The sequence below is a fragment of the Pseudoxanthomonas sp. 97-1-1 genome (genome assembly GCF_057773125.1).
The window spans coordinates 1407474-1522816 of record NZ_JBYMTJ010000001.1 but is presented as its reverse complement, the minus strand read 5'-3'; the positions used below and the strand labels follow the sequence as shown (position 1 = coordinate 1522816).

87 protein-coding genes, 1 tRNA gene and 2 rRNA genes (2 of these 90 cut by a window edge) are annotated in these 115343 nt (G+C 66.8%); 53 read left to right on the top strand and 37 right to left on the bottom strand.

Annotation, left to right across the window (positions count from 1 at the left end; all coding sequences use genetic code 11):
- From AC3DET_RS07085 to AC3DET_RS07055, 7 genes are all read left to right on the top strand, one after another.
- Positions 1-530 (top strand): 23S ribosomal RNA (locus AC3DET_RS07085) (it extends 2349 nt beyond the left edge of the window).
- Positions 531-656: 126 nt separating this feature from the next.
- A 5S ribosomal RNA gene (rrf, locus tag AC3DET_RS07080) occupies positions 657-771 on the top strand.
- 93 nt (positions 772-864) lie between these two features.
- Complete coding sequence (locus AC3DET_RS07075) at positions 865-2094, top strand: dipeptidase (protein ID WP_488391144.1); 1230 nt, start codon at positions 865-867, stop codon at positions 2092-2094.
- A 111-nt stretch (positions 2095-2205) separates the two neighbouring features.
- Entirely contained in the window at positions 2206-3048 is an 843-nt protein-coding gene (locus AC3DET_RS07070; protein ID WP_488391143.1) for a metal-dependent hydrolase, read from the top strand.
- A gap of 194 nt (positions 3049-3242) precedes the next feature.
- Positions 3243-4121, top strand: coding sequence for an RNA polymerase sigma factor RpoH (gene rpoH / locus AC3DET_RS07065; protein WP_192199889.1), 879 nt, complete (start codon positions 3243-3245; stop codon positions 4119-4121).
- A 130-nt stretch (positions 4122-4251) separates the two neighbouring features.
- Entirely contained in the window at positions 4252-5676 is a 1425-nt protein-coding gene (locus AC3DET_RS07060; RefSeq protein ID WP_446538438.1) for a hypothetical protein, read from the top strand.
- 44 nt (positions 5677-5720) lie between these two features.
- A complete protein-coding gene (locus AC3DET_RS07055; RefSeq protein ID WP_225590746.1) occupies positions 5721-6224 on the top strand; it encodes a DUF1203 domain-containing protein in 504 nt (167 codons plus the stop codon).
- Here the strand turns inward: AC3DET_RS07055 and AC3DET_RS07050 are convergent.
- The 3 genes from AC3DET_RS07050 to AC3DET_RS07040 all read right to left on the bottom strand — a co-directional run bounded on the left by AC3DET_RS07050 (position 6197) and on the right by AC3DET_RS07040 (position 11053).
- Positions 6197-7474 carry an NAD(P)/FAD-dependent oxidoreductase gene (locus AC3DET_RS07050; RefSeq protein WP_488391142.1) on the bottom strand — a complete coding sequence of 426 codons (1278 nt, stop codon included), beginning with the start codon at positions 7472-7474 and terminating at the stop codon, positions 6197-6199. The two genes, AC3DET_RS07055 and AC3DET_RS07050, sit on opposite strands and share 28 nt — an antisense overlap.
- Before the next feature lie 73 nt (positions 7475-7547).
- Positions 7548-8867: an MFS transporter gene (locus AC3DET_RS07045; RefSeq protein ID WP_446538435.1), complete on the bottom strand. Its 1320-nt coding sequence runs from the start codon at positions 8865-8867 to the stop codon at positions 7548-7550.
- The gene (locus AC3DET_RS07040) at positions 8867-11053 is read right to left on the bottom strand and encodes a primosomal protein N' (RefSeq protein WP_488391141.1); all 2187 of its coding nucleotides are present in this window, start codon (positions 11051-11053) and stop codon (positions 8867-8869) included. The genes AC3DET_RS07045 and AC3DET_RS07040 overlap by 1 nt, the downstream gene beginning before the upstream one ends.
- 444 nt (positions 11054-11497) lie before the next feature.
- Between AC3DET_RS07040 and AC3DET_RS07035 the strand changes: the two genes are divergently transcribed.
- Positions 11498-12466 (top strand): hypothetical protein, encoded by a 969-nt coding sequence (locus tag AC3DET_RS07035; RefSeq protein ID WP_488391140.1) that lies wholly within the window; start codon positions 11498-11500, stop codon positions 12464-12466.
- Positions 12453-13046 carry a DUF3106 domain-containing protein gene (locus tag AC3DET_RS07030; protein WP_488391139.1) on the top strand — a complete coding sequence of 198 codons (594 nt, stop codon included), beginning with the start codon at positions 12453-12455 and terminating at the stop codon, positions 13044-13046. The genes AC3DET_RS07035 and AC3DET_RS07030 overlap by 14 nt, the downstream gene beginning before the upstream one ends.
- 104 nt (positions 13047-13150) lie before the next feature.
- Here the strand turns inward: AC3DET_RS07030 and AC3DET_RS07025 are convergent, their stop codons facing one another.
- Complete coding sequence (locus tag AC3DET_RS07025; protein ID WP_488391138.1) at positions 13151-14362, bottom strand: DUF3667 domain-containing protein; 1212 nt, start codon at positions 14360-14362, stop codon at positions 13151-13153.
- A 101-nt stretch (positions 14363-14463) separates the two neighbouring features.
- Between AC3DET_RS07025 and AC3DET_RS07020 the strand changes: the two genes are divergently transcribed.
- The 4 genes from AC3DET_RS07020 to map all read left to right on the top strand — a co-directional run bounded on the left by AC3DET_RS07020 (position 14464) and on the right by map (position 18964).
- On the top strand, positions 14464-15843 hold the full coding sequence (locus AC3DET_RS07020) for an MATE family efflux transporter (RefSeq protein WP_337732305.1): 1380 nt from the start codon (positions 14464-14466) through the stop codon (positions 15841-15843).
- A gap of 63 nt (positions 15844-15906) precedes the next feature.
- Positions 15907-17811: a signal peptide peptidase SppA gene (sppA, locus tag AC3DET_RS07015; RefSeq protein WP_488391137.1), complete on the top strand. Its 1905-nt coding sequence runs from the start codon at positions 15907-15909 to the stop codon at positions 17809-17811.
- Positions 17812-17978: 167 nt separating this feature from the next.
- Positions 17979-18191 (top strand): ParD-like family protein, encoded by a 213-nt coding sequence (locus AC3DET_RS07010; protein WP_337732303.1) that lies wholly within the window; start codon positions 17979-17981, stop codon positions 18189-18191.
- Positions 18188-18964, top strand: coding sequence for a type I methionyl aminopeptidase (gene map / locus AC3DET_RS07005; protein WP_488391136.1), 777 nt, complete (start codon positions 18188-18190; stop codon positions 18962-18964). The genes AC3DET_RS07010 and map overlap by 4 nt, the downstream gene beginning before the upstream one ends.
- A 637-nt stretch (positions 18965-19601) precedes the next feature.
- Here the strand turns inward: map and AC3DET_RS07000 are convergent.
- Positions 19602-19730 (bottom strand): hypothetical protein, encoded by a 129-nt coding sequence (locus tag AC3DET_RS07000; protein ID WP_337732301.1) that lies wholly within the window; start codon positions 19728-19730, stop codon positions 19602-19604.
- A 58-nt stretch (positions 19731-19788) separates the two neighbouring features.
- On the opposite strand from AC3DET_RS07000, the gene AC3DET_RS06995 reads away from it, so the two are divergent.
- Both AC3DET_RS06995 and AC3DET_RS06990 read left to right on the top strand, forming a co-directional pair.
- Positions 19789-20565 carry an SDR family oxidoreductase gene (locus tag AC3DET_RS06995; RefSeq protein WP_488391185.1) on the top strand — a complete coding sequence of 259 codons (777 nt, stop codon included), beginning with the start codon at positions 19789-19791 and terminating at the stop codon, positions 20563-20565.
- Positions 20566-20579: 14 nt separating this feature from the next.
- Entirely contained in the window at positions 20580-21026 is a 447-nt protein-coding gene (locus AC3DET_RS06990; RefSeq protein WP_488391135.1) for a hypothetical protein, read from the top strand.
- On the opposite strand, the gene AC3DET_RS06985 is transcribed toward AC3DET_RS06990, so the two are convergent.
- Positions 21023-21682 (bottom strand): hypothetical protein, encoded by a 660-nt coding sequence (locus AC3DET_RS06985; RefSeq protein ID WP_446538427.1) that lies wholly within the window; start codon positions 21680-21682, stop codon positions 21023-21025. The genes AC3DET_RS06990 and AC3DET_RS06985 overlap by 4 nt on opposite strands.
- 181 nt (positions 21683-21863) lie before the next feature.
- Between AC3DET_RS06985 and AC3DET_RS06980 the strand changes: the two genes are divergently transcribed.
- A complete protein-coding gene (locus AC3DET_RS06980) occupies positions 21864-22919 on the top strand; it encodes a type 1 glutamine amidotransferase domain-containing protein (protein WP_488391134.1) in 1056 nt (351 codons plus the stop codon).
- A gap of 47 nt (positions 22920-22966) precedes the next feature.
- Here the strand turns inward: AC3DET_RS06980 and AC3DET_RS06975 are convergent, their stop codons facing one another.
- The 10 genes from AC3DET_RS06975 to AC3DET_RS06930 form a co-directional block, all read right to left on the bottom strand.
- The gene (locus AC3DET_RS06975; RefSeq protein WP_488391133.1) at positions 22967-23620 is read right to left on the bottom strand and encodes a DUF4124 domain-containing protein; all 654 of its coding nucleotides are present in this window, start codon (positions 23618-23620) and stop codon (positions 22967-22969) included.
- Positions 23617-24336: a DUF4124 domain-containing protein gene (locus AC3DET_RS06970; RefSeq protein ID WP_337732296.1), complete on the bottom strand. Its 720-nt coding sequence runs from the start codon at positions 24334-24336 to the stop codon at positions 23617-23619. Before AC3DET_RS06970 ends, AC3DET_RS06975 begins: the two co-directional genes overlap by 4 nt.
- Before the next feature lie 65 nt (positions 24337-24401).
- Positions 24402-24965, bottom strand: a complete 564-nt coding sequence (gene tsaC / locus AC3DET_RS06965; protein WP_192199904.1) for an L-threonylcarbamoyladenylate synthase type 1 TsaC — start codon at positions 24963-24965, stop codon at positions 24402-24404.
- Positions 24966-24989: 24 nt separating this feature from the next.
- A complete protein-coding gene (locus AC3DET_RS06960; protein WP_488391132.1) occupies positions 24990-27500 on the bottom strand; it encodes a DNA topoisomerase I in 2511 nt (836 codons plus the stop codon).
- A gap of 207 nt (positions 27501-27707) precedes the next feature.
- Complete coding sequence (locus tag AC3DET_RS06955; RefSeq protein ID WP_446538422.1) at positions 27708-28754, bottom strand: RDD family protein; 1047 nt, start codon at positions 28752-28754, stop codon at positions 27708-27710.
- A gap of 19 nt (positions 28755-28773) precedes the next feature.
- Positions 28774-29676, bottom strand: a complete 903-nt coding sequence (locus tag AC3DET_RS06950) for an RDD family protein (RefSeq protein WP_488391131.1) — start codon at positions 29674-29676, stop codon at positions 28774-28776.
- 51 nt (positions 29677-29727) lie between these two features.
- On the bottom strand, positions 29728-30465 hold the full coding sequence (locus tag AC3DET_RS06945; protein ID WP_488391130.1) for a GYF domain-containing protein: 738 nt from the start codon (positions 30463-30465) through the stop codon (positions 29728-29730).
- Positions 30466-30491: 26 nt separating this feature from the next.
- Positions 30492-30965: a DUF494 family protein gene (locus tag AC3DET_RS06940; RefSeq protein ID WP_142123186.1), complete on the bottom strand. Its 474-nt coding sequence runs from the start codon at positions 30963-30965 to the stop codon at positions 30492-30494.
- A complete protein-coding gene (gene dprA, locus AC3DET_RS06935) occupies positions 30962-32137 on the bottom strand; it encodes a DNA-processing protein DprA (protein ID WP_488391129.1) in 1176 nt (391 codons plus the stop codon). Before dprA ends, AC3DET_RS06940 begins: the two co-directional genes overlap by 4 nt.
- 78 nt (positions 32138-32215) lie before the next feature.
- On the bottom strand, positions 32216-33340 hold the full coding sequence (locus tag AC3DET_RS06930) for a LysM peptidoglycan-binding domain-containing protein (RefSeq protein WP_337732289.1): 1125 nt from the start codon (positions 33338-33340) through the stop codon (positions 32216-32218).
- Between the two features lie 132 nt (positions 33341-33472).
- On the opposite strand from AC3DET_RS06930, the gene def reads away from it, so the two are divergent.
- From def to AC3DET_RS06910, 4 genes are all read left to right on the top strand, one after another.
- Positions 33473-33985 carry a peptide deformylase gene (gene def / locus AC3DET_RS06925; protein ID WP_337732288.1) on the top strand — a complete coding sequence of 171 codons (513 nt, stop codon included), beginning with the start codon at positions 33473-33475 and terminating at the stop codon, positions 33983-33985.
- A 75-nt stretch (positions 33986-34060) separates the two neighbouring features.
- Entirely contained in the window at positions 34061-34981 is a 921-nt protein-coding gene (fmt, locus tag AC3DET_RS06920) for a methionyl-tRNA formyltransferase (RefSeq protein WP_337732286.1), read from the top strand.
- The gene (gene rsmB / locus AC3DET_RS06915) at positions 34978-36273 is read left to right on the top strand and encodes a 16S rRNA (cytosine(967)-C(5))-methyltransferase RsmB (RefSeq protein WP_488391128.1); all 1296 of its coding nucleotides are present in this window, start codon (positions 34978-34980) and stop codon (positions 36271-36273) included. Before fmt ends, rsmB begins: the two co-directional genes overlap by 4 nt.
- Before the next feature lie 213 nt (positions 36274-36486).
- On the top strand, positions 36487-37701 hold the full coding sequence (locus AC3DET_RS06910; protein ID WP_488391127.1) for an O-antigen ligase family protein: 1215 nt from the start codon (positions 36487-36489) through the stop codon (positions 37699-37701).
- A gap of 33 nt (positions 37702-37734) precedes the next feature.
- Here the strand turns inward: AC3DET_RS06910 and AC3DET_RS06905 are convergent, their stop codons facing one another.
- The 3 genes from AC3DET_RS06905 to AC3DET_RS06895 are packed head-to-tail and all read right to left on the bottom strand — an operon-like array spanning position 37735 to position 40473.
- Positions 37735-38625, bottom strand: a complete 891-nt coding sequence (locus AC3DET_RS06905; protein WP_488391126.1) for a glycosyltransferase family 2 protein — start codon at positions 38623-38625, stop codon at positions 37735-37737.
- Positions 38622-39533: a glycosyltransferase family 2 protein gene (locus AC3DET_RS06900; protein ID WP_488391125.1), complete on the bottom strand. Its 912-nt coding sequence runs from the start codon at positions 39531-39533 to the stop codon at positions 38622-38624. The genes AC3DET_RS06905 and AC3DET_RS06900 overlap by 4 nt, the downstream gene beginning before the upstream one ends.
- A gap of 1 nt (position 39534) precedes the next feature.
- Positions 39535-40473, bottom strand: coding sequence for a UDP-glucuronic acid decarboxylase family protein (locus AC3DET_RS06895; RefSeq protein ID WP_488391124.1), 939 nt, complete (start codon positions 40471-40473; stop codon positions 39535-39537).
- A 161-nt stretch (positions 40474-40634) separates the two neighbouring features.
- Here AC3DET_RS06895 and AC3DET_RS06890 point away from each other — a divergent pair, with 161 nt between their 5' ends.
- Genes AC3DET_RS06890 through AC3DET_RS06880 form a run of 3 tightly spaced genes read left to right on the top strand, consistent with a single transcriptional unit; the run spans position 40635 to position 43353 of the window.
- Positions 40635-41453, top strand: coding sequence for a glycosyltransferase family 2 protein (locus tag AC3DET_RS06890; RefSeq protein ID WP_337732280.1), 819 nt, complete (start codon positions 40635-40637; stop codon positions 41451-41453).
- Positions 41453-42481, top strand: a complete 1029-nt coding sequence (locus AC3DET_RS06885) for a CDP-glycerol glycerophosphotransferase family protein (RefSeq protein ID WP_337732279.1) — start codon at positions 41453-41455, stop codon at positions 42479-42481. Before AC3DET_RS06890 ends, AC3DET_RS06885 begins: the two co-directional genes overlap by 1 nt.
- Before the next feature lie 56 nt (positions 42482-42537).
- A complete protein-coding gene (locus AC3DET_RS06880) occupies positions 42538-43353 on the top strand; it encodes a glycosyltransferase family 2 protein (protein ID WP_446538413.1) in 816 nt (271 codons plus the stop codon).
- Here the strand turns inward: AC3DET_RS06880 and AC3DET_RS06875 are convergent.
- From AC3DET_RS06875 to AC3DET_RS06855, 5 genes are all read right to left on the bottom strand, one after another.
- On the bottom strand, positions 43329-44339 hold the full coding sequence (locus AC3DET_RS06875) for a glycosyltransferase family 9 protein (RefSeq protein ID WP_488391123.1): 1011 nt from the start codon (positions 44337-44339) through the stop codon (positions 43329-43331). The two genes, AC3DET_RS06880 and AC3DET_RS06875, sit on opposite strands and share 25 nt — an antisense overlap.
- Positions 44340-44413: 74 nt before the next feature.
- Entirely contained in the window at positions 44414-45946 is a 1533-nt protein-coding gene (locus AC3DET_RS06870) for a PH domain-containing protein (protein ID WP_488391122.1), read from the bottom strand.
- Positions 45946-46446, bottom strand: coding sequence for a PH domain-containing protein (locus tag AC3DET_RS06865; protein ID WP_446538410.1), 501 nt, complete (start codon positions 46444-46446; stop codon positions 45946-45948). Before AC3DET_RS06865 ends, AC3DET_RS06870 begins: the two co-directional genes overlap by 1 nt.
- Positions 46443-47873: an SEL1-like repeat protein gene (locus AC3DET_RS06860; RefSeq protein WP_488391184.1), complete on the bottom strand. Its 1431-nt coding sequence runs from the start codon at positions 47871-47873 to the stop codon at positions 46443-46445. The genes AC3DET_RS06865 and AC3DET_RS06860 overlap by 4 nt, the downstream gene beginning before the upstream one ends.
- 49 nt (positions 47874-47922) lie before the next feature.
- The gene (locus AC3DET_RS06855) at positions 47923-48822 is read right to left on the bottom strand and encodes a lauroyl acyltransferase (protein ID WP_488391121.1); all 900 of its coding nucleotides are present in this window, start codon (positions 48820-48822) and stop codon (positions 47923-47925) included.
- 95 nt (positions 48823-48917) lie between these two features.
- Between AC3DET_RS06855 and dtd the strand changes: the two genes are divergently transcribed.
- From dtd to AC3DET_RS06830, 5 genes are all read left to right on the top strand, one after another.
- Positions 48918-49358 (top strand): D-aminoacyl-tRNA deacylase, encoded by a 441-nt coding sequence (gene dtd, locus AC3DET_RS06850; protein ID WP_488391120.1) that lies wholly within the window; start codon positions 48918-48920, stop codon positions 49356-49358.
- A gap of 100 nt (positions 49359-49458) precedes the next feature.
- The gene (gene rpoD, locus AC3DET_RS06845) at positions 49459-51315 is read left to right on the top strand and encodes an RNA polymerase sigma factor RpoD (RefSeq protein ID WP_337732271.1); all 1857 of its coding nucleotides are present in this window, start codon (positions 49459-49461) and stop codon (positions 51313-51315) included.
- A 165-nt stretch (positions 51316-51480) separates the two neighbouring features.
- Entirely contained in the window at positions 51481-53019 is a 1539-nt protein-coding gene (locus AC3DET_RS06840) for an OpgD/OpgG family glucan biosynthesis protein (protein WP_488391119.1), read from the top strand.
- A 2-nt stretch (positions 53020-53021) separates the two neighbouring features.
- Positions 53022-54992 carry a glucans biosynthesis glucosyltransferase MdoH gene (gene mdoH, locus AC3DET_RS06835; protein ID WP_488391183.1) on the top strand — a complete coding sequence of 657 codons (1971 nt, stop codon included), beginning with the start codon at positions 53022-53024 and terminating at the stop codon, positions 54990-54992.
- A tRNA-Ile gene (locus AC3DET_RS06830) sits at positions 54955-55030 on the top strand. The genes mdoH and AC3DET_RS06830 overlap by 38 nt, the downstream gene beginning before the upstream one ends.
- Positions 55031-55459: 429 nt before the next feature.
- Here the strand turns inward: AC3DET_RS06830 and AC3DET_RS06825 are convergent.
- From AC3DET_RS06825 to AC3DET_RS06800, 6 genes are all read right to left on the bottom strand, one after another.
- Positions 55460-56965, bottom strand: a complete 1506-nt coding sequence (locus AC3DET_RS06825) for a YadA C-terminal domain-containing protein (RefSeq protein ID WP_488391118.1) — start codon at positions 56963-56965, stop codon at positions 55460-55462.
- A gap of 148 nt (positions 56966-57113) precedes the next feature.
- Positions 57114-58952, bottom strand: coding sequence for a sensor histidine kinase (locus AC3DET_RS06820; protein WP_488391117.1), 1839 nt, complete (start codon positions 58950-58952; stop codon positions 57114-57116).
- Positions 58949-59641, bottom strand: coding sequence for a LuxR C-terminal-related transcriptional regulator (locus tag AC3DET_RS06815; protein ID WP_488391116.1), 693 nt, complete (start codon positions 59639-59641; stop codon positions 58949-58951). Before AC3DET_RS06815 ends, AC3DET_RS06820 begins: the two co-directional genes overlap by 4 nt.
- Positions 59642-59895: 254 nt before the next feature.
- On the bottom strand, positions 59896-60714 hold the full coding sequence (locus AC3DET_RS06810) for a transglutaminase domain-containing protein (RefSeq protein WP_488391115.1): 819 nt from the start codon (positions 60712-60714) through the stop codon (positions 59896-59898).
- Positions 60715-60974: 260 nt separating this feature from the next.
- Positions 60975-61448, bottom strand: coding sequence for an AtaL-like protein (locus tag AC3DET_RS06805; protein ID WP_488391114.1), 474 nt, complete (start codon positions 61446-61448; stop codon positions 60975-60977).
- Positions 61449-61481: 33 nt separating this feature from the next.
- On the bottom strand, positions 61482-62351 hold the full coding sequence (locus AC3DET_RS06800) for an SDR family oxidoreductase (protein ID WP_488391113.1): 870 nt from the start codon (positions 62349-62351) through the stop codon (positions 61482-61484).
- A 98-nt stretch (positions 62352-62449) separates the two neighbouring features.
- On the opposite strand from AC3DET_RS06800, the gene AC3DET_RS06795 reads away from it, so the two are divergent.
- The 3 genes from AC3DET_RS06795 to AC3DET_RS06785 all read left to right on the top strand — a co-directional run bounded on the left by AC3DET_RS06795 (position 62450) and on the right by AC3DET_RS06785 (position 64894).
- Complete coding sequence (locus AC3DET_RS06795) at positions 62450-63379, top strand: LysR family transcriptional regulator (RefSeq protein WP_488391112.1); 930 nt, start codon at positions 62450-62452, stop codon at positions 63377-63379.
- 407 nt (positions 63380-63786) lie between these two features.
- Positions 63787-64056: a hypothetical protein gene (locus AC3DET_RS06790; RefSeq protein WP_337730827.1), complete on the top strand. Its 270-nt coding sequence runs from the start codon at positions 63787-63789 to the stop codon at positions 64054-64056.
- 163 nt (positions 64057-64219) lie between these two features.
- Entirely contained in the window at positions 64220-64894 is a 675-nt protein-coding gene (locus tag AC3DET_RS06785) for a hypothetical protein (RefSeq protein WP_488391182.1), read from the top strand.
- A 333-nt stretch (positions 64895-65227) separates the two neighbouring features.
- On the opposite strand, the gene AC3DET_RS06780 is transcribed toward AC3DET_RS06785, so the two are convergent.
- Positions 65228-65725: a GrpB family protein gene (locus tag AC3DET_RS06780; RefSeq protein WP_488391111.1), complete on the bottom strand. Its 498-nt coding sequence runs from the start codon at positions 65723-65725 to the stop codon at positions 65228-65230.
- A gap of 38 nt (positions 65726-65763) precedes the next feature.
- Entirely contained in the window at positions 65764-66471 is a 708-nt protein-coding gene (locus tag AC3DET_RS06775; protein WP_488391110.1) for a hypothetical protein, read from the bottom strand.
- Between the two features lie 106 nt (positions 66472-66577).
- Here AC3DET_RS06775 and AC3DET_RS06770 point away from each other — a divergent pair, with 106 nt between their 5' ends.
- Together AC3DET_RS06770 and AC3DET_RS06765 are read left to right on the top strand one after the other, a co-directional pair.
- Entirely contained in the window at positions 66578-67147 is a 570-nt protein-coding gene (locus tag AC3DET_RS06770; protein ID WP_488391109.1) for a TetR/AcrR family transcriptional regulator, read from the top strand.
- A 14-nt stretch (positions 67148-67161) separates the two neighbouring features.
- A complete protein-coding gene (locus AC3DET_RS06765; RefSeq protein ID WP_488391108.1) occupies positions 67162-67518 on the top strand; it encodes a VOC family protein in 357 nt (118 codons plus the stop codon).
- A gap of 391 nt (positions 67519-67909) precedes the next feature.
- Here AC3DET_RS06765 and AC3DET_RS06760 read toward each other — a convergent pair whose 3' ends face one another.
- From AC3DET_RS06760 to AC3DET_RS06745, 4 genes are all read right to left on the bottom strand, one after another.
- A complete protein-coding gene (locus AC3DET_RS06760; protein ID WP_488391181.1) occupies positions 67910-69427 on the bottom strand; it encodes a GMC family oxidoreductase in 1518 nt (505 codons plus the stop codon).
- Between the two features lie 198 nt (positions 69428-69625).
- A complete protein-coding gene (locus AC3DET_RS06755) occupies positions 69626-70417 on the bottom strand; it encodes an alpha/beta fold hydrolase (RefSeq protein WP_192199975.1) in 792 nt (263 codons plus the stop codon).
- A 146-nt stretch (positions 70418-70563) separates the two neighbouring features.
- A complete protein-coding gene (locus tag AC3DET_RS06750; protein WP_488391107.1) occupies positions 70564-71346 on the bottom strand; it encodes an SDR family oxidoreductase in 783 nt (260 codons plus the stop codon).
- Positions 71343-71672: a nuclear transport factor 2 family protein gene (locus tag AC3DET_RS06745; protein ID WP_488391106.1), complete on the bottom strand. Its 330-nt coding sequence runs from the start codon at positions 71670-71672 to the stop codon at positions 71343-71345. The genes AC3DET_RS06750 and AC3DET_RS06745 overlap by 4 nt, the downstream gene beginning before the upstream one ends.
- Before the next feature lie 99 nt (positions 71673-71771).
- Between AC3DET_RS06745 and AC3DET_RS06740 the strand changes: the two genes are divergently transcribed.
- The 4 genes from AC3DET_RS06740 (at position 71772) to AC3DET_RS06725 (ending at position 75885) form a co-directional block, all read left to right on the top strand.
- Positions 71772-72707 (top strand): LysR family transcriptional regulator, encoded by a 936-nt coding sequence (locus AC3DET_RS06740; RefSeq protein WP_488391105.1) that lies wholly within the window; start codon positions 71772-71774, stop codon positions 72705-72707.
- Positions 72708-73154: 447 nt separating this feature from the next.
- The gene (locus tag AC3DET_RS06735; RefSeq protein ID WP_488391104.1) at positions 73155-74132 is read left to right on the top strand and encodes a glucokinase; all 978 of its coding nucleotides are present in this window, start codon (positions 73155-73157) and stop codon (positions 74130-74132) included.
- Positions 74129-75139: a glycosylasparaginase gene (locus AC3DET_RS06730; RefSeq protein WP_488391103.1), complete on the top strand. Its 1011-nt coding sequence runs from the start codon at positions 74129-74131 to the stop codon at positions 75137-75139. The genes AC3DET_RS06735 and AC3DET_RS06730 overlap by 4 nt, the downstream gene beginning before the upstream one ends.
- A gap of 14 nt (positions 75140-75153) precedes the next feature.
- Positions 75154-75885: a copper homeostasis protein CutC gene (locus AC3DET_RS06725; RefSeq protein ID WP_488391180.1), complete on the top strand. Its 732-nt coding sequence runs from the start codon at positions 75154-75156 to the stop codon at positions 75883-75885.
- Here AC3DET_RS06725 and AC3DET_RS06720 read toward each other — a convergent pair.
- Entirely contained in the window at positions 75882-78236 is a 2355-nt protein-coding gene (locus tag AC3DET_RS06720; RefSeq protein WP_488391102.1) for a GH92 family glycosyl hydrolase, read from the bottom strand. The two genes, AC3DET_RS06725 and AC3DET_RS06720, sit on opposite strands and share 4 nt — an antisense overlap.
- Positions 78237-78587: 351 nt before the next feature.
- On the opposite strand from AC3DET_RS06720, the gene AC3DET_RS06715 reads away from it, so the two are divergent.
- From AC3DET_RS06715 to AC3DET_RS06640, 16 genes are all read left to right on the top strand, one after another.
- Positions 78588-81305 (top strand): beta-mannosidase, encoded by a 2718-nt coding sequence (locus AC3DET_RS06715; RefSeq protein WP_488391101.1) that lies wholly within the window; start codon positions 78588-78590, stop codon positions 81303-81305.
- The gene (locus AC3DET_RS06710) at positions 81302-82585 is read left to right on the top strand and encodes an AGE family epimerase/isomerase (protein ID WP_488391100.1); all 1284 of its coding nucleotides are present in this window, start codon (positions 81302-81304) and stop codon (positions 82583-82585) included. The genes AC3DET_RS06715 and AC3DET_RS06710 overlap by 4 nt, the downstream gene beginning before the upstream one ends.
- Positions 82578-85937, top strand: coding sequence for a GH92 family glycosyl hydrolase (locus tag AC3DET_RS06705; RefSeq protein ID WP_488391099.1), 3360 nt, complete (start codon positions 82578-82580; stop codon positions 85935-85937). The genes AC3DET_RS06710 and AC3DET_RS06705 overlap by 8 nt, the downstream gene beginning before the upstream one ends.
- Positions 85938-86282: 345 nt before the next feature.
- Positions 86283-89369, top strand: a complete 3087-nt coding sequence (locus tag AC3DET_RS06700; RefSeq protein WP_488391098.1) for a TonB-dependent receptor — start codon at positions 86283-86285, stop codon at positions 89367-89369.
- Between the two features lie 245 nt (positions 89370-89614).
- Positions 89615-92038 (top strand): GH92 family glycosyl hydrolase, encoded by a 2424-nt coding sequence (locus AC3DET_RS06695; RefSeq protein WP_488391179.1) that lies wholly within the window; start codon positions 89615-89617, stop codon positions 92036-92038.
- A gap of 76 nt (positions 92039-92114) precedes the next feature.
- Positions 92115-93272: a LacI family DNA-binding transcriptional regulator gene (locus tag AC3DET_RS06690; protein WP_337730811.1), complete on the top strand. Its 1158-nt coding sequence runs from the start codon at positions 92115-92117 to the stop codon at positions 93270-93272.
- A gap of 138 nt (positions 93273-93410) precedes the next feature.
- Positions 93411-94634 carry an L-fucose:H+ symporter permease gene (gene fucP, locus AC3DET_RS06685; RefSeq protein WP_488391178.1) on the top strand — a complete coding sequence of 408 codons (1224 nt, stop codon included), beginning with the start codon at positions 93411-93413 and terminating at the stop codon, positions 94632-94634.
- Between the two features lie 3 nt (positions 94635-94637).
- Positions 94638-95666: a carbohydrate kinase family protein gene (locus tag AC3DET_RS06680; protein WP_488391097.1), complete on the top strand. Its 1029-nt coding sequence runs from the start codon at positions 94638-94640 to the stop codon at positions 95664-95666.
- Between the two features lie 250 nt (positions 95667-95916).
- Entirely contained in the window at positions 95917-98202 is a 2286-nt protein-coding gene (locus AC3DET_RS06675; protein ID WP_488391096.1) for a TonB-dependent receptor, read from the top strand.
- A gap of 36 nt (positions 98203-98238) precedes the next feature.
- Positions 98239-98517, top strand: a complete 279-nt coding sequence (locus AC3DET_RS06670) for a hypothetical protein (RefSeq protein WP_446537947.1) — start codon at positions 98239-98241, stop codon at positions 98515-98517.
- Positions 98507-98782 (top strand): hypothetical protein, encoded by a 276-nt coding sequence (locus AC3DET_RS06665; RefSeq protein ID WP_488391095.1) that lies wholly within the window; start codon positions 98507-98509, stop codon positions 98780-98782. The genes AC3DET_RS06670 and AC3DET_RS06665 overlap by 11 nt, the downstream gene beginning before the upstream one ends.
- Positions 98779-100314: a PepSY-associated TM helix domain-containing protein gene (locus AC3DET_RS06660; protein ID WP_488391094.1), complete on the top strand. Its 1536-nt coding sequence runs from the start codon at positions 98779-98781 to the stop codon at positions 100312-100314. Before AC3DET_RS06665 ends, AC3DET_RS06660 begins: the two co-directional genes overlap by 4 nt.
- 155 nt (positions 100315-100469) lie before the next feature.
- The gene (locus tag AC3DET_RS06655; protein WP_337730805.1) at positions 100470-101177 is read left to right on the top strand and encodes a response regulator transcription factor; all 708 of its coding nucleotides are present in this window, start codon (positions 100470-100472) and stop codon (positions 101175-101177) included.
- Positions 101178-101419: 242 nt separating this feature from the next.
- Positions 101420-110938: an SdrD B-like domain-containing protein gene (locus AC3DET_RS06650; RefSeq protein ID WP_488391093.1), complete on the top strand. Its 9519-nt coding sequence runs from the start codon at positions 101420-101422 to the stop codon at positions 110936-110938.
- Positions 110935-114345, top strand: coding sequence for a TonB-dependent receptor (locus tag AC3DET_RS06645; RefSeq protein ID WP_488391092.1), 3411 nt, complete (start codon positions 110935-110937; stop codon positions 114343-114345). Before AC3DET_RS06650 ends, AC3DET_RS06645 begins: the two co-directional genes overlap by 4 nt.
- Before the next feature lie 11 nt (positions 114346-114356).
- Positions 114357-115343 carry the 5' portion of an OmpA family protein gene (locus AC3DET_RS06640; RefSeq protein ID WP_488391091.1) on the top strand. The gene runs 33 nt beyond the window's last position, so the window shows 987 of its 1020 coding nt (coding positions 1-987); the start codon lies at positions 114357-114359; its stop codon lies off the right edge, out of view.

The following is a 115343-nucleotide window of genomic DNA, read 5'->3' as shown; positions in this document are numbered from 1 at the left end:
ACGAAAGTAGGACTTAGTGATCCGGTGGTTCTGTATGGAAGGGCCATCGCTCAACGGATAAAAGGTACTCCGGGGATAACAGGCTGATACCGCCCAAGAGTTCATATCGACGGCGGTGTTTGGCACCTCGATGTCGGCTCATCACATCCTGGGGCTGTAGTCGGTCCCAAGGGTATGGCTGTTCGCCATTTAAAGTGGTACGCGAGCTGGGTTCAGAACGTCGTGAGACAGTTCGGTCCCTATCTGCCATGGGCGTTGGAGATTTGAGAGGGGCTGCTCCTAGTACGAGAGGACCGGAGTGGACGAACCTCTGGTGTTCCGGTTGTCACGCCAGTGGCATTGCCGGGTAGCTATGTTCGGAAGCGATAACCGCTGAAAGCATCTAAGCGGGAAGCGCGCCTCAAGATGAGATCTCCCGGGGCACAAGCCCCCTAAAGGAACCATCAAGACTAGGTGGTTGATAGGTCAGGTGTGTAAGTGGGGCAACCCATTGAGCTAACTGATACTAATGATCCGTGTGGCTTGACCATATAACCTCAAGTGGCCTTGGACTCGACGATATCGTCAGAGAAAATCCAATGCCCGCTACGTCACAAGACCCTATGAGAGATTGGCGCCTTAATCCGTTCCTTGGATGGCGACGCTCCAACCCTCTCCCTGGTGAAATTAGCGCTGTGGTCCCACCCGTTCCCATCCCGAACACGGAAGTGAAACGCAGCCGCGCCGATGGTAGTGTGGCTTAAGCCATGCAAGAGTAGGTCATCGCCAGGGGCTTTACCCCGAAACCCCCGTCCGATAGGACGGGGGTTTTTTCTTGCGTCGCTTTGGCCAACAATCGATCCTCATCTCACAGGGGGACGATGCATGAAGCGGTGTCGATTGATCTTGGCGATTGCGCTGATCGTGCCCGGTGCTGATGCTGCGGCAGGAGGCACGTCGATAACGGCGCAACGCGTGCATGAAGCAGCGCTGGTGCTTGATACGCATCTGGACACGCCCGCGAATCTGCGGCGCCCCGGCTGGAGCATCGCAGACAATCACCAGCATGAAGGCGATCTCTCGCAGGTCGACCTGCCGCGCATGAAGGCTGGTGGGCTGGATGGAGGCTTCTGGGTGATCTACACGGCCCAGGGTGCGCGCGATGACACCGGCAAACGCGCCGCGCGCGACCATGGTCTCGAGCGTCTCGCCAGTATCCTGGAGATGCTCGCGGCGCATCCTGCCGAGATGGAACTCGCGCTCACCGCGGATGACGCCGAGCGGATCGCCGGTGCCGGCAAGCGCGTGTCGTTCATCAGCATGGAAAACGCCGCGCCGCTGGCGAGTGATCCAACCCTGCTGACGGCTTACCATCGCCTGGGGTTGCGCATGCTCGGCATCACCCATGTACGCAACAATGATTTCGGCGATTCTTCCACCGATCCGGCAGGTGCCGAGTGGAAGGGACTCAGTCCGGCCGGACGGGCTCTGGTGGCCGAAGCGAACCGGCTTGGCATCGTGCTGGATGCGTCGCATGCCAGCGACGCGGTGTTCGACCAGTTGCTCGCGCTGTCTTCGGCGCCGATTGTCTTGTCGCATACGAGTGCCGATGCGATCTACGACCATCCGCGTAATATCGACGACGCGAGAATCCGCCACCTCGCGGCGAAAGGCGGGGTGATCCACGTCAATGCTTACGGCGGCTACCTGGTCGACATCCCGAAGATTCCAGAACGCGAAGCGACGATGGAAAGCCTGTCGAAGACGTTCGGCCCCGAAAACAGGCTGCCGGCGGATCGCGTGGCGGACTATCTGGCCGAGCGCCGCGCAATAGACGTGCGGTATCCCGCCAGACGGGCGACGTTCGACGAATACATGGCACACCTGCTGCACATCCTGAAGGTTGCTGGCGTGGATCATGTCGGCATCGGCGCAGACTGGGATGGCGGCGGTGGCGTCGTTGGCCTGGAAGATGTCAGTGCCCTGCCACGGATCACCGAGGCGCTGCTGGCGGCAGGCTACTCCGAAGTGGACATCCGGAAAATCTGGGGCGGCAACCTCCTGCGCGTATTGCGGCAGGCGCAGAAGGGCGCCGCGCCCCCGGCATCTCCATGATCGCAAGGGTGCACTGCCGATACTCTTCGACGACCGCTCCGCTGTGGGTGAATCGATGCAGTGGGTCAGGACGCCTTCGCCCTCGCCGGTGAGCACGGGCAGGGCAGAGACATGAGTGAATCCATCACGCCGCGACGCTTCGTTGCAGGCCTTCCTCTCGACATTCCCCGGCACTGGTTACCGGGCAACGAAGTGGTTTCGTCGCTGCTCAATGCATACACCATCCTGGTGCCCGCGAACGAAGCCTTCTATATCCGGACGCTCAATGCGTGCATGCCGCATGTTGCCAGCGACGCGCTGCGCGGGCGCTGCCAGGCGTTTATCCGGCAGGAGGCGCAACATGGAGTGGCGCACAAGCGCTACTGGGACAACCTGGATGCGCAGGGATACGCATACCGTGGCTTCGAGCGCACGGTAGATCGTGTCGTCTTCCGCACGATGGACCGCTACGCGCCGCTTTGGCTACGGGTCTCACTGGTGAGCTGCGTCGAACACATCAACGCCTTCCTGGGGTATGAGTTCCTGTCGCAGTCGATCCTGGTCGAGGCGGATCCAAGTGTGCGCGACCTGATGGAATGGCACTTCGCAGAAGAGATCGAGCACCGTGCAGTCGCGTTCGATCTGCTGCAGGCGATTGCGCCTCGCTACGCGGTGCGCTTGCTGGGCGCGCTGACGACAACCACGCTTTTCTACGCCTTGATGATCGGCATGGCCACGTCACTGTTGGCCCAGGATCGCTTGGTGTGGAGAAAGGCCTCCTGGCGCCAGGTGGCCCATCACTTCGGGAAGGGGCATGGGATGGCGCGCCGCACCCTTCGTCACCTGCGCGACTACCTGCATCGGGACTTCCATCCTTCGCGTTTGGAGGGTGCCGACGACCTTGCCGCCCAGGTGCTGGCGAGGCAGGCTCGGAAAGCGCCGCCCGCCGTCGTGGCGATGTCCTCCCGAACCTGAACGCCAGATCGCCGGGGCGGGTGAGGGATTTCCGAACTAGCTGGGCATTACGTGATCCGGGATTGCCAAGTAATTGATAGGACAGGAATATTCCTGGACTAGTCCGCCGGAGGGAGATTGTTGCAGACGTAGGACAATGGGGAACTTCCCTGGTGGTTAGCAGTCGAACCCCCCGACTGCTAACATCCCTGCCCATGAGCCAGAACACTCCTACTACCGCCCTGGTCACCAACAGCCTGCCGATTCCCAGTGCCCTGGGTTCGCTGGACGCCTACATCAGTGCCGTGCACCAGATCCAGGTGCTGTCGGTCGAGGACGAGCGAGCGCTCGCCCACCGTTATCGCGAGGATGAAGACCTCGACGCGGCGCGCGAGCTGGTGCATTCGCACCTGCGCTTCGTGGTGCATGTCGCCCGCGGTTACAACGGCTACGGCCTGCCGCTGGGGGATCTGATCCAGGAAGGCAACATCGGCCTGATGAAGGCGGTGAAGCGTTTCGATCCCGACATGGGCGTGCGCCTGGTGAGTTTCGCCGTGCACTGGATCCGTGCCGAGATGCACGAGTTCATCCTGAAGAACTGGCGCATCGTGAAGGTCGCCACGACCAAGGCGCAGCGCAAGCTGTTCTTCAACCTGCGCAAGTCCAAGACACGCCTGGGCTGGATGAATGCCGAGGAAGTCAGCGTCATCGCCAAGGACCTCAACGTGTCCGAGCGCGAAGTGCTGGAGATGGAAGCGCGCCTGTCTGGTCGTGACATCGGTTTCGACGCCTCCTCTGACGAGGACGAGGATCATGCCCCGCCCTCTCCGGCCAGCTACCTGGTCGCCCACGATGAGGATCCTTCGCAAGCCTACGAGCGTGCGGACAGCGAAGACAATCAGATGGAACTGCTGCGCGAAGGCCTGGCGAATCTGGATGAGCGTTCGCGCGACATCATCAAGCGCCGCTGGCTGGATGGCGAAAGCAAGATCACGCTACAGGAACTTGCCGACGAGTACGGCATTTCCGCCGAGCGTGTCCGCCAGGTGGAAGCCAACGCGCTGAAGAAGATGAAGGCGCTGTTCGCGGCCTGACCCGGCATCGCGTCAGCGTACTGAAGAGGCCCCGTAAGGGGCCTCTTTTCGTTTGCAAGGTTCATCGATCGACGGAAGTGTGATCCACTACGCCGCGATCCGCCTCGGGCGGCAACTAAAGGAGCAGGGCATGGCGTGGGGCAACAAGCGGCAGTGGGTACTCGCGTTGGCATTGGCATGCGGCATGGGGGCGGGCGCGGGCGGCACGCCGGCCATGGCGGCCGAAACCGGCAACACCAAATCCTCCGGCGAAACGCGCGGCGTGAGTTTCAGCATCGATCGCGAGGAATACGACGCGCAGGCGCGCGCCGCGATGCAGATCGATCCGGTGGTGTCCGCGCAGCTTGGCGCGATTCGCAAGGTCGTGCTGGACGATGCCGCGAGCATGGACCAGCCCGGCCCGGACGTACTGGTGTTCGACGTCGAGGGCAGCCGTGGCAAGGGGCGCGTCACCGCGCGTTTCATCACCGTCAGTGCAACGGAGGAGGCGCTCGGCCCTGGCGTGCTGGTGATGTCGGACGGCACCGAGCACGTGATCGAAGGCGACGCCGACGCGTTGGCTGCGGAAGACGACCACCATGGGCACGACCATGATGAGGACGTCGGGGCGGGCGCCGATCTCTTCACCCGCCAGGCGCAGGAAGCCGCGCAGCGGTATCCGCTGATCCGCCAGCACATCGGCCAGATCACGACATTCGAGATCGACACGGAGGCTACCGGTGCCGCGCCGGGCATGAACACCTTCGTGTTCGACGTGGTGGGCGACAAGGGCCGTGGGCGATTGGAAGCGGACTTCATCACCGTCAGTGCCGAGACCGAACGCCTCGGCAAGGGCGTGCTGACGCTGGCCAATGGCCGCCGCTTGCCGTTCGAAGGCGAGCCGCGCGGTGAAGACGAGCCCGCCGATGAGGCGGGCGTCGATGGCCTGTTCGGCGATATGCAGGACAACATCTTCACCCGCCAGGCGCGCGTCGCCGTGCAGCGCTACCCGCTGGTGCAGCAGCACATCGGCACGCTCGCCTCGTTCGAATTCGACCTGGCTGCCACGGGCGAGGCCGAGGGTGCCAACGAGTTCGTGTTCGCACTGGCGGGCGACAAGGGCCGTGGCCGCATCCTCGCGGAATTCATCACCGTGGACGCCGACACCGAGCGTCTCGGCAAGGGTGTGCTGACGCTCGCCGATGGCCGCGAGATTGCGTTCGAGGGCGAGGCGCCGATGGAGGGCGAACTGGCGTCGCCGCGCATCGATACGGATCGCGGCGAGGTGCCCGACACGTTCGCGCGGCAGGATGGCATCTTCGTGCTGCAGGCCAACGCGGCGATGCAGGCGCATCCGGTCGTGCAACGCCACATCGGCGACATCCGCGAGGCGGCCTTCGACCGTGACGCGTCCTGGGCAGCGGAAGGCGAGCTGTATGTCTTCGACCTGAAAGGCAGCAAGGGCGCAGGCCGCCTCGAGGCCGAATTCATCACGGTCGATGCGGACAGCGAGCGCATCGGCGACGGCGAGCTGGTCATGGCCGACGGCAAGCGCTATCCGCTGGACCCGAAGTAGGCCGGACAAGATCCGGATAGCGCCGCCTCAAGGGCGACACGAACATGGCATCCCGTTTCCCGCAGCGTGATGCCATGTCGTTCGTGATCCGCGGGCTGTCGCCCGAACCCTTCCGTCCTCTGTTCGCGCTCGACGCCGCCGCACTGGCGGCGCGCAACATCCGTCGCGTCGTCGCCGATGCCGACCGTGGCTTTCCCTGCCGCGTCACGCTGCAGGATGCGCAGCAGGGCGAGACCCTGCTGCTGCTTCCCTATCTGCACCACGATGTCGCCGGTCCGTATCGCGCCAGTGGGCCGATCTACGTGCGCGAAGCGGCGCTGCATATCCATGCCGCCGAATACCACGACACATTGCCGCCGTCATTCCCGCGCCGGTTGCTGTCGCTACGGGCCTATGACGAGGACGGTCTGATGCGGGACGCCGAGGTGGTGGAAGGCGCGAACGCGTCACCGCACCTGCAGCGTCTGCTCGATGCGCCCGGCGTCGCCTATCTGCACGTGCATAACGCACGTCCCGGCTGCTACGCCTGCCGCGTCGATCCCGGCTGATCCTCGTCCTTGCCGAGGATGATCCGCGCGCCGCGCTGGTAGCTCCAGTATGCCCAGCACCAGTTCAGCAGCACGACCAGGCGGTTGCGGAAGCCGATCAGGAAGAACACGTGCGCGGTCAGCCAGAACCACCACGCCAGCAGCCCGGAAAATTTCAACCGACCGAAATCCAACACCGCCGCCATCCGCCCGATCGTCGCGAGATTGCCGTAGTCCTGGTAGCGGAACGCGCCGGGCGCCGGACCACCCGACAGTCGCGCACGCAGCACCTGCGCCACGTGCCGGCCCATCTGTTTCGCCGCCGGCGCCACGCCGGGCACGGGACGCCCGTCCGAGGTCACGGCGGCGAGATCTCCCGCGACGAAGATGTCCGGATGCCCCGTGACGCTGAGATCGGGCTGCACCGGCACGCGGCCGGCGCGGTCCAGGGGCACGTCCAGCGAGCGCGCAAGCGGTGATGCCGCCACACCGGCCGCCCACACCACCGTCTTCGCGGGCACGAAGGCGTCGCCCAGCCGGTAACCCTCGTCGGTGATGTCGCTGACCGGCGTGCCGGTCACGACCTCGACGCCCAGTTTTTCCAGTTGCCTGCGCGCCTTTTCCGACAGTGCGTCGGGAAACGAAGCCAGCACGCGCGGTCCCGCTTCCACCAGTCGCACGCGCGCCTGCGAGGGATCGATGCGGCGGAATTCGTTCTTCAGCGTGTGCCGCGCGATCTCCGCCAGCGTGCCCGCCAGTTCGACCCCGGTCGGTCCACCGCCGACGATCGCGAAGCTCAGCCATGCGGCGCGCCTGCCTGGATCGGTCTCTGCCTCCGCACGCTCGAACGCGAGCAGCAGGTGACGTCGCAGTTGCAGCGCATCATCCAGCGTCTTCAGGCCCGGTGCGTGTCGCGCCCATTCGTCGTGACCGAAGTAAGCGTGCGTCGCGCCCGTGGCCAGCAGCAACGAGTCGAACATGATCGTCGTGCCGTCCGCCAGGACGACCTGCCTTGCATCCGGCTCGATCGATGCAACATCGGCCAGCCGTACTTCGACGTTCTCCTGTTTGCGCAGGATGTGGCGCAGCGGCGCGGCGATATCGGGTGCGGACAGCCCGGCGGTGGCCACCTGGTAAAGCAGGGGCTGGAACAGATGGTGGTTGTGGCGGTCGATCAGGGTGATGCGTACCGGCGCGGAAGCCAGCGCACGCGTGGCCCAGAGTCCGGCGAAGCCGCCGCCGACGATGACGAGATGGTGTCCTGCCTGCATGCCGTCTCCTGCTGCCATGGTCGCGTGGCGTCGTCGCGGATTGTCGCACGCGCCGTATCCGGGGCGCGCAGGATCATTCCGGATCGCGATCGATCAGCGAGGTCTCGCGCGTATCGGGCATCCACAGGTACACCAGCAGCGAGCATGCGATGCACGCCGTGACATACCAGTAGAAGCCGGTTTCGTGGCCGATGTCCTTGAACCAGAGCGCGACCATGTCGGCGGTGCCGCCGAAAATCGCCACGGTCAGCGCATAGGGCAAGCCGACGCCGAGGGCGCGGATCTCGACGGGAAACATCTCTGCTTTCACCACTGCGTTGATCGCGGTGTAGCCGCTGAGGATCACCAGCGCCGCCATCAGCAGCCAGAATGCCTGCGCCGGGCTGGAGACCGTCTGCAGCGTCGACAGGATCGGCCACGTGCACAACGTGCCCAGCACACCGAAGGCGATCAGGATGCGTCGACGGCCGATCCGGTCGGACAGCGCACCGACCACCGGCTGCAGCAGCATGAAGAAGAACAGCGTCGAGGCGTTGATCAGGCTGGCCGTCTGGCTGGCCATGCCCGCGCTGTTGACGAGGAATTTGTGCACGTAGGTCGTGTATGTGTAGAACGCCAGCGTGCCACCCATCGTCAGTCCGACCACGGCGAGCACCGCACGTGGGTGTTGCATCAGGGCACGCAGCGTGCCCTGCGCCTCCTGCTGGTCTGGCGTGCCCGCAGCCTCGCGGCGGGAGAACGATTCGGTCTCCACCATGTTCCGGCGCAGCCACAATGCCACCAGCGCCGCCGCGGCGCCGATCGCGAACGGGATGCGCCAGCCCCATTCGCGCAGCTGCCCGTCGGTCAGGAATACGCGCTGCAACGCGATCAGTACGGCCAACGCGATCAGGTGGCCCATCACCAGCGTGACGTACTGGAAGCTGGACCAGAAGCCGCGATGCCCGCGCGTGGCCATCTCGCTGAGATAGGTCGCCGATGTGCCGTATTCGCCGCCGACGGACAGGCCCTGCAGCAGCCGCGCCATCACCAGCAGGATCGGTGCCGCCACGCCGATGGTCGCGTAGCCCGGCGTGCAGGCGATGATGAGCGAACCCGCACACATCATCACCACCGACAGCATCAACGCGCGCTTGCGGCCATGGCGATCGGCGTAGCGGCCCAGCAGCCAGCCGCCGAGCGGGCGCATCAGGAAACCCACCGCGAAGATCGCGGCGGTCTTCAGCAACTGACTGGTGCGGTCCCCACCGGGGAAGAACACTTCGGCGAAGTACAGCGAGAATGCCGCGTAGACGTACCAGTCGTACCACTCCACCAGGTTGCCGACCGAGCCGCTGAAGATGCTGCGCAGGCGGCGCGCGGGCGTCATGGCAGCGTGTGTGTCGGCGCTCATCAGTAGAGGTCCATCGGGTCGATGTCGAGCGACCAGCGCGTACGGCGCGCTTCCGGCATTGCATGGATCTGCGGCAACGCGAGGTCGAGTGCGCGGTGCAGCGTGCGGCGTTCCGGCGAGGACAGCAGCAATTGCACGCGGTGCAGGCCGGCGCGGCGTGGCATCGGTGCGGGCAGGGGGCCGTGCATTTCCAGGGTGGCGTCCTGCGCGCGCAGGCTCTGCTTGGCGGCCTGCAGGAACTGGTGCGCGGCATCCACGTGCTGGGCTTCCGCACGCAGCAAGGCCAGATGTGCGAACGGGGGGAAGCCCGCCATCCGGCGTTGCTCCAGCTCCGCATCGGCGAAGGCGTGGTAGCCGCCGGTGATCAGCGTGTTCAACAGCGGATGATCGGGGTGATGCGTCTGCAGCCAGACATCGCCGCGCTTGCCGGCGCGCCCGGCGCGCCCCGCGACCTGGATCAGCTGCTGGGCGAGCTTCTCGCCCGCACGGAAGTCGGTGGAAAACAGGCCCTCGTCCACGCCGACCACCGCCACGCGGGTAAGGTGCGGCAGGTCGTGGCCCTTGGCCAGGATCTGCGTGCCTACCAGGATGCCGGGCGCATCGCCGAGCCTGGCCAGTTGTTGCGCCAGCCCATCACGCTTCTGCGTGGTGCCGCGGTCCACCCGCAGCACCGGCACGTCGGCGAACAGGTCGGACAGTGTTTCCTCCAGCCGCTCCGTGCCGATGCCCTGCGGTTGCAATGCCAGGCCGCCGCAGTCGGGGCATGCCGGAGGGGCGGCCTGCCGCGCGCCGCAGTGATGGCACTGCAGGCGCTTGCCGCCCGCATGCACCGTCATCGCACTGTCGCAGCGCTTGCAGTGCGCGCTCCAGCCGCAGTCGTGGCACAGCAGCACCGGGGCGTACCCGCGGCGGTTCTTGAACACCAGTACCTGGCCATCCGCCTCCAGCGCCTGGTGGATGGCCTGCAGCGTGTCGGGCAGCAGGCCGGCCTGCTGCGGTCGCTTGCGCATGTCCAGCACGCGCACGCCGGGCGGTTGCGCCCCGCCCGCGCGCCGCGACAGGCGCAGGTGTGCGTAGCGGCCGCTGCGCGCGTTGTGCAGCGTCTCCAGCGATGGCGTGGCGCTGCCCAGTACCACCGGCACGTCCTGCGCCTTGCCGCGCACCAGCGCGAAGTCGCGTGCGTGGTAGCGGATGCCGTCCTGCTGCTTGTAGCTGCCGTCGTGTTCTTCGTCGATCACGATCAGGCCGGCCTCCGGCAACGGGGTGAACACCGCCGAACGCGTGCCCACGATCACCCGTGCCTCACCACGCAGGCAGGCGGCCCAGGTACGGGCGCGCTCGCCATCGTTGAGGCCGGAGTGCAGCGCATGCACGGGCACTCCCAGGCGCTCGCGGAAGCGCGCCAGCATCTGCGGCGTCAGGCCGATCTCCGGCACCAGCACCAGCGCCTGGCGTCCACGATGCAGGCAGTCGGCGATCGCGTGCAGGTAAACCTCGGTCTTGCCGCTGCCGGTCACCCCGTCCAGCAGCAGGGCACCGAAGCCGGTCGTGCCGGTGATCGCCTCGGCCGCGACGCGCTGTTCGTCGTTGAGCGCCGGACCAGGCCGGGGCGAAGGGGGCGTCGTCGTGGCGGGCGCGACGACGCGTTCGGCCAGGCCGCGTCTGGCGAGGTCTCGTGCGGTGGCGCGCCCGGCATCCACGTGCAGGTCCAGCACGTCCTCGTCGAGCGAGGCGTGTGCGGCCAGCAGGTCGGCCAAACGCCGTGGCCGGCTGCCTGCGCGCAGGCGATCCTGCTGGGTGCGGCCGGCTTCCGTCAGCCGCCAGTGCCAGGCGTGGGTGTCCGGCAGCGGCTCGCCCTGGCGCAACTGGACCGGCAGGGCCGTTGCGACCACCTCGCCCATTGGCGCGTGCGTATAGCGCCCCAGCCAGTGCAGCGAGTCGAGCAGTTCCCCGTGCAGCAGGGGGCTGGCATCGAGCAGCGCCTCGGCGTGGCGCAGCTCCAGATCCGGATCGGCCGGCTGCCCGACGCCGGCCACGAAGCCGGTCAGCGCACGGTTGCCGAACAGCACCTTGACCCGCTTGCCCACGTCCTCCGGCGAGGCGGCGTGGCCGGGCGGGGGCAGGTAGTCGAACAGCCGTGGCAGGGGGACTGGCAGCGCGACCTGGAGGACGGAAACGGGCGACATTGCGTGCAGTGTATCGGCCCCTCCCGGCGGGGGCACATCTCGCGCAGTTGCGGTGATGTCCTGTCAAAATCTTGACGAAAATCACGCAAGTGCCCATCCCACAAGGGGATTCCGATTTATCCACACCAGCTGTGGATAAATCTGTGCATGGCGAGATTGCTTCACGGCGCGATGACGGTCCTGCAAGCCTCGGTGCCACCTTGGCGAAAAAAGCGCCATCCCTATATTTTTCAATGAAATCATGCAGTTGCCCGTGAAACCCGATTGACACAATGTCCTGACGGGGGAGTCCCGGGCCCGGCATGACGGTTTGGTGACCGCTGTGCACAACGTTTTTCGCGGAAAGCCTTGTGCGGCCGAAGAGAGCAGGTTCCGGCGCGATGTCAAGCGTCCATAGGGGCCCGCAGGCTGACTATGATCGGGTCGTCCGCAACCGGTTTCGCCATGGCTCCCACCCCCGCTTCCGACCCGCCGCCCGCCGCCCTTGCCGCCTTCCTGCGGGGGTGCGAACGCCGGGGCGCGGTGTTCGCCGCGCTCCAGTGCGGAGACCCCGACCGTGGCGACGTCGCCCTGGCGGCGGCATTGCGCGCGTTCCGTGCCAAGGCGGCGGCGCTGCCGATGGCGGACTGGCCGGTGCGCTTCTGGTCGCTGCTTGCCGCCACCCCGCAACTGCGGGCGGACGGCGCGCACGCGCACTGGTCGGGTTCGCTTGCGGCCCTGGCGGCACCGGCGCCTGCCGACCGCGCCGCCCTGCTGCTGCGGCTGGCAGGCGGCCTGCAGGAGGCCGAGGCCGCCGAAGCGCTCGGCATCGACGACCCGGCCTACCGCGATGCCTTGGCCCGTGCCTGTCCGCGTGATGCGGCCGGGCAGCCCGACGCTGCCGGGTGGCGTGCGCTGGCGGAAGCCATCCAGCAGCACCTGCGCGACCTGTCCCCTGACCGTCTCGCCACACTGGCCCGCCTGCGGGAGGACGCCCTTGCCGGCACGCGCCCCGTGCCGCCGGTGGCGAAGCCCGCTGCGCTGGCCGTGACGGCTCCTCCGCGCCGCCGACGCTGGCATTGGAGCCTGCTCGCGGTGCCCCTGTTGCTGGCGGCCGCTGCGGCAGGGTGGTGGTGGTGGGACAGGCAGGGCGCCCCGCCACCGTCCGGCACGGCAGGAGTCCCGGCGGGCGGCGACGGCGCGCTGGCGCTGCCTCCGGATCCGGTGATCGCCGTGGCCGAACTGCCGGCTGCCGACGCCCCTGCCGTGCGCTCCGACGCTGCGATGGCGCCGCACGAACATGTGGACTTCGCGCTGCTCGCCGATGCCGACGAGGAGGCCCTCGCCCGCGAGGCCGACTTCCTGGCCTGGTACGTGGCCGGCGCAGGCACGCCTCAAACGCCTGCCGTGGAGGATGACGATGCGGCGCGTTGAGATGCGGATGGCGCTGCTCGGCGCCGTGGGCCTGGTGGTCTCGATCGCCGGCATCGCCGTCTCCGCCGCGCAGGACGCCGCGCCCGGCGCGCGCTGGCAGGCGATGTCACCGTCCGCGCAGGCGGCGTGGCAGCAACGGCGCATTGCGTGGGATGCGCTGCCCCTGCACGAACGCGAAGACCGTCGCGCGCGCTACGCCGCCTGGGGTGCACTGGACGAAGTACAGCGCGTGCGGTTGCGCGCCGCGGCCGCCGAGGTCGCTGCGCTGCCGCCGGAACACCAGGCTGCCCTGCGCACGCAGTTCGCCGTGCTGGATGCGATGCAGCGCAACGGATGGCGCTTGGGGCCGGCGCTCGGTGCTGACTGGCCACGCCTGCACCCCTTGTTCGCCTACGTACCGCCCGGCGAGCGCGACGCGGCGCTCTCGGTGCTCCACCAGCTCGACGCGGAGCAACGGGACGATCTGGCCGCGCTGGCGCAGCGCTTGCCGCCGCAGGACCGGGATGCGTTCCGTCGTGAACTGCTGGCGGTGCCTGTCAGCCAGCGGCGCGCATGGCTGCGGCAACAGCGTGATCGCTAGCCGGGGGGAGCACTGAACACCGGATCCCGTTCGTGGTTCGACGGGCTCACTACGAACGGCGTGCACGGCGGCGTGCCTGCACGGCGTCGTCGTGCGGCGTTTCCCTACGCATTCACCAGGCTGGTCAGGGACAGCAGGACCATGGCCGTGACGACGAGCATGAAGTACAGCATGCCCAGCGCGAGGTACTTCACCAGCGTGACGACCGGGTGCTGGCGATAGACGCGCTGCTGCATCCAGAACAGGTACACCGGCATCCAGCACATGATCAGCAGCTCGGCCAGCCACACGGGCGCGCGTGCCACGGTCGCCTGCGCGGGCAGCAGGCTGTCGATGAAGGACAGGGCGAAGAACGCCAGCACGCACAGGCACAGGTAAGCGTGGCTGTAGAGCGCCACCACCAAGTGTTCCAGGTACACCCGGCGTGTACCGATGTACGCCAGCTTCAGCAGCAGCGCGAACACCGGCACCAGCACGAACAGCGCCGATGGAACCGACCCCATCATGGTGTTCTTGAACAGTTCGGGGTCTTTCTGCAGGCGCGGGATGTTGTCCTGCGCCCGCGCGATCTTCTTGTTCAACCAGCGGTTGCCGAACGCCGGCAGCCAGTCCACCCGGATCGGATTGTCGGTCGGATGCCATGGCTTTCCGTTCTGCGAGAACAGCGAGCCGGTGGAATCCGGCATCGGCCCGTCCTTCGGAATCCGGTCGGGTTCGGCCAGCGCCGGATGATCCGGCTGCAGCGCGGCGATGCGCGCGCGTGCCCGCGCCTGGGTCCCGCGGATGTTGTCTTCCACGCGACCGCGCGCGAAGGCGAGCGGCGGCGGGATGGTGGCGCGCGCGGCCAGCAGCCCGTCGATGGTCCGGTCGCGCAGGCGCACCACTTCGTCGGGGTCGGTCAACGATTCGAAGTCGACGCCTTCGTCCCCTGCGCCCGTCACCTGGACCGTCGTGCCGCCCTTGCCGTCCGCCACGGCAGGCGGGCTCAGCACATCGCCGCTGCCCATGGCGAACTTGCCCACGAAGAACGTCAGCACGCTGAGGACGACGAACAGCCGCAGCGGCGCCACGAAGGGCGCGCGATGGCCTGACAGGTAGGCGTTCGCCAGCTTGCCCGGCGACATCAGTGTGCGCAGGGTGCGGAAGATGCGGCCGTCCAGGTGCCAGAACGACTCGAACACTTCCTCCACCGCATGCCCGAAGCTGCGCAACGGATTGTGCGAGGTCTGTCCGCAGGCATGGCAGAACTCGCCCTGCAGCGGTGTATGGCAGTTCTCGCACGCGCTGGCGTGCACGGCATCGTGCGATGGGGTCATGGGGCGTTCGGGTGGCGCGGCGGGCTAGCGGGTAAGATACCGGCCTCCCGTGACCCGGTGCCAGCGCGAATCCGCGCGGCCGCAGTCCGGCGGTTGATCCCATGTCCCGTTCCCCCTCCCCGACCCCGCGCTTCGGACAGGAAGTGCGCGCCACAGGCACGCTCGCGTTGCCGCTGGTGCTGGGCCACGTCTCCACCGGCCTGATCGGCTTCGTCGACAACGTCATCGCCGGCCACCACGCCACCCAGACGCTGGCGGCCGTCACCGTGGGTACCGCGTTGCTGTGGCTGCCCATGATGGTGCCGATCGGTACGCTGATCTCGCTGACGGCGTCCGTGTCGCAGCTGGATGGCGCGAAGCGGCGCGACGAGATCGCGCCGCTGTTCCGCCAGGCGCTGTGGCTGTCGTTGGGGCTGGGCCTGCTGATGTTCGCCTTCCTGAGCGCGGCGCCGTATGCGCTGGCGGCGTTCGGCATCACGCCCGACATCATTCCCGGTGCGACGGCGTTCCTGCACGGCATCCGCTGGGGCGTGCCGGCGCTGACGTTCTACTTCTGCATGCGCTATCTGAGCGAAGGCACGCACTGGACGCTGCCCACGATGATCCTGGGCTTCGGCGGCCTGCTGGTGCTGGCGCCGGTGGGCTACGTGCTGACGTTCGGCAAGCTCGGGTTCCCGGAGATGGGCGCAGGCGGGCTGGGCATCGCCTCGGCGCTGACCATGTGGCTGCAGGCCATCGCGTTCGCGATCTACCTGGCGCGCGCGCGCCGCTTCGCCGACCTGCAGCTGTTCGCGCATTTCGAGCCGCCGCGTCGCGAACCCATCCTGCAACTGCTGCGCACCGGCCTGCCCATCGGCATCACGGTGCTGATGGAAGGCAGCCTCTTCATCGTCACCGCGCTGCTGATCGCGCGCCTGGGCGCCACGCCCGCGGCCGCGCACCAGATCGCCATCAACGTGTCGGCGCTGTGCTTCATGATCCCGATGGGCGTGGCCGAGGCCACCACGGTGCGCGTGGGCCATGCAGTCGGTTCGGGCGACGTGGCCGGCATCCGCCGCGCCGCGCACGCGGGCTACGTCATCGTGCTGGCCACGCAGGCCATGTCGGCGTTGTTCCTGCTGCTGGGCCATGACCTGGTGGTGGCGCTGTATACCGATGACCTGGCCGTGGCCGCCCTCGCCGGCACCCTGCTGCTGTTCGCCGCCGCCTTCCAGTTCCCCGATGGCATCCAGGTGCTGTCCGCCGGTGCGTTGCGCGGGCTGAAGGACACCCGCGTGCCGATGTGGCTGGCCGTGGCGGCCTATTGGGGCCTGGGCATGCCGCTGGGCGCCGGGCTTGGCCTGGGCCTGGGCTGGGGACCGCAGGGCATGTGGCTGGGCCTGATCGTGGGCCTGACCGCCGCCGCCGTGCTGCTGGGCTGGCGCTTCCAGCGCAGCAGCCTGCGCTGGACCGCCGCCACGCCCGCGGCTTCCGCACGGTGACCAACGGGGCATGTAAGCCCCGCAGGCACACGCTACAGTGACCCCAGTTTCCCGGAGTTCCCCATGAGCCAAGTCGCACCTGCACCCCGCCGCAGCCCGATCACCACGTTCTTCGTCGGCCTGTGGGACGTGATGAACTTCACCCGCAAGCTGGTCCTCAACCTGATCTTCTTCGGGCTGCTGTTCCTGATCTTCATCGTGTTCGTCATCGCCGCCGGCAGTGGCGGGGTGAAGCCGCTGATGGAGCGCACCACCTTCGTGCTGGCGCCGGAAGGCCGCCTGGTGGAACAGTTCACCGCCGACCCCGCCACCCGCGCGCTGGCCAAGGCGTTCGGCGACAAGAGCGCCGAGGAAGTGCAGCTGCGCGACCTGCTGCGCGCCATCGAGGCCGCGCAGAAGGACGAGAAGATCGAACGCATGCTGCTGCGCGTGGACCAGCTGCAGCCCACCGGCTACGCCTCGTTGCGTGAAGTCGCCGCCGCGCTGGCGAAGTTCCGCGCCTCGGGCAAGCAGATCGTCGCCTTCGGCGAGAACGTCAGCCAGACCCAGTACCTGCTGGCCGCGCAGGCCAACGAGGTCTACATCGACCCGATGGGCAGCCTGATGCTGGAGGGCCTGGGCCGCTATCGCCAGTACTACCGCCAGGGCCTGCAGGAGAAGCTGGGCGTGGACGTGCACCTGTTCAAGGTGGGCGAATACAAGTCCGCAGCCGAACCGTACGTGCTGGACGCTGCATCGAAGGAAGCCAAGGAAGCCGACCTGTACTGGATGACCGACGTCTGGCAGCGCCTGCTCGCCGACATCGCCAAGGTGCGCAAGACCACGCCCGAGGCGCTGGCCGCCGGCATCGACACCATGCCCGAAGGCATTGCCGCCGCCGGTGGCGACCTGGCCAAGTACGCCCTGCAGCAGAAGCTGGTGGACGGCCTGAAGACGCAGGAAGAAGTCGAGAACCTGCTGATCGAGCGCGGCGTGGCCGACGAGGATTCCGACACCGGCTTCCGCGCCATCGGCCTGACCGGTTACCTGTCCCAGCTCGATTCCCGCACCAATCCGCTCGACAAGCGCCCGCAGGTCGCCGTGGTGGTCGCCGAAGGCGAGATCACCGACGGCGACCAGCCGGCCGGCCGCGTCGGTGGCCTGTCCACCTCGGCGCTGCTGCGCGAGGCACGCGACGACGAGGACGTGAAGGCCGTGGTGCTGCGCGTGGATTCGCCCGGTGGCGGCGTGTATGCCTCCGAACAGATCCGCCGCGAAGTGGCTGCGCTGAAGAAGGCCGGCAAGCCGGTGGTCGTCTCGATGGGCGACCTGGCCGCATCGGGCGGCTACTGGATCAGCATGAATGCCGACCGCATCTATGCCGACCCGTCCACCATCACCGGTTCCATCGGCATCTTCGGCCTGATCCCCACCGTGCCGCGCACGCTGGAGAAGATCGGCGTGCGTACCGACGGCGTGGGCACCACCCGCTTCGCCGGCGCGTTCGACATCAGCCGCCCGCTGGACCCGGCGGTCGGCCAGGTGATCCAGTCCGTGATCGACAAGGGCTACGCCGACTTCACCGGCAAGGTCGCCGAGGCGCGCAAGAAGCCGGTCGAAGAGATCGACGCCGTGGCACGTGGCCGCGTGTGGAGCGGTGCGCAGGCCAAGGAGCGTGGCCTGGTCGATGAACTCGCCGGCCTGGACGCGGCGCTGGCCGATGCCGCCAAGCGCGCCAAGCTGGGCGAACCCGACAAGTACCGCGTGCGCTACATCGAGAAGATGTCCTCGCCGTTCTCGCAGTTCATGGGCGGCTTCGCCGGCAGCCGCCTGGGCTCGGCGTGGTTGAAGGACTCCGACTTCGCCCGCGCCCTGCTGGCGCGCAGCCTGCCGGAGATGGAAGCACAGCTGCGTTTCGTCGACGAAGCCGTCAACGACCGCCACGGTGCCCCGGTGAAGAGCCTGGCGTACTGCTTCTGCGAGTTCTGAACCTCATCGTCATCGCATGATCGACGGGCCGCGTGGGTAACCGCGCGGCCCGTTGCGTTTGCGGCATCGCCTGCCATGCAGGTCGCGGAGTGCAGGATCGCCCGGCTGGCAGTGAATATATGAAAAATATATGATTCATATACTCCATCCCTTCTCAAGGCACCTCCATGGGCATCGTCAACATCGACGACGCACTGCACGACCAGCTCCGCCGCGCCTGCACCGTCAGTCACCGCTCGATCAACGCGCAGGCCAACTTCTGGATCAAGGTCGGCATGCTGTGCGAGATGCACCCGGAACTGAGCTTCCAGGCCATCGTCGCCAATGAACTGCGCGCGGCGGGTGTGCAACCGCAGCCCGTGCGCCCGGGACACGCATGATCAAGCGCGAGGCCGAGCTCGCGTTGATGGCGGAGGCTGGCGTATTGCTGGCCTCCGTGTTCGACGCGCTCGGCAGGCTCACCCTGGAAGGCATGAGCACGATGGCGATCAACGACTTCGTCGAGCGTATGATCGTGGACGACCTGCACGCGCGGCCCGCCAGCAAGGGGCAGTACGACTTCCCATATGTGCTGAATGCCTCGATCGACGACGTGGTCTGCCATGGCATGCCGTCGGAGGCGGATGTGCTGCGCAGCGGCCAGATCGTCAACCTGGACATCACGCTGGAGAAGAACGGCTACATCGCCGATTCCAGCACCACGTATCTCGTTGGCGAGGTGGCGTATCCGGCGCGGCGCCTGGTGGCGGCCACGTACAGCGCCATGTGGAAGGGCATCGCTGCCGTACGACCCGGTGCGCGGCTGGGCGACATCGGCCATGCCATCGCGCAGTACGCGCGCGCGCACGGCTACAGCGTGGTCAGGGAATACTGCGGCCACGGGATCGGTCGCGAGATGCACGAAGATCCGCAGGTCCTGCACTACGGCACCCCGGGCACCGGTCTTGAGCTGGAAGAGGGCATGGTGTTCACCATCGAGCCCATGCTGAACCAGGGAAAGGCGGCGATCCGCTCGCATCCGGACCAGTGGCCGGTCTACACCCGCGACGGAAAACTCTCCGCCCAGTTTGAACACACGGTTGCGGTCACGCGGACCGGCGCTCGCGTGCTGACGCTGCGGCCGGGAGAAGTGCCGCTGTGTGAGCTTGGGTGATCAGCAACGACCGCATTGCCAGAGCGAGTTCATGCGAGGTCGTGTGATCAGGCAGGATTCTCAAACAACTGCTTGCAATGTCGGATTGACCACGTGGACGACCACGCAGTGGGCCACGACGTGCGAGCCTTCTTGGACGATGAACTTGAATCCGGGATGGAGGCGGCCAGCCTGATACTCAGGTGCGAGAAACCAGAGCTGCGCTCGTGCGGTGGTTCCGGGGGAATGGATTCGACGCCGATGTACTCGTGATATGCGTCATTGAGCATGCCATCGAGGCCAAAGTCGTGGTGTGGCCTGTATCCGGAGTGGATCGGGCCTGACTTGCCACTGTCTTCGGAGCTCAGGAAGCAGATGTCGGCTTCTATATCAGGTGGACGGCCTGGCCTCGCCATAGTGTCGAATGCTTGAAGTGGGCGAACGATGGAATGAGGTTTCAGTCCTCGCGCTCCAGCGCCGACCACATCGCTTCGATGATCACCATTGAGGCATCATCTGGGCGGCACGGCTTGCGCACGCTGAATCGATAAGCTGGTCATAGCCCCGCCACAGTCCGAGGAGCGGTATCGGTCGAGTGCACTTTATCCCGGAAACCATCGATGACGCCCGACGCTGGCGCAGGGGCGTGATCGATGAATCAGGAGGTGCCGTTGTCGCTGCCCGCCTGTGGTTCCGGCGGCTCGTCGGTCGGTGGCGGCTCGGGAGCGCGGCAGGCCACGCACGCCAGGGTGAGCAGGGCGAGCAGGATGAGGCGGATCCGGATCATGGCGACGGTCCTCCTGTGACGTGGCGCTATGCTACGCCCATCGATGAAGGAGACGCATGTGGCGGCGAACCGGTGGCGATTGGACGGGCAATTGGCCTTGGTGACCGGGGCCAGTGCGGGCATCGGGCTGGCGATCACGCGCGAGCTGCTTGGCTTCGGCGCCGACGTGCTGCTGGTGGCGCGCGACGAGGATGCCCTGCAGGCGGCGCGTGCCGAACTGACGGAGGAATTCCCCGAGCGCGGTATCAGCACGCTGGCTGCCGACGTGGCGGACGACGAGGATCGCCGGGCCATCCTGGACTGGGTGGAAGACCACGATGACGGCCTCAACATCCTGGTGAACAACGCTGGCGGCAACGTCACGCGCGCGGCGGTGGACTACACCGAGGACGAGTGGCGCAACATCTTCGAGACCAACCTGTTCTCGGCATTCGAGCTGTCGCGCTACGCGCATCCGCTGCTGACGCGGCATGCCGCCTCGTGCATCGTCAACGTGGGCAGCGTGTCCGGCATGACCGCCGTGCGCAGTGGCGCGCCCTATGGCATGACCAAGGCCGCGCTGCACCAGCTCACCCGCAACCTGGCCGCCGAGTGGGCCGAGGACGGTGTGCGCGTGAACGCGGTGGCGCCGTGGTACATCCGCACGCGCCGCACGTCCGGGCCCCTGTCGGACCCGGACTACTACGACGAAGTGATCGAACGCACCCCGATGCGCCGCATCGGCGAACCCGAAGAAGTCGCCGGGGCCGTCGCCTTCCTGTGCCTGCCGGCGGCGAGCTACGTCACCGGCGAGTGCATAGCGGTGGATGGCGGGTTCCTGCGATACGGGTTCTGACGATGGAGATGCGCATGGGCAAGCGGATCGGGATGGCGGTGGTGCTGGTCATCGCGATGGCGTCCTGCGCCTCGGTGCGCGCACCGCTGGCGCCTGACGCCTATCAGCTGGATATCCGCGACAATCCTGCGGAACGTCGCTTCGACGTGGTACTGCAGTCGCGCCACGACCGCGCGCTGTGCGTGTCCAGCGACAGCTGGCCGCTCTCCCCGGGCACGCTGCGTGCCGAGAACACCGGGGTATACCTGGAGACGGCGGCGGGAATCCTGCCGCTCCAGGGTCAGTTCGTCAGTGTCTATTGCCCCGGTGGTTGCGGCGAGGTGCGCGTCGAACCCGGTGCAACGCTGTCCGGCTTCTTCGCCTACAGTGCGTTCGGCGACGCCGATCGCATCGCCGCGGATGCGAGCAGGCAGCTTCACTACGCCCTGGCGCCCCAGGCCTGCCGTCGACCCGCGCGCTAGGGTGTCCGGGCGGCCGCCTCCGGCGCGCTGAAAACCACCCGGCCGTCCGCATCCAGCACTTCGATGCGGGCGTCGCCGGCACGATCCACGCGCAGGCGGATGCGGTCCTTGCCGCTCGCGTCGGCCAGCAGGATCTCGGCATCGTTGCGTTCGTTCTGGATCACGATGCGGCGCGTGGCCTGCCTGGCCGCGTCGAGCACCTTCACGTGCGAGGGCACGGCCTGGTTGATCTGCAGGCCGCTGCTGATGGGCTCGCCGTCGGCGCCGATGCGCGTCAGCAGGCCGATGGCGTCCATGTTGGGATTGTCGAAGGCAAGCGCCGAAACCTTGCCGGCCTCCACGTCGGTGAGTGCAAGGCCGCCGACTTCGTTGCCCTTGCGGTCGTAGAACACCAGTCCCGCGGGCGTGACGGCGCGCTTGAAGGTTTCTCCATTCAACATCGGCGGCGGAAAGCGCTGCTGGTTGGCCAGCACCACGCGCGGCGTGCCGTCCGCGTCCACGATGTCCAACCGCTCCACCGACAACCGTTCGAAATGCGGGTCGGGCGCTTTGAAGGCCACCAGCAGCAAGGCGATGAAGGCCATGGTCAGCGCACCGGCGTAGGCACGCATCAGCCGCATCTCGCGGAGCAGGCGGGGCAGGGGGTCGTGCGGCATCGGTCAGTCTCCCGGGGCGGAACACCCGATTCTACCCAGCGCCCCGCGCACGCGTGCCGCATCGCGGTCCGCGATGTTCCGCAGTGCGGCGACGGTCGCCACGGTGCGAAGGAGGGTGCGATTGAAGTTCGTTTTACACGCACGACGTAGCGTGTGCCGACCTGGAGATGAGGACATCGGGATGCGGCGATGGATCAAGCGCGGGCTGTTGGCCTGCCTGGCGGCGATGCTGGTGGTGGGAATCGGAGGGTTCGCCTACGTATACACGCTGGACCTGGATGCGCAGCCGCCTGCGGATCCGGACAGCACGGTGGCGGACCTGGCCTTCATGCGCGATGCGCAGCCGCCGACACGCGGGAAGATCCTGGCGGTGGTCACCAGCACCTCGCACTTCCCGGGTGGCGGGAAGAAAGCGGGCTTCGAACTGACTGAGCTGGCGCGGGCGTACTACGTATTCCGGGCCAACGGCTATGACGTCGACATCGCCAGTCCGCACGGGGGATCACCCCCGATGCGGCGGGATGACGAGGACATGGTCGAAGCCGACCATGCCTTCCTCAATGATGCGGTCGCGCGCGGGAAGCTCGATGCCAGCCTGTCGGTGCGAGAGGTGGATCCCGCAAATTACGCGGCGGTGTACTTCGTCGGCGGCAAGGGCACGATGTTCGACTTCCCCGATGATCCGGCCATCCAGCGGCTGGTGCGCGCGGTGTACCAGGCAGGTGGTGTGATTGGCGCGGTGTGCCACGGGCCGGCCGCGTTGCTGGAGGTGACGCTGGACGATGGCACGCCGCTGCTGCGCGGCCGTCGCGTGGCTGGCTTCAGCAACGCGGAAGAGCTGTTCCTGATCGAGGATGCACGCGCGCGCTTCCCGTACCTGTTGCAGGACCGCCTGGTGGAAAAGGGGGCGCGTTACGTGGAAGGCCCGATGTACCTGGACAACACGGTGGTCGATGGTCGGGTGATCACCGGACAGAATCCGTGGTCGACATGGTCCACCGCGGAGGCGATGGTTCGCGCGCTGGGCCATGCACCGGTCGCGCGCGCACCGGGACGCGACGAGTTGGCGGTGCAGGTGCTGGCGGCCTATCACGCGCGCGGTGTCGATGACGCGCGCAAGGCACGTGCGGAGCGGCCGGGGGCGGACAAGCGCCTGCTGTTGATGCATGCGCTGGTGGCCGCCATGCAGGGGCGACTCGGCGATGCGTGGCGGTTGCAGGCGCTGGCGCGAGACTGAGGGGCATGCAACGACGAGGCGCCGATGCAGGGATCAGGGGCGCAGCGTCATTGCCCGCAGTTGCTTTCGCTGACGATGCGCGCGACGCGCTCGTGTTCGGCCTTGTTCCGATCGACGTTCTCGCGGCGGGCGAAGCGCCAGGCCACTTCGGTTTCGTCGAGGCGCTTCTGCCATGCCTCGCAGAGCGCGCCATCGGGCACGCGGGCGCAGGTGTCGCGCACGACTTCGCAGGCTTGGCCGGCGCCGGATTGCGGGTTGCCATCCAGTCCCACTGTCCGCAACGTCACGCAGCGCGAGGCGGGTTCGCTGTCTTCGGTGACGTAGGTGCCCTTGTCGTGCGTGGTGCACTGGAACAGCACCGGCGGGGGCAGCCGGCGCGCGCTGTCGGCGGTCGCTGGCGCGGCAGGCGTTGCGGATGCGGGTGCGGCAGGCGTGGCCATGGCCGGCGATGCCTGCGTGGGCGAAGCGAGCGACGTGGCCGTGGGCGCGGACGTCATCGGCACCGTGTTGACGCCCTGCATGGTGCGCGCTTCCTGCTTCATGCCTTTGGGGCATGGCGAATTCTGCAGCGTCAGTGCGCCGCTCGCATCCGTGCAGCGGTAGATGGTCACCTCGTCCGCGTGGGCGGCCGGGGTCGCGGTGATCCAGCACAGGACCAGCAACGGAAGACAGGCGGGGGTGGCGCGCACGGGGGGACTCATGGATTCCTGCAATCGTTGGCGATGCGCGCGTCGATGCCGCGCTGTTCCAAGTCTAGCGCGCGCCGCTCGCTCGACATGGCGCTGCCGTAGCGGCGCAGGATCTCGTAGCGACGGTCGGAGAGGCGCGCGCACACTTCCTGCTGTGGCAGCGGGTGGCAGGTGTCGCGCACCCAGGTGCCACCGGGCAGGATCACCGGGCCGGGCCCCGGCGGGTGGCCACCCGGGGGACGCGGTGGCCGGCGGTCACCGCTTTCGAAGGACAGGTGGCCGTTGCCGACCGACACACTGCCGGACACGCTGGCGCTGCTGCCGACGCGCGGCCAGGCGGGATAGGCCACACCATACGGGACCCAGCGCGGATTGCCGTCGTCGTTGTCGCTGGTGTAGACCTTGCCCTCCGGCGTGGTGCATTCGTACATCGGCCGCGGCGGGGTGAGGTACACCACGCGCGTGGGGGGCGGCTCGGCAGGCGGTGGCGGCACGGGCGTGGGCGCAGCGACAGCAGGTGGTGGCACGGGATCCAGCGGCCGTTGCATCGCGCGGACTTCCTGCTTCTCGCCTTTCAGGCACGGCGAATCGCGCAGCGCCACGCTGCCGTTGGCGGTCACGCAGCGGTAGATGGTGACCTGCCCGGCGCCGGGTGCCGCCTGCGCGCCCATGGCGGCAGGCGACAGCGTCAACAGCATCGTCAACAGCGGTGGGGCGAGGCGGAGCATGCGGCCATGGTGCGCGCGTGCCGGAGGGATGGGAAGGTGGAAGGGCGGCCGTGTACGGCCGCCAGTCATTCGCGCAGCGATTGGCCGGTCAGCGCATCACGGATGACCGTGGGACGGGCGAGGCCGCCCGTGTGGCCGGCGACAACGGCGTCGACGCGTGGCAGCAGCAGCGGGTCCAGGGCGTCGCGGTCGCTGACGGCGGGCTTGCCACTGAGGTTCGCACTGGTGGACACCAGCGCGCCGCCATAGGCCTGGCACAGGCCGATCACGACCGGGTGTTCGCTCACGCGCACGGCGATGCCGCGGTGCACGCCGGTGATCCAGCGGGGGGCTTGCGCGGTGGCGGGCATCACCCAGGTGTGAGGGCCTGGCCAGCTGGAGAGCACCTCGGTGAGGCGGTCCGTCGGAACGGCGGCGACATCGATCAGCGGCTTGAGCTGTTCCAGCGTGGCGGCGATGAGGATCAGGCCCTTCTCCACCGGTCGCTGCTTGATCGCCAGCAGCCGGTGCACCGCGCCTTCGTCGAACGGATCGCAGCCCAGGCCCCACACCGCCTCGGTGGGGTAGGCGACGATGCCGCCACTGCGGATGACTTCCGCGGCTTCCTCGATGGTCCGTTCGATGGGCATGGTGTCGTCGGCGTCGTGGTGGGATCAGAAGGGAGCGTCGTCTCCGGCGACCGCCTTGGATGCCGCCTTCTTCACCGTCTTCTTTGCTGCTGTCTTCTTGCTGGCGGATGTGGTCGCCGTCTTCCCGGTGGCTTTCTTCGCTGCCTTCTTCGCCGGTGCCTTCTTGGCAGCAGCCTTCTTCGGTGCGGCTTCTTTCTTCGCCACGGCTTTCTTCGCGGCGGTCTTCTTGCCGAAGCCCTTGCGCACCGGCTTGCCGGTTTCTTCCAGCAGCTTGGTCACCTCGTCGAACGTCAGCGACGCCGGCTCGCGATCCTTGGGGATCTTTCCGTTGAGCTTGCCATCGCTGATGTACGGGCCGAAGCGACCGTTCAACACCTGGATGTCGCTGCCATCGAATTCCTTGATGATGCGGTTGCGCGCGATCTCTTCCTTCTCTTCGATCAGGAACACCGCGCGCGCCAGGTCGATCGTGTAGGGATCGTCTTCCTTCTTCAGCGACGCGTACACGCTGCCGCGCTTGGCGAACGGGCCGAAGCGGCCGATGCCGACGCTGACCTCCTCGTCCTTGTCCTGGCCCAGCTTGCGGGGCAGCTTGAACAGTTCCAGCGCGTCTTCCAGCGTGATGGTGTGCATCGATTGGCCGGGACGCAGCGAGGCGAACTCCAGCTTCTCGTCGGTGTCCTTGTCGCCGATCTGCGCATACGGCCCGTAACGGCCCAGGCGCACGCTGACCGGCTTGCCGGACTTGGCGTCGGTACCGAGTTCGCGCGCGCCGGTGGCTTCGCTGCGGTCCACGGTCTCCGCCTTTTCGGCGACCAGGTCCTTGAAGGGACCCCAGAACCGCTCCATCAGCGGCACCCAGTCTTCCTCGCCGCGGGAAACGGCGTCCAGCTCGTCCTCCAGCTTGGCGGTGAAGTCGTAGTCCACGTACTGGGTGAAATGGCCGGACAGGAACTTGGATACCGCGCGGCCCACGTCGCTGGGCTTGAACGCGCGGCCTTCCATTTCCACGTACTTGCGGAACTGCAGGGTCTGGATGATCGAGGCGTAGGTGGAGGGACGGCCGATGCCGTACTCCTCCAGCGCCTTGACCAGCGCCGCTTCGGTGAAGCGCGGCGGCGGCTGGGTGAAATGCTGGTCGGCGTGGATGCGGTCGAGCGGCACGGTGTCGCCGGGTTTCATCGGCGGCAGCTTGCGGCCTTCGTCGTCGTCCTCGGCGTTCTTCTGGTCCTTGCCTTCCTCGTACACGGCCAGGAAGCCCGGGTCGACCACGGTGGTGCCGCTGGCGCGGAAGCTGTGCTGGCTGCCGGCGGCCAGGTCGACCGAGACGGTGTTGAGCGTGGCCGGGACCATCTGGCAGGCGACGGCGCGCTTCCAGATCAGGTCGTACAGCTTGCGCTCGTCGTCGCTCAGGTGCCGGGCGACCTGCGCGGGCGTGCGCAGCGCGCTGGTGGGACGCACGGCTTCGTGCGCTTCCTGCGCGTTCTTCGACTTGGTGACATAGACGTTGGGCTTGTCCGGCAGCGCCTGCGTGCCGAAGTCGCGCGCGATGACGTCGCGGATCTCGGCCAGCGCTTCCGCCGACAGGCTCACCGAGTCGGTACGCATGTAGCTGATCAGGCCGACGGTGCCTTCCTCGTCGCCGATGTTGACGCCTTCGTACAGCTTCTGCGCCACCTGCATGGTCTTGCGGGTGGTGAAGCCGAGCTTGCGCGAGGCTTCCTGCTGCAGCGTGGACGTGGTGAACGGCGGGGCCGGGCGGCGCTTGCGCTCCTTGCTGGTCACATCGGTGACATGCAGCATGCCCTGCGCGGCCTGCTGGATGCGCAGGCGGGCCGCTTCGGCGGTGTCGCCGTCGGTAACGGTGAACTGTTCGAACTTCTGCCCGTCGAGCTTCGTCAGCTTGGCGGTGAAGGCCTGGCGCGGATGCGCGCACTCGGCCTCGATGCTCCAGTACTCGCGGGCGATGAAGGCTTCGATCTCTTCCTCGCGCTCCACGATCATGCGCAGCGCCGGCGACTGCACGCGGCCGGCGGACAGGCCGCGCTGCACCTTGCGCCACAGCACGGGCGAAAGATTGAAGCCGACCAGGTAGTCCAGCGCGCGGCGCGCCTGCTGGGCGTCGACCAGGTCGCCGGCGATCTGCCGCGGCTGGGCCATGGCTTCCTTGATCGCGCGCGGCGTGATTTCGGTGAAGACCACCCGGTGCAGCGGTTTGTCCTTCAGCAGGCCGCGCTCCTTCAGGATCTCGGCGATGTGCCAGCTGATCGCCTCGCCCTCGCGGTCCGGGTCGGTCGCCAGGAAGATGTCATCGGCACCCTTGGCGGCCTTGGCGATGGCGTCGACGTGCTTCTCGTTCTTCTCGATCAGGTCGTAGCGCATCGCGAACCCGTTGTCGGGGTCCACCGCTCCTTCCTTCGGCACCAGGTCCCGGACGTGGCCATAGGACGCGAGGACGGTGAAGTCCTTGCCGAGGTATTTGTTGATCGTCTTGGCCTTGGCGGGCGACTCGACGATGAGCAGGTGCTTGGGCATGTCAGGGGTTCAGGGGAGTTCGGGTGGGCCGTCCGGGGCCGGCTAGGGTGGCCCAGATGCGGGCGCCAGAGAAGCGGACGCCCGGGGCGGGGGCCCCGGGCGTTCAGATTTCCTATTTATAGTGGTGTCACGGCCGGCCCCGGCCTGTCAAGCCGCCGTGGTGGGGCCGGGCCGGGTTCCGTGACCCGGATCGCGCCGTGGGGCCGGTCAGCGGCTCATCGAAAACAGGGCGGCGAAGGCCACCAGCATCAGGATCACCGCACCGGCGATCAGCAGGCCGCCGATGATCAGCACCGCCAGGGCCACCGGCCCCAGTTCTTCGCGCTGGCGCCCGGGTTGCGAGGTGAAGGCCCACTTGTCGACCACCAGCGTGTCGCAGACCAGGTCATGCAGGGCCTGCTTGCGCGACGTGAAGGCGGCCATGAGGAAGCCGATGCCGAGGATGACGGCCGACAGTATGGTGGCCCAGTAGCGGGCGAAGCCGCGCAGGAAGCTGATCCTGTCCCCGTCAGCGCGAACCACTTTGATGCCGATGGCCAGTTTGCCGGGTGTGGCCATCAGCCCGGCCGCGGAGTGGAACCAGCCGTAGGCCATGGCAGAAAGCACGTACGAGATGGCGGTTTCGCCGACGTTGAAAGCGCCCGCCGCCCCCGAGAAGCCATCGGCGAACGAACTGCCCAAGCCCAGCAGCCCGGCGATGATGGTGGCCACGATGCCCACCGGGATGCCGATGGCGAACGCGTCGATGAAGCTGGCCGCCACGCGCTTCCAGAAGCCGGCATACACCACGTGACCATCCGCGACGGGGGGGCTGTAGGTGACGCGGCCCATGTCCGCGCGTGGTGCCGCGTAGGGCGACGCGGCCGCCTCCGGGGATTCCCCCGCCGCAACCGCGCGGGTGGCGGCGGCTGCGGCCGCCACGGCATCGGACTGGCTGGCATGCGCTGGCGCATGCCGTGCATAGCTGGGTTCGCTGGCGGTGAAAACGGCCCGGCCGGTCAGCGGGCGCTCTACGGGTGCCGGCTGCGGTTCGGGCTCCTGCGCGGCAGGCGCAGGTGAAGCCGGGACGGGGCGCGTGTCCGCGATGCCGAGTTCGACCGCGAGTTCGCCCAGCGGCGTCCACTGGTTCATGCCCTCCCGCCAGGCAAGCGATGCACTGGTCAGGGCACCGGAACGGTAGAGCCCCGTGAGAGCCTCCGGGGACACCGGGCCTTGGCGCTCGTGCCGGATATCAACGTAATACCACTCGGTCATGCAGGGTCTCCTTGCCCTTTCAGGATTGTGTGGCCAGCGGAATCAGGATGGCGGCCATCATGGCGATGAAGATCAGGCCGTAGATCACGGCCGCGATCGCCAGGATCACCTTCGTGGCGGTGCCGAGGCCGCGCTGCTGCCAGTCGGGATGCGCGGTGTACGCCCAGCGGTCCACCACCAGCGTGCCCACCGCCATGTCGTGCAGGCCCTGCTTGCGCTCGGTGAAGGCCGCGATCAGGTAACCGATGTACAGCGTGAGGTAGTTCAGCATGACGGCCAGCCAGCGCAGCAACGCGCGACCCAGCGTCAGGTGGCGCCCGTCGATGTCGGTGACCTTGATGCCGACCGCCATCTTGCCCAGCGTGGCCTGCTTGCCCGAGGACTCGAAACCGACGTAATACGCCGCACTGATCACCGGATACAGCAGGTAGACCAGCGCCATCATGCCGAACATCGCCGCCATGCCTTCGGCGTCGTTCCCGCCGCGCATCAGCAGGCTGCCGCCGACGCCCAGCACGACCACACACACGATGAGCACCAGGTAGTAGGCGAAGCCCACCACCATCGAGTCGATGAAAAGCGCCGCGAGGCGCCGCCAGAAGCCAGCGAGCACCACGTCGCCATCGCCCACGTAATGCTGTTCCGATGCGATCTGTGCCGCAGGCGGTGCGTAAGGCGCGTCTGCGGCGGGGATGTGGAGTTCAGTGGCGGCGTCGGCACCTGCTGCCGGCGGGTCCATCGTGCCGACTGGCAGGTCCAGTTCGGAGGCCAGCGCACTCAGCGGCTTCCAGTCCTCCAGCCCCTCTCGCCACACCAGGGACTGCGCGCCCAGGCGCGCCTGGCGGACATGGCCGCCGAGTTCCCCGGCCGTGAACGGCCCCTGCCGCTGCCCTTGGGCGTCGGCGTAATACCAGTGCGTCATGCGTTCGATCCCCGATGAAATACGTGGCCTGCCGCGCCACGTCGACGTTGCTCAGCCGCGACACTCCATGGGCAGCCATTTGTCGTCGATTTCCGACGAGCACTGCCATTCGGTGTGGTCGCTCCCCATGTCCCACCACAGCTTCCTGCCGTCGATCTGCGCGTTGCCGGTATTGCCGAACTCCAGCTCGAAACCGCAGGTGCCGTCGTCGAAGTCGCCGACGACGGCGCGCGTGATGTAGGTACCCGCGTAGCTCTCGGGCGTGCCGATGCCGCCTTCGCCATTGGTGGGGCAGCGGCCTTCGCGATCATGGAAGGCCTTCACGTCGCTGCGCAGTTCGACGTTGTCGATCACCGCCTGGGAAACCTTCGAGCGCAGGGTGTAATCGTTGTACGCAGGGATCGCGATGGCGGCCAGGATGCCGCCGATGCCGACGCAGGGCAGCACCAGGGCCGCCGCCACGATCAGTGCGATCCTGCCGCCCGACATCCCTTTCTTGGCGACGGGCTGCGCGGGTGCGCGCAACAGGCGTTCCTGCACGGGAGAAGCGGCAACATGCGCTGTCGGCGGCGGTGGAACGGGCGGTGGCGTCCCGCCGCCATCGGCCGGTGCCGCATGCAGTCCCAGCTCGGCGGAAAACTCCCGCAGCGGCAGCCACTCGGGCAGGCCTTCGCGCCAGACAAGGCTGTCCAGCGCGACGCGGCCGTAACGGTAATGGGTGACCAGTTCTTCCGACGACACCGGCCCGTGCTGCTGACGGTTCCGGTCAGCGTAGTACCAACCCGACATGCTTCCCCCTGAAGCGTTTCAACGCCTCAGTGTACCGGCTCGGGTTCGTCCGCAAACATCTGGGTTTCCATCCACGCGTAGGCGGCTTCCGAGCCGGGCTGGTTGAACAGCACCATCAGCACGACCCACTTCAGGTCGTCCAGGTCCAGTTCGTCCTGGTCCAGTGCCATTGCACGGTCCAGCACCAGCTCGCGCTGGTCCGCGTCCAGTACGCCATGCTGCTCCAGGAACAGCAGGAAGCCCCGGCATTCGACGTCGAGCTTTTCCAGCTCGGGACCGTGGAAGACGCGGGTGGGGCCGCCCACGCGCGGCGTCGACGCGGCCGGCCGCTGGTCGGCCAGGGCATCGAGCCAATCGAAGGCCTTGCTGATTTCGGCGGGGCTGAAACCGGCCTGGATCAGGCCGTTCTGGAGAGAGTCGCGATCGCGGACGGGGTCCGCATCTTCAGTGAAGTAATGTTCGAACAGGTACAGCAGTACATCCAGGATGCTCTCTTTCATTGCCCCTCGGCCTGCGTCATCGACGCTGTGGAGGTGAAGAAACCGGTCTTTCTCTGGTATCGGCCGTGTTCTGCCGTTACTAAGCCATCCAGTTCCATGACCAGCAGCATGGAGGACAGTTCCGCAGCCGTCAATCCGGTTCGTGAGACGAGCTGATCCATACCTGTTGGGTCGTGACCCAATCCTTCCCACAACTTCTGGTAGTCGGCGTCCAGTCGCAAGGGTGTCTCGCCTGGCCCTGCGATTGCCGCCGATTCAGTCTCGCCCAAGCGGCCACGCAAGGCGTTGGCGAGGTCTGCGGCCAGTGGTGCCACCGCCCCGATGACCTCCTGCGCGCATTCCACCAGGGCGGCGCCGTCCCGGATCAGGCGGTGGCAGCCCCGCGCCAAGGGGTTGTGGATCGAGCCGGGGATGGCGAAGACCTCGCGCCCGGCTTCGCCGGCCTGGCGGGCGGTGATCAGCGCCCCCGACCGCTCGGCGGCTTCGACCACGAGCGTGCCCAGCGTCAGGCCCGCGAGGATCCGGTTACGCGAAGGGAAATGGCTGCGCATCGCAGGGGTCCCGGGCGGGTGTTCACTGACCACGGCGCCGTGGGTGGCCAGGCGATCGCGCAACCGGTCATGCCCCGGGGGATAGGCGATGTCCGGGCCGGTGCCGACGACCGCAAGGGTGGTGCCGGGTCCCAGCGCCAGCGCGGCCTCATGCGCTGCGGCGTCGATGCCCCGCGCCATGCCGCTTGCCACCACGATCCCTGTCGAGGCGAGCGCCCGTGCGAAGGCGTGGGCATTGTCCCGTCCCCCGCTGGTCGGCGCGCGGCTGCCGACCACGGCGACGGCGGCCCTCCACAGCAGGGTTGGATCGCCTTCGACGAACAGCGCGAGCGGCGGGCTTCCGATCTGCCGCAGCGGGGCCGGGTAGTCCGCGTCGTGCCAGCCGATCAGGTGATGACCGGGGGCTTGCAACCACTCCAGTGTTCTCATGTGTGCGTCATCGGCAGGGCCGCGCAGACGGGTGATCTGTACGTCATCCATTCCTGCCGCTCGCCAGGCGCTTGCTCCTGCCCGGAGGGCCGCCGCCGGTGTGCCGTGCTGGTCGAGCAGGCGTCGGCGGCACAGCACCGGGCCACTGGCCAGGACCAGTCTGGCCAGTGCGATCGTGTCGTCGGTATGCATGCCGCGAGCGTAGGCCGGAAACGACGACGGCGCCCTCGGGCGCCGTCGCGGTCTTGCGTAGGAATTGCCTGACGCGGGTCAGTAGGTCGCGTCGGGGTGCTTCAGCTCGTAGCCGACCCGGGTGGCCTCCACGCCTTCCATGACCAGCGCGTAGCTGACCTTGTCGAAGGTGCGGAACACCATCGCATGGCTGGCGTATTCGTCAGGCAGGCTGACGCGGCCGGCGCCCGACTTCGGCGACTCGCTGATTCGCGAGGACTCCGGATGGGCCATGCGGTTGGCGGTGTGGCTGCCATTGCGCCAGATCGAGAACACGGTGCCGTTGTCCACGCCGTCCAGGCGGCCGCCGGAGATGGCGATCACGTCGCGCGTACCGCCCGAGGTGAGGGCATCCGCCACCGCCAGCACGCGCAACTTGCCGGCCGGATCGCTGGCGGGCGGATGCGGGAAGAAGTGCAGGTCGTAGGGCTGCGCGTCCACCGGGATCAGGCGGTCACCGACGCGGACCTCATGTCCGCCGATGTCGGCGACCAGTGTGCTGACCTCGGTGCCCGGGACGACACCCCGGGTGAAGGTCGCCACGTTGACCTTGGCCAGTTCGTAGCCAAGGAAAGCGCCCTTGCCACTCTGTTCGACGATGTCCTTCCACTGGTCCACTTCGCCGCGGATGGTCTTGCCGCGGAAGTCCAGGTCCTGCGCGCGCGGGTTGTCGGTGAAGCGGGCCGTCGGCCGGACCACCGCAAAGCGCTGGCCAGGCTGCGCGCCATCCAGTCCGCGGACATAGATGTTGTGGCCGCCGGAGCCGCGCAGGCGGTCTTCATCCAGCCCGGCGACATGCGGCAGGCTTTCGAAGCTGTCGACGACGCGACGATCCTTCAGGTACGCCTCGATGTCGGACAGCGGGATGGCGTTCAGCGGGGCTTCCTGGCGCGGGCCCGGTTGCACGGCCACGCGGTCCAGGTAGGCCAGGCTGATCACATCGCCCGGATAGATCAGGTGCGGGTTCTGGATCTGCGGATTGGCCTGCCAGATCTCCGGCCACAGCCACGGCTTCTTGAGGAAGCGCGCCGAAATATCCCACAGCGTGTCGCCACGCTTGACCACGTAGGTATCAGGGTGGCTCCCCGCCATCTCGGCAGCGGCCGCGTAAGTGCCGACGGTCAGCGCCGCAACGGCGAGAACCGTACGAAAATATTTAAACATGGCGGTATCTACCTGATTCCCCGACAGGTGGTCAGCACTATAGTCCAGAAAACCCGACGCAAAGCAAGCGCCCGCGTTAGAATTCGTGAGGGCTTGCCGGATTCCACTGGCGCCCCCATCCAGAGAAGCATCATGGCCCTGCTCCCCATCCTCGAATTCCCCGATCCCCGCCTGCGCACGAAGGCCGTGCCGGTGGATGCGGGGCATGTGACCTCGTTGGCGTTCCAGCGCCTGCTGGACGACATGTTCGAGACCATGTACGACGCTCCCGGCATTGGCCTGGCCGCCAGCCAGGTGGATGTGCACCAGCGCTTCATGGTGATCGACATCAGTGAAGAGAAGAACCAGCCGCAGGTCTTCATCAATCCCGAGCTGAGCGACAAGTCGGGCGAACAGATCTACCAGGAAGGCTGCCTCTCCGTCCCGGGCATCTTTGCCGACGTGACCCGTGCCGATGCGGTCACCGTGCGTTTCCTCGACCGCCAGGGGCAGCCGCAGGAACTGCGGGCCGATGGCCTGCTGGCGGTCTGCATCCAGCATGAGATGGACCACCTGGACGGCAAGCTGTTCGTCGATTACCTCTCGCCGCTGAAGCGCGAAATGGTGCGCAAGAAACTGGCCAAGCAGCGCAAGCACGTCGCCTGACGTGCGGGCGTGGCGGGATCGGGTGCCGGGCTGGTCCCGCCCGTTCCGATATCCCTTTCCTGAGGTCTCACCCGCATGAGAATCGTCTTCGCCGGCACGCCGGCGTTCGCCGTGCCCAGCCTGCGCGCCGCACATGCCCACCATGAAGTCGTCGCGGTCTACACCCAGCCCGATCGCCCGGCGGGGCGCGGGCGCGGGCTGACCCCTTCGCCCGTCAAGCTGGAAGCGATCCAGCGCGGCATCCCGGTGCTGCAGCCGCTCTCGCTGAGGAAGAAGTCCACCCAGGACGCACTGCGCGAGATGCAACCGGACGTCATGGTCGTGGTGGCTTATGGCTTGATCCTTCCGCAGGCGGTCCTGGACATTCCCCAGTACGGTTGCTGGAACGTACACGCCTCGCTGCTGCCGCGCTGGCGCGGTGCCGCGCCGATCCAGCGCGCCATCGAGGCGGGCGATACCGAGACGGGTGTCTGCCTGATGCAGATGGAAGCGGGCCTGGACACCGGGCCGGTGCTGCTGGCGCAGAGCATGCCGATTGGTCCGGAAGATACCGGCGGGCAACTCCACGACCGGCTTTCCGATCTGGGCGCCCAGGTGTTGCGCGATGCATTGGGTCTGCTGCGCGCCGGTGTCCGCCTGCCGCCGCATCCCCAGGCGGAAGAGGGCGTGGCGTACGCACACAAGCTGGACAAGGCCGAAGCGAAGCTCGACTGGTCGCAACCGGCCGGAGTGCTGGCCCGCAAGGTGCGTGCGTTCAATCCCTGGCCCGTGGCCGAAGCGCAGGTCGCCGGCGAGCGCTTGCGCATCCACGGAGCGGTCGTGGTGGACCAGTCCCACGACGCCACGCCGGGCACGTTGCTCGCGGCAGGCCGGCAGGGGTTGGACATCGCCTGCGGCGTTGGCGTCCTGCGCCTGCGTGTCGTCCAGCGGGAAGGGGGCAAGGCCATCACCGCGGCGGACTACCTCAACGCCCGGCGCGACCTGGTGACGGCATGAACACGCAGGCCGGCGTCGCGGTACGGGTCCTGGCCACCCGTGTCGTCGATGCCGTGATGCACCGTGGCCGTTCGCTGAAAGCGGAACTGGCCGCCTGCCTGCCCCGCATCGATGACGCACGGGATCGCGCGTTGCTGGAGGCGATCTGCTTCGCCGTGCTGCGCTCGCGTGCCCGCAGCGAGGCAGCGCTGGGGCAGTGGATGAGCAGGCCGCTGGGGCCGCGCGACAACGAGTTGCGTGCGCTCCTGCACGTGGGGTTCGCGCAGGTGGTCATCCTGGGGCTTCCCCCGCACGCGGCGCTGTCGGCAACCGTGGAAGCCGTGCGCGCGCTGGGGAGGCCGCACCAGGACAAGGTCGTGAATGCGCTGCTGCGTCGTGCGCAGCGTGAAGGCCTGCCCGCTGTGCCTGCTGACGCGCTCTGGCCGGAGTGGCTGCGCCGGCAGATCAGGGCCGATTGGCCTGAGCATGCCGAGGCGATCTTCGAGGCCAGCCAGCAGGAAGCGCCGCTGTGGTTGAGAGTCAATCGATCTCGTGGAAGTCGCGACGAGTACCGGCAACGACTGGCGGATGCGGGCATCGTGGCGGACCTCGCAGAAGACATGGCGGATGCGCTGGTCCTGCACGAACCGCTGGCCGCCACGGCGTTGCCCGGTTTCGCCCAGGGTGATGTCTCCGTACAGGATGGCGCCGCCCAGCGCGTGGCCGATCTGGCAGCCGCATTGCCCAAGGGAGCCCGCGTGCTGGACATGTGTGCCGCGCCCGGGGGCAAGTCCGCACACCTGCTGGAACGTGATCCTTCATTGCGACTGGTTGCACTGGATGTGGACGCCCGCCGGTTGCAGCGCGTCCGGGAGACACTCGACCGGGTGGGTGTCAGCGCACACCTGCAGGCAGCCGATGCCACCGATACAACGGCCTGGTGGGATGGCCAGCCTTTCGATGTCGTGCTGCTGGATGCGCCCTGCTCCGCCACGGGCATCGTGCGCCGGCAACCGGATGTGCTGCTGCATCGGCGAGCCGAGGACCTTGCGGCGCTGACGCGGCTGCAAGCCAACCTGATGGATGCGGCCTGGCATGTCCTGGCCCGCGGCGGGCAACTGATCTACACGACATGTTCGATTCTGCACGCAGAGAACGGACGACAGATAGAGGCGTTCCGCTCACGCCACCCGGAAGCGGTGCTGGATGCACTGGATGACACATGGGGTCACGAAGACGCGGGCGGCCGGCAGTGTTTGCCCGGTGAGGAGGACCGCGACGGGTTCTTCTACGCATCATGGCGCAAAGCGTGAACCGCGTTGCAGGACGCGGCCTGACCCGATTGCATGGAGCGTGCCGCGTGCCGGGAGTGCCTCGATTGCCGCATACTTCCGCACGCAGGGAACCGTCGATTCACATCACTTTGACGTAACAAGTAAGCGGTTGGCTCAGACTCTGTTTCCCGGAGTACCGCCTGCCGCCTTCATGATCGTGCCGCCACAATCCGCAGGACCCGAGGTATACAGGTGAGGAGCTATCGTCGACAGGATGTCGCCCGTGGGTTGGCGTGGCTGGCGGGATTCAGCGCGGCCACGCTGCTGGTGGTCCCCAAGGGACTGTCCGTATTCGCGGTACTGATGCTGGCGGCAACCTTGGCCGCGCTCCCCGACCTCTGGCGCAGCGGACGCACAATCCCACGTGCCTGGTATGCGTTGTTGGCGGCGGCATTGATCGTTGTCGCGATCACGGCCATATCCACCTGGACGGCTGGCGCGGGTTGGACAGCGCTGGACAATCCTTCGCGCGCGCTGCTGCTGCCCTGGTGCGCCTGGGTGGCATGGACGACTGGCGTGCGGATGTCGAGCCTGTGGTATGGCGCGCTGGCGGGCCTGCTCATCGCGTTCGCCATCTCGATCGTGCAGGTGTGGCTGGGCGTCGAGCGGGCTGGCAGCGAGGCGAACCCGATCGTGTTCGCGAATGCGGTGCTGACGTTGCTGGTGGTCGCGGTGTTCTGTCGGCCGCCGGGCAGGGGTCTCCTGATGCCGCTGCTGTTGGTGGGGATGATCGTGCTGGCCAATGTGGCCGTCATTCTCAGCGGCAGCCGCGGCGCGCTGCTGGGCCTGGGATTGGTGGTGCTGATGTTGTTGGTGGGCGGTGCAACGCAGTACCGGTGGCGGCGGCTGGGTATCGCCGGCGGTGTGCTCGCGACCTTGTTCGTCGCGCTATGGACCGTGCCATGGCTGTCCACCCAGTTCAGGCTGGACCAACTGCATGCGGACGTGTCCGGCTATGCGCTAGGCCAGGTGGACAAGCCGATCAGCGCGCGCCTCGCGCTTCTCTCCGTGGCATGGGACGCTTTCCGCGCCGCGCCGCTTACGGGCATCGGCATTGACGCTTTCGAGGCGCGTATCGACGCCAGCATCTATTGCCAGGGGGCAGAGCGGCATTTCTGCGGGCTGGAGCACGCTCACAACGATCTCGCCCAGTGGGGCGCGACGATGGGGGTCGCCGGGATCATCGCCTTGTTGACCCTGTACCTGGTCCCGCTGGTAATCGCGGTGCACCAGATCCGCACGGGATGCACGGGGGTGGCGGCAGGAGCCCCGTGGGCGGCCGGCATGCTGGTGGCCACCTACATGGTTTCGGGTCTGACGCAGTCCATGTTCGCCCACGCGCTCAGCACGAGTGCATATGTGGTGCTGGTGGGATTGCTGCTTGGCATCGGCATGCGGAACGAGTGAGCGCGCGCCCGCGCATCATTGCTGGCACATGCTTCATGCTGCGTTAGCGTGTTCTCCGCCTGCAGAACTCGCCAGGTCGGGCAGTAACGCCCGGTCAGCCGTCTCAAGGTGCCTGTCCAGGCCCAGTAGGCTGCGCGTGCGCCGTCCGTGTTTCGTTTCGAAGATCAGCGCGTCATTGGCGCTCGTTTCCCCATCGTGGCGTTCAGGGTGATACAGATGGCTGGCCAGGCCTGCGAAACGGAGTGACCGACGCCTGATGCCCAACCGTATGGCGCGAACCGCCAGATCAACATCTTCGCGCCCCCATCCCTCGTAGCGTTCGTCGAAGCCGTTGAGTGCGACCAGATCTTCACGCCACCACGCCTGGTTGCAGGTCTTGATGGCTTTCAGGGACGTATTGGGGCTCACGGCTGCGATGCAGCGCGACAACCATGGCAGGCGCAAGGCGTGACGCCGCCGGCGAATGCCCGGATCGAAGAACCGTAAGGTGTAGGCGTCGCTGGCAAGTAGCCTGTCACGACCGTCGGCATCGGTCAGCACGCGCATACCTTGCACGAAGGTGTTACGCCGCGCGGCAGCAAGGTGATCGGCGACGAATGCAGGATGCGGCACCATGTCGCCATCGAGCAGGATCACGTACTCGCCGGAAGCGGCCGCAATGGCGCGGTTGCGGCACAACGCAGCCCGGAAGCCCTGGTCGGGTTGCCAGCAATGATGCAGAGGTATCGGATAGTCGCGTGCAATGCGCTCGACGCAGTCACGCGTGGCGGGGCCAGATCCGTCATCGGCCACAATCACTTCGCCAGGCAGTGTCTGCTGAGCTGCGAGCGCGCGCAATGTCTTCGCCAGCGCCTCGGGCCAATTGAATGTCGTGACGACGACGCTGACCGAATGCGGCTTGCGCGAAGCGGGCTTGGTATTCATCGCTTCCCCATTCTGCGGCCAAGCATGATCCCAAGCGCCCGCTCCCATCGTTTCCACCATGGGGCCGTTCCACGCAGCGCGAGCGAAGCATACCGTTTGCGCTCCGTCCGCGAGGGCGCGACCTTCGTGCGGTACTCGTACTTGCCAAGATCCGCTGCGGACCGGTCGAGGCCGACGATGGCCGCGTAGTGGTTGATGATGCCGAGGTTGCGGATGCGGTTGCGGTAAATTGACACCGGGTCGCGGCGTGTGGCCCACCAGCCATTCTTTCCGTGCGACCGATAGCGTACCTCGCCGGTTGGCAGGAAGTACTTGCGTGCGCCCAGGATGCTGGCGCCGTGGACTACGCAGGCATCGGCGCACAGTCGCCACAATGCGTCGAAGGAAGCGGGAAGGTCGAGCGTCCGCACGGCCCAGTGGCGGCGGAGCGAAAGTGCTGATGTGGGTGCGCCGTACCAGGGCTGGAATACGAGGGTGCTGACGGCGGTGAAGCCAAGATCGACGGGCTTCTCATCGAAGCGGATGTGCTCGCTGTCGTCACCGAAGACCTGCAGGTCACTGAAGACAAAGTCAACATCCGCGCGCTGGTCGTATAGCCCGGCGAGTGCTTCCAGGTAACCGGGTTCCCACAGGTCATCCGCATCCAGGAAGCAGACCACGTCGGCATCGGCTGACATTACGCCTCTTCGGAACGCCGACAATTGCCCGCCATTCTCGCCGAACAGGAGTATCACCCTGGGGTCGGCACCGTAACGTTGCCGGAGCAGTTCGGGCGAGCCATCACTGGATCCGTCGTCCACCACGATGACCTGTCGTGGCGCATGGCGTTGGGCCAATGCGCTGTCCACCGCAGCCTCGACGAACGCGCGGTAGTTGTAGTTGGTGACGACGACGGCGAACGTGGTCATCCTAGGCCTGCAGCAGGCGGCGGAAGTAGGAGATGGTTTCTTTCAGTCCATCCTCCAGCTCGATACGGGGCTGCCATCCCAGCTTCTTGCGTGCCAGCGCGATATCCGGCTGGCGCTGCTTCGGGTCGTCGGAAGGCAGAGGCTGGAAGACCAGCCGGGAACGGCCGCCGACCAGAGCGAGCACTTTTTCCGCCAGCTCCAGCATGCTGAACTCGCCGGGGTTGCCTATATTGACCGGGCCGGTGAAGCCGCGCTCTGTCTCCATCATGCGACCCATGGCATCGATGAGGTCATCCACGTAGCAGAAGCTGCGTGTCTGGCTGCCATCGCCGTAGATGGTGATGTCGTCGCCGCGCAACGCCTGCACGATGAAATTGGACACGACGCGGCCGTCGTTGGGATGCATCCGAGGTCCGTAGGTATTGAAGATTCGCACGACCTTGATGTCGAGCTGGTGCTGGCGGAAGTAATCGAAGAACAGTGTTTCGGCGCAGCGCTTGCCCTCGTCATAGCAACTGCGGATGCCGATCGGGTTGACGCGCCCCCAGTAGCCTTCCTGCTGCGGATGCACCTCCGGGTCCCCGTACACCTCGCTGGTGGACGCTTGCAGGATGCGCGCATCGAGCCGCTTGGCCAGCCCCAGCATGTTGATGGCACCATGCACGCTGGTCTTCGTGGTCTGCACCGGATCGTGCTGGTAATGCACGGGCGAGGCAGGGCAGGCAAGGTTGAAGATGCGGTCCACTTCCACGTAGAGGGGGAAGGTCACATCGTGCCGCATCAATTCGAAACGGGGATGATTGAGTAGGTGGGCAATGTTCTGTTTGCTGCCGGTGAAAAAGTTGTCGACACACAGTACGTCATGGCCTTGCTCGACCAGTCGCTCGCACAGGTGCGACCCGAGGAAGCCGGCTCCGCCGGTGACCAGGATGCGCTGCATGGGAAAGGGGGATAGTGGGGACGCAGTATTTTCCCGGGACTGTGGGCTGAGGGCGGGTCCGCGTGTAAGCGCAAGACAGCCGCCAGTCAGGAAGTCATGCCAGTGAAGGATCGGCAGGCCTCCTGCAGCCGGAATCTGCGTGGGAGTCTAGAATGACCGCCATGCACCCCCCCCTTCCCATCTCCCTCGTCGTCATTACCCACAACGAGGCGCTGAACATCGGGCGTTGCCTGGATAGTGTGCCGTTCGTCACGGAAAAGCTGGTGGTCGACAGCGGGAGTACCGACGATACCGTCGCGGTCGCGGAGGCGCATGGCGCGCGCGTGGTTCACCAGGACTGGCTGGGGTTCGGGCCGCAACGCAACTTCGCCAGCACCCAGGCGCGCCACGACTGGTTGCTGGTGCTGGATGCGGACGAGTTCCTGTCGGAGGAACTTGCCGCGCAACTCGAACGCGAATTGCCCTCCTTGCTGGCCTCTGCGAAGGCTGGTGCCTGGCTTCGCCGTCGTACCTGGCTGATGGGCGCACCGATGCGGTGGTACCGGCCGATGGTGGGCGAGCGTTCTGCGCGGATCTATCACCGCGACCGGGCGCGATGGACGGATGCCCGCGTGCATGAGTCGTTGCGTTTCGATGGCGAGACGGTAGAGTTCCGCGCGCCATTCAATCACGCCGACAACCCCAGCTTGGTGCACAAGCAGCTGAAGGTACTCCGTTACAGCGAACTCAAGGCTCTGGACTGGCGCGACAAGCGGCGGCCGGTACGGATGTGGCTGACCCCGCTGGTCTATCTGTCGAGCTTTATCAAGGACTACCTGCTGCGACTGGCTTTCCTGGACGGCTGGCGCGGTTTCATCATCGCCCAGACTGCCGCGAACTACGCTGTCTACAAACGCATGCGCTACTACGAGATGCAACACAACCCGGCCTCCATCGAGGCCGCGCACCGCAAGCTCGCACGACACCAACTGGAACACTGATGGCCAAGCATTATCTCCTTTACGGCTCGGAGCGCTACGCGCTCGCCATCCTGCGGCCGTTGCAGGATGCCATCCGTGCTCGCGGCGACGAGGCCGCCTGGTTCTTCGATGGCCCAGGGGCGGAGGACCTGCGACCGGACGAGAGACTGCTGACCACCACGGAGGAAGTCCGCCGCTGGAACGCCATCGCCGTGATCACCGGCAGCAACGCGGTCCCGCACTTCTTCCCAGGCGTGAAGGTGGAAACCTTCCACGGCTTCGATGCGGGGAAGCCCCGGCATATCTACATCCGCGGGTTCTTCGACCTCTATTGCACCACGGGGCCGAACGACACGCGCGCATTCACGGACATCGCCGAGCGCGTCGGCCACTTCAAGGTGGTCGAGACGGGCTGGCCGAAGATCGACCCTTTCATGAAGGATATCGCCGGCGCCCTGCCGCCGGTTCGCGAACCGCCGGTCATCCTGTACCACTCCACGTTCTCCCCGTCGTGGAGTGCCGCGGAGACGCTGTACGAAGAAGTGAAGCGACTGTCGCGCACCGGGGAGTGGCGCTGGATCGTCACCTTCCATCCGAAGATGAATCCGGACACCGTGGCGAAATTCCGCGCGCTGCAGAACGAACACCTGCGCTTTGCCGACGACGACAACATCCTGGACCTGTTCCCGCAGGTCGACATGATGTGTTCGGACACATCGTCGGCGCTGAACGAGTTCCTGCTCACGCACAAGCCGGTGGTGACGTTCAAGAACCGCAGGCCGGGCCCGCAACTGATCGACATCGACGATGCGGCCCAGTTCGAGCCGGCCATCCGACGCGCGCTGTCCCGGCCGCCGGCGCTTATGCAGGCCATCGTCGACTACGCCGACAGCATCCATCCATACCGCGACGGCCGATCGAGCGAACGCGTGCTGGAGGCCATCGACGCGTTCATCGCGGCAGGGGCACGCAACCCGCGGCCCAAGCCGATGAACCTGTGGCGGAAGCTCAAGATCCGCAAGCGCATCGGCTATTGGGGGCCGGCCTGAGGACCGCGACCGGTTGTCATCTGGCCCGGCGAGAATCGGGCGGGTGAAGGGGTGTCATGAAGATCACTGTCATTGCCAGTACGTACAACGCGGAGGAATGGCTGGAGAAGGTGCTGCACGGCTACCGGTTCCAGACATGGCGCGACTTTGAGCTGATCGTCGCCGACGATGGTTCGCGCGCGAGCACCCGCGAGATGGTGGAACGGCTGGCGGCCGATTATCCGGTGCCGTTGCGGCATGTCTGGCACGAGGACGCGGGTTACCGGCGACAGGAAATCCTGAATCGCGCGATCCTGGAGTCGTCGCACGACTACATCCTTTTCACCGACGGCGACTGCATTCCGCGCCGCGATTTCGTGGGCGTCCACGCCGCACTGGCGGAGCCAGGGCGCTTCCTGTCCGGGGGCTACTGCAAGCTGAGCATGAAGGCGAGCAAGGCGATCACGCTGGAGGACATCCGCGACGGCCGGTGCTTCCAGCTCGACTGGCTGCGCGCGCTGGACCGCGTGGGATTCTCGCCTGCGCTCAAGCTGGGCGCGGGAACGCGGACCGGCCCCCTGCTGGATGCCATCACCACCACGCGCGCGACGTTCAACAACTGCAACTCTTCCGCATGGAAGCAGGATCTGCTGGCGATCAACGGTTACGACGAACGGATGAAGTACGGCGGCCCCGATCGCGAGCTTGGCGAGCGTCTGGAGAACCATGGGGTGCGCGGCAAGCAGATCCGGCATCGCGCGGTCTGCGTGCATCTCGATCACGCGCGTGGTTACAAGACGTCCGAATCGCTCCAGCGCAACCTCGCCATCCGCGCACAGACCCGCGCGCAGCGCATCACCCGGACGCCTTACGGCATCGAGAAGACGGGCTGATCGCGCATGGGTAGCGTGCGCCATGCGTGGATCACGTCGGCGACCTGAAGGTCACTGACGCGGCTCGCCTCGCCGCGTTCGCCGCCCAGCACATGGATCGCTCCGGGACCGATGGGTCGCCATTTCGCGGGCGACGCGGAACCGAACATCACGACGAGCGGGCAGCCGAGCGCGGCAGCGGCATGGGCGGGGCCGGTGTCGACGGACACGATGCTGTGCGCCTGTTCCAGCAATGCGAGCAGGCGCGGCACCGGAAGTTCCCCTGCGGCGTTGACCATCCTGGGCGTGTACCCAGCGGCCGCGTGGATGTCGTCCAGCACGCCGCGTTCGACCGGCGATCCGCAAAGCACGATCCGGGCATCGGGCCGGTCGTTCCAGATCGCGTCCGCCAGTCCGGCCCATGCACTGGGCGGCCAATGCTTGGAATGGCTCAGTGCGCCCAGACGGCCTCGCTTGTGGGTGCGCTTGTTGCCAGGCTGGAACAGGATGCACGGCGCGGTTCCGAATCCGTAGGCGGCCTTCCAGCGCAGCACGTCCTCACGATCCGCCGGGCGCACGACCAGCCGCGGCAGGCGGAAGGCAGCGGCATCGACCTCGGCAGCATGCGGGTAGGGGTGCGCCGGATCGTTCGCACCCAACAGCAGCCAGCGGTCAGGCCAGAGTCTCGGGACGCCGTCGCGCTCATCGTCCTCGAGTGCGCGCCGCACCTGGTCCTCGTCGGGTATGCCCGCACGTTGCAGCAGGCGCAGTGTGGGCGAATGTGTTTCGCACACGTACACGGGGCCGCGCCCGCGTGCGCGCAGCCGACTGACTGCCGCCCATTGGCTGGGGCAGAGCAGGTAAGGCGTATTGCGGCTGCGGATCGTCCACACGGAACCCACCTCCGGCAATGGCTCGAGCAGGGCGTGCGTCCAGGGTCCGGCGCCCAGTACATCGACGGGACGGCCGTAGCGTGCGTGCAGGAGGCGGATGAGGGTGGTGAGCATCACCACATCGCCGAAGGCGCCACAGCGCACCACGAGCGGAGCGGCGGCGTCCGATTGCGGAATTGACTCCATGTTCACCATGTCAGGCGGCGATTCGCCAATGTGCCACGCAGGCGATCATAAACAATGGCCACGTCTTCGAAACGTACGAAGCGCAGGCACAGCGGTGCGGCGATCCCGCTCGCGCCCGCCGTATCCAGCCAGAGCGTGGCGGTGCCGCAGGCGTGGTCGAGGGGCGAGCGCGACAGGCGCAACGCCTGCAGTTTGTCGATCTCGGCAAAGCGCCAGTAGCGTGACCACCAGCCACTGCGCACCGCCACGACGTGATTGTCCAGGGCCCAGCCCATGCGCTGCGCCTGCCGGTGTGCGGCGTACGCGGCGAAGGCGAACCATGCGAGCCCCAGCCAGGCCCAATGGCCGACGTGCCACGCTGCGAGCGCGGTGACCGGTACCAGCAGGGCCAGCGACGGCAGCAACAAGCGCCAGCGTGCGGAGTCTTCGACGGGCTGCCAGTCCTCGCGCGGCCATTCCACATGCGGCAGCAGGTGCCGCACGAGTGCATCGCACGCGTCTGGCGACGCGACGGGGGCCACGTCCTTCAGTGCGCGCGTGTCCTGTTGGCCTGCCTTCTCGGCGACGGCGGTATCGATGCGCAGCGAGCGGCGGTGGAACACCCGGTGCAGCACGCCCTCATGGATGGTCCATGCCTGGATGCGCCGGCGCGCAACGCTGGTGCGCAGGCGCGCAAGCAGGCCGCGTTCCACCATCAGGCGGCGTGCATCTTCTGTCAGCCGGAAGCCGTGGAACTGCAGCAGGGCCAGCACGACGGACAAGGCCCGGACCAGGCCCAGCGCGAGGATGACGAGCGCGACGACGCTGGCCGCGCCCGCGAGCCAGCCCAGATGCAGTTGCTCGGCATAGCCGTAAGCCTGTTTCGCACCCTGGCGGAAGAACTGCTCGATCATCTTCTCCGGCAGGATCTGCCACGCGGCACCGAAGCCCGCGGCGACCACGATCATGCCGCGGTTGGAGATCAGGCCAAGCCTGATGACTTCCCGTGTCGAGAGTGACAGAAGTGTGGTGTCGGCCGGGTGTGCTGCGCCCGTCGTACCCGGCGCCTCGTGGGCGGCCGTGCCATGCGCCTGATGCCGCACCAGGTTTTCCAGGGCCAGCGCGTCGTGCAGGCCAAGGACCCGCATTTGGGCTTCCGGCTTCTGTCCTCCCGCAGACTCGAGCCGCACCTCTGCGACGCCGAACATGCGGTGCAGCAGCGACTGGTGGACCACCACGTTGTGGATGCGCGAGAACGGGATCTCCCGTCGCGAGCGGTGCAACAGGCCTTCGCGCACCGTCAGGCCATCGCGCCCGATCGTGTAGCGATAGGTGAAGTACTGCAGGATTGCCAGCACCACCAGCACGGCGATGCCGATGATGGGTGCGAGCGACGCCCAGACGTCGCCATCGCCACTGCTCTTGCGGGCACCGAACACCACCAGCGCGACCAGCGGAAAGATGAGCTGCTTGAGTTGTTGCAGCAGCACGAACAGCCATGACCAGGGGTGCAGGCGGCGTTCGTCGGGAGCATCGGTTTGCACGGCGCCATCCATCACAGCGCGTCGTCGTGGTCGACCTGCGTGGCAAGGCGTTCGCGCAGGCGCTCCGCGTCCTCTGCATCCAGCCCCGACACGGAAACCGCCGCCATCCGCGTGCCTGCGGTATGCACCACCAGGGTCGACAGGCGTGCGCTGCGTTCGAGCGGTCCCCGCTTGAGATCCAGGTGCTGCACGCGCGAAATGGGCACGTGGGTCTCGCTCTGCCACCAGTTACCGCGACGCAACGCGAAACCCTGGTCGTCCAGGCGCCAGCGGGTGCGCCGATGGCGCTTGACCGCGACCCACGCGCCGATCAAGGCGCCGGCCAGCGCCGCTGCCGGAACGGCAAGCCAGGGCGACACGACGTCAGTGGCCCGGGAGATGAAGAAAGCAGGGATCGCCAGCGGGAACATCAGGGCAGCACCGCCCAGCGCGGCCAGCCAGGCGCCGCGGGGCGGCAGTGATTGCCAGTTGGCGACCGCCGGCAGGGGTGTGGGGATATCGGGGTGCGTCACTGCCTGCCTGTCCTCAGTTCATCGATCATCCGATAGTCCAGCACGTAGTCACGGCCGCTGCGATAGCGGCTCAGCCGGGCTTTCATGCGCTTCAGGACCGCGTCGCGCTCGCGCCCGCTGTACTCGGGATCGGCGCTCATCTTCTCCACCGCTTGGCTCTGGAAGCGGACAGCCTGCTCGAAGTCGTGATTGGCGGCCAGCGCAGCCGCGACGGTGTCCAGTTCATGCCAGGCCAATGCCTCTTCGCGATGGATCATGTGCTGGGCGAGTTCCAACGCCTGGACCGGATCGCGTTGTCCGGCGACAGGACAGGTGGCCCAGATCCAGACACGTTCGTTGCGCGCAGACTCCGCTCCGGCTTCTTCAGCGCGCGCCGCCCATTCCGCTGCCTGCCGGCAGTCGCGCGGCAGACCGCCCATGCCATCCAGGTAGTAGTTGGATTGTGCCAGCAGTGCTTCGGGCGGCCAGCCTTGGGCCACTGCGCGCTGCAGGTGGGGGAGTGCCTTGAGCATGGCAGCATCGGTCTGGCCTTCTTTGCCCCCGGTGATGGTGATGAACGTCATCCACGCGGCGTCGCCATGTCCGCCTTCGCTGGCCTTCTCCCACCAGGCGAGGCCGGCGGCTTCATCCTTGGGCAGAACGGCCGGTATCTCACCGCTATACAGCAGGCTGCCGGTGACGAATTGGGCGAAGGCGTCGCCTTCTTCGGCCTTGCGCACCACGGCGCGTACGCGCAGGTGTCGCCACTGGCTGTAGTCAGGCCATCTCTCATTCAGTCGCGTGCGCTTGGCCGCATCATCCAGCAGCGCCCGGTCGAGTGTGGCCAGGCTGGGCGCCTGGCTCTGGAGCGAATTCGAGAGCGACATTTCCAGCACGCGGGATTCACTCATGCCCGTTCGCCGTATCTGCTCGTCCATCCCGAAGGACATGTCCTCCACCATGGACGTGTAAAGGAAGCGCCACTGACCGTCCTCGCGCACGAACGCGGGCCCGAACTGGAACTGGGTCTCCGTCGGTGGTGCCAGTTCGCCGATCGCCTGGTCGCCCACCACCGTGACGTGGGACAGGCTTGGTATGGCGGCATCAGGCTGGGGTGGTCGGGTATTGATCCAACCCCGGCTCACGCACAGGGTGGCCACGGCGCGATCGTCCATGGCCTGCAATGCCGCCTCGGCTTGAGTGGCGCGAAGAAGATAGACGACCACGCGATCAAGAACCGGCAGGCGCCGCAACTGATCAGGCGAGGCGTAGAGCGCCATGTCGCGCAGAAAGCCGGCGTGCGTCAGGCTCGAGTCTGACAGCAGATCCACGGCCTCGACCCTATCCTGGCTGCTGAGTGCTGCATAGCGATCCCACGCTCGTGAGACCTCGTTCATGGTGGCCATGTCCTGCGCCGCCGCCGGCAGCACCAGCGCGCCAGCCAACATCCCGGCCAACCATCTCCGCATCCGCATCGTCTTCCCCCGTGTATTCCCCTCAGTGGTAGGGATTGCCCTCGCCACTGCCTTCCGGCCGCAGGGTATAGCGTTTGTAGGTCCACTGGTACTGCGCGGGATCGCGGCGCGCGATCCGCTCGACGGCCTGGTTGAGTGCTGTCACGGCCGTCACGGCGTCCGTATCGGCGATCGCTGCGGGTGCGCGCTCCACGTGCAGCGCGAAGTCCGGCCCCGGACCGATGCGTTCACACCAGGCGAACAGCACCGTCGCCCCCGTGCGCTCGGCCAAGCGCGACACCAGCGTCATGGTCAGCGCGGGCTTGCCGAAGAACGGCGCGAATTCGCCGTCGCCCATCTTGGGCTGCTGGTCGGGCAGGATACCCACCGCACCCCCATCCTTCAGTACCTTCCACAGTTGGCGCACGGCGGGGCCCTCCGCGCGCACCTGACGGATGTTGTCCGCTCCACGTACCCGCAGCAGGAAGGCGTCACCCGCCGGCGACTCAGGCGGGCGGTAGACGATGGCGATCGGGCCGCGCGAGGCCAGCCACTGGTTAAGCAGCTCCCAGTTGCCGAAGTGGGGCGCAGCGACGATCACGCCTTTGCCACTGGCCAGCGCTTCGTCGTACAGCGCCTCGCCGTGACGCTCGCGCAGGCAGGCCAGGTTCTCGCCTGCCGGCCGCGTCCAGAAGCGCAGCGTTTCCAATGCCTGCCGCGCGGTCGTGCGCAGGATGGCGGCGTGCAATTCGTCCCGCTGTCCCGGCAGCAGGTCCGGATAGGCGATCTCCAGATTGCGGCGGGCCACCCGGCTTTCGCGCACGTCGAATCGCCGCCACGCCCAGGCCATCGCATCTCCCAGTGCGCGCAGCCAAGGCCAGGGGAGGCGCCCGATGAAGGCGGCGGCGTGGTAGCCGAAGGCGGCGAGGGTGTCCGGTTTCATCCGCCGAGTGTAGCCAACCGGCGTGCCGCCCTTGCCAGTGCGGGACGGCGCCCCCGGTATCCTGTTCTTCCCTTCATGCCATCCGGACCCATCCCATGCTTTCCCTGATCCAGCGTGTGACCCGGGCGAGCGTCGCGGTCGACGACACCGTCGTGGGGGCCATCGACACCGGTCTGCTGGCCTTGGTGGGGGTGGAACCAGGGGATGGCGAGGCGCAGATCGCCCGCATGGCCGACCGCCTGCTGGGTTACCGGGTCTTCGCCGACGAGGCGGGGCGCATGAACCGCTCCCTGGCCGATACGAACGGCGGACTCCTGCTGGTCAGCCAGTTCACGTTGGCCGCCGATACCCGTTCGGGCATGCGGCCCAGTTTCACCACCGCGGCCCCGCCCGCCGAGGCTGAACAGGGCTTCAACCGGCTGGTCGACATCTGCCGAGAAAAGCACGCCGGCAGGGTGGAAACCGGGCGTTTCGGCGCCCATATGGTGATCAGCCTCGTCAATGACGGGCCCGTGACCTTCCTGCTCCGCCCGTGACGTTCTCCCCTTGCCGGGAGACAGGCTTCAGGAACCCAAGCCGGTCCGGGCTGGTATAATACGGGGTTCTCCCTTTCCTCTTCCCGGTGGCGCAACCTCGATGGCCAACGAACGTCCTGCGCAGCAGTCCGACATCAAGCTCTTGATCAGCAAGGGCCTGGAGCAGGGCTATCTGACTTACGCCGAAGTCAACGATCACCTTCCCGACGACCTGGTCGATCCGGAACAGATCGAAGACATCATCGGCATGATCAACGGCATGGGCATCGATGTCCATGAAGTCGCTCCCGATGCCGAAACCCTCCTGCTTGCCGATGGCAACACCGGCAACCGCGAAGTCGACGAAACCGCGGCCGAAGAAGCCGCCGCGGCGCTCACTTCGCTGGATACCGAAGGTGGTCGCACCACCGACCCGGTGCGCATGTACATGCGCGAGATGGGCACCGTCGAGCTGCTGACGCGCGAAGGCGAAATCGCCATCGCCAAGCGCATCGAGGAAGGCCTGGGCCAGGTGCAGGCGTCGCTCGGCAACTTCCCGTGGTCGATCGAGCTGTTGCTGGAAGACTACGAGCTGCACAAGGCGGGCAAGAAGCGCCTGGCCGAGGTCATCGTCGGATTCAACGATGTCGAGGAGCCGGCGCCGGAAGTACCGGTGGCCGAGGAAACCGTCGAAGCCGCCGACGATGCCGCCGACGATGAAGAAGAAGCCGCCGACGATGTGGCCGAGGAAGCGGGCCCGACCGGCCCGGATCCGGAAGAAGTCGCGCGTCGCATGCAGGTGCTGGCCGACGGCTACGCCAAGTTCAAGAAGTCCTATGCGAAGAACGGCCCCGAGAACAAGGCCGTGGTCAAGCTGCGCACCGAACTGGGCGAGACCTTCGTCACCCTCAAGCTGCCGCTTCCGCTGACCGACACGCTGGTACGCAAGCTGCGTGAGGTCGTGGCCCAGGTCAAGGACCATGAGCGCCGCGTGCTGCACTTGTGCGCCAATGTCGCCAAGATGCCGCGCAAGGAGTTCCTGCGCGCGTGGGAAGGCAACCAGACCAACCTGGGCTGGGTGGACGAGGTGTTGAAGCGCAAGCAGAAGTGGTCGTCGGGCCTGCGTGACGTCAGGGAACAGATCGTCGCCGAGCAGGAAGCCACCATCGCGGTCGAACAGGCGATGTACCTGACGCTGGCCGACATCAAGGAAATCAGCCGCGCGATGGCCTATGGCGAAGCCAAGGCACGCAAGGCGAAGAAGGAAATGGTCGAGGCCAACCTGCGTCTGGTCATCTCCATCGCCAAGAAGTACACCAACCGCGGCCTGCAGTTCCTCGACCTGATCCAGGAAGGCAACATCGGCCTGATGAAGGCGGTGGACAAGTTCGAATACCGTCGCGGTTACAAGTTCTCGACCTATGCCACCTGGTGGATCCGCCAGGCCATCACCCGCTCGATCGCCGACCAGGCGCGCACCATCCGCATCCCGGTGCACATGATCGAGACGATCAACAAGCTCAACCGCATCTCCCGCCAGATGCTCCAGCAGTACGGCCGCGAGGCCACGCCGGAAGAACTGGCGAAAGAAATGGACATGCCGGAGGACAAGATCCGCAAGGTGATGAAGATCGCGAAGGAACCGATCTCCATGGAGACGCCGATCGGCGACGATGAGGATTCCCACCTGGGCGACTTCATCGAGGACACCAACGTGGAGTCCCCGATCGAGAACACCACCAACATCAACCTGTCGGAAACGGTTCGCGACGTACTCGCCGGCCTGACCCCGCGGGAAGCCAAGGTGCTGCGCATGCGCTTCGGCATCGACATGAACACCGATCACACGCTGGAAGAGGTCGGCAAGCAGTTCGACGTGACCCGCGAGCGCATCCGCCAGATAGAAGCCAAGGCACTGCGCAAGCTGCGTCATCCGTCGCGTTCGGAACAGCTGCGCAGCTTCCTCGACATCGATTGACGCAGCGGAACCTCTGCGTTTACACCAATGAAGCGCGGCCCTGGTGGGCCGCGTTTCTTTTTGGTGCATGGCGTACCCGCGCATTGTGCGCAGTGCGTGGTCTTGTCATTCCGCTCACATCACGCGATCTAGAATGAACGAGACACCCGTTGTCATGGGAAAGGCGTGGAGCGCAGACAGGTATTGAAGGGCGCCATCGCGTTGGCGGCATGGGGCGCGATGCCTCGTGTATGGGCACAGGCGAGCGTCACGGCAGGCGCCACGCCAGGCCACTTCTCACTGGAAACGGTTCCAAGACTTGCACGGACGCTGGCGCGCCAGCCCTATCGCGCACCCGATGAAACCCTGCCGGCGTCACTGGATGTCGGCTATGACGGCTACCGCGATATACGCTTCGATCCCGCGCAGGCGATCTGGCGCAAGGAGGCGCTGCCGTTTCGAGTGCAGATGTTCCATCGGGGCTTCCTGTTCAAGCAGCGCGTCGAGCTGTGGCGCGTGCACGAGGGGCTTGCCGAACCGATCACCTACTCCCCCGACCTGTTCGATTTTCCGGAAGGGGTGACGCCGCCGTGGGACCCCGCGCTCGGGTTCGCCGGCTTCCGCGTGCATGCGCCGCTCAATCAGCCGGACGTGTTCGACGAACTGGTCGCATTCCTGGGCGCCAGCTATTTCCGCGCGCTGGGCAAGGGGCACGCATATGGTCTCTCCGCACGGGGACTGGCGTTGGGCAGTGGCGACGCGGGCGCGGAGGAGTTCCCGCTGTTCCGTGCCTTCTGGATCGAGCAGCCTTCGGCAGGCGCGAAGCATCTGGTTGTGCATGCGTTGCTCGACAGTCCCAGCGTGACGGGCGCATTCCGTTTCGTGATCGGCCCGGGTGGCGAAACCGCCATCGACGTGCAGTCGCACCTGTATCCCCGCGTGGACCTGGCGCATGCCGGCATCGCGCCGTTGACCAGCATGTTCGAGTTCGATGCCGGTGATCGCGTGGGCACCGACGACTACCGTCCGGCCGTGCACGATTCGGATGGACTGGCCATCTTCAACGGGCACGGCGAACAGATCTGGCGTCCGCTGAGCAACCCGTCGCGGGTCCAGCACAGCGCGTTCGCCGATGCCGATCCCCGCGGCTTCGGCCTGATGCAGCGCAAGCGTGGCTTTGGCGACTATGCCGATATCGAGGCGCGTTACCACCAGCGTCCCAGTCTCTGGATCGAACCCAGGGGAAATTGGGGAAGAGGCGCCGTCACGCTGGTGGAGATTCCCACCGGCGACGAATACCACGACAACATCGTGGCGTTCTGGCGGCCCGCCGCGCCGCTGCGTGCGGGGCGCGAACACCGCTTCGACTACCGCATGCACTGGTGCGACACGCATCAGTGGGACGCCGACCTGGCCGTCGTCACCGACACGCGCATTGGCGCGGCGCCTGATCCTGCGCGTCGACTGGTGGTGATCGATCTGGATGGCGGCCGCCTGGCCTCGCTGCCGCGCGATGCGAAGTTGACACCGGATGTGTGGGCGGCGAGGGGCGACATCGTCGGTGCGGTGGTCTATCCGAATCCGGAGACGCGGGGCTGGCGGTTGAGCTTTGAATTCCGTCCCCAGACAGGGAACACGGATGGACGTGACGTGGAACTGCATGCGCGCGTGCTGGAGGGGCACGTGCCGTTATCCGAAACCTGGCTGTACCGGTGGAGCACCTGACCATGAACACACATCGCGTGGATGATCTGCTGCAGCAGGAGTGGCTGCCCCCGGAATCGCCGCTTGCCATGCCGGTACAGGACCTGCGGACAGGCCGTCTGTCGTCAAGAGCGCTGCCCACATCGCCCCCCGCCATCAGGCGGCGGCGTGCGCTGGTAATGGGTACTGCGATCGCGCTGACCCTGTTCGCGACCTACCAGATCTGGTGGGTATTGCGCGGCGACGGCATCAATGTGCTGGAGGGCGTGCTGCTCGCGTTGTTTGTTGCGCTGTTCGCCTGGATCGCGCTGTCGTTCTCCAGCGCACTGGCTGGCTTCGTGCTGCTGTTGCGCCGACGCCCGCATCCACTCGGCATCGATGACGCGGCGGCGCTTCCCGAGCTATCGACGCGCACGGCCCTGCTGCTGCCGACCTACAACGAAGACCCGCATCGCGTGCTGGCCGGCCTGCATGCGATGCATGAGTCGCTGCAAGATACGGGACAAGGGGATCGCTTCGACTTCTTCATCCTCAGCGACACCACGCGCCCGGAAGTTGGGCATCAGGAAGTGGCGGCCGTCCGGGCTCTGCGGCGCAGGCTGGGTGCCGATGCACGTGTGTTCTACCGCCGTCGCCGCGAAAACGCGGAACGCAAGGCGGGCAACATCGCGGAGTGGGTGCGGCGTTTCGGCGGCGCGTATCCGCAGATGCTGATCCTGGATGCCGACAGCCTGATGACCGGCGACACCCTGGTCCGTCTGGCGGGTGCGATGGAACGCAACGCCAGCGTTGCACTGATCCAGACGCTGCCGATGATCGTCAATGGGCGCACGTTCTTCGCGCGCATGCAGCAGTTCGCCGGCCGTGTGTATGGCCCGGTGGTCGCGCATGGCATCGCCTGGTGGCATGGCGCGGAAGGCAACTACTGGGGGCACAACGCCATCATCCGGACTGCGGCGTTCGCCAGGCACGCCGGCCTGCCCCATCTTCGCGGCGGCAAGCCGTTCGAGGGGGCCGTGCTCAGCCATGATTTCGTGGAGGCCGCGCTGCTTCGTCGCGGTGGCTGGGCCATCCACATGGCGCCGGGGTTGGGCGGCAGTTACGAGGAAGGACCGCCTTCACTCACGGACATGCTGGTACGCGACCGCCGCTGGTGCCAGGGCAATCTGCAGCACGGCGCGGTGCTGCCGGCGCGCGGTCTGCACCGCATGCATCGGCTGCATCTGCTGGTCGGCATCGGTCACTACTTCACTGCGCCGATGTGGGCCATGCTGATGCTGGTAGGCCTGGCCATCCCCTTGCAGCAGGCCGGCTTCAACCTGAGCCAGCCGCATCTGGAAGGCTTCACGCCTGCGCTCTACTGGCGCGGTGGCGATCCAACCCGATTCCTTTGGGTTTTCTACTTCACGATGACGGTACTGCTGGCGCCCAAGGTGATGGGTTGCATGGCCACGCTGGTGCAGCCGGCGTTGCGTCGGCAGTGCGGCGGTGGGCTGCGCATCATCGGCAGCGCATTGCTGGAAACCGTGATGGCGGCATTGATGGCGCCCGTCACCATGTACGTGCAATCGCGTGGGGTGGCGGAAGTGCTGGCTGGACAGGATTCCGGCTGGGAGACGCAGCGCCGCGACGACGGCAGCGTGCCCCTCGCCAGCCTCGTACGCCGCTACGCGGGATTGACGTTGTTCGGCGCGAGCAGCGGCGTGGTCGCCTACCTGGTGTCGCCCGCGCTCGCGGCGTGGATGGCGCCGGTCGTGCTGGGCATGGTCCTGTCCATCCCCATCAACGTCCTGACGGCATCGACCGTGGTCGGCCAGCGCCTGCGTGCTGCCGGATGGCTGCGCATTCCCGAGGAGTCCACGCCTCCGGCGATCCTCAGTCGCGCCCTGGCGTTGCGCGCCGCACCCGACGACGCGCCATCGGCACCCGTGGCCTCCGGTACAATCCTCGCGCTGGGGGCCTATAGCTCAATGGTTAGAGCAGAGGACTCATAATCCTTTGGTTCCAGGTTCGAGTCCTGGTGGGCCCACCAAAAAGTAGTATGAATTCCGGCGTGGTACCGACCCCAGAAGTTGAAACTGTGTTTCAACTTACGATGAAAAAAAGGCGATAGTTGCAACGACTTGCCTCCGAATGACGGCCAGATGGGGGCGCTCTGGCGGTTTTCGGCCAGAAGCGGACATCGAACGTCTGACAATCAGGCCGACCCCAAATGCGCGTTCGACCTGAATTGCTAGACCCAACACCCATGGGAGACAAAAGAGACGAACATCGCCAGGGTCTGAGCGTATGGCGATGACGACTGTGTCCCGCACTCGATTTCTCCAGCCGTTGCGAATGGAGCTTGGGCTGGCGCCAAGATCCATCCGTCGTTGGTGTGGCCAGAGATTAAAGCGCGCGAATTCCAGATGCGGGGCAAGTGTCGCAGTCCTCTAAAGGCAAGCGACGCGCGAACACCGCTTCACCAGCTGAAGCCGGCGCCCGCCGACACGCTCTTCTCGCCGCCACCGAAAGCGGCACCCAACGACACACTTGCGCGGTTGCCGATCACACGCTGGTAGCCAACCGCCATGGCCTGCTCACCGCCCTGCGCGCCGATGCCCACGCCCACGCGGTTCTTGCCCGCCAGGCCTGCTGTGTTCATCGCCATGCCGGCGTAAGCACCGCTCATCGCGGCCATGGTGTCGATGCGGCGATCCAGATGGCTGAAGCGGCGGTCGACGTCGCCGCGGAAGGCGTTGAAGTCGTCGCTCAGTCCGGTAAGTTCGGTGAAGCGGGCATCGGTGTAGGCATTGGCCGAAGCGAGTGTCGTGGCGTCGCCAGCATCGGCGTAGTCCTGCGCCGTCGCCAGTGTGACCGCATCGCCCGCGGCCATGTCGTTGCGTACGGCGGCTTCTCGGGTATCGGTATAGCCATTGGCCGTCGTCAGCGTCGCAGCGTTGCCGGCCGCCATATCGATGCGCACCGCAGCTTCGCGGGTATCGGTGTAGCCGTTCGCGGTCGACAGCGTGGCCACATCGCCCGCGGCCATGTCGCTGCGCACCGCAGCTTCCCGGGTGTCCGTATAGTCGTTCGCCGTGGCCACCGCGTTACCTGCCGCGTCCAATGCTGCATCGGCCATCGCCTGGGCAGTGTCCGCAGTGGAAAGTGCCATGTCGGCGGTCGCCTGTGCATCGCCTGCTGCGTCCAGCGCCGAATTGGCCGTGTTCGCCACCGCATTCAACTGGCCAACGTTGACCGCATCAGTGGTGGCGGTACCCGCCGCGATATTGGTGACCTGACGCTGTTGGCCTGAAGAACCGACCGAGACCACGTTCGCGCGACCCTGATCACTACTGTTGTAGCCCAGGGCGACCGATCCACCCCCGTTGGCCGACGCGCCGGTGCCGAGCGCGATGTTGTTGTCGGTGCCGCTGGAACCCGAGGGGCCCGGGAAACCACAGCACATATCCGCGCCCCGTCCGCCCGTGCCGGCGCTGCTGCCATTGCCGATGGCGATGTTGTTGTTGCCACCTGTCCCGCCAGCGCCGCCGGTGCCACCTGCGCTACCAGTTCCTCCCGCACCGCCATTGCCTGCGCTGCTGTTCGCGCCAAGCGCGAGGTTCGCTGCGCCGCCCGCGCCACCCGTGCCGGCGATGCCTCCGGCAGTGGCGATCCCACCCTGACCGCCATTGCCTGCACTGCTGTTTTGGCCTATTGCAACGTTGCCGGTTTCGGCGCCCGGCCCGCCAGCCCCGGCCGTCCAGCCTGGAGGAGCCGGGCCATTGCTGCCATTCACGCCCACCGTACTGCCCGGCATGCACGCCATGCCGCCGGTGGTGGGGTTCTGGTTGCATGGCTGCGTGGGTGCGGTACCACCCACCACCTGAGCTTCGGCCGACGTCGTTGACAAAAGCAGGCCGCCACCCGCAGCCAGCATCAGCATGAAATGACGGACAGTATTGATGTTGCGGCGATACCTACGCATGGCGATGCCCCCTGTGGCATGCCGCCGGCCGCCACGCCATGACGCGGCCACCCACCGGCGACGATGGCGCACACGGTAGGTGCCGCATCCCGCCCCGGGTATCCCTGAAATCAGGTAAAGCACTCCCGATCCGCCCTCGAGGCCGCGCTCACGCGGCCAATGGCAGATCCAGTTCCAGCGCAGTGCCTTTTCCATCGGAAGCGCCCGCGATGCGCAGCTCCGCCCCGAGTCGCTGGGCGCGGTGGCGCATGCTCGCCAAGCCGGCACCTGCGGCCCGGGCCTGTCCGGCCGCGGGTGCCGCCCCGGCAAGGCCGACGCCATCGTCACGCACGCGCAGCTCAAGGCGATCACCGGCACGGCGCAGATGGACGTCGACCCGCGCCGCGCGACTGTGCTTGAACACATTCGTCAATGCCTCCTGCAGCAGGCGCAGCAGGTCCAGGCTGCGGCCGGGCCCCAGTTGCAGACCCTCCAGACCTTCCACCCGCCAATGCGCATCGATGTCCGCCGCTTCCAACAGGCGGCTGGCGCGATGGCGCAGCGGGGCGATCAGCGTGGCCAGGTCGGCCTGCTCCTGCGCGGTGGTATCGATCACCAACCGCAGGTCGTCGCGCATGTCCTTCAGCAGATCCACCACCTCTGCCCTCGAGGTCTCGTCCGGCGCCTGCTGCAGGCGGGTGATCGCCCCCACCAGCGTGCCGCCGAAGCCATCGTGCAGGTCGCGCACCAGCTGCAGGCGCTCCCCTGCACGGCTGTGCGCCAGCGCCAGCGCGTGCTGCTGGTTGAGTGTGTCGGCCAGGGTCACGGTGGCGGCCTGTACTTCGCGATGGAGTTCGGCGTTGAAGCCCTCCACCCGCTTCATGGTCTGCGCGAAGCGATAGGCCAGCACGAACCCCATGCCCAACAGCATGACCGGCGAGGTGAACGACCCCAGGTAGCTCACGCCGCCGTACCAGCCCATGTACACACCGAGGTCGTGCAGCGACACCAGCAACGGGACGCTGATGCAGGCCGCAAGCACCTTGTAGTCGCGGCGATCGCTGCGCAGCGCGAAGACGACGAAGACCGCGCTGACGACGTACAGGAACAGGATGGCGGGAGTCACGTACAGATTGCGCAGTGGCCCCATCCAGTGCGGAAACGATAATCCCAGCACCATGCCCGCGCCCGCCAGCGCCAGCAGCGCCCGCTCGAAGCGCGGCCATCGTCGCTCCGAGAACCGCAGCAGGAAGATCGTATGGGTGGCGGCGGAGGCCACGAAGACCGCCGCGATGAAAGCCTGCCATCCGTCCGTCGTGCGGAACGGCCAAGGACTGCCGGCGATGAAGTTCCAGTCGTACAGCCTGCCAAAGACTGCGCTCAACGCATACCAGCCATACAGCGTGTCCTGCGGGCGTAGCAGCCAGAAGATGCCGATCATCGCCGCCAGCACCAATCCCACGGCGGCGTCGAATATCTGCATGTCACGACGTGCAAAACGCTCCCGCTCGTACTGGCCGCGCAACACGATGGGATCGCCCACGCTGACGGTACCGAACGCAGGCTGATAGGCGGCCAGGCCGGAAACCCGTACGAGCAGTTCGTTCTGCCCTTCGCGCAGGAGCGCCGGCGGCACTGTGTAGTAACGCGGCACGTGCCACTTGCGTGACAGCGGCTCCACCAGTGAGGCGTCCCGGTCGATCGGCTGGCCATTGAGGGAGACCGCGGCCGCCAGGCAGGTGTAGTCGAGCAACAGCCCGACCGGCTGCGATGCATCCGCCTGCTGCCAGCGGACGCGGTACCACACCACGCCATCATGGCCGGGCCAGCGCTTCTCCCACAGGTCGCGCAGTCTGACCGGTACCCAGCCCTGCCGCGGGGGCGCCTGCGCCGACCAGTCCGACCGCACGGCATCCGCCCGCTCGATCCGCATCACGTGCTGCGCCTGCACGGGAAGCATGGCAAGCATCGCCAGCAGGACGACCAGGCACCGGACGATGCGCCTCACTTCAGCAGGCCCCGTGCCCGCGCCTCGTAAACCGCCTCGGTCCGTGACCCGACGGCCAGCTTGCGATAGATGTTCTTGACGTGGCTTTCGATGGTCAGCCGCGACAGCGAGACCAGCTCGGCGATCTCGCGATTGGTGAACCCCTGCGCCACCAGCTGCACGATCTCCATCTCGCGCTGCGACAGCGGCGGCACGGGCGAGGACCGCAGCGCCGGATCGGCGCCGACAGGCAGCAGCGCCAGAATGCGGCGCGCGATGGAAGGATCGATGGGAGCTCCGCCGCGTTGCAGGCTCTTCAGCGATACCACCAGTTCCTCGTCGTCGCGCTCCTTCAACAGGTAGCCGACAGCGCCGCTGCGCAAGGCCGTCAACACGCTTTCCTCTTCCGCGAACGACGAGACGATCACCGCGGCAGCCTCGGGAGCGTGCGATCGCATCCACGCGATCAAAGCATTGCCGTCGCCATCGGGCAGGTACATGTCGACGAGCGCCAGAGTGTAGGGATGCGCCTGCAGTCGCGATCGCGCCGCGTCGAGCGTATCGACTACGTCGATCTGCGCCTCGCTGGCCAGACCTGCCACCAGGCGTTGCAGGCGGTGACCGGCATGGATGTTGTCTTCCACAATCAACACATCCGACATAGCGATCGGTTGCATCTCGATCAAACCCCAGCGCTGGAACTCAATCAAGTCTAGCTGTGCCACTGACCGCCGGCCACTCGACGGGCTACGAACATGGCTAGCCCCGCGGCCGCATGAAGCCCGCCATCCTCACGCGACTGACAGCCAATCCACAACGCGAAGGCAAGAACCAGCCAGAGCGACCTGTCGTCCGTGGTGGCGCGTCTCTGCTAGCGAAGCTACGACGTCCGCTTCTGGCCAGAAGCGGAAATGGGTTCTGCTTCGACAGAAAGAGCAATGCCGGTTTGGCGGCTGCTCGACCGTTACAGGCTTCCGCCCGTAAGTAAAAGTGGCACTTCGCCAGTTCGCTCGCCTACCCATACCTGCATTTCAAAAGTCTGCAACCAGCCGTAATTGGTCAGAAAAGCCACATCGGCAGCATCGCGGCCGTAAGCGACCACGATCCGACCCCCACGGGGTGCGGCCTGCGTCGGGTCGAAGGTGTACCAGCGGCCGTCCAGGTACGCCTCGAACCAGGCATGCAGATCCATCGGTTCCAGTCCGTGCAGATATCCGACCACCATCCGGGCAGGAATGCGCAGGCTCCTGCATAGCGTGATTCCGACATGTGCGTAGTCGCGGCAGACCCCTGCACGTGCTTCCATGGTGCCGAGTGCATCCGTGGTGGCGTCGCTAACCCCGTACCGGTACGCGATATGGGTGCGGATCCATTCCACGATTGCCCCCACTTGCCCACTGCGGGGGGCGGCCTCAGCCACGATGGCCTGCGCCTGGTCGAACGTACGATCGCTCGGGCAGTAGCGACTCGGCAGCAGGTACTGCAACGCGTGATCGGGCAGGAAAGCGGCCGGTGTCGGCGCGACCCACGGCGCAATGACGATATCCCGCTCGGTCTCGACCTCAAGCTCTGCCCGGATTCGCATGCGTCCACGCCGGACCACGAAACGCTGGCACAGGTTGCCGAATACATCGACGAACTCGGTCGGGCGAACATGGGGGTCGAACGTGTAGGTTTCGCTGATCATCCATTGCGCTTCGCCGTTGCGCGGTCGCAACATTGCGACCACCGCGCAGTCCTCGTTGGATTCGACAGTCAGTTCGCATCCGGCTAGCAGGCGCATGTTCGGTCCGATGCGAGGTGGGAGTTCATCACGAGCGCGCGTTGGTCAGTTCAAGGCTTGGCCGACATTGCAGCACGTAGCCTCCCACATCTCGCACACGTCCGGCGTTACGCGCCAATGAAACGCGCGGTGCACAAGTCATGGGTCAGCATGGGAATCCATGTCCCCCGCGCGTCGATCGACACCCGGGCATGGTACGGCAGAAGATGTCCGCATCGGGTCGGGAGCGGACACCAGGCGCCGACTTCGTACAAGGCTGGTCAGATGCGCCCTTCCGCGACCAGCCCGCGAGTGCGTTTCAGCGTCGACTGGATTGCGGCCTTGAATCCTTTTTCACTATCCATCCAGGCCTGGGCTGCCTGTTCCTCCGGACCGTTGGGCACTTTGCCGCGCAACCCCAGGTAGCCATGGAAGCGAAGCTGGAGCTCGCCGCGTTCGTCTTCGAGCAACTCGTTGATGATCGCGCCTTCGCGTGGGCTGATGGCCTGGAAGAAGGTGATCTTCGTGTTTGCCTCGAAGGTGATGATCTCGGTGAGATCACTGCCAAGGATGGTCGCTTCGCGCACCAGGTGCGATGGGCTCTCCCCGACGATCTCGCTGCGGGTGCATTCGTCGGGCGGGAAGAAGAGCCTGGCGTCGCGTGCCTTCTGCACCAGCCCCTCCCATGCCTGGGAACGGGTGAGTCGTGTCTGGCCGGGCGCGTTCACCGGCAAGGTGGCGGTCGAGTAGATCATGGTGGGCTCCGTGATGGATGAGGTTGGAAGAGGTCAGCCGGCCGCGGCGGTTTCAGCGGCGAAGTCGCGATACGAGCGCAGTGGGCGTCCCAGTCGCTCGGTGAGCCGCGCGACGTCGCCGGGTTCGGGCACCATGCCGTCGGTGAGGAAGCGTTCGGCCATCTGGCGCATGTCGTAGGCCATCCACGCCGGCATGAACTGGCGCAGGTTCTGCTCGAAGCCCGCCGTGTCGTCACCGCCGTATGCGATGTCGCGGCCCAGCGTCGCGGACCAGATGGCCGCGACCTCCGCACCCGTCAGCGTATCCGGGCCGACCAGGTTGAGGCGGGTCAGCGCGCTGCCGTCGGGTGCCCGATCGTGGGACAGCAGCTCGATCGCCGCGATCTCGCCGATGTCGCGCGCATCGATCATCGCCAGGCCCTTGCTCCCGATCGGCATCGGGTACACGCCATGGCCGAGCACCACGTCCTTGACCGTCAGGTCGTTGTCCATGAAGTAGGCCGGGCGCAGGATCGTCGCGTTGAAGCCCATCTGTTCGAGCATGCGTTCCACGCCGAACTTGCCGGCGAAGTGCGGCACGTTCACGTAGCGGTCGCTGTGGATCACCGAGAGGTAGACGACCCGCTTCACCCCGGCTTCGCGGGCGACATTGAGCGTGATCAGCGCCTGGGTGAATTCATCGGCCACCACCGCGTTGAGCAGGAAGAGCGTGGACACGCCCTGGAAGGCCTGGCGCAGGGCATCGACATCGAGCAGGTCGCCCTGGACGGTCTCGACCCCGGCGGGGAGGTTCGCGTTGGCCGGGTTGCGGACCAGGGCGCGCACCTTGGCGCCACGCTGGGAGAGGTGCTGCACGACGTGGCGGCCGACAGTTCCGGTGGCGCCGGTGACGAGGATGTTCATGGGAGTGCTCCGGGTGGGTGAGAAGGCTCCATGGTTGTTGATCCGGATACGGGTCGATAGCCCATATACTTGGACTGCCCGTCTCGTTGGTGGAACACGTGGACCTTCTGGCCCTGGCCGACTTCAACCTGGTGGCACGTCATGGCGGCTTCGGCCGGGCGGCTAGGGCCGCGGAACGACCCAAGGCCACATTGTCGCGACGGGTCGCGGACCTGGAGGCGAGCCTGGGCGTGCGCCTGTTCGAGCGCGGGTCCCACACCCTGAAGCTGACGCAGGAAGGGCGTGCGCTGTTCGAGCGCACCGAAACCCTGCTGGCCGAGATCGGCGAAGCCGCCACGGCGGTTGCCTCGGGTGGCGAAACGCCACGCGGCAGGCTGCGCATCAGCGCGCCGCTGCTGTTTTCGCAGATGGCACTGGGCAAGCTGTCGGCCCGCTTTGCATTGCGTTACCCCGAGGTGCGCGTGGAGATCACCACCGAGGACCGCGCCGTCGACATGGTGGAGGAGGGCTATGACCTGGTGATCCGGGTCAATCCCGATCCCGACGAGCGCCTGATCGGGCGTATCCTGCTCCGCGATCGCCTGGTTGCGGTGGCCGTCCCTGACCTTGGGAGGCCGGAGCCAGACGTTGCTGTGCGTGCGGTGGTGCGTGCCTCCGGCAATCAATCCGCGTGGGATCTGGCGACACGGGGCGGTGATGTGCGCGTGCCTATCGAACCGGTCCTGCGCCTGGCGTCGCTGATCATGATCCGCGATGCGGTTCGGACGGGAATAGGCGCCGCCGTGCTGCCCTTGTCGCTGGTGGCCGGCGATCTGCACTCAGGCGCGCTCGTGCCATGGGGCGACGTGAGGGGGCGGCCCATCGAGATCTGGGCGCTGTACCCATCCCGGCGTCTGCTGAGCGCACGCGTATCCGCGTTCCTTGAGTTCCTGAAGGAGGCATTCCCTCAGGGACAACCAGAAGAGCTGACGGCCTATCTCACGAGTGAAGAGGTCACGACGCAGACAGTGACGACTGGCTTGCCGTAGGACGTCCCCCGATATCCACTGTCGATCGAGGTGGACATCGTGCGCAGTGAGGGAGTGATGCCGGGCGACACGACCTCGATCATCCGGAGGCACGGGAGTGACGGCGTGGCTTCCTCGCCGACGAATGGCAGGCGTCGGGGATGTCTTTGAAGATCAGTCGGTGCAAACACCACCCGCATGTTGCGGCCTGCGCTCTACCTCAGGTGGGATCGGTGACGCAGATTCGTTGTGATCCCGGATTACAAACTGCGATTCGTCCCTGCGACTGACGGATTCGAGCCGGGATGCACACGAATTTCTGCATTTTCACGCTCCATCTACGTACTCCAACGTTAGCTGAAGATATGTTGCGGCGCTGGCAAGAAAGGCCGCTATATTCCGAGTCCCCCAGACGAAGGAGAATTGTAATGTTCCAGAACAAGCGATATCTCAAGACGGCACGCGTGCTCGGCGTGGCGATGGTTGCGGCCGTGGGTCTTGGCGGCTGCGCCAGCTACGACGATGAGTTTGCAGGGATCAACTCGCGTCTCGATCAGCTCGATACGAAGGTGCAGGGCGCTGCCCAGAGCGCCGAATCCGCGAATCAATCCGCGCAGCAGGCAAACCAGCGGCTGGATCAGATTGAAGGCCGCGTGCGGCAGCTCGAAGCGGCACCGCGCCGCGTGCCGCGCGGCTGATCGCGCTTGCACGATTCGTTACGCGCAGTGTGAACCCGGGACCCGGTGGCCCTTGCTGGCCACCGGGATCCTTTCTTTCCCCCATCTTGTCCCGAGGATCCACGCCATTCGTACGTCCATACACCCTGCGATCCGCGCAGCCTCTGGCGCGCTGCTGTTGGCGCTGGCGTTTGCGAGCTTCGGGGCGTCCAGTGCCGAAAATGTCGACAAACAAGCGGTGACCGTCGCCGACCAGCTTCCGGAAGGGCAAGAGGTGTCCGACACGGTGATCGAGCTCGCAGGCTGGATCGTCGCGACCAAGGACAGCCAAGGCTATCCCTTCGCAATCATCGACAAGGCCTCTGCCCAGATCCTGGTGTTCGGCGGCGACGGCCGGCCTCGCGGGGCGGCACCCGGACTCTTCGGATCGGCGGTCGGCGACCACACGGCCCCCGGTGTCGCCGGTCTCGCGCTCCGCGAGATTCCGGGGCGCGATCGCACGACGCCTGCGGGTCGCTTCGTGGGCGGTTTCGGCCCGTCCATCGACGCGGGGCGCGTACTGTGGGTGGACTACGATTCCGCCGTCTCCATCCATCCTACCGCTACCGGTGTCCCCGCCGAGAAGCGTGAAGAGCGCCTGGCATCGCCGACGCCCGATGACAATCGCATCACGCATGGCTGCATCAACGTCTCGCCGGAGTTCTACGAGCGGATCATGCAGCCTACTTTCGAGAAGGGCGGGGTGTTCTACATCCTCCCGGACAAGGCGCCGCTGGCGGAGACCTTCCCGGAGTTCGTGCAAAGTCGCGAGACCGCGGAACGCCACGACGGAAGACGCGCACGACCCGCCCGCCGGTGAAGGGCGCGTCGGCGCGCTGCCCTTGGTGCAAGGCAGCGCAGAGGAGGCTGCTGCTACTTCTGCCAGCGCAGCACAATGCCGTGCCCTCCATGAAGTGAGGGTCCGATCAGGGATTTCGTCGGATCTTGGCACCTTCTCGACCCACCAAAGTCCACACGCATACGTCCGTAACTCGGACATTCGTCTCCTCGGCATTGCTGCGTCCCGTTCGCCCAGTGGGCGGGTCTGGCGATCATTCAAGCCGGAGCGGACATCGCTAGAGTTGTTCTGCAAGGGTGAACCGGGTTGGTTCGTCTTGGCAGACCTCCATGCGGCGTTGCACTGTCGGAGGATCTAGTCGTCCATGGAAGACAACAGGGATCGAATGTAGGCACCCTTCTCCAACGTATACGCAGCCTTGTCGCCGGCATGCACGATGTCGAGCCGGCGCTTCAGGGCCTCGTACTCGGACCGGCGTGCGTCGTCGACGCGCAGCAGGTCACGGAAGCGGAGATGTTCCCGCCAGAGTCGACCGCCTTGTTCGACGCCATGCAGGTGGATGCGCAGGTCGCCCGCGATGTCTTTGACGAAGTAGCGACGCTGCGGGATCGCGGCTTCGTAGTGAGGCCGGTAGGTGTAGTCCAGCCTCACGATGTCCGCGACGCGGGCCTCGATCTCGGCGAGTGTTGGCGCGCCCAGCAGGAGGTCGATGACCGGCTTGGCCGCGAGGCCGGGTACCGAGGTACTGCCGATGTGCATGATCTCGATCGGCGTACCGGCGAAAACCGGCAGCAGTGCCTGCCGGAGATCCTGGAAGACCAGCGGCCATGTGTGAGAGTAGGGTACGAGCATGATGCGGGTCCGTGGATCGGGGGAAGGTGGACCAGGCGTCAAACGCGCTGGCCGTCATCGGGGGATGTCGTTGTCGTGACGTCCGGCGAAGTCCGCACGACCCACAGGCCCAGCAGGCAGTACCAGAGGCTCTGCGCGACGACCACGAAGGTCATGCCGGGGACGTCGAGCGAGATCAATCCCGTGGCATAGCCGATCAGGCACAGCAGGCCCGCGATCACACCGTAGATGCCGCATGGGACAGCAAGCCGCCCGGGTTGGCGCAGCATCGCGGCAGACCACAGTACGATTCCGGCCGACATGCCCAGCGTGCCGAATCCCGCCAGCACCTGATTGGCGGAGAAGGCAAGCAGCACCGAAGGCAGCGCGTCCTCGGCAAGCGGGATCAGCGGCAGGACGCGCTGCAGATAGTCACCGATCAGGAAGCCGCTGATCAGTGCCGCGCCCAGCATGGCAGCTGCGCCCAGGGTGTAGAGGCGCACTGCGGCCCACACCCAGCCGTTGCCTGGCCAGCGCCGTGCGAGGTGGGCCAATGACAGCCAGAGGGCGATGATGCATACGATCATCGCCAGGTGCACGTGCCGGCTGAGTGCCGAGATCTCCGTGAGGCGGGTGAGCCGCGCCGCCATGTCGGCGCCCTGCGTGGTGGGATGGAAGATCATGATGAGCGGCGCCAGCACCCCGCTCGCGATCAGCAGCACGCCGGGCAGCACAGCGCTCGGCGCGCGGGAGGAAGTCGTGGTCATGCGATGCCCTTGCGAAGAAGAGCGTACAGGCTAGCGAGGCGATCGCCGCCGGTTTCCGGACAATCGCGGCCCAATGTCCGGCAGGGTTCGTGGGATGATCCAGCGCATGACACAGCTTGAGCCCAACGAGGATCCCCGCAGGCGGCGCACGCGCCAGGACCTGATGGCGGCGTTCTTCTCGCTGGTGCTCAGTCAGCGCTACCACGAGATCCGCGTCGGTGATGTGCTGGCGCGATCGGGCGTCAGCCGCTCGACGTTCTACGAGCACTTCCGCAACAAGGACGAGTTGCTTGCCGCCAGCCTGGAGGGGCCGTTCCAGACGCTGGCCAATCTGGTGGGAGGGCAGGCGGACGTCAACAAAGTGCGCGCGATTCTCGACCACTTCTGGCAGAACCGTGCACTCGCACGCAGCCTCTTCCAGGGCGCTGCGCTGCGTATTGTCCGGTACACGCTGGTCATGCACGTGGAGAACACGCTGTCTCCGGCGCAGCGCAGCCGCCTGCGCATTCCCGTGCGCCTTGCCGCACATGGGCTTGCCGATGGTCTGTTCTCGCCGGTGGTGGCGTGGTTGCTGGGCGATGCCAAGTGCAGTGCGCAGGAACTCGCCGTGGCGTTGCAGCTGTCCACGGCGGCGGCCACGCGCGCACTGCAGACCGGCGCCCCCGCCGACGATTAGCCAAGGAGAAAGGAATGAAGATGCAGCGCGTGATTCCGATGCTGCCCGTCCGCCACATGCCGACGAGCGTCGAGTTCTACGCAAAGCTGGGCTTTGCGGTGGAAAAGCGCAACGACGAATGGCGCTGGGCGATGCTGGTGCTGGACGAGTGCCGGCTGATGGTGGACGAATCGATCAACCAGCCGCCGGATGCACCACGCACTTCGGTGGTCTACCTGTACCCCGACGACATCTTCGCCTACCACCGCGACGTGCGGAGGCGCGGCTTGGACGTGCCTTCGATCGGTCATCCCTTCTACAGCATGAGTGAGTTCCGCATTGAAGACCCCGACGGCAATCGGCTGTGGATCGGGCAGCGGACTGGCAACTGAGCTTCCCGCATGGAGTACGGCGTTCATCGGAACGCATCCACGGGTTCAATGATGTCCGCTTCTGGCAGGGAGCTGATGGAAATCCTCGACACGTTGGGATGTCCTTCGCAGTCCAGGGACAGTCAGCCGGAAAGTGAGCCAGGAAGTGAGTCGTCGCTGCTTTCTTGATGCTTGTATTTCAGCAAGGACAGTGACGCAGCGGTTCAATCCGGTCGCGGGTGGCCACATGATCGGTGTCTCGATGTGCGATCAAGCACAGGTTTCCGGGATGGCCAAACCATGACGGACGTCCGGCAGGATTGTCTGCCATGGAACGCTCCATGCTCGCCGGCCAACGACAACGTGTCGGTCCGCTCGCGGCCCTGGACTCAAGCAGGGATCGCATCATTGCTCAAAGTCCATGCGCTTTCTTGATGATCTCTGCGGCCCGCTCGCCAATCACTACGCAGGGTGCCATCGTGTTCCCGCTCGGGACATTGGGCATGATGGATGCATCTGCGAGCCGCAGCCGATCGATGCCGTAGACCTGCAGGTTGCCGTTGACCACCGACATCGCGTCGCGCCCCATCTTCGCCGTGCAGGCCTGATGCCAGAAGGTCACTGCCGAGTCGCGGATGTAGGTTTCCATCCCGGACGCATCCAGGCTTCCCGGCATGGCCTCGCGCTTCAACAGCTTCTTGAACGGCGAGGCGTGCGCCATTTCGCGTGCCAACGCGATGGTCGCTACGGCGCTGCGCACATCGTCGGGATGCGACAGCGTATTGGCTTCGATCCGGCAGGGTGCGCCCGCGTCGGCGCCGGTCAGGTGTACCGAACCCCGACTCTTGGGATGGGAAAGCCCGGCGAAGGTCATCCAGCCATGTGCCGGTACGCCGCGATGCGCGGTCTCCGGTGTCGGCACCGGGAATTCCAGCTGGCAATGGAATACATCCGGAGCAGCCAGCGCAGGATCGGTCTTCCAGTACAGCGTGGCCTCCGACCCGCCGTTGCCCACGCCCACCGGCGCGCCCGACTCGAAGATGCAGCCGAAGGAGACGTGGTCCTGGTGGTTCCGTCCGACGCCGGGCAGGTGCTGGATCACCTTGATGCCATGAGGCGTCAGTTCCTCTTCCGGACCAATGCCGGACTGCATCAGGACCTTGGGCGTATTGATCGCGCCCATCGACAGGATCACCTCGCGGTCGGCCATGATGCGCATGCTGCGCACGCCCTGCATGACCTCGACGCCGATGGCCGTGGTGCCATCCAGGACAATTCTGCTGACCTGGGCGTTGGTCATCACCGTCAGGTTGGGCTGCCCCAGCTTCGGGAAGATGTAGGAGCGGAAGAGCGATGATCGTCGGCCCGCCTTCACGATCAGGTCGTTGAGTGCGACGCCGCCGCGCCCTTCCATCATGACGCCATTGGGACTGTCGAACGTCGGCAGTCCGAGGGTTTTCGCGGCCTCGATCATGGCAATCGCCACCGGTTGGGGGTGCGGTGGCGTTTCCACGTGCACCGGACCACCGGTGCCGCGCCGGACGGCATCGGGCACACCGCGCCAGTCCTCGACGCGTCGATAGATGTCGAGGACTGCACGATAGCCCCACGCTTCGTCGCCGGCTTCTTCGGCGAAGTGCTCCCAGTCACTCTGGTGCCCCCGCGCCCACACCATCACGTTGATGCTGGATCCGCCTCCCAGCACCTTGCCCATGTTCAGCGGAATGGCCCGGTGATTGAGGTGCGGATTGGGCTGCGCCACGAAGGCCCAGTCGCGATCGGAGCCGAGGTTCAGTGGCCACTGCGTGGGCTCCAGCACCTCAGGCAGCTCATCGGATCCGCCCGCCTCGATCAACAGCACGCGCACGGCGGGATTTTCCGCGAGCCTGCCGGCCAGGGCGCAGCCGGCAGGACCGGCGCCGCAGACGATGAAGTCATAACGACCCGGATGTCGTACGTCGGTCGCGTGAGAAGCATGGAAAGGACGGTGAGAGCTGGACATGGACACGGCGGCGGATACTCAGAGCGAAGTGGGGCGTCCAGGCAGCCGGGTGCGGCCGCCCGTCGTGGGGAGGAGGTGCGATGGGGAAGCTGCGGACGCGCCGTCCGGCGCGCCCGCGAGCGACGCTTACCTGGCCGGTTGGCCGGCTTCCCTGGCGGCGCGATCGATCGTATCGGCGACCACCTTGGGCTGCGTCATGAAGACCGCGTGGCTGGCGGACACCTTGGTGATGCGCGCGTTGATGCGCTCGGCCATGTGGATGAGCATGGCCTGATCGAACGCCTTGTCTTCGGTGGCAATCACGGCCCAGCTGGGCTTCGTGCGCCAGGCCGCGTGGGTCAGCGTGGTGCCGAACACCGACATGTTGATCGGCACCTGCGAGTCGCGCAGGAATGCCGCGTCGGCATCGGTGGTGTCGTGGGCGAAGCCGGCCTTGAACTTGGCGGGACTGATGAAGCCGTAGCCGTCGCTGCCTGTCTCGATCACGAACTCGGGCGTGGGCGCGAAGCCCGTGTACTGCTGGGCGGTGGTTTCACCGGCGTCCGGCGCCAGGGCGGACACGTAGACCAGGCCGGCCACCTTGTCGTGAACGCCGGCTTCGGTGATGACGGTGCCGCCCCAGGAATGGCCGACCAGAATGGCGGGACCGTCCTGGCGGTCGAGCACGCGCTGGGTCGCCTTCACGTCATCGGCGAGCGAGGTCAACGGGTTCTGCACGATCGAGACGCGATAGCCACGCGCGGTGAGGTCGTCGTAGACCGGGCGCCAGCCGGCACCGTCGGCGAAGGCGCCGTGCACCAGCACGACATTCTTCACCTGCGCGCCGTGGTGGCCGGGCGTAGCGTCGTGGGCCTGTGCGGAGGGGGAGATGGTGGCCGCGAGAGCGGCCGCGAGCACTGCAGGGATCAGCTTGAACATGGTCGTATCCTCGGGCGTTGGGTAGGTGTGCGGCGTGTCGGCCGGCAGGGCTACTGTGCGGCGCACGGCAGGACTATCGGTTGCTTCTAGTCCTGAAAACTTGATCAATCGTGCTATTGACTCGCCGGGCAGCCTGAGGGGCGCCATCACGCGGTCGGTACGGTCCCGCCGTCGATCGTGTACTCCGTACCGGAGATGGAGGCCGCGCGGGGCGACACCAGGAACGCGATGAGGTCCGCCACCTCGCCCGGCCTGGCCGGGCGACCCAGCGGGATCCCGCCCAGCTCGTTCATGACCAGCTTCTTGCCACCCTCATAGTCGGTGCCGGCCTGTGCGGCGACGCGTTCGACCAGCGCCACCGATGCCTCGGTCTCGATCCAGCCGGGCGATACACGGACCACACGCACGCCTTTCGGAGTGACTTCCTTCGACAGCGCCTTGCTGTAGGTCGACAGCGCGGCCTTGGCGGCGGCATAGGCGGTCGTGGCATCGGGCAGCGGCAACGTGTGCTGGATCGAAGTGACATGCAGGATCACCCCCGATCCCTGCGCGATCATCGTCGGGAGCAGGGCACGATCCAGCCGCACCGCCGACATCAGGTTCAGGTCGAGTTCCCTCGCCCATTGCGCGTCATCCAGTGCGGCAAACCCACCTGCGGGTGCCGACGATCCGCCCACCACGTTGATCAGGACATCGATGCCGCCGAGGTGGTGCAGCGCCGCGGCTGCCGCCAGGCGGGCGCCTTCTGCGGTGGCAAGGTCTGCCGTGACATAGCGGACATCATCGATGGCGTGCTCCGGGCGCGAGAGCGCCGTCGCCACGGTCCGTGTGCCGAGTCGGGCCAACAGCCCGACCACCGCCGCACCCACGCCACGCGTGCCGCCCGTGACCAGGACACGCTTGCCGGCCAACTGCAGGTCGAAGCTCATGGGACGATCTCCAGCGTGGCGATCTTTCCGCGCTCCAGGGTGAAGGTGTAGCGCAGGTCCACGGGGCTGCCGGGGAAGTTGCCCGACACGTGGCAGGTCACGGTGCAGCTGCGCCCCTGCTTCTCCCACGCATGGGGTGTGGCGCTGTAGGTGTATCTGGCAGATGCGTCCGCCTTCCACGCTTCGATCGCCGCCAGCCCGGCGTGGGTCTTGCCCTCGTCCAGCACCCGCCCGTCCCTGGTGAAACAGCGGGCAACGGCCTGGGCGCCCTGGCGGTCGGCATCGAAGTAGGCCGCGATGGGCTCGGGCAGGTTCAGGTCTTTCATCGCAATGCTCCGGCGGGGTCTGTGGAGCTAGGTTGATCCGTTCTGGAAGATAAGAGAATCGCCTATTATCAGATCAGGCTATGTAGGGATCAGCACACAATGCGCGGCACCGAATTTGCCGAACTCAAGGCCTTCGTGGCCGTCGTCGACCGGGCCAGCTTCGCCCGGGCGGCCGATCACCTGGGACTGTCCCGGTCGGCTCTCAGCCAGATCATTCGACAACTCGAATCACGGCTGGGCGTTCGCCTGTTGAACCGGACCACGCGCAGCGTCTCGCCGACGGAACCGGGGCGGCGTCTCCATGGGCGGATCGCCCCGATGCTGCGCGAGATGGACGAGGCCGTTGCGCAGGCGGTAGGCGCGAATGCGCGCGCTGCGGGAACGCTGCGGATCAACACACTGAGCATGGCGGCGAAGAAGGTGATCGCACCCCGGCTTGGTCGGTTCGCGAACGCGCATCCGGAGGTGGTGCTCGACATCGTGGTCGACGATGGCTTGAGCGACATTGCGGGAGAAGGCTTCGATGCGGGCATCCGCGTGGGCGGTCGCCTGCAGAAGGACATGGTCGCAGTGCGGCTCACGCCCGACATCGAACTGCTGGCGGTAGCGTCGCCCGACTACCTCGCCCGGCACGGCGAGCCCAGGACACCTGCCGACCTGGGCCATCACGCCTGCATCAACTGGCGATTCCCGGGCAGCGGGAAAGTGGCCGGGTGGGAATTCCGGAAGAAGGGAAAAGCGGTCGAGTTCCTGGGCGAAGGCACCGTGATCGGCAATCACCAGGACATCGTCGTGCCCGCGGCACTCCAGGGGCTTGGAATCTTCTACGCCTACAACGACGAGGGCATTGCCGATGCCCTGCAGGACGGGCGGCTCAGGCGGGTCCTTTCCGACTGGTCGCCGACCGTGCCAGGCCTGTATCTGTACTACTCCAGTCGACGGTACATGCTGCCGGCACTCCGTGCCTTCATCGATTGCCTGCTGGATCGCGATCTCGGCAGCGAGGGTCAATCAACGTCAGGAAGTGCCAGCTGACAGGTCGAGGGAATTGCTGGCCTCGCCATGTCCGTCTACGGCTGCGGACTCAAATGATCGATGCGATGCACTGAAGGCTGCGCAGGCAGCAGGCATGTTGCAGATGAGGCACGGGAAGAGGATCCATGGCACCGACGGCCGGAAGGCGCGGAGGGGGGATCGCTGGCAACTGGGCAGGTCCCTGCATCGGATCGTGTCCCTGTTTGATCGGCACCCCAACTCCGTTCGGGACCTCCTCGCCGGACACGGCGGCATTCGCCCTCCGATGAGGCGGCGAGCCACGAGCCGGCCGTTGCGCGCAAGCATGTTTCCGGGCGGGTCCGGGCGCGGCCTTCCTTCCCTTTTGAAACGATCCAAATCGAACGTATAGTGCTGCGTCTCCACACGTGATCCCGGCATCGGCCGAGTTTTCCCATGGATTCTTCGCAGCACCGGATCGCTTGCCTCGTGGCCGACGTTGGGGGCACCCATGCCCGGTTGGGCTGGTGTGCCGAGGACGATCCGATCGATGTGCGGGACATGGCGATGTACCGCTGCGCGGAGCACGCGTCCCTTGCCGCCATCCTGGAAGACTACCTGCTGCGCCTCCACTCGACCCGGCCGGGCCTGCGGGTGGCGTCCGGTGTTGTCGCCATCGCCGGTTTTCTCGATGGCGACCGCCTGGTCAACGCCAACCTGCCGTGGAAGGTGTCCGTGCGGCGCACGGCGCAGGAAGCCCGGCTGGTGTCGCTGGAGGTGATCAACGATTTCGAAGCCGTCGCACGTGCCATCCCCGGCGTGCAGCGCAGCGCGCTGGTGGCACTGCTTGCGCAGGACGACCCCGGCATGCAGTCGCCGGCTCTCGTGCTGGGTCCGGGCACCGGGCTGGGCGCGGCGCTGTGCCTGGATGCACGGGGCCGTGAAGTGCTGCTGAGCGAAGCCGGCCACGCGGCGCTGGCCGCCCACACTGCCGTCGAACTGGACGTGCTGCAGCGCTTGTCGCGACGCTGGTCGCACGTGGACAACGAACGCGTGTTGTCCGGCAACGGATTGATGCATCTTTACGATGCGCTGGCCGATGTGCGCGGCGCCGTGCCGCGCTGGAAGCAGGTCGCACCGCTGGTGGAAGCCGCCCGTGGCGACGATGCGCTGGCGCGGGAAACGCTGGAGGTATTCTGCGGTTGGCTCGGCAGCCTGATCGGCGACCTGGTGCTCACCGTCGGCGCACGCCAGGCCTACCTGGCCGGCGGCGTGACCCGCCACATCGCGCCGTTCCTGCACCAGGGCGACTTTGCGCGGCGATATGCCGAAAAATTCACCGGCGCACGCACGCCACCACCGTTGTGGCGCATCGACCACGGGCAACTCGGCCTGGTGGGTGCCGCGATGCATGCGCGCACGCATCGACCCGCGCGCGCCGAACCAGCACATGAGGAGCAGGCATGAACGGCAGAAGAAAATTCCTGGGCCAGGCGGCGTTGTCGGCCGGTGCGCTGGCCTTGTCCGGCCGGTCGGCGAGCCAGCCGGCGGGCAGTACGCCGACGGGCGCGCGCGTGGTGTCCACCTGGGATTTCGGCGTACAGGCCAATCAGCCGGCGTGGAAGATCCTGTCGGCGGGCGGTGGCGCACTGGATGCGGTGGAACAGGGCGCGCGCTGGGCCGAGACGGATCTGTGCAACCCCACGGTCGGGCGCTGCGGCAACCCCGATCGCGACGGCATCCTGACCCTGGATGCCAGCATCATGGATGGCGATGGCCGCTGTGGCGCGGTGGCGGCACTGGAGGACATCGACCACCCCATCAGCGTGGCGCGGCGCGTGATGGAGAAAACGCCGCACGTGATGCTGGTCGGCGATGGCGCGCAGCAGTTCGCGGTGGAACAGGGCTTCAGTAAACAACGCCTGCTGACGCCGCAGGCCGAACAGGCATGGCGCGAGTGGCGTGCACGCGCCGAGTACAAGCCCGAGATCAATGCCGAGCGCAGGCAGCGGCCGGGCGACCGCGACAACCACGACACGCTCGGCATGCTGGCGATCGACCGCCACGGACGCCTGGCGGGCGCCTGCACCACCAGCGGCATGGCGTGGAAGCTGCACGGTCGCGTGGGCGACAGCCCCATCATCGGTGCAGGCCTCTACGTGGACAATGAGGTCGGCGCGGCCACCGCCTCGGGCGTGGGCGAGGAAATGATCCGCAACGCGGCCAGCTTCCTGGTGGTGGAACTGATGCGGCAGGGCCGTTCGCCCATGGAGGCGTGCCGCGAGGCCATCGCGCGGGTGGTGCGCAAGCGCCCGGAAGCCAGCAAGGCGTTGCAGGTCTGTTTTCTGGCGTTGAACAAGCACGGTGAAGTGGGTGCATTCGCGCTGCACCAGGGCTTCGTCTACGCGGTCTGCGACGCGCAGCGGCAGGACGCATTGCTCGCCTCCGACGCCGTCTACGGTGAAGGCGCGTGAGTGCATCCCCGCCGCTGGCGCTGGAGATCGCTGCCGGCTCGCTGGGCTCCGCGCTGGCGGCGCAGGCGGCCGGTGCCGACCGGGTGGAACTGTGCGAAGGCCTGTCGTCCGGCGGCACCACGCCGTCCTACGGCACGCTGGCGCTCGCGCGCGAACGCGTGCGGATTCCGCTGTTCGTACTGGTGCGGCCACGTGCAGGCGATTTCCTTTACGACGCCCGCGAAGCCGACGTGATGCTGCGTGACATCGAGATGTGCGTGCGCCTGGGCTGCGACGGCGTGGTGATCGGCGCGCTGCAGGCCGATGGCGGCATCGACCTGCCGTTGTGCGAACGACTTGTCGCCACAGCGGGGCCGTTGCAGGTGACGTTCCACCGCGCCTTCGACGCGGCACGTGACCAGGCGCAGGCGCTGGAACAGGTGATCGCCCTGGGTTGCCAGCGCGTGCTGACGTCAGGCGGGCAGGCCACGGCGATGGCGGGAGGTGACCGCATCGCCGCCCTGGTGCGTCAGGCCGCGGGCCGGGTGACGGTGATGCCGGGCGCCGGCATCGATGCCGGCAATGTCGCCGCGCTGGCGACGCTGACCGGCGCCTGCGAGTTCCATGCCTCGGCCAAGGCGGCACGCGTTTCCTCGATGGCGTTCCACAATCCGGCTTTGCAGGGACTGGCGGCGGACTGGTCGGAAACCGATCCGGCGCGCGTCCGCGCACTTCGCGCAGCGCTGGATGCCGCGAGCCGGCGCTAGCGGGACATCGAGTACGGACGCTGGGTCGGATCGGTGGCCCAGGTGGTATTCGGTTTCGCCTGCATCACGAAGCGCAGTTCGCCACCGGCGAGAATCTCGTCATGGGTCAGGTACGCGCGCGTCAGCGGTTTGCCGTTGAGGCTGGCGCTGCCCACGTAGGCATGCGCATCGTCCAGGCCATCGGCGATGATGCTGAAGCGCTTGCCATTCGGAAGATGCAGTGTCGCGCGCGGCAGGAACGGCCGGCCGATGATGTACTGGTTGCTGCCGGGCGTGACCGGATAGAACCCGAGTGCGGTGAACACGTACCACGCCGACATCTGCCCCAGGTCGTCGTTGCCGGCCAGGCCATCCGGACGTGCCGCGTACTGGCTGGACATGATCTGCTGCAACCGTGCCTGCGTGCGCCATGGCTGGCCCGCGTAGGCATACAGGTAGGCCACGTGGTGGCTGGGTTCGTTGCCGTGCGCGTACCAGCCGATCAGGCCGGTGATGTCCTCCATGTGCGCGAACACCGACGCATCCACCTTCGCATCGAACACCGCATCCAGGCGCGCCAGCAGCGCATCGTCGCCGCCATGCGCCTCCGCCAGGCCCGCGACGTCCTGCGGCACGTACCATGAGTACTGCCACGCATTGCCTTCGGTGTAGTCGGTGCCGTAGCCACTGGCGCTGGGGTCGAACGGCGTGCGGAAGCTGCCATCGCGCTTGCGTGCGCGCATGAAGCCTGTGTCGGCGTCGAACGCATGCTTCCAGTTGGCGGCGCGCTTGTCGAACGTTGCGGCGACATCGGCCTTGCCCATCGCACGCGCCATCTGTGCCACGGTCCAGTCGTCGAAGGCGTATTCCAGCGTCTTGCTGGCTGCTTCGCCTTCCTCGTCGATGGGCACGTAGCCCAGCTCGCGGTACTGCGCGATGCCGTCGTACGGCCCGTAGTTGGCGCTGGCCACCATCGCCTGCAACGCTTCCTCGGCGTCGTAGCCGCGGATGCCCTTCATGTACGCATCGGCGATCACCGGCACCGCGTGGTAACCGATCATGCACCACGTTTCCTGCCCATGGAACGACCATACCGGCAGCACGCCGTACGGGCTCTCGCGGCGCGCGGCCAGCAGCGAATTGACGAAGTCGTTCGTACGCTGCGGCGGTTGCACCAGTGTGGCCAGCGGATGCAGGGCGCGATAGGTGTCCCATAGCGAGAAGGTCGAGTAGTTTGTCCAGCCTTTCGCCTGGTGCACGGCATTGTCCGGGCCGCGGTACCGCCCGTCGCTGTCCATGAAAAGCGTCGGGCCGAGCAGCGTGTGGTACAGCGCGGTGTAGAAGCGGGTGCGCTGCGCCGGGTCGCCCTGGGCATCCACTGCGCCCAGTGCTTCGCTCCATTGCTGTTTGGCGGACGCGCGCATGCCGTCGAAATCCCAGCCGGGCGATTCGGCATCGAGGTTGGCGATGGCGCTGTCTTCGCTGACCGGCGAAATGGCCACTTTCACCAGCACGGGTTTGCCGGCGCCCGGGGCGAGGTCGAATGCCGCAACCAGCTGCCGGCCTTCGATCTGCGCGCGTTGGCGCGGGTCTTTCTCGCCGGGCGGCGGAAACCCCTTGTACGGGATGTCCTGTTCGGTGTTGTGCAGCGCATGGCCGGTGACCGGCTGCGAGAAGCGCAGGGCGAAATACAACTGGCGGCCCGGCGCCCAGCCGCGCGTTTCACGGAAGCCGGTGACCGTGCCGTCGGCGCGCACGCGTACGCGCGACCACGACACCTTGCCGGGGTAGTCGTACATGCTGGTGCGCAGGTCCAGCACCACATGCGCGGGCTTGCCGGCGGGGAAGTGGTAGCGATGCATGCCCACGCGCGCGCTCGCGGTGAGTTCGGCGCGCACGTCGTAGTCGTCCAGGGTGACGGCGTAGTAGCCGGGCTGGGCGGTTTCGGTGGCGTGGCGGAAGCGCGAGGTATAGCCGCTGCCGGGTTTGTCGGGGTCGCCGCGTTCGAGCTTCAGCTCGCCGGTGGTGGGCATCAGCAGCAGGTCGCCCAGGTCGGAATGACCGGTGCCGGAAAAATGCGTGTGCGAGAAGCCGACGATGGTGGTGTCGTCGTAGCGGTAGCCGGCGGCCCAGCCATAACCGTCCTTGCGTGGCTGGATACGGGTGTCGGGCGACAGCTGCACCATGCCGTACGGAACAGTGGCGCCGGGGTAGGTATGGCCTTCACCCCCCGTCCCGATGAAGGGATCCACCGCCTCGTACGCGGCCTCGCCGATGTCTGCCGATGCCGCCCACGCGCTTCCCGCCACCGTCATCGCGCACGCTGCGAAACCCGCCAGCATCAAGACCTTCGTCGCGTACCGCGTGTTCATCCTGCACCCTTTTGGATCGGTCGAATTCGGCGAAGCTAGCACACGCCCGCGAGACCGGTCACTCGGGCTCCCCGTGGTCGGCGGCGTGAACGCGCCGCGCGCCGGACAAGGGTGCCGATCGCTTCCTGCTGCGCAGCAGCATGCGTCGTCGCGCCCGGCATGCTACATCTTAGCCGCGCAATTGGATCGATCCAACTAGGGCTTATTCGCACGGAATGCCATCGGCGCCGCACGCGCGCCATGGTCAGCCGTCGGAATTCCGGAACGTCGTTCACCGGAAGGCCCCGCGTGTGCGGGTAGCCGCGCAGGTGTCGAACAATGCACGCATCGATCATCAACCGGGGAGTCCACATGCCGCACTTCATCACGCACCACACGGGCCGCATCCTGTGTCGCGGATGGCAGGTGCATGTGCTCTTCGTGCTTGCGCTGATCGCAGGGGCCGTCCCCGCCATGGCGCAGGCGGCAAGCGAACGCACGCTGGAAGGCGGCTGGGAATTCCGGCAACTGACCGATGGCAAGGTCGCGCCCGGCGCCGGTCCCGCACAGGCACCACGACAATGGCATCGCGCCACGACGCCCAGCACCGTGCACACCGACCTGCTCGCTAACGGCCTCATTGCAGATCCCTACAAGGGTGCACCGGAGGCCGGCCTGCAATGGATCGGCCTCGCCGACTGGGAGTACCGGACGAACTTCGACGTATCCCGCGACACACGTGATGCCGCGCGCAGCGACCTGGTGTTCGAAGGACTGGATACCTTCGCCGAGGTCTTCCTCAATGGCGAGAAAGTGCTCGACGCCGACAACGCATTCCGGACATGGCGCGTGCCCGTCCATGGCCGGCTGCGCGCGGGCAGGAACGAACTGCGCGTGATCCTGCGCTCGCCGATCGCGAAGCTGCTGCCCCAGGTGCAGGCGATGCCGCACCGGATCGCCGGCAACTATCCCTCGCCCTACGGCGACGAACCGAAGGACGCGATGACCGCGAACTTCGTGCGCAAACCGGGTTACCACTACGGTTGGGACTGGGGGCCGCGCTATGTCACGGCGGGCATCTCGAAGCCGGTGCGCCTGCAAAGCTGGGACCGCGCGCGGATCGACAATCTGCAGCTGCGCCAGGACCGTGTGACGGAAGCGCGCGCGGACGTGACCGCGGTGGCGACAGTCGACGCCGTACGCGCCGGCCGCTACCTCGCGCGCCTGTGGCGGACCGCGCCCGATGGCGAACGCGTGCTCGCGGCGACCCAACGCGTGTCGCTGGCGGCCGGCGTCAATCGCATCTCGCAGGCGATCCGCATCGAAAAGCCGCAGCGCTGGTTTCCGGTCGGTTATGGGTCGCAGCCGCTGTACCGCTTCGAGCTGGAACTGCTTGACGGCACTCAGGTCATCGACGCGCGGGGCGAACGGACCGGCCTGCGCAGTGTGGTGCTGCGCCGCGACCCGGATGCGCAGGGCAGGGGGTTCGCCTTCAACGTCAATGGCATCGCAATCTTCGCCAAGGGCGCCAACGCGATCCCGTTCGACATGTTCCAGCCCAGGGTGACCACCGCGCAGCTGCGGCGCGTGCTGCAGTCGGCAGTCGATGCGAACATGAACATGATCCGCAGTTGGGGCGGTGGCTACTACGAAAGCGATGCGTTCTTCGACATCGCGGACGAACTCGGCCTGCTGGTCTGGCAGGACTTCATGTTCGGCGGCGGCATGCAGCCCGCCTATGACCCCGCGTTCCGCGCCAACGTGGTGGCGGAGGCGCGCGACCAGGTGCAGCGGCTGCGCAATCATCCCAGCATCGTGTTGTGGTGCGGCAACAACGAGGAAGAGATCGCCTGGAAATACTGGGGCCACGGCAAGACACTGAAGGAAGCCGATCCGGTGTTCGCGCAACGCGTCTGGGAAGGCTACGCGCAACTGTTCGGCCATGACCTGCGCGAGGTCGTGGAGGAGGAGGCCGGTGGCATCGCCTACTGGCCAAGCTCGCCGAGCGACGACATGGCCGAGGTGGCGAACACGCCGGCCAGCGGCGACATGCACTACTGGGAGGTCTGGGGCAATCCGGCGCGCCCGCCCTCGGCCTACCTGGACGTGACGCCGCGCTTCGTGTCCGAGTACGGCCTGCAGGCGTGGCCCGTGCAGCGCACGATCGATCATTTTGCGGCGCGCGATGAACAGCGTGTCGATGCGCCGGTGATCGAGGCCCACCAGAAGTTCATGGCCGGCAAGGGCAACGAGCGTCTGCTGCACTACGTGCGGATGGAGTTCGGCGAGCCGCGCGACTTCGCGGACTTCGTCTACCTGAGCCAGGTGATGCAGGCCGAAGGCATCGGGTTGGCGGCGCGGCACCATCGCGCCAGCCGGCCGTACACGATGGGTTCGCTGTACTGGCAGCTCAACGATGTGTGGCCCGGCGCTTCGTGGTCGGGCATCGACTGGTTCGGGCGCTGGAAGGCGCTGCAGTTCCATGCGCGCCGGTTCTTCGCGCCGGTCACCGTCGCTGCCCTGCGCAAGGAAGGACAAACCACCGTCAGCATCGTTTCGGACCGGACCACGCCGCGTGGCGGCACGCTGCGCCTGCGCGTCATGACGCTGCAGGGGCGAGTGTTGCGGGATGAGACGCGACGGGTCGAGATCGCGCCGCTGTCGGCGTCGCGCATCGCCACCTACGATGATGCAGAGCTGTTCGGTGGCGCGCCGCCATCGTCGACGGTCGCGATGTTCGATCTGGCCGCCGACGGCGAACCCGCCGCGCGCGAGGTCGTCTATCCCGCGGCGGCCAAGGACATGCAGTGGCCCGATCCCCGCCTGCAAACCCACCTGCGCCAGGAAGGCGACCGTCACGTGCTCGATATCACCGCCGCGGCGCTGGCCCGCGCGGTGTGGGTCGACTTCGGCCAGGTCGACGCCGACCTGTCCGACAACGCGCTGATCCTGCTTCCCGGCGAACGCATCTCGCTGCATGTGGCCTCCGATGCGGATCCCGACACCCTGCGCAGCGCCCTGCGGATACGTTCGCTGGCCGATGCGCTTCCCTCCGATTCCCCCATTCCCCGGAGCATGCCGACGCCATGACGCAGTCCGTTCCCGTGCACGACGACTTCCGCAGCGAAACCTTCCTGCGCGACCACATCCGCAGGACGATGGCGTTCTACCATCCCCGCTGCATCGATCCGGCAGGCGGTTTTTTCCACTACTTCAAGGACGACGGGCGCGTCTACGACGCTTCCCATCGCCATCTGGTCAGCAGCACCCGGTTCGTCTTCAACTACGCAACCGCGGCCCGCGAGTTCGGCGAGGAAGATCCTGCGCTGCGCGATGCGTACATGAAGGCCGTGCGTCACGGGCTTGCCTTCCTGCGCGAACGGCACCTCGATCCACAGAGTGGCGGTTACTTCTGGACGCTGCGCGACGGCGTGCCGGAAGACACCACGCAGCACTGCTACGGCGCCGCCTTCGTCCTGCTGGCGTACTCCATTGCGCTGCGCGCAGGCGTGGAAGAGTGCCGGACCTGGATGGACGCCCACTGGGACCTGCTGGAAACGCGCTACTGGGAGCCGGAGCACGGCCTGTACCGTGACGAAGCCACGCGCGACTGGCAGTTCAGTCCCTACCGCGGGCAGAACGCCAACATGCACATGTGCGAAGCCATGCTGGCCGCGTACGAGGCCAGCCGCGAGCGTCGCTACCTGGAGCGCGCGCTGCAGCTGGCCGACCACATGACCCGGCGCCAGGCGGCCCAGAGCGAAGGCCTGGTCTGGGAGCACTACGACGCGAACTGGCAGGTCGACACCGACTACCATCGCGACGATCCCCGGCACCTGTTCCGACCGTGGGGTTTCCAGCCCGGGCACCAGACCGAATGGGCCAAGCTGCTGCTGATCCTGGATGGCCACCTGCGCGACGCAGGCGCGACGGCCGCCGACTGGCTGGTGCCGCGTGCCGCGGAGCTGTTCGACCGCTCGATGGAAGCATCGTGGGACCCTGAGTTTGGCGGACTGGTCTACGGTTTCGCCCCGGAGTCGCTGCGCAAGGACATCGCGGGTCCGTCGCTGCCCGATGGCCACCATTTCATCTGCGACGACGACAAGTACTTCTGGGTACAGGCCGAATCGCTCGCCTGTGCGGCGCGATTGGCCAGCGCCACCGGCGAGGCGCGCTACTTGGCGTGGTACGACCGGCTGTGGGACTACGCCTGGCGGCACATGATCGACCATCAGCATGGTGCGTGGTTCCGCATCCTCGATCGCGAGAACCGCAAGTACGACGACGACAAGAGTCCCGCCGGAAAAACCGACTACCACACCATGGGGGCTTGCCATGACGTCCTGTCAGTGCTGCGCCGCGATGTCTGATGCTGCCCGCCACCGGAGAGGATCCTCCGGTGTGCTCGCCACCCTGCTGCTCCTGGCTTCCGGCGCCGCAGGCGCGCGCGAGGCGCAGTTTTCGACATCGTTCGAACCTGGCCAGCCCGCCCCCGCGCTGACGGAAGCAGGCGGCGTCCGCACGGCCGTGGGCAACGGACCCGACCAACCGTACGCGGCAAAGCGCGGCATGGGTTACAGCGGGATGCATGCGTTGAAATATAGCGGCGACGTGGCAGGTCGTGCGCATCTCTACACCGTCGATATCGGAATCGGCACGGACACGAACCTGTCGTGGATGGTGTTGCCCGAGATCGTCGAAGGCGATGTCTCCACGTCCACGGGCGTTTCGCTAGACCTGGTGCTCGACGACGGCACGCGGCTGACCGATGCCGGCGCGCGTGATCAGCAAGGAGCCGCCATTGGTGCGACCGGCCAGGCGGCTTCCATGACGCTGTATCCCCAGCAGTGGGCACGGAAGCAGGTCCACCTGGGCGACCTGCCTGCCTTGCACGGGCGACGCATCAAGGCCATCGAGCTGGAGCTGCAGCCAGGCTCGCGCGCTGGCGCGAGCGGCTGGATCGACGACATCGCCATCGAAGAGTCGCCACGCATGTCGGCGCGGCGCCCCAGCGACCTGGTGCTGACCAACCGCGGCACGCAGTCCAACAGTACGTTCTCTCGCGGCAACAACATCCCCGCGACCGCGATGCCGCATGGCTTCAATTTCTGGGTACCCGTCACCGATGCGGGCACGCTGGCATGGCTCTATCGCTGGAGCGAGCACAACGGTGCCGACAACCGGCCGCGCCTGCAGGCGCTGTCCATCAGCCACCAACCCAGCCCGTGGATGGGCGACCGCCAGACCTTCCAGGTGATGCCGTCCTCCACGCGCGGCGTGCCCGAAGCCGACCGGGAGCGCCGGGCGCTGTCGTTCTCGCACGAGAACGAGCTCGCCAGGGCGCACACCTACCGCGTCGACTTCGACAACGGCATCCGGGCCGAGATCGCGCCGACCGAGCGCGCGGCGATCTTCCGGTTCCGGTTCCCGCAAGGCGGGGACGCGAATCTCCTGTTCGACAACGTCGATGCGCGCGCCGGCCTGACGCTGGATTCCCGCACGCAGACACTCCACGGCTACACCGAGACCCGCAGCGGCCTGTCGAATGGCGCCACCCGGATGTTCGTCTACGCGACGTTCGACCGGCCGTGGGCCGGCAGCGGTGCGATCGAGACCGGACGCCCCACGCACTACATCAAGTTCGCGCGTGGCGGCGGCGATGAAGTGAACATGCGCATCGCCACGTCGCTGATCTCGGTGGAACAGGCGCGGCGCAACCTGGAACAGGAGATCGGGGCCGAGGGTTTCGACACCGTGCGTGAGCGTGCGCAGACAGCATGGGATGCGCTGCTCGGTCGGGTGAAGGTAGACGGCGCGAGCGAAGACCAACTGACGACGGTCTATTCCAATCTCTACCGCCTGTTCCTGTATCCGAACATCGCGCACGAGAACGTGGGCAGCGTCGAGCGTCCCGACTGGCGACACGCCGACCAGAACAGCTGGTCGAAGGACCATGCAGGCGGCGACCCGCTGCGCACCTCCGCATCCATCAAGGCCGGCCGGATCTACGTCAACAATGGCTTCTGGGACACGTTCCGCACCAGTTGGCCCGCGTACGCGCTGTTCGCCCCCGGGCGCGCCGGCGAGATGATCGACGGTTTCCTGCAGCAGTACCGCGATGGCGGCTGGATCGCCCGCTGGTCGTCGCCGGGCTATGCGGACCTGATGGTCGGTACCAGCTCCGACGTCGCGTTCACTGACGCGTGGCTCAAGGGCGTGCGTGGCTTCGACGCCGATGAAGCCTACGAGGCCGCACTGCGCAACGCCACCGTCGTTGCGCCCGTGTCCAATGTCGGGCGCAAGGGCCTGGTGCATTCGATGTATCGCGGCTACGCGGATAACGCCGTGCACGAGGGACTGTCCTGGACCCTCGAGGGCGCGATCAACGACTTCGGCCTGGCCCAGTTCGGCCGGGCGCTGGCCGCCGATGAAGGCGATCCTGCGCGCGCGCAGCGCTATCGCGAGGAGGCCGAGTACTTCCAGGCCCGCGCCAGCGACTATGCACACCTGTTCGATCCGGCGACCCGGTTCTTCCGCGGGCGCGATGCGAAGGGCGCATGGGGGCAGCCGGCGCCGGACTTCGATCCGCGCATGTGGGGTGGCGACTATACCGAGGCCAATGCATGGACCTTCGCGTTCACCGTGCCGCACGACGCAGCCGGGCTGGCAACGCTGCTGGGCGGGGAAAAGGCGCTGGCGGATCGGCTTGACGAATTCTTCGCCACGCCGGAAACCGCAGGCCGCGAGTTCGCAGGCACCTACGGCAATGTCATCCACGAGATGACCGAAGCGCGTGACGTGCGGATGGGCATGTACGCGCACAGCAACCAGCCCTCGCACCACATTCCCTGGATGTATGCCGCCGCCGGCCAGCCCTGGAAGACGCAGCGCATCACCCGCGACGTGCTGCGCCGGCTGTATCTGGGAAGCGAGATCGGCCAGGGTTATCCCGGCGATGAAGACAACGGCGAGATGTCGGCGTGGTACCTGTTCGGCATGATGGGGCTGTATCCGCTGCGGATGGGAGCGCCGGAGTACGTGATCGGCTCGCCCGCGTTCAAGCGTGTCGACGTGCGGCTCGAGAATGGGCGCACCCTTACCGTCATTGCCCACGGCAACGACGACCGCAACGTCTATGTGCAGTCGCTGAAGCTCAATGGTCGCCCGTGGGACCGTGCCTGGCTCCGGCATGAGGACATCGCCAACGGCGGCGTCCTGGAATTCGTCATGGGCAGCACGCCGTCCAAGTGGGGAAGCGGGGCCGACGCGCTTCCTCCCTCGATGACCGCGGCAGGTACGGCACCTGCGGGCCTGACGGATGCGTCGCGCAACGCGGAGGTCATCGCGCTGGCCGGGAAAGCATCGCCGGGATTGTTCGACGACGATGCCGCCACTTCGCTGCCATTGCCCGCGCAGGCGGCGGTCGATGTCCGGTTCCGTGCGGCGACCCGGGTGAGTCACTACACCATCACCAGTGGCGGCGCGCCGTTGCCGGGGTTGGCCTGGGCGCTGCAGGGTCGCAACGGAGCAGGTTCGTGGACGACGCTGGACGAACGTGATGCCGAGGACTTCAAGTGGGCGCGGCAGCTTCGGCCATTCCGCATCGGCAAGCCCGGGGACTACCGGGAGTACCGGCTGCAGTTCACGAACGGTGCGGTGATCGACGTTGCGGAGCTGGAGCTGCTGACGCCGACCACGATCCTGAGCGTATCCGGGCGATAGGGTGGTCACCGTCCCCTGTCGCGCACCGATGAGGGACGGAAAAGGCGCAGTGCCAGCATCGTGCATGGGCGCCCCGCATGCGCTATCCACGAGGCGGAACAGGATGTTGCGCGGCAGCATGCATGCGCTGAAACATTATGGTAATTATTCGCGCGGCGGAATTAGAACGATCTAATTCCGGGATTACTGGCAGGTGGGAAGGGGAGGCGCAGCGGAAGGGTGCGCTTGCCGGTTTGTGTGGACGTACTGCCTTCCATTGAAAACAGATTCATCGCATCGGAATTTTGGATCGATCCAAACAATCTTGCGTCAGCAGCTAATCAATCTTGGGAGAGGGTGATTGAAATGAAAGGCACGCCACACGTACGCATCCGCAATTCTCTATCCACCGCCATCGCCGTCGCGCTGGCCACCGCCGTACTGCCGGGCATCGCGCTCGCGCAACAGGCGACGACGGAACAGGGCGGTTCCGCCGCCACGGACCTGGACAAGGTCACCGTCACCGGCTACCGCTACTCGATCGAGCAGAGCCTGGACCAGAAGCGCAACGCGAACGCCATCGTCGAGGTGATCACTGCCGAGGATGTCGGCAAGTTCCCCGACAAGAACGTGGCCGACGCGCTGCAGCGCGTGCCGGGCGTGATCGTCAGCCGCGACGGCGGCGAGGGCAAGAACGTCAGTGTCCGCGGCTTGTCTTCGGAGCTGGTCCTGACCCAATTGAACGGCAACTACATCGCCAGCGCCGAATCCAATGGCGACCCCACCCGTTCGTTCAACTACACCCTGCTGCCGTCGAACATGCTGGGCAGCGCCGAGCTGTTCAAGACGCCGGAAGCGCGCATCGACGAAGGCGGCATCGGCGGCACCGTGATCCTGCACACCCGCCGTCCGCTGGAACTGGAGCCGAATTCCGGCTTCGCCTCCATCGAAGGCACCTGGGCCGACACCACCAAGAAGACCGACGGGCAATTCTCCGGTTCGTATTCCTGGCATGACAAGGATGACCGCTTCGGTGTCTTTGTCGGTTACACGCAGCAGAAGCGCACCACGCGCACGATGGGCGCCAGCACCGAGGGCTGGCAGTGGTACGGCCGCGACGAAGGCGGCACCGCCGTCGACGTCAATGGACAGCCCTCCGACTTCAACTCGAACTGGTGGGGCGGCACGGGTTTCTGGGACCAGAACGGCAACTACTACACCGGCTTCATGATGCCGACCTCGGTCAACCTCAACGTCAAGGAGGAGGAGCGCGAGCGCAAGGGCGGCCAGCTGACCTTGCAGTTCAAGCCGACCGACAACCTGACCCTGACCGCGAATTACTTCCGCTTCGACCTGTCGCAGAACTCGCAGACCAATACGCTCAAGGTGCCGGAATGGAACATCGCGCGTTACTTCGGTGACGGCAATTGGCGGGGTGGCCGCCTGCTCGACGGGCTGAGCTTCGATCCGAGCGGCACCATCGTCACCGGTGCGGATTACAGCCTGCATCCGGGCAAGACGTATTACTGCAGTGAGGACGAAGCCGCCGCTGCCGGCATGGCGCCCGGCGGCTGGGGTTCGGACGACTGCACCGTGCCGACGCCGCAGATCACCGGCAGCTACAACATCGAGAAGTCGCTGTCGCAGACCGTCGATTTCGGTGGCGAATGGCGCGGTGAGAAGCTGGACATCAGCTTCAAGGGCGGCCGCACGTGGGCCGAGGGTGGTCCGGAACTGCAGTTCGCGGTGCCGCTCAAGCCGCGCCGCCAGAATGCGGACGGCAGCTGGACGAACGGCAACTTCGCCAGTTCGTGGAATCTGACCGGCACGCCGACGATGACGTTCTCGCCGGAACTGATGCAGAACCTGCAGAACGGCATCCTGCAGGTCGACCTCGGCTCGACCGGCTCATCCTGGACCCGGAACGACACCGAGCAGAAGTATGCGCAGGCCGACGGCACGTGGCACTTCGACGGCGATTTCTTCGAATCGCTCCAGTTCGGCGTCAAGGGCCGCGACGGCGGCATCCATCGCAGCACCGGCAACAGCTACTGGGTGTGCCCGGGCACCGACCCGAGCGACTACAACAATCGCTACTGGAATGGCCGCTGCAACGATGTCGCCACCCAGTTCTCGCCGAGTTTCCTGCGTTCTCTGGGCAACCTGGCCGGCGGCATCGACGCCAGCGCTTACCCGGCGATCAACTATCCGGCATACATCGCCTATCTGAACAGCACATACGGTCCGATGCTGACCCGCGAGGAAGACAACTTCGTCTACAACGTTGACGAGAAGATCTACTCGACCTATCTGCAGGCCAACTTCCGCACCGATCGCCTGCGCGGAAATGTGGGCGTGCGCATCGCGCGCACCAAGCAGCATGCCGATTCCACGGACAAGGTCACTTCGTACAACGATTACTTCTTCGATGGTGCCGATGGCAATCCTCTGGCATGCCAACAAGGCGCTGCGGCACCCACTGGCGCGCCAGCCGACACATACTGCGGCACCGAGGGGTACTGGAGGCTTTCGGACAGCCAGCAACGAGCCGAATCGTTCGTCGTCAGCGCGCTCGACCGCAACTACACCGATGTACTGCCGAGCTTCAACCTCGCCTACGATCTGACCGATAACCTGGTGTTGCGCGCAGCGGCGTCCAAGGTGATCTCGCGTCCGAGCTACAGCGACATCGCTGCTCCCGGCAGTCTTGAGTACTTCAGCCCCGAGTATGTGGCCGATCGGCGCTTGACGGGTGGCGCAGGCGAGCAGGGTTGGTACGGTTCTGGCAGCAACAAGAATCTGGAACCCTACAAGGCGACCCAGTTCGACCTGGGCCTGGAATGGTACTTCCAGCCGGGTTCGGTCGCCGGCGTGGGCCTGTTCCGCAAGAACGTCAAGAACTTCGCGGTGGGCGTGATCAACGACGTGGACATGATCGTCGATGGCCAGACCGTGACGGTGCAGAACTACAGCACCCAGGCCGGCGGTCGCGATGCGGTTTCGCAGGGCGTCGAACTGTATGCGCAGCACACGCTGGATTTCGGCCTCGGCTTCCAGTTCAACTACACCTACAACGACGCCAGCGAGGCAGCCGTGACCCTCGAAGACGGCACCGAACTCGGCAAGACCTCGATGCCGGGCAGTGCCAAGAACCAGACCAACTTCACCGTGTTCTACGAAGCGCAGAAGCTGTTGCTGCGTGCCTCGTACAATCGGCGTGGCGAAGTGGTGCAAGGACTGGTCAACGGGCTGAACGTCTACGAAGAGCCGTACTACCAGATCGATCTGAACGCGGCATACAGCTTCACGCCCGCACTCAGCATCAGCGCGTCGGTGCTGAACCTGACCGAGGAAGAGACACGCTCGCATCTGGGCAACGACACCAAGGATCGCTTCTACACCAATGGTTATGCCGGCCGCGTCGCCTACCTGGGCCTGACCTACAAGTTCTGAGGACGTGTCCCCTGTTCGCCCCTTGCCTTCTCTCCCGCCTGGCGACAGGCGGCTTGGGGCCGACGGCCCGGCTACGGCCGGGCCACTTTTCCATTCATCGTGGCGGGCATGGACGCTGCCACATCCGGTGAGGCCCGCACGATGCCAGCTCCCGTCGGCATCGTGCAGATGCTGCTCCCCGCCAGTGCCACCCTTGCCGACCCACGACGACCAGTGAACGCATGAAAGACATGACGATCAACGCGATGTTCCGCTCGCTGTTCCTGCTCCTGGCAACGACCACATGGGCAGCCGAAGCGGCGCCGCGAAGCCTGGCCGAAGAGGTCAACACTTTCATCGGCAGCAAGGACGACGGCAACACGTTTCCTGGAGCGTCCGCGCCTTTCGGCCAGATCCAGGTCAGCCCGATCGGTTCGCATTATTCCGGTTGGCGCTACGACGACCCGCAGATCCGCGGCTTCGGCCACTCCTTCATTTCCGGCGCGGGCTGCTGGGAGCAAGGGGGACAGGTATCGGTGCTTCCGGTCACCGGGCGCATCGGTCCGGGCGGCGAATTCGACACGGCCGACGCCAAGACGTTCGACCACAAGCGCTACGGTTCGCGCTACCGGCATGACGGCGAGAACGGCCAGGCGGGCTACTACAAAGTGCGGCTGACCGACTACGGCGGCATCGATGCCGAGACGACCGCACTGACCCGCGCCGCCGCCGAACGCTACACCTTTTCCAGCCGCGGCGAGGGCCACGTGCTGGTCAACGTAGGGCAGGCCAATGAACGCCATGCGGTCACCGGCAGTGCCATCAATGTCGTGGGCGACCGCGTGGTGGAAGGCAAGCTGGTTACCAAGAGTTTCTGCGGTGGTCATCAGTACACCACCTGGTTCCGCCTGGAGTTCGATCGCCCGTTCAAAGCGTTCGGTACCTGGGGCGAAGCCGGAGGCGTAGTGAATGCGCGCCACAGCATGGAAGGCGAGGGCAAGCCCAACGGGGCATGGCTGACCTTCGACCTGGAAGGCAATTCTTCCGTCACGGCCGTCTCGGCCATTTCCCATGTCGATGCGGACGGTGCGCGCAACAACCTGCGCAGCGAAGGCATGCAGGGCGGACGGCTGCTCGGCTTCGACGCCATGCGCAAGCGCGCGCAGTCGGTGTGGGACAAGGAGCTGGCCAGCGTGCGTGTGCATGGCGGCAGTACCGACGACCGTGCCGTGTTCTACACCGCGCTGTACCACGCGCTGCTGCAGCCGTTGACCGGCAGCGATGCCGACGGCCGCTATCGCGGCTACGACGACCGCATCCACCGTGCCGATGGCTGGACCTACTACGAGTACTTCTCGCTGTGGGACACCTACCGCTCGCAGAACCAGCTGGTGGCATTGCTGCGACCGCAGCGCGCCGCCGACATCGGCCGGTCGTTGCTGGCCATACGCGAGCAGGGCGGCTGGCTGCCGCGCTGGGGTTACGCCAGTTTCGAGACCAACATCATGACCGGCGATCCGGTGACGCCGTTCCTCGTCGACCTGTGGCGTTTCGGTGCGATGAAGGGCCGCGAAGCGGATGCGTATGCAGCGCTGCGCGAGAACGCATTCGGCGTGCCGCCGTTGAACTCGCGGCATGCCGGCCGTTCCGGCAATCCCCACTATCTCGAGCACGGCTTCGTGCAGTACGACCGCGCTTTCCCATCCAAGGGCATGGACGTGGATCCGCACCATGGCGGTTCGGCGACACTGGAATACGCGCTGGCCGATTGCTCCCTGTCGTTGATGGCCGATGCGTTGGGGCATGGCGATGACGCTGCCGTGCTCAAGCGGCGGGGCCGCAACTGGCGCACGCTCTGGGATGCGGACATCCGCGACGAGGAAGCCGGGTTCAGCGGCTTTCCGCGTCCGCGCACCGAGGACGGCCAGTGGTACACGCCGGCGGACGGCCGCTATGGCCCGCGCTCGCACCATGGCTTCCACGAGGGCACGGCCTGGCAGTACCAGTGGTTGGCACAGCAGGACGTCCCGGGCCTGGTCGAGGCGATGCACGGGCGCGACCAGGCGGCCCGGCGCCTGGATACGTTCTTTGCCTACGATGCGCTGCTGGCCGATCCCGCCGGGGCTGCACGCAAGGCATGGGTGGTGGGGCCTTACAGCTACTACAACCAGTTCCGCTACAACCCCAACAACGAACCCGACCTGCACGCGCCGTGGATGTACACGCTGATCGGCCAGCCGTGGAAGACCGCCACGGTGCTGCATGCGGCGCAGCGGCTGTTCACCAATGCGCCCAATGGCGTCACCGGCAACGATGACCTGGGCACGATGTCGGCGTGGTACCTCTTCAGTGCCATGGGCCTGTATCCGGTGGTGCCGGGCACGGGCCAGTTCGTGCTGCATCCTCCGCGTTTCGCGCGCATCGACATCGATCTGGGGCAGGGCCGCACGTTGCGCATCGACGCGCCGCAGGCGGACGACGACAAGCTGCAGTACATCGGCAACGTGTCGTTGCGGGGACGCGCGCATCCGTCCGTGTGGGTGGATTGGGAAAGCCTGCAGCAGGGCGGTCGCCTGCACGTGGAACTGACCGGCACGCCTCCGCAGCAGGGCTGGGGTACGCGGCCGGACGACCTGCCCGCATCGCCCTGCGCCGCGGGTCCGGCCGCACTGCCCGGGGCGGGTCGATGAGTCTTCCTGCCGCCCTGGCGAGCGTGCCGGTGCAATGGTTTACGCTGCGGACTTTCTCTGGAATGAATCGATCCATATGAGCCAGAAGCGTCCCTCGCGCACGGCTGCCACCGGCAAGGCCGGGTCCTCGTCGCCCAAGGCGGGCAAGCCGGTGAAAAAGACGGCGAAGAAGGCGGGTGAAGCCAAGCCCGCCGCGCCCGAGCGCAAGCGTGAAAGCCAGCGCGTGGTCACCGTCACCGATATCGCCAATGCCATCGGGGTGTCGCGCGCGACCGTGTCGCTGGTATTGCGTGGCAGTCCGCTGGTGCATGCCGACACGCGCGCCCGGGTGGAGGCCGAACTGAAGCGCCAGCGCTATGTCTACAACCGCAGTGCGGCCAACCTGCGCAGGCGCACGTCATCCAGCGTCGCGCTGGTGATCAATGACCTGTCCAACCCGTTCTTCGCGGAGTTCGCCGCAGGCGTGGATGAAGCCCTGGGCGGGCAGGGCTACGTCACCCTGCTCGGCAGCACGGGGGAATCGCCGCAGCGCCAGCAGGCGGTACTTGCGTCGCTGATGGAGCACACACCTGCCGGCGTGATCCTGTCCCCCGCCGAAGGCAGTGATGCCGCTGAACTGCGTACCGTGCTGGATGCACGCAGCCATGTGCTGCTGTTCAACCGGGAACTGGCCGGCGCGGATGCATGGGACTTCCTGGCGCTGGACAACGAGCGCGGCGCACGCATGGCGGCCGAACACCTCATCGGCCTGGGCCACCGCCGCATCGCCTTCTTCGGCGGCCATGCCGATTCCAGTTCGTGCCGGCAAAGGCGCGCGGGTTTCGCGCAGGCGATGGCCGCGGCGGGTTTGCCGGTGGAGCCGCAATGGCTGATCGAATCGGCGCCCAACCGGCTGGAAGCGGCTACGCGCACCGGTGCGCTGTTCGGTGAGCGCGCCAGTCCGACCGCCGCGGTCTGCTACAACGATACGGTGGCGCTGGGCCTGATGCTGGGCCTGGCCTCGCGCGGCATCCAGCCGGGCCGGGGCTTCGCCGTCACCGGCTTCGATGACATTCCCGAAGCGGCGATGACCACGCCGCCGCTGACCACGCTGTCCGTCGATCCGCGTGAGCGCGGCCGGCAGGCGGCGCGCATGCTGCTGCAGCGCGTGGCCGATCCCGATGCTGCCCCGATGCGCACGATCGCGCCCGTGCGTCTGTGCATCCGCGAAAGCAGCGGCGTACCGCGCCCATGACGCTTCCCCTTTCTTCTTTCCCATTCGTCCGTTGAGGTCTACGACCGCATGCCGATCGCATCATCCCCACCCACAGTGACCTCCCGCGGGTCCGCCTCGGCCGTCACGCCGCGCGCGGCGCTGGCCGTGGTGACCACGATCTTCTTCATGTGGGGCTTCCTGACCTGCCTCAACGACATCCTGATCCCGCACCTGAAGGCCGTGTTCGAACTGAATTTCGCACGCGCGATGCTGGTGCAGTTCACCTTCTTCGGTGCGTACTTCCTGATGTCGCTGCCGGCCGGCCGGCTGGTCGCGCATCTGGGCTACAAGAAGGGCATCGTGGCCGGCCTCGCCATCGCTGGCGTGGGTGCACTGGGCTTCTGGCCGGCAGCGGAACTGCGTGTGTACGAAGCCTTCCTCGGCGCGCTGTTCGTGTTGGCCACCGGCATCACCGTGTTGCAGGTGGCAGCCAATCCCTACGTGGCGCTGCTGGGGCCAGAACAGACCAGTTCCAGCCGCTTGACGCTCGCGCAGGCATTGAACTCGCTGGGCACCGCCATCGCGCCACTGATCGGTGGCCTGCTGATCCTCGGCAACACGGTGAAGAGCGCCGATCAGATCGCGGCGCTGCCGGGGGTCGAGCAGGTCGCGTATCGCGCGCAGGAGGCGCAGGCGGTGCAGGGGCCGTATGTGGGGCTCGCGGTCGTGCTGTTCCTGCTGGCGCTGTTCGTGTTCCTGTTCCGCCTGCCCACGCTGAGCGAGACCACCGAGCAGGCCGGTCCGGTGCGGCATACGCTGGGCGAAGCCTTGCGCCACCGCCATGTGCGCTTCGGCGTGCTCGCCATCTTCTTCTACGTCGGCGCGGAAGTGGCCATCGGCAGCTTCCTGGTCAACTACCTGTCGATGCCGGCCATCGGCGGGTTCGGCGAACAGGAAGCCTCGCGCTACGTGGCGGCGTACTGGACGCTGGCGATGATCGGGCGTTTTGCCGGTTCGGCGATCATGGTGCGCTTCTCGCCGCGCAAGCTGCTTGCGCTGTTCGCGGTGGCCAACGTGGTGCTGCTGGCGACGACGTTGCTGGGCAGCGGCAAGGTATCGCTATACAGCGTAGTGGCCGTGGGCCTGTTCAATTCGATCATGTTCCCGACCATCTTCGCGCTCAGCATCGAACGCCTGGGACCGTTGACCAACAAGGCCTCCAGCCTGCTGATCATGGCCATCGTCGGTGGCGCCGTAGTGCCCTATTTGCAGGGCGTGTTCGCGGATGGCGTGGGCGTGCAGGCTTCCTTCCTGCTGCCGCTGTTGTGCTATGGCTACATCGTGTTCTACGGCCTGTCGGGTTCGCGCCCGGCACCGGCCACGCAGGCGCAGGGAGCGTAAGCGATGTCGAAGATCGTCTGTTTCGGCGAGGCCCTCATTGATCTGCTGGCCCAGCCCCCCGCCACCGCCGACACGCCGCGCGCATTCCTGCAGTACGCCGGCGGCGCGCCCGCCAACGTGGCCGTGGCCGCCGCACGGCTGGGCGCCGACGCGCATTTCGCGGGCATGCTGGGTCACGACATGTTCGGCGACTTCCTGCTGCAGAGTTTCGTCGCTGCCGGCGTGGCGACGGATTGCATCGTGCGCACCAACGCTGCCAAGACCGCGCTGGCGTTCGTTGCGCTGGACGAGCAGGGCGAGCGCAGCTTCAGTTTCTACCGCCCGCCCGCCGCCGACCTGCTGTTCCGCAGCGCGCATTTCCTGCCTGCCTGCTTTGGTGGCACCGGCAGTTTCCATGTCTGCTCCAACAGCCTGACCGAAGCCGGTGTCGCCGAAGCGACCCTCGATGGCATGGCGCGCGCACGGGATGCCGGAGCGATGGTGAGCCTGGATCTCAACCTGCGTCCGGCGCTGTGGCCCGAAGGCGTGGATCCGGGCCCGCGCCTGTGGCAGGCCCTGTCGGCTGCCGACCTGGTCAAGCTCTCGCAGGAGGAACTGGATTATCTGGCGCAGCCGATGGGTGGCGGCGCCGATGGCGAGGCGGCCGTGCGGGCGCGCATCTTCGAAGGCAAGGCGCACTGGCTGATCGTCACCGATGGCGCCGCGCAGATCCGGTGGTTCACGCGGCAGGCGTCCGGGCACGCGCCCAGCTTCCGCGTCGAAGCGCGCGATACCACGGCGGCCGGTGATGCCTTCGTGGGCGGGCTGCTGTTCCGGCTGGGAGAACTCGGTGGCGATGGCCGGGGTTTCCATGCCTTCTGCCAGCACCAGGAAGGCCTTGAAGACGCCATCCGCTTCGGCGCTGCCGTGGGTGCGTTGGCGGTGACGCGGAAGGGCGCATTCGCCGCCATGCCGTCGTTGGCCGAAGTGAACCAGCTTCTCCGGGAGCAGCACCACGAACCCGCCGCCCTCGCTCTGGGAGACGAAGGCTGACGCGCCTCCAGGAAAGCAGCGTCGTGATTCCCCGCGGCGGTAGGTAGGTCCTGCCGGCTCGGCAGGGACAGCCGCGGACCGGAGGAAGACCCGCACGCACCGGCGAATCACGCCGCTGGCGTGCACCGGGGTTTCAACACGACGTTGAACACGTCTAGAATCCCCGCCACGATCCCATCGGTCGTGGCCGCTCCGCGGCCGGCACAGCTGCCGCCATGCCAATCCTCCCACCTGCTTGCCGGAGATTCGCATGCGCGTCACACGCCTGGCCGCCGCTTTGTGCGCGGCCCTGTTGCCTGCTTCATTCGCCCACGCCCAGACGTCCGCTCCCGACAGCGGCGGTACCGGCCCTGCCACGCTCGACACCATCGTGGTCAAGGGCGAGAAGTCCGATCGCGACCTGCAGGACACCACCACCAGCGTGGCGGTCACCACGGACGTGCGCATGGAGCAGGAAAACCTGGTGAGCCTGTACCAGGTGTTCGACCGCACCGCCAATGTCAGCAAGACCTATGGCGATTCGGGCTTCACCCTGCGCGGCATCAACAACAACGACGGCGAAGGATCGCCGCTGTCCACCATCTACCTGGATGGGGCGGCGATGTCGCACTTCATGACGGCCACCGGTCCGAGCACGCTGTGGGACCTGTCCCAGATCGAGATCTTCCGCGGACCGCAATCGACCATCCAGGGCGAGAATGCGCTGGCCGGTGCGGTCCTACTCCGCACGCAGGACCCGGACCTCGACACATGGGGTGGGCGGGCCCGCCTGCTGTTGTCGGACCCCTCCGACCAGCGGCTCGCTTTCGCGGTCGGCGGACCCCTCATCGAGGATGAGCTCGGTGTGCGCCTGGCCGTGGAGCGGCGCGATTTCGACGGCTTCGTCGACAATCCGACCCGCGGTGTCGGCGAGGATGCGCTGGAGTCGGTGCTGGTGCGCGCCAAGGTGTTGTGGACGCCCGCGGGAATTCCGGGCCTGACGGCGCGCCTGAGTCTCAACCACTTCGATCGCACGGGGCCGTATTCGTTCACCTACAGCAGCCTGGATGTGCCGGACTACTTCGACAACCGGGTGAACCTTTCCGATGCACCCAATATCGACGACACCCGCACCAACAGCGCCACGCTGGAAGTCGACTACGGTCTCGGTGACCGGTGGTCGCTCAATTCCGTCACCGCCTGGAGCGATGCCGACAGCCATCGGCGCTACGACAACGACTACACCGCCACGCCCGGCGCGGCCGGTGGCGCTGAACTCGATTCCCAGGCCCTGTCGCAGGAGTTGCGGGTGCGCTACGAAGGCGCGCGCCTGCGCGCCCTGGCAGGGCTCTACTACTCCGAGCGCGACACCCGCAACGCCACGGCCAGCCTGACCAACGTCGACACGCCCGGCGAAACCATCGCCGGCCTTCTGCAGTCGATCGGGCTGGACCCGGCAACGGCCGGCGCCATCGCGCAGCAGTATGTCGCCGCACTGCCCGTGATCCCGGTGGACTACCGGAGCGCGTCCCCCTCGCGTTCGGAGAACAAGGCGTTGTTCACCGATGTCGAGTTCGACCTGGTTCCGCGCTTCACGTTGCTGGGCGGCTTCCGCTACGACCGCCAGCGCTATGGCTTCGGCAGCCGGACCTCGGCTGTCTTCACCGGCACGCTGCCCGATCCGGCGATGTTCGGTTCGCCGCTTGCGCCGGTGATCGCGGGCATCAACCAGGCCGTGCTGGGCTTCGTCGGCGCGGCCAACGGCACCTCACCGTACTCCACGCGCACGTTCGACACGTTCCTGCCCAAGCTGGGCCTGCGCCATGACATCAGCGAGGATGTTTCGCTGGCTTTCGTGGCGCAGCGGGGTTACCGGTCGGGCGGTTCCAGCTTCAATCTGGCACGCAGCATGGTGGTCGCCTACGACCCGGAATACACCGACAACTACGAAGTCTCGCTGCGTTCGCAATGGTTCGATGGCCGGCTGACGGTCAATGCCAATGCGTACTACATCGACTGGAAGGACAAGCAGGTCAGCGTCAACTTCGGCCAGGGCAGTTTCGACTACCACACCGTCAACGCCGGGCGCGCGCACCTGTACGGCTTCGAGCTGGAAGCGACGCACCGTCCCTCCGACGGTTTCGACTGGTACGCCTCGCTCGGTCATTCGCGCACGCAGTTCGATGACTTCGAACCGGTCCTGGGCGGCAACATCTACGACTACTCCGGCAGCGAGTTCGCGTATGCACCGCACTGGACGCTGGCCGTCGGCGCCAACTGGCGCTTCGCGGACAACTGGGTGGCCAACCTCAATGCCAATCACCGCAGCGCTATCTATGGCACCACCGGTACCGTGCAGGACCAGCTTGGATCACGCACGCTGGTCAACGGCCGTTTCGGCTACGAAGCGCTGGACTGGAGCGCCTGGCTGTTCGCCGAGAACCTGTTCGGGGAGGAGTACATCCAGTACCGGTACACCGACCAGAGCCTGGACCTGACCCACGGCATCCTCGGCGCACCGCGTGTGCTGGGGGTCGGATTCGAGGCGCGCTGGTAGCGCGCGGTATCCGGCCATGACGACGAGGCATTCGCGATGACCCTGCTCTACCTGTTGCTCTCGCTGTTCTCCGCGAGCGCCTTCTATCTGGCGAGCCCGCACCAGCAGCTGTGGGCGCGCATGTCAGCGCACCGTACGCTGGCGCGCGCAACGGCCTGGCTGTCCGCCGTGTTGGCGGTTGCCATGGGCATCGTGGCGCTGGGGGTCTGGGCTGGCGTGTTCTCCGCGCTGACCGCCTGGATGTCCGGCGTCGTGGCGCTGCCTTACCTGGATGCCTGGCGCCGCACGCGCAAGGGGGTGGCCCATGTGGGGTAAGTCGTTCGCCGCGGCATTGCTGGGGTTGCCCCTGACCGTGGGCGTCATCGGTCTGCTGGTGCTGGTGTGGCCGGGGGAACTGCAGCGCATCACCCTGCCGTGGCTGTTGCTGGCATTCCCGCTCTGGGTGGGGGTGATGTCGCTGGCATTCCTGGCCAGGACCGGTTGGCGCGCCTGGATGTGGATGGGAGGCGCGACGTTGCTGTGCTTCGCGCTGATCCATGTGGCGAAGTCCGTGGGCTGGGCGGCGGAGTTGCCGGCATGAAGGCGACGACGCTGAGGATCTTCCTCTCGGTGCATACCTGGGTCGGGCTCGCCTCGGGCATGCTGCTGTTCATCGCGTTCTACGCCGGTGCCATCACCGTCTTCGTGCACGAGCTGCAGGGGTGGGAACGCGCGCCGCAGGCGACGCTGTCGCATGCCGAGGCCATGGACGTGTCGCAGGCGCTGGTCGAACGCGTGCTGCGCGAGCAGCCGAAGGCGGCGGAGGGGCTGACGCTCGTGCTCCCCGGCGATCACGGCCCACGACCATCGGCGTACTGGTACGAAACGGCGACGGACACGCAGCACAAGTTCGTGTTCAGGGACGATGGCGAGCTCGAACAGATGCCCGGGCGCAGCGGGTTCGTCCAGTTCATCTACGACCTGCACTTCACCGCCGGCCTGCCTCGCACCTGGGGGACGTATCTCTTCGGCGTGGTGTCCATCCTGTACGGGCTGGCCCTGGTCAGCGGCGTGGTGATCTATGCGCCGGTGTTCCTGAAGGATCTGTTCGCGCTGCGCGTGGGCCGCAACATCAAGCGGCTGTGGCAGGACGCGCACAACGTGGTCGGCGTGCTCTCGCTGCCTTTCCACGTGATTTTCGCCTGGAGCGGGGCGGTGCTGACCATCGGCTTCCTGATGCTGGCGCCGTTCCAGTTCCTGGTGTTCGACAACAGATTGATGACGGTGCTGGAGCAGGATTTCGAGATCGCCCCGCATGTCGAGCCGGCCGGGGTCGCCAGACCCTTCCTGCCTGTCGCGGACCTGGTGCGGCGGGTCGAGACGGCACTGCCCGGCATGACCGCCGAAAGTCTCTTCTACCATGACGCAGGCGATGCCAATGCCCAGGTGACGGCGTACGGCGAAGCGCCGCAACGTCGACTCAACGGATTCGGCGGCGTGGCCGTCAACGCGGTGACCGGCGAGGTCATCGCCGCCGTCGGGCCGAAGGATTTTCCGCCCGGCATGTCGATGTTGCGTGGCCTGCAGACGCTGCATTACGGCAATTTCGGCGGGTTCGCGGTGAAGTGGCTGTACTTCCTGCTCGGTCTCGCCGGTGCGTTCCTGTTCTACAGCGGCAACCTGCTGTGGATCGAGGCACGGCGCAAGCGGCGGCAGGTGGAACAACCCGGGCGAACGCGCTTCGTGGCCGGCCTGACCATCGGCGTGTGCCTGGGGTGCGTCGCCGGCATATCGGCGGTGTTCCTCGTCGCCGCGGTGCTGCCAGGTGTATCCATCGCGGGCAGCTATGCCGTTGTCTTCCTGGCGGCCATCGCATGGGCATTCCTGCGGCCGCCGGCACGCGCAGCGTACGAACTGCTCTGGTTGTGCGCGTTGTTGACCGCGGCCATCCCGGTCGCCGGTTGGATCGGGTCGGGTGAACACCTGTTCGCAGCCCTGTGGGACGGCCACTGGCACCGCGCCCTGATCGATGCAACGGCGCTGGCCATGGCGCTGGCGTTCCAGCGCATGGCGGCGGCGACCCTGCGACGGGGCCGCGAAGGCGATCCCCATAGCGTGTGGTCGTTGCAGTAGGAGCGCGCGCGGTTGCCGCACCTGCGACCCGGGACAGGCGGCAGCCTGGTCCCAGTTGCGCGGGGAGGCTACCCGGCGCGATTTCCCCTCGTGGGGGTCGACATCGCCCGTGAAATGTGAGTTACGCTACATTTGAGCCGTCGACTTCCCCTTCCATGAGCCAACACGACTTGCCGTCTCCACGCGTTGCCGTTGTCGAAGATGAAGACGAACTGCGAGGCCTGATCGTTGAGGAGCTGAGCGAGCGTGGCTACGACGTTGTCGGGCTGGCGAGTGCGGAAGCCCTGTATCGCCACATGAGTGTCCAGGCGCTCGACATCGTGGTCCTGGACATCGGCCTGCCTGGCGAGAGTGGGCTGGGGGTGGCATCGCACCTGCGGCAGCTTGCCTCGGTGGGCATCATCCTGCTGACCGGCCGCGGCGGTAAAAAGCTCATGGCGCAGAGCTTTGCGGTAGGTGCCGATCTCTTCCTGACCAAGCCCGTCGATTACGACGTGCTGGCCGTGGCCGTCGCCAATCTCCATCGCCGCCTCGCGCCTGCCCTGAATGGCGCGTCATCGGATGACCCGCGTGCGGTGGTCTGGTCGTTGTCCGATGCGGGCTGGACGTTGCACGGACCCGATGCCAGGACGCTGGCGCTCAGCGAGGCAGAACGCACGATCCTGGCACGGCTTCTGGAGCAGCCTGGCACTCCCGTATCGAGGACGGCCCTGATCGACGTGCTGACCGACCAGCCCTGGGATTTCGATCCCCATCGGCTGGACGTTCTGGTCCATCGTCTCCGCGGCAAGGTCAACAGCCGTTTTTCGCAGCCGCTGCCGCTGCGCGCCGTGCGTGGAATCGGCTACGTATTCGCACCCTGATGCTCTTCCGGTGAGAAACGGTGAGTTTGGGTGAGCCACCGTCATTGATGCGCGTCCCGGCGCAATAGAGACTTTTCTCACATCCGGTGCCGACATCGGTACCGGAACCGCACCGCGCGAGCGGTGATGTCTTCTCGCCATCCCGAGGGTCGCCCGCCGCCACGGTTTACGCCGCGACGCGGGCAAGGCCGTCCTGATGGCTTGCCGGGTTCGATCCGGCCAAGCGGAACAGGGGAAAGTCAGTGAACAAGCAGGGTGAGCCGACGTTGATCGGCGGATGCGCGCGCGCGCGCGCGGGTTCGACAGGGTGGTCGCTGCGGAATCGCAGCCGGGCGTGGCGCTGGATGACCCTGGCGACATGGCTGCTGGCTCCTGCCGCACTGGCTGCCGACCTGCAGATCACTGACCTTTCCGACACGGGCTACGATCCAACGCCGGCTGGCGGCGAGGTGGTCTACAACGTCACGGTCGAGAACGGTGCCGCCGATACGGTGCCCAACGCCGTGGTGATCTTCGACCTGCCTGCCGGCACCGTGGCCGGCACGCTGCCGGCGTTCTGCAGCGCCGACGCCGGCGTGCCCGCGCGCGTGGTGTGCGCGGTGGGCGAACTGGTGGGCACGCAGACGGCGCAGGGCGCGCCGGTCAGTTTCCAGCTCGGCGTCGATACGGGCGGCCAGGCGCCGGGCACGGTGACGATGCGTGGCGCCATCGGATTCGGTTCCGCGGTACCGCCGGCCGGTACGCCGATCACGGCACTCACGCCGGGCGATGCATTCTTCGCCAGCGACACCAACACCGCCAACAACCAGCGCAACGAAGCCACCACGCTGACGACCGCCGGCGACCTGCGCCTGCTCAAGAGCGCCACGCCGGATCCCGTGGTGGGCGGTGCGGAAGTCACCTACACGCTGACCGTGTTCAACGACGGTCCGAGCGCATCCACCAACTTCCGTGTCGTGGACACGCTGCCGGCAGCGACGACGTACGTGGCCAGCAGCTTCAATGGCGCTGGCTGGACGTTCAACAGCGGCACCATGACCGCGACCCACGCCGGCACGCTGGCGGTGGGCTCGAGCAGCAGCTTCACCTTCCGTGCCCGCGTGAACGCCGGCAGCGGCAACATCATCAACGCGGCGACGGTGGTAGCCATCGGCACGCCGGATGCGGATCCGAGCAACAACGATGCCGACGTCACCACCAGCATCACGCCGGGTGCCGACCTGGCACTGAGCAAGTCCGCGGCACCCGCGCCCGCGATCGCGGGCCAGTCCGTCACCTTCACCCTGACCGCGCGCAACCTCGGCCCGAGCGTGGCGCAGAACGTCAGCCTCACCGACGCGTTGCCGGCGGGCTTCGTGATCACCGGCGGCACCCAGCCGGGTGGCTGGAACTGCAGCAACGATGGCGCCAACGGCACGCGGACATGCACGCGCGCGGCGGGCATGCCGGTCGGCGCGGTGGAAACACTGACCATCGTCGCCACCGTGCCCTCCACGGGCGCCAACAGCAGCGGCGACGTCACCAACACGGCGACGATCACCTCCACCACGCCGGATCCGAACGGTCCGGTCCTGGGCGTGAACAACAACGATGGCAGCGTCACCTTCACCGTGCTGGCCGACGGTGCCGACCTGTCGATGACCAAGAGCAAGTCGCCGGCGCTGGTCGCGGTGTGGGATGGCATCGGCCCCGACACCGACAGCCGCATGACCTCGCTGATCCGCGTGCGCAACCTGGGGCCGCGCGCCGCCAGTGGGCAGGTGCAGGTGGTCGACGAACTCGCAGCGGGTGAGGAGTTCGTGTCCGCGTCCGGTCCGTGGACCTGCGCGGTCGACAATCCGTACGCCGTGCCGCCCGCGCGGCAGCGCGTGACCTGCGACCTGAATGCCGGTTCGCTTCCGCTGGCGGTGAACAGCGACTCGCCGCAGCTGCAGATCATCAGCCGCGCGCGTGCCGCGGGCGCGCTGACCAATACCGCGTGCACCGGCGGCTCCAACGGTTCGGTCGAACCGCTGACGGCCGGCGGCATCAACCAGGATCCGGAAACCGGCAACGACTGCAGCGGCGCGGGCACCCGCACCACCGACGAGCGCGCCGACCTGCGCATCGCCAAGCAGACCAATGGCCCGGGCGATGCGGACAACGTGCTGACCGCCGCGCAGGACACGGTGACCTACACGCTCACCATCACCAACGACGGCCCGGACAGCACCACCGGCATCGTCGTGAACGATGCGATCCCGGGTTTCGTGGCCGGCCGCACCACCGTCAGCGCGAACGCACCCGCGGGCTGGAACTGCACGACCGGCGCGTCGGTCGTGTGCCGTTCCGGCACCACGGCCCTGGCGAATGGCGCCAGCGCCAGCATCGTACTGACGGTGCAACGCGCGCTCTTCGACAGTGCCGGCCTTGGGGCTGGAACCTGTGGTGGCGTGCCCACGACCAATGCGTTCTGCAATACCGCCGGGGTCGGCATCGATGCCGCCGTGGCGGGGTCGGTCGGCGAGATCAACGCGGCCAACAACAACGCGTCGGACTGGCTGCGGATCGATCGCGTCGCCAACGTGCAGACCACGGCGAAGAGCATCACCTCGGGCGCGACCGGCCAGGCCGGCGTCAACACGACCTACGTGATGTCGTTCCGCAACCAGGGGCCGTCGACGGTGCCGGGCGTGGTGTTCCGCGATGTGTTCACGCTGCCCGCCGACGATGCCGGCTTCGTGCTGATGTCGGCCACGCGCACCGGTGGCGGCACCGCCACGTGCACGGCCACGCCCGGTCCCGGCATCACCACGGCGCCTGCGGCAGGTGGCGTGTCGTATGCCAATCCGACGGCGGGCACCGCACAGGTCACGCTGACCTGCGTGCCGCTGTCGCTGGCCAATGGCCAGACCGAAAGCCTGACGGTGGTGATCCGTCCGAACGTCAACGTCGGCAACACCGGACGCGTGTTCACCAACGTGGCGGACTTCTTCTTCGACCGCAACAACGACGGTACGCCCGATCCGGCCAGTGGTTCGGATGCCAATGGCAGCTTCGATTTCAATACCGACGGCAGCGCCGGCGACGACCAGCGCAGCGCCAGCCTGCCGTTCAACAGCGGCAGCGTGGACCTGATCACCAACAAGGTGGATACCGGCTTCACCGGCGGCGTGGATCCGTTGGGCTACGACGCCGTGACACCGGCCAACAACGCCATCACGTATCGCGTGACCGTGCGCAACAACGGACCGTCGGTGGCGACGAACGTCCGCATCAGCGATACGTTGACGCCGCTCGCGGGCCGTACCGTGCGCTTCCTGGGCGTGTCCGCGTCGACAGCGGGGCCGTTCGTCGACACGGATTGCAGCGTGACCGCGGGCAGCAACCCTGCGGTGGGTGCGCCGCTGGTGCTGGATTGCGTGATGCCGGGCATCGGCTTCTCCACCAACCTGCCGGGTGTGGTGGCATCCGCCCAGACCAGCACGCTCTACCTGCGCTATGCCTACGAGACGCCGCCCGGCGCCTCCGGCGATACGCTGCTGAACTCGGCCACCGCCAGCTCGGCGGAGACCGACACCAACCTCGCCAACAACACCGCGGACCAGGACACGACGATCCGTTCGCGCGCCGACCTGGCCGTCACCAAGACCATGGTCGCGCTGGCACCCGACCCGGATCCCGCCGTGGCGCTGCCGCCCACCATCGGCTCGGTGTCGCTGCGACAGCCGTTCTACTACGTGATCGGCGGGGTCAACAACGGTCCGGGTGCGAGTCTCTCGCGCGACCGTACGGGTACCAGTCCGCTCAATGGCACCGGCACGGTGGTGACCGACACATTGCCGGCGAACCTCATCGTCACCGGTCCGATCACCTGGCGGAAGGATGGCCCCGATCCGGGCGGCGACGAACAACCCGTCGGGACGGGCACCTGCAGCCAGGCGGGCAATACCGTCACCTGCACCCTGGGCGACATGACCGTCACCGGTCGCGCACGCATCATCGTGCCCGCGCGCTGGGATGCGTATCCCGCGGGCGGTACCAGCAACAACACCGCGACCATCGCGACCGAACAGGTCGATCCGGTCCCGGGCAACAACACGACCACCGTGCCGCTCGGCGTCACGCGCTCCAGCCTGGCGGGCGTGGTGTTCGAAGATCGTGACCGCACCGGCGCCAACGGCGGCACCCACCAGGGTGCAGCCACCGAGCCGGCCATCGCGGGCGTGACCATCACCCTGACCGGCATCGATGCGTACGGCAATGCCGTCAATCGCAGTGCCATCACCGCTGCCGACGGCAGTTACAGCTTCACCGATCTGTCGCCGGCCGATGCCGCCGGCTACACACTGACGCAGACGCAGCCTGCCGGCTTCGTCAACAGTCCCGCGGCCCTGCCCACCAGCGGTGGCGCGGAGCCTTCGCTGGGTGGCACCTACAGCGCCGGTTCGCCCAACTCGGTCATCGCCGCCATCCCGGTCGGCGCCGACCAGGCCGGCGTGCGCTACGACTTCCCTGAAGTGCGCCGCCCGGCGCTGTCGGGCTTCGTCTACATCGACGGCAACTTCAACGACATCCGCGACGCGGGCGATGCGCCCATCAGCGGCGCCACGGTCGAACTGCTCGACGCCGGCACTGGTGCCGTCGTCGCGACGACGACGACGGATGGCAGCGGTGCTTACGGTTTCAGCAATCTGGATCCGCTGATCGTCTACACGCTGCGCGAAGCGCTGCCCACCGGCAGCTACCAGAACCGTCCGACGGCGGTGAATCCCGGCCAGGTCGGCGGCGCGCCGTGCGCCACGGGCTGTACGCCGGGCACCGGTGTGGCGGGTGATGCCGCCACCACCGACCGCATCAGTGGCATCGACCTGGGTGCGGGTACCGACGGCACCGTGTTCAACTTCGGCGAAGACGCCGTGGCCGGTATTTCCGGCAGCGTCTACGTGGACCGCAATGGCAACGGCAACTTCGACGGCGGTGACGCCGGCACGGTCAATTCGCGTCCCAACGGCGGGCTGCAGGGCGTCAGCATCACGCTGACCGGTGCGGGCGCCGACGGCATTTTCGGCAATGGCGATGATCCGGCGCCGGTGACGGTGCAGACCGACGCCAATGGCGCCTACCAGTTCGCCGGCCTGGTGGTCGGGCAGGACTACCGCGTCAGCGAAACGCAGCCCGCGGGCTATGCCGACGGCACCGAAAATCCCAGCAACGCCATCGACATCGCCAACCTGCCGCCGGCCGGTTCCGCCGGCAACGACTTCGGTGAAACGCTGGGTTCGCTGGCGGGCCTGGTGTTCGAGGATTTCTCGGCCACTGCAGCCAACAACAACAACGGCATCTTCGACGGTGGCGAGAATCCGATCGCCAACGTCACCGTGACGCTGACCGGCACCGATGTGCTGGGCAATGCGGTCAATGTCACCGCGCAGACCGATGCGGCCGGTGCGTACGTATTCCGCGACCTGCTGCCGCCGCAGGCCGGCACCACGTACACGATCACCGAGACGCAGCCCACCGGCTACATCGATGGCCGGCACACGCCGGGCAATGCCGCCACGCCGGGCAGTGCCACCACGTCGAACGTCATCGACGGCATCGCGATCAATGCGGGCCAGGCGGCCACCGGCTACCTGTTCGGCGAACTCGCCAATGCCGTCATCAGCGGCACGGTCTATCTGGACCGCAACGACAACGGCGACCAGGATGGTGGCGAACCCGGCATCCCCGGCGTCACCGTGGTCATCGAAGGCGCCGGCCCGGATGGCGTGTTCGGCACCGGCGACGATCTGCCGCCGGTCACGCTGACCACCGATGCGAACGGCGGCTACAGCTACGGCGGCGCGATCACGGGGCAGAACTACCGCATCGTCGAAACGCAGCCCACCGGCCTGGCCGATGGGCAGGAGAACACCTCCAACCGCATCACGCTGACCAACGTGCCGGCCGCCGGCTCCAGCGGCAACGACTTCGGCGAGCTGGCGGCATCGCTGTCCGGCAGTGTGTGGCTGGATGCCAACAACAACGGCGTGCGCGAAGCGGGTGAGAACGGCATCGCCGGTGTCAGCGTCAGCCTGCCTGCCGGCACGCTGGATGCGCTGGGCAATGCCGTCGCTGCCGCCGTGACCGACGCCAATGGCGAGTACCGCTTCGGCGATCTGCTGGCCGGCACCTATGCGGTGACCGAGCAGGCTGCGCAGCCCGTCGTGGGGGGCGTCACCACGCTCAATGGCATCACGGTGGCCGGCACTGTCGGTGGCAGCAGCAGCGGCACCGCCACGCCCGTGACGACCGTGCCCAGCGCCATCACAGGCATCGTCCTGCCCGCGGGCGGCGATTCGGTACAGAACAACTTCGGTGAAACGCTGGGCGTGTCGCTGTCCGGCCGCGTGTTCTTCGACGCCAACAACGACGGCGTGCAGTCGGGCGCGGCCGAAACCGGCATCGAAGGCGTGACCCTCACCCTGACCGGTACCGATGACACCGGCGCGTCGGTGTCGGTGACCACGACCACCGATGCGAACGGCGACTACGCCTTCGATGGCCTGCGTCCCGGCACCTACACGGTGACCGAACCGCAGCAGCCCACCGGCACCAGCAACGGCCAGACCGTCGCGGGCACCGTCGGCGGCACGTCGACCGGCACCGCCACACCGATCGCCACCGTGCCCAGCGCGATCAGCACCATCGACCTGACCACGCCGGGCAGCGCATCGGTCGACAACCTGTTCGGCGAGATTCCGCTGAACAGCGCGATCAGCGGCCGCGTGTGGGAAGACACCGACAACGACGGCGTCATCGACCCGTCCGAGCAGGGCATCGGCAACGTGGTCGTGCGCCTGACCGGCACCGACCTGGCCGGCAACACCATCACCCGCGACGTGACCACGCAGCCGGATGGCAGCTATGCCTTCACCGAACTGCCGCCGGGCACGTACACCATCACCGAGCCCGACCAGCCGGCCGGCACGCTCAACGGCACCACCGTGCCTGGCACGGGTGGCGGCACCGCCACGCCGCCGACCAGCGCACCGTCGGTGATCAGCACTGTCGTGCTGGGCGTGGGCGAGGAAGCCAGCGGCAACAACTTCGGTGAAGTGCCTTCGGGCAGCATCGCCGGCCGCGTCTACAACGACGGCAACAACAACGGCGTGATCGATGCCGGCGAAGGCGGCTTCCCCAACGTGCAGGTCGTGCTGACCGGCACCAATGAGCTGGGCGAAACGGTCGACGTCACCGTCACCACCGACAGCGAAGGCCGCTACCGCTTCGACGACCTGCGCCCGGGCACCTACACGGTGACCGAGCCCACCCAGCCGGCGGAGACCCTCAACGGCATCACCACGCCGGGCACCCTCGATGGCACGTCGCTGGGCGTTGCCACGCCGGTGAGCACCACGCCGTCGGCCATCAGCGGCATCGTGTTGCCGCCGGGGGGCGATTCCATCGACAACAACTTCGGCGAGATCGGCGATTCGCCGGACCTGGTGGTCAGCAAGACCGCCACGCCCACCACGTTCACCGTCAACAACCCGGGCAGCTACACCATCCGTGTGCGCAACATCGGCCAGCAGCCGAGCGCGGGTGAATACGTGGTGGAAGACCGCCTGCCGGCCGGCCTCACGCTGGCGGCCACGCCGACCGGCAATGGCTGGACCTGCACCGGCGCTTCCGGCGACAACCGCTTCCGCTGCAGCAGCAGTGCGGTGATCGCGGCGGGTGCCACGCTGGCCGATGCCATCATCGCGCAGGTCCGCGTGGATGCCTCGGCGGCGACCGGTTCGCCGGTCAACAACGCCGTGCTGGTGGAAGGCGGCGGCGAGAACGAGTTCCGCACGCCGACCACCGACGAGCGCGCCGACTTCGAAGGCAATCCGGCCGATCTGCCGGTGTGCGATCCGGCGATCACGCAGAACGCGTGCCGCCTGCCCACCGCCGTGCAGTTGTCTGCGTCGGTGTCGGGCACGGTGTGGTTCGACCAGGGCAGCGAGTTCGGCGTGATCGATGGCGGCGACCGTCGCCTGTCCGGCTGGGTGGTGGAGGTGGTGAACGGCAGCGGCCAGGTCGTCGGCACGGCGACCACGGGCGCGGACGGTACGTACTCGATCGCCGACCAGGTGCCGGGCATCCCGCTGGCCATCCGTTTCCGCGACCCGGCGACGGGCGTGGTCTGGGGCCTGCCGGTCAGCGGCGAAACCGTCACCGGTCCGCCGGTGCCGTGCGATGCGGGCAGTGCCGTCGCCAACGGCACGGCCAGTTCGTGCCGCAGCAGCGACAGCGGCTTCACGCATCTGGCGGTGGTCCTGGCGCCGGGCGCCAACCTGCCGCAGCAGAGCCTGCCGCTGAATCCCGGTGGCGTGGTGTACGACGCGACCACGCGCACGCCGGTCCCCGGTTCACGCGTCACGCTCACGCCGGTGGGTACCTGCGCGGGCTACGCGCCCGAGCAGCACGTGCTGAACGCCGCGCTGGGCGGCTACACCGTGCAGGGCACGTCGGTGTCGATGACGGTCGGTGCGGAAGGCTTCTACCAGTTCCTGCTCGGTCCGGATGCGCCTGCCTCGTGCCGCTTCCAGCTGGAAGTGACGCCGCCGGCCGGCTACGCGTTCGAGTCCGGGATGATCCCGGCGGAAACCGCGCCGCTGTCGCCGCCGTCCACGCCGGGCGTGGGGCATCCGGTGCAGACCAATGCCACCGCGCCGACGGCGCCGGTGGGCACGGCAACCCGCTACTACCTGGAGCTGACGCTCGGTTCGGGCGTGGCAGTGCCGGTGCACAACCACATCCCGCTCGACCCGCAGGTCGCACCGGGCCTGGTCATCACCAAGACCGGCGACCGCAAGACGGTGGAAGTGGGCGACAGCCTGGTCTACACCATCACCATCCGCCAGACGGCGGGTGCGTCGATGGGCACGGTCAACGTGGTCGACCGCCTGCCGCACGGGTTCACCTTCATCGACGGCACCGCGCGTGTCGATGGTGCGGGCATCGCCAATCCGCTGGGCAAGCCCGGCCCGACGCTGGTGTTCGATGTCGGTCCGCTCGCGGTGGGCGCGCAGAAGACGCTCAGCTACCGCGTGCGCGTCGGCGTGGGCAGCCAGCAGGGCGACGGCATCAACCGGGCGCGTGCCCATGGCTGTTCCATCGAGGGCGGTTGCGTGGATCCGACCACGCTGGCGCCGTACCCGAACGGCGGCGTGGTGCCGTCCAATCCGGCCGAGTACCGCGTGATCGTCAGCGGTGGCGTGTTCACCGACGAAGGCTGCGTGCTGGGCAAGATCTTCGTGGACTGCAACGTCAACCACGTGCAGGACCGCGAAGAGATCGGCATCCCCGGCGTACGCATGTACTTCGAGGACGGCACCTGGATGGTCAGCGACTCGGAAGGCAAGTACAGCTACTGCGGCCTGCCGCCGAAGAGCCACACGCTGAAGGTCGATCCGTCCACGCTGCCGGTCGGCTCACGCCTGACCACCAGCAGCAACCGCAACCTGGGCGATGCGGACAGCCTCTTCATCGACCTGAAGAACGGCGAGCTGCACCGCGCGGACTTCATCGAGGGCAGCTGCTCCAACCCGGTGATGGAACAGGTGAAGGCGCGCCGCACGCAGGGCGAGATCCGCGCGCCGGAGACCGAACGCAACCAGCAACCGTTGCGCTTCGACAGCAAGCCGGCGCGCGCGCCGCAGCAGGCCACCGATTCGGCCAACCAGCAGCCGATCGTCGCGCCGAGGCCGACCGCCACGGATGGGGATGAAGGCACGGAGGTGCAGCCATGAGCCGCATCCCCTACCGCCCCTCAGCCCCGTCGGAAGCCAAGCCCATGCGTGTCACGCGTCATTCCCACCATCCGCTGGCGCTCGCCCTCGCGCTGGCCATCGTGCCCACGCTGGCGACGGCGCAGACCGTGTCCGGCGACCAGCGCTTCACGCCCGTGCTGGGGCAGGGCACGCCCCTGTTCCCGCAATCCCCGCAGCTGCAGGACACCGCCTCGCAACCGCTGTACGCGCAGCCGGGCAACGTGGACTACCGCGTCAACGCGGGCGTCGACCGCGTGGTGGTCGATGTCGACCGCGACGGCGTCCCGGCCGATGGCCAGTCGCCGGTGCGCGTGGTGGTGCAGCTGTTCGATGCCGACGGCAAGCCGATGGAGGGCGACGCGTTCGCCACCATCGAGCACACCGGTGGACGCATCAAGCTGCCGGACGGACGCACGGACGAACTCGGTCCCGGCCGGCTGGATGCCGACAAGGCCACGCCCGGCGTGCAGCTTCCCGTGCGCGACGGCAGGGCCGAATTCGAACTGCTCGCGCCGCATGATCCGCAGGACGTGCTGCTGCGGGTGACGTCGGGCGCGCACAGCGCCGAGGGCGTGGTCGGCTTCGTGCCGGAAATGCGCGACATGATCGCCACCGGCCTGATCGAAGGCGTGATCAACTTCCGCCGCAACGGCGACGGGCTGATCAACGGCACCCAGCGCGGCGATGGCTTCGAGCGCGAGATCCGTCGCTGGGAGAAGCAGTTCAACAGCGGCAAGGCCAACGGTGCGGCGCGTGCGGCGTTCTTCGCCAAGGGCACCATCAAGGGGGAGTACCTTCTCACCGCGGCTTACGATTCCGACAAGGAGGTGCGTGCCCGCCTGTTGCGCGACATCCAGCCGGAAGAGTTCTACCCCGTATACGGCGACGCCTCGCTGCGCGGCTTCGATGCGCGTTCGGCCGAACGCCTGTACGTGCGCGTGGACAAGGGCCGCAGCTACCTGCTGTATGGCGATTTCCAGACCGGCGACAACCTCGCGACGCAGACCGGCGTGGATGCCGGCACCCGCGCCGCGCCGCGCGTGCTGGGCACCTACAACCGCACCGCCACCGGCCTGGGCTGGCACTTCGAGAATGCACGCGTGCGCGGCAACGTGTTCGCCATCGAGGATTCGCTGCGCCAGGTGATCGAGGAACTGCCCGCCTCCGGCAGCGGTCCTTACGGCCTGCGCAACAATGCGGTGCTGGAAGGCAGCGAGCGCGTGGAAGTGGTCGTCCGCGACCGCAACCAGCCTTCGCGCATCGTCTCGGTGCGTCCGCTGGGGCGGCTGGTGGACTACAGCTTCGAGCCGTTCTCCGGGCGCATCCTGCTCAACAGCTTCCTGCCGTCGTTCGACAGCGACCTCAACCCCGTTTCGCTGCGCATCACCTACGAACTGGACCAGGGCACCGAAAAGTTCCTGGTACTGGGCGCGGATGCGCAGCTGCGCGTGGGCGAGCACGGCGAGATCGGCGGCTCGTACGTGGACGACCGCAATCCGTTCGCCGCCTTCGAGATGGGCAGCGCGAACATCGGCTACCGCCTGGGCGCGAACACGTGGCTGGTGGCCGAAGCCGCGCGCACGCGCAGCGAAGTGAACACCAACTCGGTCAACCAGTACGGCACGCCCGCGCTGCAGGGCCTCAGCGGGCTGGTGGAAGGCAACGCGTGGCGGGTGGAGCTGGGACACGCCAGCGAGGACGTGGACCTGAAGCTGTTCGTCGGCCAGTCCGATCCGGAGTTCAACAATCCCGCTTCGCCGCTGTACGGCGGCCGCGGCGAGTACAGCCTGACCACGCGCTGGCGTCTCAACGACCGGTTCGAGCTGTATGCCGAAGGGCTGCGCAGCGAAGACCGCAATCCCGATGGTGGCGAACGCAACGCCGCCAGCGCGGGCACGCGGGTGAAGCTGACCGACAAGCTGACGCTGGATGTCGGCTACCGCGCCATCCGCGAGACCGTGGGCGCCTACTACACCTGGGCCACCAACAGCGGCTACGGCAACATCGGCGGATTGTCCGGCGGCTATGCCACCGGCGCCGGCGGTGGTGCGCTGGGCTATGGCCAGCAACCGCTCGATCCGTTGACCGGCCTGCCGATCATCAGCAGCGGCAATCCGAACGACGTGGCCAGCGGCCTGCCGGTGGGCACCGAACTGTCCTCGGACATGCTGCGCATCGGCGTGGGCTATCGCGCCAGCGACCGTTTCAGCCTCGGCGGCGAAGTGGAGCAGGACATCCATGGCGAGGACCGCAACCGCGTGGCGCTCGGCATGGACTACCAGCTGCGCGAACGCAGTCGCGTGTATGGCCGCTACGAAAAGCAGACCGGCATCAGCGGCGTCAACGGCCTGACCCAGGATGGCCGCGAAGCGGACACGCTCGCGCTGGGCGTGGATACCAGCTTCATCAAGGATACCCAGCTGTTCTCGGAGTACCGGCTGCGTGACGCCATCGCGGGCCGCGACATCCAGGCCGCGTCGGGCATCCGCAACCGCTGGGACCTGCGCGAGGGCCTGCGCCTGGATACATCGTTGGAACATACCAACGTGATCTCCGGCAACGTCGGCGATTCGACCGGCATCGGCGTCGCGCTGGACTACACCGCCAATCCGATGTGGCGCGGCAGCGTGCGCGTGGAGCATCGCATCTCCGACGACGTGGCCGGCACGCCGACCAACGAGGGCTACAACACCACGCTGCTGCAGTTCCTGGCGGCCCGCAAGCTGAGCCGCGACTGGACGCTGCTGGCACGCAACTACCTGCTGCGCACCGAGTACGACGCGCGCGGCGACGTGTTGCAGGACCGTTTCCAGATCGGTGCGGCGTACCGCGACACGGACACCAACCGCGTCAACGCGCTGGCCCGCTACGAGTACAAGCTGGAGAAGGACGAGAGCGGCATGGACAGCTCGGGCTTCGGTTCGGACACGGGCCAGGACATCCGCACCAGCGCGCACATCGTCTCGGCGCATGCCGACTGGCATCCGTCGCGGCCGTGGTGGCTGACCGGCCGCGTGGCCGCGAAGTGGCAGCAGGACAGCTTCTTCTATGCCGACACCGGCCGCGTCGATGACGACTTCAACGCGGTGCTGGTCTCCGGCCGCGTGGTCTACGACATCACCGAGAACTGGGACATCGGCGTGCTGGGTTCCGCGTTCCGCGGCCAGGACGGCGCCAACCAGTATGCGTTCGGCGTGGAAGTGGGGCGGCTGCTGCGGCAGAACCTCTGGCTGTCGGCGGGCTACAACGCCACGGGCTTCCGCGGCGACGAGGACCTGACCGGTTACGAGTACACGCAGCAGGGCGCGTTCATCCGCCTGCGCTTCAAGTTCGACGAAGACCTTTTCCGTAGAGACGACGTCCGCTACCGCGACCCGGTGCGCTGAGGAAACACGACATGACCATCACCAAGCCCACCCTTCTCGCCGCCGCCGTCCTCGCCACCCTGGCCATCGGCGCCAGCGCGCAGCAGACCGTGCTCACCCCGCAACGCGACCGGATCACCGACGAGGCCATCCACGCCGACCTGTCCGGCTACGAGCACACGCAGGGGCGCATCAAGGCGCTCAACGATGCGGGCCGCCCGGTGCGCGACTACCACCTGTCCAAGGCGCAGTGCTGGCTGGACGTGTCCTTCCACGAATACAGCCGCAACGACCGCAGCGACTTCCCGCAGGAAGCGCTGACCGAATCGGAGAAGCTCATCGTCGGCATGGAACAGGGCGTGTCACCGTTGCCGACCGACACCCCGCTGGTGAACGGTGCCGCACGCGTGCGCGAGGACCTGTGGCAACGCCTGCGTGCCATCCACGGCAGGCCGGGCTTCAGCTGCGCGCAACAGGCCGTGGCCTGTGGCGAAGTGGAACTGGTGCACGCGGGCAACGAGTTCAACCAGCAGCAGTGGCGCCACGCCAAGCCCTACATCCAGATCGCCGAGGACTGGATCAGCGACGCCGAAGCCATGGCGCGCCAATGCGGCGCCGCTCCCGACGCACCCGCCGCAGTGCCCGCCGGCACCGCGCTGACCGTCAACGTGCTGTTCGAGTTCGATCGCTCCGGTCGCGACGACATCCGGGTCTACTCGCTGTGGAGCCTCGATCGCGAACTGGCCCGCCTGCCCAAGGAAGGACTGACGCTGACGGGCGTGGAACTGGTGGGCCACGCCGACCGTCTGCAGGGGCGCGGATTCGACTACAACCAGGTGCTCTCCGAACGGCGTGCCCAGACCGTGCAGGCCTTGCTCATGGAGCGCGGCATCGATCCGGCCATGATCGCGTACACCTTCAAGGGTGACGTGGAGCAGGTCCAGCAGTGCGACGGTGTGAAGCCCCAGGCGGCCCTGCGCGAATGCCTGATCCCCAATCGCCGCGTCGAAGTGCGGCTG

Excerpts from the sequence above, each read along its gene's own strand:
- AC3DET_RS07075 (WP_488391144.1), top strand. The coding sequence starts at position 865 with ATGAAGCGGTGTCGATTGATCTTGGCGATTGCGCTGATCGTGCCCGGT.
- AC3DET_RS07070 (WP_488391143.1), top strand. The coding sequence starts at position 2,206 with ATGAGTGAATCCATCACGCCGCGACGCTTCGTTGCAGGCCTTCCTCTC.
- rpoH (WP_192199889.1), top strand. The coding sequence starts at position 3,243 with ATGAGCCAGAACACTCCTACTACCGCCCTGGTCACCAACAGCCTGCCG.
- AC3DET_RS07060 (WP_446538438.1), top strand. The coding sequence starts at position 4,252 with ATGGCGTGGGGCAACAAGCGGCAGTGGGTACTCGCGTTGGCATTGGCA.
- AC3DET_RS07055 (WP_225590746.1), top strand. The coding sequence starts at position 5,721 with ATGGCATCCCGTTTCCCGCAGCGTGATGCCATGTCGTTCGTGATCCGC.
- AC3DET_RS07050 (WP_488391142.1), bottom strand. The coding sequence starts at position 7,474 with ATGCAGGCAGGACACCATCTCGTCATCGTCGGCGGCGGCTTCGCCGGA.
- AC3DET_RS07045 (WP_446538435.1), bottom strand. The coding sequence starts at position 8,867 with ATGAGCGCCGACACACACGCTGCCATGACGCCCGCGCGCCGCCTGCGC.
- AC3DET_RS07040 (WP_488391141.1), bottom strand. The coding sequence starts at position 11,053 with ATGTCGCCCGTTTCCGTCCTCCAGGTCGCGCTGCCAGTCCCCCTGCCA.
- AC3DET_RS07035 (WP_488391140.1), top strand. The coding sequence starts at position 11,498 with ATGGCTCCCACCCCCGCTTCCGACCCGCCGCCCGCCGCCCTTGCCGCC.
- AC3DET_RS07030 (WP_488391139.1), top strand. The coding sequence starts at position 12,453 with ATGCGGCGCGTTGAGATGCGGATGGCGCTGCTCGGCGCCGTGGGCCTG.
- AC3DET_RS07025 (WP_488391138.1), bottom strand. The coding sequence starts at position 14,362 with ATGACCCCATCGCACGATGCCGTGCACGCCAGCGCGTGCGAGAACTGC.
- AC3DET_RS07020 (WP_337732305.1), top strand. The coding sequence starts at position 14,464 with ATGTCCCGTTCCCCCTCCCCGACCCCGCGCTTCGGACAGGAAGTGCGC.
- sppA (WP_488391137.1), top strand. The coding sequence starts at position 15,907 with ATGAGCCAAGTCGCACCTGCACCCCGCCGCAGCCCGATCACCACGTTC.
- AC3DET_RS07010 (WP_337732303.1), top strand. The coding sequence starts at position 17,979 with ATGGGCATCGTCAACATCGACGACGCACTGCACGACCAGCTCCGCCGC.
- map (WP_488391136.1), top strand. The coding sequence starts at position 18,188 with ATGATCAAGCGCGAGGCCGAGCTCGCGTTGATGGCGGAGGCTGGCGTA.
- AC3DET_RS07000 (WP_337732301.1), bottom strand. The coding sequence starts at position 19,730 with ATGATCCGGATCCGCCTCATCCTGCTCGCCCTGCTCACCCTGGCGTGC.
- AC3DET_RS06990 (WP_488391135.1), top strand. The coding sequence starts at position 20,580 with ATGGGCAAGCGGATCGGGATGGCGGTGGTGCTGGTCATCGCGATGGCG.
- AC3DET_RS06985 (WP_446538427.1), bottom strand. The coding sequence starts at position 21,682 with ATGCCGCACGACCCCCTGCCCCGCCTGCTCCGCGAGATGCGGCTGATG.
- AC3DET_RS06980 (WP_488391134.1), top strand. The coding sequence starts at position 21,864 with ATGCGGCGATGGATCAAGCGCGGGCTGTTGGCCTGCCTGGCGGCGATG.
- AC3DET_RS06975 (WP_488391133.1), bottom strand. The coding sequence starts at position 23,620 with ATGAGTCCCCCCGTGCGCGCCACCCCCGCCTGTCTTCCGTTGCTGGTC.
- AC3DET_RS06970 (WP_337732296.1), bottom strand. The coding sequence starts at position 24,336 with ATGCTCCGCCTCGCCCCACCGCTGTTGACGATGCTGTTGACGCTGTCG.
- tsaC (WP_192199904.1), bottom strand. The coding sequence starts at position 24,965 with ATGCCCATCGAACGGACCATCGAGGAAGCCGCGGAAGTCATCCGCAGT.
- AC3DET_RS06960 (WP_488391132.1), bottom strand. The coding sequence starts at position 27,500 with ATGCCCAAGCACCTGCTCATCGTCGAGTCGCCCGCCAAGGCCAAGACG.
- AC3DET_RS06955 (WP_446538422.1), bottom strand. The coding sequence starts at position 28,754 with ATGACCGAGTGGTATTACGTTGATATCCGGCACGAGCGCCAAGGCCCG.
- AC3DET_RS06950 (WP_488391131.1), bottom strand. The coding sequence starts at position 29,676 with ATGACGCACTGGTATTACGCCGACGCCCAAGGGCAGCGGCAGGGGCCG.
- AC3DET_RS06945 (WP_488391130.1), bottom strand. The coding sequence starts at position 30,465 with ATGTCGGGTTGGTACTACGCTGACCGGAACCGTCAGCAGCACGGGCCG.
- AC3DET_RS06940 (WP_142123186.1), bottom strand. The coding sequence starts at position 30,965 with ATGAAAGAGAGCATCCTGGATGTACTGCTGTACCTGTTCGAACATTAC.
- dprA (WP_488391129.1), bottom strand. The coding sequence starts at position 32,137 with ATGCATACCGACGACACGATCGCACTGGCCAGACTGGTCCTGGCCAGT.
- AC3DET_RS06930 (WP_337732289.1), bottom strand. The coding sequence starts at position 33,340 with ATGTTTAAATATTTTCGTACGGTTCTCGCCGTTGCGGCGCTGACCGTC.
- def (WP_337732288.1), top strand. The coding sequence starts at position 33,473 with ATGGCCCTGCTCCCCATCCTCGAATTCCCCGATCCCCGCCTGCGCACG.
- fmt (WP_337732286.1), top strand. The coding sequence starts at position 34,061 with ATGAGAATCGTCTTCGCCGGCACGCCGGCGTTCGCCGTGCCCAGCCTG.
- rsmB (WP_488391128.1), top strand. The coding sequence starts at position 34,978 with ATGAACACGCAGGCCGGCGTCGCGGTACGGGTCCTGGCCACCCGTGTC.
- AC3DET_RS06905 (WP_488391126.1), bottom strand. The coding sequence starts at position 38,625 with ATGAATACCAAGCCCGCTTCGCGCAAGCCGCATTCGGTCAGCGTCGTC.
- AC3DET_RS06900 (WP_488391125.1), bottom strand. The coding sequence starts at position 39,533 with ATGACCACGTTCGCCGTCGTCGTCACCAACTACAACTACCGCGCGTTC.
- AC3DET_RS06895 (WP_488391124.1), bottom strand. The coding sequence starts at position 40,473 with ATGCAGCGCATCCTGGTCACCGGCGGAGCCGGCTTCCTCGGGTCGCAC.
- AC3DET_RS06890 (WP_337732280.1), top strand. The coding sequence starts at position 40,635 with ATGCACCCCCCCCTTCCCATCTCCCTCGTCGTCATTACCCACAACGAG.
- AC3DET_RS06885 (WP_337732279.1), top strand. The coding sequence starts at position 41,453 with ATGGCCAAGCATTATCTCCTTTACGGCTCGGAGCGCTACGCGCTCGCC.
- AC3DET_RS06880 (WP_446538413.1), top strand. The coding sequence starts at position 42,538 with ATGAAGATCACTGTCATTGCCAGTACGTACAACGCGGAGGAATGGCTG.
- AC3DET_RS06875 (WP_488391123.1), bottom strand. The coding sequence starts at position 44,339 with ATGCTCACCACCCTCATCCGCCTCCTGCACGCACGCTACGGCCGTCCC.
- AC3DET_RS06870 (WP_488391122.1), bottom strand. The coding sequence starts at position 45,946 with ATGGATGGCGCCGTGCAAACCGATGCTCCCGACGAACGCCGCCTGCAC.
- AC3DET_RS06860 (WP_488391184.1), bottom strand. The coding sequence starts at position 47,873 with ATGTTGGCTGGCGCGCTGGTGCTGCCGGCGGCGGCGCAGGACATGGCC.
- AC3DET_RS06855 (WP_488391121.1), bottom strand. The coding sequence starts at position 48,822 with ATGAAACCGGACACCCTCGCCGCCTTCGGCTACCACGCCGCCGCCTTC.
- dtd (WP_488391120.1), top strand. The coding sequence starts at position 48,918 with ATGCTTTCCCTGATCCAGCGTGTGACCCGGGCGAGCGTCGCGGTCGAC.
- rpoD (WP_337732271.1), top strand. The coding sequence starts at position 49,459 with ATGGCCAACGAACGTCCTGCGCAGCAGTCCGACATCAAGCTCTTGATC.
- mdoH (WP_488391183.1), top strand. The coding sequence starts at position 53,022 with ATGAACACACATCGCGTGGATGATCTGCTGCAGCAGGAGTGGCTGCCC.
- AC3DET_RS06825 (WP_488391118.1), bottom strand. The coding sequence starts at position 56,965 with ATGCGTAGGTATCGCCGCAACATCAATACTGTCCGTCATTTCATGCTG.
- AC3DET_RS06810 (WP_488391115.1), bottom strand. The coding sequence starts at position 60,714 with ATGCGCCTGCTAGCCGGATGCGAACTGACTGTCGAATCCAACGAGGAC.
- AC3DET_RS06805 (WP_488391114.1), bottom strand. The coding sequence starts at position 61,448 with ATGATCTACTCGACCGCCACCTTGCCGGTGAACGCGCCCGGCCAGACA.
- AC3DET_RS06800 (WP_488391113.1), bottom strand. The coding sequence starts at position 62,351 with ATGAACATCCTCGTCACCGGCGCCACCGGAACTGTCGGCCGCCACGTC.
- AC3DET_RS06790 (WP_337730827.1), top strand. The coding sequence starts at position 63,787 with ATGTTCCAGAACAAGCGATATCTCAAGACGGCACGCGTGCTCGGCGTG.
- AC3DET_RS06780 (WP_488391111.1), bottom strand. The coding sequence starts at position 65,725 with ATGCTCGTACCCTACTCTCACACATGGCCGCTGGTCTTCCAGGATCTC.
- AC3DET_RS06775 (WP_488391110.1), bottom strand. The coding sequence starts at position 66,471 with ATGACCACGACTTCCTCCCGCGCGCCGAGCGCTGTGCTGCCCGGCGTG.
- AC3DET_RS06770 (WP_488391109.1), top strand. The coding sequence starts at position 66,578 with ATGACACAGCTTGAGCCCAACGAGGATCCCCGCAGGCGGCGCACGCGC.
- AC3DET_RS06765 (WP_488391108.1), top strand. The coding sequence starts at position 67,162 with ATGAAGATGCAGCGCGTGATTCCGATGCTGCCCGTCCGCCACATGCCG.
- AC3DET_RS06755 (WP_192199975.1), bottom strand. The coding sequence starts at position 70,417 with ATGTTCAAGCTGATCCCTGCAGTGCTCGCGGCCGCTCTCGCGGCCACC.
- AC3DET_RS06750 (WP_488391107.1), bottom strand. The coding sequence starts at position 71,346 with ATGAGCTTCGACCTGCAGTTGGCCGGCAAGCGTGTCCTGGTCACGGGC.
- AC3DET_RS06745 (WP_488391106.1), bottom strand. The coding sequence starts at position 71,672 with ATGAAAGACCTGAACCTGCCCGAGCCCATCGCGGCCTACTTCGATGCC.
- AC3DET_RS06740 (WP_488391105.1), top strand. The coding sequence starts at position 71,772 with ATGCGCGGCACCGAATTTGCCGAACTCAAGGCCTTCGTGGCCGTCGTC.
- AC3DET_RS06730 (WP_488391103.1), top strand. The coding sequence starts at position 74,129 with ATGAACGGCAGAAGAAAATTCCTGGGCCAGGCGGCGTTGTCGGCCGGT.
- AC3DET_RS06720 (WP_488391102.1), bottom strand. The coding sequence starts at position 78,236 with ATGAACACGCGGTACGCGACGAAGGTCTTGATGCTGGCGGGTTTCGCA.
- AC3DET_RS06715 (WP_488391101.1), top strand. The coding sequence starts at position 78,588 with ATGCCGCACTTCATCACGCACCACACGGGCCGCATCCTGTGTCGCGGA.
- AC3DET_RS06710 (WP_488391100.1), top strand. The coding sequence starts at position 81,302 with ATGACGCAGTCCGTTCCCGTGCACGACGACTTCCGCAGCGAAACCTTC.
- AC3DET_RS06705 (WP_488391099.1), top strand. The coding sequence starts at position 82,578 with ATGTCTGATGCTGCCCGCCACCGGAGAGGATCCTCCGGTGTGCTCGCC.
- AC3DET_RS06700 (WP_488391098.1), top strand. The coding sequence starts at position 86,283 with ATGAAAGGCACGCCACACGTACGCATCCGCAATTCTCTATCCACCGCC.
- AC3DET_RS06695 (WP_488391179.1), top strand. The coding sequence starts at position 89,615 with ATGTTCCGCTCGCTGTTCCTGCTCCTGGCAACGACCACATGGGCAGCC.
- AC3DET_RS06690 (WP_337730811.1), top strand. The coding sequence starts at position 92,115 with ATGAGCCAGAAGCGTCCCTCGCGCACGGCTGCCACCGGCAAGGCCGGG.
- AC3DET_RS06680 (WP_488391097.1), top strand. The coding sequence starts at position 94,638 with ATGTCGAAGATCGTCTGTTTCGGCGAGGCCCTCATTGATCTGCTGGCC.
- AC3DET_RS06675 (WP_488391096.1), top strand. The coding sequence starts at position 95,917 with ATGCGCGTCACACGCCTGGCCGCCGCTTTGTGCGCGGCCCTGTTGCCT.
- AC3DET_RS06670 (WP_446537947.1), top strand. The coding sequence starts at position 98,239 with ATGACCCTGCTCTACCTGTTGCTCTCGCTGTTCTCCGCGAGCGCCTTC.
- AC3DET_RS06665 (WP_488391095.1), top strand. The coding sequence starts at position 98,507 with ATGTGGGGTAAGTCGTTCGCCGCGGCATTGCTGGGGTTGCCCCTGACC.
- AC3DET_RS06660 (WP_488391094.1), top strand. The coding sequence starts at position 98,779 with ATGAAGGCGACGACGCTGAGGATCTTCCTCTCGGTGCATACCTGGGTC.
- AC3DET_RS06655 (WP_337730805.1), top strand. The coding sequence starts at position 100,470 with ATGAGCCAACACGACTTGCCGTCTCCACGCGTTGCCGTTGTCGAAGAT.
- AC3DET_RS06645 (WP_488391092.1), top strand. The coding sequence starts at position 110,935 with ATGAGCCGCATCCCCTACCGCCCCTCAGCCCCGTCGGAAGCCAAGCCC.